The 111852-nt window shown below is 65.2% G+C and carries 109 protein-coding genes, 3 tRNA genes, 1 pseudogene and 2 riboswitches (1 of these 115 running past the window's edge); of the genes and pseudogenes, 47 read left to right on the forward strand and 66 right to left on the reverse strand.

Annotated elements, in window-relative coordinates; all coding sequences use genetic code 11:
- Window positions 1-138: 138 nt before the first annotated feature.
- The 8 genes from CXQ91_RS03360 to CXQ91_RS03395 all read right to left on the reverse strand — a co-directional run bounded on the left by CXQ91_RS03360 (window position 139) and on the right by CXQ91_RS03395 (window position 7235).
- On the reverse strand, window positions 139-1026 hold the full coding sequence (locus CXQ91_RS03360; RefSeq protein WP_104172516.1) for a GNAT family N-acetyltransferase: 888 nt from the start codon (window positions 1024-1026) through the stop codon (window positions 139-141).
- Window positions 989-2155, reverse strand: coding sequence for a flavodoxin-dependent (E)-4-hydroxy-3-methylbut-2-enyl-diphosphate synthase (gene ispG / locus CXQ91_RS03365; RefSeq protein ID WP_104172517.1), 1167 nt, complete (start codon window positions 2153-2155; stop codon window positions 989-991). The genes CXQ91_RS03360 and ispG overlap by 38 nt, the downstream gene beginning before the upstream one ends.
- Window positions 2156-2204: 49 nt before the next feature.
- On the reverse strand, window positions 2205-2498 hold the full coding sequence (locus CXQ91_RS03370) for a YciI family protein (RefSeq protein ID WP_104172518.1): 294 nt from the start codon (window positions 2496-2498) through the stop codon (window positions 2205-2207).
- A 42-nt stretch (window positions 2499-2540) separates the two neighbouring features.
- The gene (locus tag CXQ91_RS03375; protein ID WP_104172519.1) at window positions 2541-3134 is read right to left on the reverse strand and encodes a hypothetical protein; all 594 of its coding nucleotides are present in this window, start codon (window positions 3132-3134) and stop codon (window positions 2541-2543) included.
- Window positions 3131-3805, reverse strand: a complete 675-nt coding sequence (locus CXQ91_RS03380) for a MarR family transcriptional regulator (RefSeq protein WP_104172520.1) — start codon at window positions 3803-3805, stop codon at window positions 3131-3133. Before CXQ91_RS03380 ends, CXQ91_RS03375 begins: the two co-directional genes overlap by 4 nt.
- Window positions 3806-3910: 105 nt before the next feature.
- Window positions 3911-5242, reverse strand: coding sequence for an RIP metalloprotease (locus tag CXQ91_RS03385; RefSeq protein ID WP_104172521.1), 1332 nt, complete (start codon window positions 5240-5242; stop codon window positions 3911-3913).
- Window positions 5243-5260: 18 nt separating this feature from the next.
- Window positions 5261-6445, reverse strand: a complete 1185-nt coding sequence (gene dxr / locus CXQ91_RS03390) for a 1-deoxy-D-xylulose-5-phosphate reductoisomerase (protein WP_104172522.1) — start codon at window positions 6443-6445, stop codon at window positions 5261-5263.
- A 46-nt stretch (window positions 6446-6491) separates the two neighbouring features.
- Window positions 6492-7235 carry a sulfite exporter TauE/SafE family protein gene (locus tag CXQ91_RS03395; protein ID WP_104172523.1) on the reverse strand — a complete coding sequence of 248 codons (744 nt, stop codon included), beginning with the start codon at window positions 7233-7235 and terminating at the stop codon, window positions 6492-6494.
- 60 nt (window positions 7236-7295) lie between these two features.
- Here CXQ91_RS03395 and CXQ91_RS03400 point away from each other — a divergent pair, with 60 nt between their 5' ends.
- Window positions 7296-8774, forward strand: a complete 1479-nt coding sequence (locus tag CXQ91_RS03400) for a lipase maturation factor family protein (RefSeq protein ID WP_104172834.1) — start codon at window positions 7296-7298, stop codon at window positions 8772-8774.
- A 2-nt stretch (window positions 8775-8776) separates the two neighbouring features.
- Here CXQ91_RS03400 and CXQ91_RS03405 read toward each other — a convergent pair whose 3' ends face one another.
- Entirely contained in the window at window positions 8777-9454 is a 678-nt protein-coding gene (locus tag CXQ91_RS03405; protein ID WP_104172524.1) for a response regulator, read from the reverse strand.
- Entirely contained in the window at window positions 9451-11058 is a 1608-nt protein-coding gene (locus tag CXQ91_RS03410) for a sensor histidine kinase (protein ID WP_104172525.1), read from the reverse strand. Before CXQ91_RS03410 ends, CXQ91_RS03405 begins: the two co-directional genes overlap by 4 nt.
- Before the next feature lie 323 nt (window positions 11059-11381).
- Between CXQ91_RS03410 and CXQ91_RS03415 the strand changes: the two genes are divergently transcribed.
- The 4 genes from CXQ91_RS03415 to CXQ91_RS03430 all read left to right on the forward strand — a co-directional run bounded on the left by CXQ91_RS03415 (window position 11382) and on the right by CXQ91_RS03430 (window position 14974).
- A complete protein-coding gene (locus CXQ91_RS03415) occupies window positions 11382-12392 on the forward strand; it encodes a tripartite tricarboxylate transporter substrate binding protein (RefSeq protein ID WP_104172526.1) in 1011 nt (336 codons plus the stop codon).
- Window positions 12389-12901, forward strand: coding sequence for a tripartite tricarboxylate transporter TctB family protein (locus CXQ91_RS03420; protein ID WP_104172527.1), 513 nt, complete (start codon window positions 12389-12391; stop codon window positions 12899-12901). The genes CXQ91_RS03415 and CXQ91_RS03420 overlap by 4 nt, the downstream gene beginning before the upstream one ends.
- The gene (locus tag CXQ91_RS03425) at window positions 12901-14508 is read left to right on the forward strand and encodes a tripartite tricarboxylate transporter permease (RefSeq protein WP_104172528.1); all 1608 of its coding nucleotides are present in this window, start codon (window positions 12901-12903) and stop codon (window positions 14506-14508) included. Before CXQ91_RS03420 ends, CXQ91_RS03425 begins: the two co-directional genes overlap by 1 nt.
- 73 nt (window positions 14509-14581) lie before the next feature.
- Window positions 14582-14974, forward strand: a complete 393-nt coding sequence (locus CXQ91_RS03430; protein WP_104172529.1) for a universal stress protein — start codon at window positions 14582-14584, stop codon at window positions 14972-14974.
- Window positions 14975-15089: 115 nt separating this feature from the next.
- Here the strand turns inward: CXQ91_RS03430 and CXQ91_RS03435 are convergent, their stop codons facing one another.
- The 7 genes from CXQ91_RS03435 to CXQ91_RS03465 all read right to left on the reverse strand — a co-directional run bounded on the left by CXQ91_RS03435 (window position 15090) and on the right by CXQ91_RS03465 (window position 23181).
- Window positions 15090-15923: a CoA ester lyase gene (locus tag CXQ91_RS03435; RefSeq protein ID WP_104172530.1), complete on the reverse strand. Its 834-nt coding sequence runs from the start codon at window positions 15921-15923 to the stop codon at window positions 15090-15092.
- A gap of 2 nt (window positions 15924-15925) precedes the next feature.
- Entirely contained in the window at window positions 15926-16474 is a 549-nt protein-coding gene (locus tag CXQ91_RS03440) for a MaoC family dehydratase (RefSeq protein ID WP_104172531.1), read from the reverse strand.
- Window positions 16471-17238: a CoA transferase subunit B gene (locus CXQ91_RS03445; RefSeq protein ID WP_104172532.1), complete on the reverse strand. Its 768-nt coding sequence runs from the start codon at window positions 17236-17238 to the stop codon at window positions 16471-16473. The genes CXQ91_RS03440 and CXQ91_RS03445 overlap by 4 nt, the downstream gene beginning before the upstream one ends.
- A 2-nt stretch (window positions 17239-17240) precedes the next feature.
- Entirely contained in the window at window positions 17241-18050 is an 810-nt protein-coding gene (locus tag CXQ91_RS03450) for a CoA transferase subunit A (protein WP_104172533.1), read from the reverse strand.
- 48 nt (window positions 18051-18098) lie between these two features.
- Window positions 18099-19274 carry an acyl-CoA dehydrogenase family protein gene (locus CXQ91_RS03455; protein ID WP_104172534.1) on the reverse strand — a complete coding sequence of 392 codons (1176 nt, stop codon included), beginning with the start codon at window positions 19272-19274 and terminating at the stop codon, window positions 18099-18101.
- Between the two features lie 75 nt (window positions 19275-19349).
- Complete coding sequence (locus CXQ91_RS03460; RefSeq protein WP_104172535.1) at window positions 19350-21566, reverse strand: biotin carboxylase N-terminal domain-containing protein; 2217 nt, start codon at window positions 21564-21566, stop codon at window positions 19350-19352.
- A 7-nt stretch (window positions 21567-21573) separates the two neighbouring features.
- Window positions 21574-23181, reverse strand: coding sequence for a carboxyl transferase domain-containing protein (locus CXQ91_RS03465; RefSeq protein ID WP_104172536.1), 1608 nt, complete (start codon window positions 23179-23181; stop codon window positions 21574-21576).
- A 147-nt stretch (window positions 23182-23328) separates the two neighbouring features.
- On the opposite strand from CXQ91_RS03465, the gene CXQ91_RS03470 reads away from it, so the two are divergent.
- Window positions 23329-23997, forward strand: coding sequence for a TetR/AcrR family transcriptional regulator (locus tag CXQ91_RS03470; protein ID WP_374953617.1), 669 nt, complete (start codon window positions 23329-23331; stop codon window positions 23995-23997).
- A 252-nt stretch (window positions 23998-24249) separates the two neighbouring features.
- Here CXQ91_RS03470 and CXQ91_RS03475 read toward each other — a convergent pair whose 3' ends face one another.
- Genes CXQ91_RS03475 through pdhA form a run of 3 tightly spaced genes read right to left on the reverse strand, consistent with a single transcriptional unit; the run spans window position 24250 to window position 27853 of the window.
- Entirely contained in the window at window positions 24250-25668 is a 1419-nt protein-coding gene (locus CXQ91_RS03475) for a dihydrolipoamide acetyltransferase family protein (RefSeq protein WP_104172537.1), read from the reverse strand.
- Window positions 25665-26675: an alpha-ketoacid dehydrogenase subunit beta gene (locus tag CXQ91_RS03480; RefSeq protein WP_104172538.1), complete on the reverse strand. Its 1011-nt coding sequence runs from the start codon at window positions 26673-26675 to the stop codon at window positions 25665-25667. Before CXQ91_RS03480 ends, CXQ91_RS03475 begins: the two co-directional genes overlap by 4 nt.
- Window positions 26675-27853 carry a pyruvate dehydrogenase (acetyl-transferring) E1 component subunit alpha gene (pdhA, locus tag CXQ91_RS03485; protein WP_104172539.1) on the reverse strand — a complete coding sequence of 393 codons (1179 nt, stop codon included), beginning with the start codon at window positions 27851-27853 and terminating at the stop codon, window positions 26675-26677. The genes CXQ91_RS03480 and pdhA overlap by 1 nt, the downstream gene beginning before the upstream one ends.
- A 195-nt stretch (window positions 27854-28048) precedes the next feature.
- On the opposite strand from pdhA, the gene CXQ91_RS03490 reads away from it, so the two are divergent.
- Window positions 28049-28522 carry an Lrp/AsnC family transcriptional regulator gene (locus CXQ91_RS03490; protein WP_104172540.1) on the forward strand — a complete coding sequence of 158 codons (474 nt, stop codon included), beginning with the start codon at window positions 28049-28051 and terminating at the stop codon, window positions 28520-28522.
- 451 nt (window positions 28523-28973) lie between these two features.
- Entirely contained in the window at window positions 28974-29474 is a 501-nt protein-coding gene (locus tag CXQ91_RS03495; RefSeq protein ID WP_258073834.1) for a hypothetical protein, read from the forward strand.
- A 101-nt stretch (window positions 29475-29575) separates the two neighbouring features.
- Here CXQ91_RS03495 and CXQ91_RS03500 read toward each other — a convergent pair whose 3' ends face one another.
- A complete protein-coding gene (locus CXQ91_RS03500) occupies window positions 29576-31192 on the reverse strand; it encodes a cation acetate symporter (protein WP_104172541.1) in 1617 nt (538 codons plus the stop codon).
- Window positions 31189-31569 (reverse strand): DUF485 domain-containing protein, encoded by a 381-nt coding sequence (locus CXQ91_RS03505; RefSeq protein ID WP_104172542.1) that lies wholly within the window; start codon window positions 31567-31569, stop codon window positions 31189-31191. Before CXQ91_RS03505 ends, CXQ91_RS03500 begins: the two co-directional genes overlap by 4 nt.
- A 181-nt stretch (window positions 31570-31750) precedes the next feature.
- On the opposite strand from CXQ91_RS03505, the gene CXQ91_RS03510 reads away from it, so the two are divergent.
- The 4 genes from CXQ91_RS03510 to CXQ91_RS03525 are packed head-to-tail and all read left to right on the forward strand — an operon-like array spanning window position 31751 to window position 35566.
- Window positions 31751-32968 carry a sensor histidine kinase gene (locus CXQ91_RS03510; protein WP_104172543.1) on the forward strand — a complete coding sequence of 406 codons (1218 nt, stop codon included), beginning with the start codon at window positions 31751-31753 and terminating at the stop codon, window positions 32966-32968.
- A gap of 45 nt (window positions 32969-33013) precedes the next feature.
- Window positions 33014-33733, forward strand: a complete 720-nt coding sequence (locus CXQ91_RS03515; RefSeq protein WP_104172544.1) for a LytTR family DNA-binding domain-containing protein — start codon at window positions 33014-33016, stop codon at window positions 33731-33733.
- Window positions 33730-34080, forward strand: coding sequence for a hypothetical protein (locus tag CXQ91_RS03520; protein ID WP_104172545.1), 351 nt, complete (start codon window positions 33730-33732; stop codon window positions 34078-34080). Before CXQ91_RS03515 ends, CXQ91_RS03520 begins: the two co-directional genes overlap by 4 nt.
- 7 nt (window positions 34081-34087) lie before the next feature.
- Window positions 34088-35566 (forward strand): cation acetate symporter, encoded by a 1479-nt coding sequence (locus tag CXQ91_RS03525; RefSeq protein ID WP_104172546.1) that lies wholly within the window; start codon window positions 34088-34090, stop codon window positions 35564-35566.
- A 36-nt stretch (window positions 35567-35602) separates the two neighbouring features.
- Here CXQ91_RS03525 and CXQ91_RS03530 read toward each other — a convergent pair whose 3' ends face one another.
- From CXQ91_RS03530 to rpsB, 6 genes are all read right to left on the reverse strand, one after another.
- Window positions 35603-36187 (reverse strand): DivIVA domain-containing protein, encoded by a 585-nt coding sequence (locus CXQ91_RS03530; RefSeq protein ID WP_104172547.1) that lies wholly within the window; start codon window positions 36185-36187, stop codon window positions 35603-35605.
- A 78-nt stretch (window positions 36188-36265) separates the two neighbouring features.
- A complete protein-coding gene (locus CXQ91_RS03535) occupies window positions 36266-37186 on the reverse strand; it encodes a phosphatidate cytidylyltransferase (protein WP_104172548.1) in 921 nt (306 codons plus the stop codon).
- Complete coding sequence (gene frr, locus CXQ91_RS03540) at window positions 37186-37743, reverse strand: ribosome recycling factor (RefSeq protein WP_104172549.1); 558 nt, start codon at window positions 37741-37743, stop codon at window positions 37186-37188. Before frr ends, CXQ91_RS03535 begins: the two co-directional genes overlap by 1 nt.
- A gap of 111 nt (window positions 37744-37854) precedes the next feature.
- Complete coding sequence (pyrH, locus tag CXQ91_RS03545; protein ID WP_104172550.1) at window positions 37855-38592, reverse strand: UMP kinase; 738 nt, start codon at window positions 38590-38592, stop codon at window positions 37855-37857.
- 147 nt (window positions 38593-38739) lie between these two features.
- The gene (tsf, locus tag CXQ91_RS03550) at window positions 38740-39576 is read right to left on the reverse strand and encodes a translation elongation factor Ts (protein ID WP_104172551.1); all 837 of its coding nucleotides are present in this window, start codon (window positions 39574-39576) and stop codon (window positions 38740-38742) included.
- Between the two features lie 135 nt (window positions 39577-39711).
- Window positions 39712-40623, reverse strand: a complete 912-nt coding sequence (gene rpsB, locus CXQ91_RS03555; protein WP_104172552.1) for a 30S ribosomal protein S2 — start codon at window positions 40621-40623, stop codon at window positions 39712-39714.
- A gap of 474 nt (window positions 40624-41097) precedes the next feature.
- Between rpsB and CXQ91_RS03560 the strand changes: the two genes are divergently transcribed.
- Window positions 41098-41625, forward strand: a complete 528-nt coding sequence (locus CXQ91_RS03560) for a M23 family metallopeptidase (protein ID WP_104172553.1) — start codon at window positions 41098-41100, stop codon at window positions 41623-41625.
- Between the two features lie 10 nt (window positions 41626-41635).
- Here CXQ91_RS03560 and CXQ91_RS03565 read toward each other — a convergent pair whose 3' ends face one another.
- Both CXQ91_RS03565 and CXQ91_RS03570 read right to left on the reverse strand, forming a co-directional pair.
- Complete coding sequence (locus CXQ91_RS03565; RefSeq protein WP_104172554.1) at window positions 41636-42826, reverse strand: acyl-CoA dehydrogenase family protein; 1191 nt, start codon at window positions 42824-42826, stop codon at window positions 41636-41638.
- 374 nt (window positions 42827-43200) lie between these two features.
- On the reverse strand, window positions 43201-44355 hold the full coding sequence (locus tag CXQ91_RS03570) for a site-specific integrase (protein ID WP_104172555.1): 1155 nt from the start codon (window positions 44353-44355) through the stop codon (window positions 43201-43203).
- Between the two features lie 275 nt (window positions 44356-44630).
- Here CXQ91_RS03570 and CXQ91_RS03575 point away from each other — a divergent pair, with 275 nt between their 5' ends.
- From CXQ91_RS03575 to CXQ91_RS03620, 9 genes are all read left to right on the forward strand, one after another.
- Entirely contained in the window at window positions 44631-44822 is a 192-nt protein-coding gene (locus CXQ91_RS03575) for an AlpA family transcriptional regulator (protein ID WP_104172556.1), read from the forward strand.
- Window positions 44822-45325: a hypothetical protein gene (locus CXQ91_RS03580; RefSeq protein WP_104172557.1), complete on the forward strand. Its 504-nt coding sequence runs from the start codon at window positions 44822-44824 to the stop codon at window positions 45323-45325. Before CXQ91_RS03575 ends, CXQ91_RS03580 begins: the two co-directional genes overlap by 1 nt.
- 875 nt (window positions 45326-46200) lie before the next feature.
- On the forward strand, window positions 46201-46734 hold the full coding sequence (locus CXQ91_RS03585; protein WP_104172558.1) for a hypothetical protein: 534 nt from the start codon (window positions 46201-46203) through the stop codon (window positions 46732-46734).
- A 161-nt stretch (window positions 46735-46895) separates the two neighbouring features.
- Window positions 46896-47657 carry a hypothetical protein gene (locus tag CXQ91_RS03590; RefSeq protein ID WP_146072296.1) on the forward strand — a complete coding sequence of 254 codons (762 nt, stop codon included), beginning with the start codon at window positions 46896-46898 and terminating at the stop codon, window positions 47655-47657.
- A complete protein-coding gene (locus CXQ91_RS03595; protein ID WP_104172560.1) occupies window positions 47608-48150 on the forward strand; it encodes a type II toxin-antitoxin system VapC family toxin in 543 nt (180 codons plus the stop codon). The genes CXQ91_RS03590 and CXQ91_RS03595 overlap by 50 nt, the downstream gene beginning before the upstream one ends.
- Window positions 48151-49921: 1771 nt before the next feature.
- A complete protein-coding gene (locus CXQ91_RS03605; RefSeq protein ID WP_104172562.1) occupies window positions 49922-50116 on the forward strand; it encodes a hypothetical protein in 195 nt (64 codons plus the stop codon).
- Window positions 50113-50484 (forward strand): hypothetical protein, encoded by a 372-nt coding sequence (locus CXQ91_RS03610; RefSeq protein WP_104172563.1) that lies wholly within the window; start codon window positions 50113-50115, stop codon window positions 50482-50484. Before CXQ91_RS03605 ends, CXQ91_RS03610 begins: the two co-directional genes overlap by 4 nt.
- Window positions 50485-50520: 36 nt before the next feature.
- Entirely contained in the window at window positions 50521-50991 is a 471-nt protein-coding gene (locus CXQ91_RS03615) for a helix-turn-helix domain-containing protein (RefSeq protein ID WP_104172564.1), read from the forward strand.
- A gap of 373 nt (window positions 50992-51364) precedes the next feature.
- Window positions 51365-52105 carry a hypothetical protein gene (locus CXQ91_RS03620; protein ID WP_104172565.1) on the forward strand — a complete coding sequence of 247 codons (741 nt, stop codon included), beginning with the start codon at window positions 51365-51367 and terminating at the stop codon, window positions 52103-52105.
- Between the two features lie 47 nt (window positions 52106-52152).
- On the opposite strand, the gene CXQ91_RS24690 is transcribed toward CXQ91_RS03620, so the two are convergent.
- Complete coding sequence (locus CXQ91_RS24690) at window positions 52153-52317, reverse strand: hypothetical protein (RefSeq protein WP_181038759.1); 165 nt, start codon at window positions 52315-52317, stop codon at window positions 52153-52155.
- A 69-nt stretch (window positions 52318-52386) separates the two neighbouring features.
- Between CXQ91_RS24690 and CXQ91_RS03625 the strand changes: the two genes are divergently transcribed.
- Both CXQ91_RS03625 and CXQ91_RS03630 read left to right on the forward strand, forming a co-directional pair.
- Window positions 52387-56364, forward strand: a complete 3978-nt coding sequence (locus CXQ91_RS03625; RefSeq protein ID WP_146072297.1) for a hypothetical protein — start codon at window positions 52387-52389, stop codon at window positions 56362-56364.
- 263 nt (window positions 56365-56627) lie between these two features.
- A complete protein-coding gene (locus CXQ91_RS03630; protein ID WP_104172567.1) occupies window positions 56628-57809 on the forward strand; it encodes a Fic family protein in 1182 nt (393 codons plus the stop codon).
- 270 nt (window positions 57810-58079) lie between these two features.
- Here CXQ91_RS03630 and CXQ91_RS24695 read toward each other — a convergent pair whose 3' ends face one another.
- The 4 genes from CXQ91_RS24695 to CXQ91_RS03645 form a co-directional block, all read right to left on the reverse strand.
- The gene (locus CXQ91_RS24695; RefSeq protein ID WP_181038760.1) at window positions 58080-58247 is read right to left on the reverse strand and encodes a hypothetical protein; all 168 of its coding nucleotides are present in this window, start codon (window positions 58245-58247) and stop codon (window positions 58080-58082) included.
- Window positions 58248-58315: 68 nt separating this feature from the next.
- The gene (locus CXQ91_RS25195) at window positions 58316-58444 is read right to left on the reverse strand and encodes a hypothetical protein (RefSeq protein ID WP_258073809.1); all 129 of its coding nucleotides are present in this window, start codon (window positions 58442-58444) and stop codon (window positions 58316-58318) included.
- Window positions 58445-58813: 369 nt separating this feature from the next.
- Window positions 58814-58912 (reverse strand): winged-helix domain-containing protein, encoded by a 99-nt coding sequence (locus CXQ91_RS25675; protein ID WP_146072301.1) that lies wholly within the window; start codon window positions 58910-58912, stop codon window positions 58814-58816.
- Window positions 58913-59540: 628 nt separating this feature from the next.
- A complete protein-coding gene (locus CXQ91_RS03645) occupies window positions 59541-59915 on the reverse strand; it encodes a hypothetical protein (RefSeq protein WP_104172570.1) in 375 nt (124 codons plus the stop codon).
- 425 nt (window positions 59916-60340) lie between these two features.
- On the opposite strand from CXQ91_RS03645, the gene CXQ91_RS03650 reads away from it, so the two are divergent.
- The 7 genes from CXQ91_RS03650 to CXQ91_RS24700 all read left to right on the forward strand — a co-directional run bounded on the left by CXQ91_RS03650 (window position 60341) and on the right by CXQ91_RS24700 (window position 65784).
- The gene (locus CXQ91_RS03650; RefSeq protein WP_104172571.1) at window positions 60341-61207 is read left to right on the forward strand and encodes a hypothetical protein; all 867 of its coding nucleotides are present in this window, start codon (window positions 60341-60343) and stop codon (window positions 61205-61207) included.
- 67 nt (window positions 61208-61274) lie between these two features.
- Window positions 61275-62695 (forward strand): IS3 family transposase gene (locus tag CXQ91_RS03655; protein WP_104172837.1). Its coding sequence is split into 2 segments (ribosomal slippage): window positions 61275-61632 and window positions 61632-62695, totalling 1422 coding nucleotides; the frame shifts between segments, so codons are not numbered across the junction.
- Between the two features lie 835 nt (window positions 62696-63530).
- A complete protein-coding gene (locus CXQ91_RS03660) occupies window positions 63531-63764 on the forward strand; it encodes a hypothetical protein (RefSeq protein ID WP_104172572.1) in 234 nt (77 codons plus the stop codon).
- Window positions 63765-64066: 302 nt separating this feature from the next.
- Entirely contained in the window at window positions 64067-64195 is a 129-nt protein-coding gene (locus CXQ91_RS25205; protein WP_258073810.1) for a hypothetical protein, read from the forward strand.
- 14 nt (window positions 64196-64209) lie between these two features.
- A complete protein-coding gene (locus CXQ91_RS03665; protein ID WP_219816489.1) occupies window positions 64210-64374 on the forward strand; it encodes an AlpA family transcriptional regulator in 165 nt (54 codons plus the stop codon).
- Between the two features lie 696 nt (window positions 64375-65070).
- The gene (locus tag CXQ91_RS03670; protein ID WP_104172574.1) at window positions 65071-65424 is read left to right on the forward strand and encodes a helix-turn-helix transcriptional regulator; all 354 of its coding nucleotides are present in this window, start codon (window positions 65071-65073) and stop codon (window positions 65422-65424) included.
- 219 nt (window positions 65425-65643) lie between these two features.
- Window positions 65644-65784: a hypothetical protein gene (locus CXQ91_RS24700; RefSeq protein ID WP_181038761.1), complete on the forward strand. Its 141-nt coding sequence runs from the start codon at window positions 65644-65646 to the stop codon at window positions 65782-65784.
- A 402-nt stretch (window positions 65785-66186) separates the two neighbouring features.
- Here the strand turns inward: CXQ91_RS24700 and CXQ91_RS03675 are convergent.
- The 5 genes from CXQ91_RS03675 to CXQ91_RS03695 all read right to left on the reverse strand — a co-directional run bounded on the left by CXQ91_RS03675 (window position 66187) and on the right by CXQ91_RS03695 (window position 70184).
- Window positions 66187-66260 (reverse strand) — tRNA-Ile (locus CXQ91_RS03675).
- Window positions 66261-66411: 151 nt separating this feature from the next.
- Complete coding sequence (locus CXQ91_RS03680) at window positions 66412-67602, reverse strand: glycosyltransferase (protein WP_374953623.1); 1191 nt, start codon at window positions 67600-67602, stop codon at window positions 66412-66414.
- Between the two features lie 114 nt (window positions 67603-67716).
- Window positions 67717-68622: a DMT family transporter gene (locus CXQ91_RS03685; protein WP_104172576.1), complete on the reverse strand. Its 906-nt coding sequence runs from the start codon at window positions 68620-68622 to the stop codon at window positions 67717-67719.
- Window positions 68622-69245 (reverse strand): CDP-alcohol phosphatidyltransferase family protein, encoded by a 624-nt coding sequence (locus tag CXQ91_RS03690; RefSeq protein WP_104172577.1) that lies wholly within the window; start codon window positions 69243-69245, stop codon window positions 68622-68624. Before CXQ91_RS03690 ends, CXQ91_RS03685 begins: the two co-directional genes overlap by 1 nt.
- 81 nt (window positions 69246-69326) lie before the next feature.
- On the reverse strand, window positions 69327-70184 hold the full coding sequence (locus CXQ91_RS03695; protein ID WP_104172578.1) for a phage holin family protein: 858 nt from the start codon (window positions 70182-70184) through the stop codon (window positions 69327-69329).
- A gap of 184 nt (window positions 70185-70368) precedes the next feature.
- On the opposite strand from CXQ91_RS03695, the gene CXQ91_RS03700 reads away from it, so the two are divergent.
- The 3 genes from CXQ91_RS03700 (at window position 70369) to CXQ91_RS03710 (ending at window position 72285) form a co-directional block, all read left to right on the forward strand.
- On the forward strand, window positions 70369-71592 hold the full coding sequence (locus CXQ91_RS03700; RefSeq protein ID WP_104172579.1) for a multidrug effflux MFS transporter: 1224 nt from the start codon (window positions 70369-70371) through the stop codon (window positions 71590-71592).
- A 64-nt stretch (window positions 71593-71656) separates the two neighbouring features.
- Window positions 71657-71836 carry a hypothetical protein gene (locus CXQ91_RS03705; protein ID WP_104172580.1) on the forward strand — a complete coding sequence of 60 codons (180 nt, stop codon included), beginning with the start codon at window positions 71657-71659 and terminating at the stop codon, window positions 71834-71836.
- Between the two features lie 41 nt (window positions 71837-71877).
- Window positions 71878-72285, forward strand: coding sequence for a hypothetical protein (locus CXQ91_RS03710; RefSeq protein WP_104172581.1), 408 nt, complete (start codon window positions 71878-71880; stop codon window positions 72283-72285).
- Between the two features lie 56 nt (window positions 72286-72341).
- Here CXQ91_RS03710 and CXQ91_RS03715 read toward each other — a convergent pair.
- The 7 genes from CXQ91_RS03715 to CXQ91_RS03745 form a co-directional block, all read right to left on the reverse strand.
- Window positions 72342-72414 (reverse strand) — tRNA-Asn (locus tag CXQ91_RS03715).
- Between the two features lie 126 nt (window positions 72415-72540).
- Window positions 72541-72613, reverse strand: a tRNA-Asn gene (locus CXQ91_RS03720).
- Between the two features lie 90 nt (window positions 72614-72703).
- Window positions 72704-74611 (reverse strand): DNA primase, encoded by a 1908-nt coding sequence (gene dnaG / locus CXQ91_RS03725; RefSeq protein ID WP_104172582.1) that lies wholly within the window; start codon window positions 74609-74611, stop codon window positions 72704-72706.
- Between the two features lie 73 nt (window positions 74612-74684).
- Window positions 74685-75974 (reverse strand): deoxyguanosinetriphosphate triphosphohydrolase, encoded by a 1290-nt coding sequence (locus CXQ91_RS03730; RefSeq protein WP_104172583.1) that lies wholly within the window; start codon window positions 75972-75974, stop codon window positions 74685-74687.
- Complete coding sequence (gene dusB, locus CXQ91_RS03735; RefSeq protein WP_104172584.1) at window positions 75967-77145, reverse strand: tRNA dihydrouridine synthase DusB; 1179 nt, start codon at window positions 77143-77145, stop codon at window positions 75967-75969. Before dusB ends, CXQ91_RS03730 begins: the two co-directional genes overlap by 8 nt.
- A gap of 86 nt (window positions 77146-77231) precedes the next feature.
- Window positions 77232-78770: a YibE/F family protein gene (locus tag CXQ91_RS03740; protein ID WP_104172585.1), complete on the reverse strand. Its 1539-nt coding sequence runs from the start codon at window positions 78768-78770 to the stop codon at window positions 77232-77234.
- A gap of 26 nt (window positions 78771-78796) precedes the next feature.
- Window positions 78797-80170, reverse strand: coding sequence for an FAD-binding oxidoreductase (locus CXQ91_RS03745; RefSeq protein WP_104172586.1), 1374 nt, complete (start codon window positions 80168-80170; stop codon window positions 78797-78799).
- Window positions 80171-80452: 282 nt separating this feature from the next.
- Between CXQ91_RS03745 and CXQ91_RS03750 the strand changes: the two genes are divergently transcribed.
- From CXQ91_RS03750 to CXQ91_RS03765, 5 genes and pseudogenes are all read left to right on the forward strand, one after another.
- Window positions 80453-81184 (forward strand): alpha/beta hydrolase, encoded by a 732-nt coding sequence (locus tag CXQ91_RS03750; RefSeq protein WP_104172587.1) that lies wholly within the window; start codon window positions 80453-80455, stop codon window positions 81182-81184.
- A 2-nt stretch (window positions 81185-81186) separates the two neighbouring features.
- Window positions 81187-81999, forward strand: a complete 813-nt coding sequence (locus CXQ91_RS03755; protein WP_104172588.1) for a DUF1295 domain-containing protein — start codon at window positions 81187-81189, stop codon at window positions 81997-81999.
- Between the two features lies 1 nt (window position 82000).
- Window positions 82001-82858, forward strand: coding sequence for a 1-acyl-sn-glycerol-3-phosphate acyltransferase (locus CXQ91_RS03760; protein WP_104172589.1), 858 nt, complete (start codon window positions 82001-82003; stop codon window positions 82856-82858).
- Between the two features lie 8 nt (window positions 82859-82866).
- Complete coding sequence (locus CXQ91_RS25210; protein ID WP_258073811.1) at window positions 82867-83109, forward strand: TIGR00366 family protein; 243 nt, start codon at window positions 82867-82869, stop codon at window positions 83107-83109.
- A gap of 2 nt (window positions 83110-83111) precedes the next feature.
- Window positions 83112-83659 (forward strand): annotated as a pseudogene (locus CXQ91_RS03765) (TIGR00366 family protein).
- A 70-nt stretch (window positions 83660-83729) separates the two neighbouring features.
- On the opposite strand, the gene CXQ91_RS03770 reads toward CXQ91_RS03765, so the two are convergent.
- From CXQ91_RS03770 to CXQ91_RS03780, 3 genes are all read right to left on the reverse strand, one after another.
- On the reverse strand, window positions 83730-84737 hold the full coding sequence (locus tag CXQ91_RS03770; protein WP_104172590.1) for a GNAT family N-acetyltransferase: 1008 nt from the start codon (window positions 84735-84737) through the stop codon (window positions 83730-83732).
- A 2-nt stretch (window positions 84738-84739) separates the two neighbouring features.
- Window positions 84740-86125, reverse strand: a complete 1386-nt coding sequence (locus tag CXQ91_RS03775; RefSeq protein ID WP_104172591.1) for a glycine--tRNA ligase — start codon at window positions 86123-86125, stop codon at window positions 84740-84742.
- Window positions 86126-86249: 124 nt separating this feature from the next.
- Entirely contained in the window at window positions 86250-87269 is a 1020-nt protein-coding gene (locus tag CXQ91_RS03780) for a DMT family transporter (protein WP_104172592.1), read from the reverse strand.
- A gap of 33 nt (window positions 87270-87302) precedes the next feature.
- Here CXQ91_RS03780 and CXQ91_RS03785 point away from each other — a divergent pair, with 33 nt between their 5' ends.
- Window positions 87303-87539, forward strand: a complete 237-nt coding sequence (locus CXQ91_RS03785) for an RNA-binding S4 domain-containing protein (RefSeq protein WP_104172593.1) — start codon at window positions 87303-87305, stop codon at window positions 87537-87539.
- Window positions 87540-87579: 40 nt separating this feature from the next.
- Here the strand turns inward: CXQ91_RS03785 and CXQ91_RS03790 are convergent, their stop codons facing one another.
- Window positions 87580-88230: an alpha/beta hydrolase gene (locus tag CXQ91_RS03790; protein ID WP_104172594.1), complete on the reverse strand. Its 651-nt coding sequence runs from the start codon at window positions 88228-88230 to the stop codon at window positions 87580-87582.
- A gap of 148 nt (window positions 88231-88378) precedes the next feature.
- Here CXQ91_RS03790 and CXQ91_RS03795 point away from each other — a divergent pair, with 148 nt between their 5' ends.
- The 3 genes from CXQ91_RS03795 (at window position 88379) to CXQ91_RS03805 (ending at window position 90927) form a co-directional block, all read left to right on the forward strand.
- Window positions 88379-89170, forward strand: a complete 792-nt coding sequence (locus tag CXQ91_RS03795) for an SGNH/GDSL hydrolase family protein (RefSeq protein WP_258073835.1) — start codon at window positions 88379-88381, stop codon at window positions 89168-89170.
- A gap of 7 nt (window positions 89171-89177) precedes the next feature.
- Window positions 89178-90296, forward strand: coding sequence for a winged helix DNA-binding domain-containing protein (locus CXQ91_RS03800; RefSeq protein WP_104172596.1), 1119 nt, complete (start codon window positions 89178-89180; stop codon window positions 90294-90296).
- Between the two features lie 112 nt (window positions 90297-90408).
- Window positions 90409-90927 carry a hypothetical protein gene (locus CXQ91_RS03805; protein ID WP_308471385.1) on the forward strand — a complete coding sequence of 173 codons (519 nt, stop codon included), beginning with the start codon at window positions 90409-90411 and terminating at the stop codon, window positions 90925-90927.
- A 19-nt stretch (window positions 90928-90946) separates the two neighbouring features.
- Here the strand turns inward: CXQ91_RS03805 and CXQ91_RS03810 are convergent, their stop codons facing one another.
- Genes CXQ91_RS03810 through mmsB form a run of 4 tightly spaced genes read right to left on the reverse strand, consistent with a single transcriptional unit; the run spans window position 90947 to window position 95288 of the window.
- Window positions 90947-91285, reverse strand: a complete 339-nt coding sequence (locus CXQ91_RS03810; protein ID WP_104172598.1) for a YciI family protein — start codon at window positions 91283-91285, stop codon at window positions 90947-90949.
- A 45-nt stretch (window positions 91286-91330) separates the two neighbouring features.
- Window positions 91331-92818, reverse strand: coding sequence for an HNH endonuclease signature motif containing protein (locus CXQ91_RS03815; protein WP_104172599.1), 1488 nt, complete (start codon window positions 92816-92818; stop codon window positions 91331-91333).
- A gap of 50 nt (window positions 92819-92868) precedes the next feature.
- The gene (locus CXQ91_RS03820; RefSeq protein ID WP_104172600.1) at window positions 92869-94353 is read right to left on the reverse strand and encodes a CoA-acylating methylmalonate-semialdehyde dehydrogenase; all 1485 of its coding nucleotides are present in this window, start codon (window positions 94351-94353) and stop codon (window positions 92869-92871) included.
- 32 nt (window positions 94354-94385) lie between these two features.
- Window positions 94386-95288: a 3-hydroxyisobutyrate dehydrogenase gene (mmsB, locus tag CXQ91_RS03825; protein ID WP_104172601.1), complete on the reverse strand. Its 903-nt coding sequence runs from the start codon at window positions 95286-95288 to the stop codon at window positions 94386-94388.
- 141 nt (window positions 95289-95429) lie between these two features.
- Between mmsB and CXQ91_RS03830 the strand changes: the two genes are divergently transcribed.
- Window positions 95430-96335 carry a LysR family transcriptional regulator gene (locus CXQ91_RS03830; RefSeq protein WP_104172602.1) on the forward strand — a complete coding sequence of 302 codons (906 nt, stop codon included), beginning with the start codon at window positions 95430-95432 and terminating at the stop codon, window positions 96333-96335.
- 40 nt (window positions 96336-96375) lie between these two features.
- On the opposite strand, the gene CXQ91_RS03835 is transcribed toward CXQ91_RS03830, so the two are convergent.
- From CXQ91_RS03835 to CXQ91_RS03850, 4 genes are all read right to left on the reverse strand, one after another.
- Window positions 96376-97494, reverse strand: a complete 1119-nt coding sequence (locus tag CXQ91_RS03835; RefSeq protein ID WP_104172603.1) for a zinc-dependent alcohol dehydrogenase family protein — start codon at window positions 97492-97494, stop codon at window positions 96376-96378.
- 19 nt (window positions 97495-97513) lie between these two features.
- Window positions 97514-98896 carry an MFS transporter gene (locus CXQ91_RS03840; protein WP_104172838.1) on the reverse strand — a complete coding sequence of 461 codons (1383 nt, stop codon included), beginning with the start codon at window positions 98894-98896 and terminating at the stop codon, window positions 97514-97516.
- Between the two features lie 170 nt (window positions 98897-99066).
- Window positions 99067-100218: a homoserine O-acetyltransferase gene (locus CXQ91_RS03845; RefSeq protein ID WP_181038762.1), complete on the reverse strand. Its 1152-nt coding sequence runs from the start codon at window positions 100216-100218 to the stop codon at window positions 99067-99069.
- Window positions 100219-100230: 12 nt separating this feature from the next.
- A riboswitch (SAM riboswitch) is annotated at window positions 100231-100346 on the reverse strand.
- 137 nt (window positions 100347-100483) lie between these two features.
- Window positions 100484-101800 (reverse strand): bifunctional o-acetylhomoserine/o-acetylserine sulfhydrylase, encoded by a 1317-nt coding sequence (locus CXQ91_RS03850; RefSeq protein ID WP_104172604.1) that lies wholly within the window; start codon window positions 101798-101800, stop codon window positions 100484-100486.
- 62 nt (window positions 101801-101862) lie between these two features.
- Window positions 101863-101978: riboswitch (SAM riboswitch) on the reverse strand.
- Window positions 101979-102138: 160 nt separating this feature from the next.
- Between CXQ91_RS03850 and CXQ91_RS03855 the strand changes: the two genes are divergently transcribed.
- A complete protein-coding gene (locus CXQ91_RS03855) occupies window positions 102139-102777 on the forward strand; it encodes a VOC family protein (protein ID WP_104172605.1) in 639 nt (212 codons plus the stop codon).
- A 122-nt stretch (window positions 102778-102899) separates the two neighbouring features.
- Here the strand turns inward: CXQ91_RS03855 and CXQ91_RS03860 are convergent, their stop codons facing one another.
- Window positions 102900-103667, reverse strand: coding sequence for a CPBP family intramembrane glutamic endopeptidase (locus CXQ91_RS03860; protein ID WP_104172606.1), 768 nt, complete (start codon window positions 103665-103667; stop codon window positions 102900-102902).
- Window positions 103668-103761: 94 nt separating this feature from the next.
- Here CXQ91_RS03860 and CXQ91_RS03865 point away from each other — a divergent pair, with 94 nt between their 5' ends.
- Window positions 103762-104442, forward strand: a complete 681-nt coding sequence (locus CXQ91_RS03865) for a histidine phosphatase family protein (protein WP_258073812.1) — start codon at window positions 103762-103764, stop codon at window positions 104440-104442.
- A gap of 27 nt (window positions 104443-104469) precedes the next feature.
- Here CXQ91_RS03865 and hutI read toward each other — a convergent pair whose 3' ends face one another.
- From hutI to tdh, 4 genes are read right to left on the reverse strand one after another with little or no spacing between them, the layout of a single operon-like run.
- Entirely contained in the window at window positions 104470-105672 is a 1203-nt protein-coding gene (gene hutI, locus CXQ91_RS03870) for an imidazolonepropionase (RefSeq protein WP_104172608.1), read from the reverse strand.
- 11 nt (window positions 105673-105683) lie between these two features.
- Window positions 105684-106811, reverse strand: coding sequence for an FAD-binding oxidoreductase (locus CXQ91_RS03875; protein ID WP_104172609.1), 1128 nt, complete (start codon window positions 106809-106811; stop codon window positions 105684-105686).
- Window positions 106812-106851: 40 nt separating this feature from the next.
- On the reverse strand, window positions 106852-108060 hold the full coding sequence (locus tag CXQ91_RS03880) for a glycine C-acetyltransferase (RefSeq protein WP_104172610.1): 1209 nt from the start codon (window positions 108058-108060) through the stop codon (window positions 106852-106854).
- A gap of 48 nt (window positions 108061-108108) precedes the next feature.
- Entirely contained in the window at window positions 108109-109155 is a 1047-nt protein-coding gene (tdh, locus tag CXQ91_RS03885; protein WP_104172611.1) for an L-threonine 3-dehydrogenase, read from the reverse strand.
- Between the two features lie 120 nt (window positions 109156-109275).
- On the opposite strand from tdh, the gene CXQ91_RS03890 reads away from it, so the two are divergent.
- Window positions 109276-110184 (forward strand): LysR family transcriptional regulator, encoded by a 909-nt coding sequence (locus tag CXQ91_RS03890; protein WP_104172612.1) that lies wholly within the window; start codon window positions 109276-109278, stop codon window positions 110182-110184.
- Window positions 110185-110264: 80 nt separating this feature from the next.
- Here the strand turns inward: CXQ91_RS03890 and gatB are convergent, their stop codons facing one another.
- Both gatB and gatA read right to left on the reverse strand, forming a co-directional pair.
- Window positions 110265-111773, reverse strand: a complete 1509-nt coding sequence (gene gatB, locus CXQ91_RS03895) for an Asp-tRNA(Asn)/Glu-tRNA(Gln) amidotransferase subunit GatB (RefSeq protein ID WP_104172613.1) — start codon at window positions 111771-111773, stop codon at window positions 110265-110267.
- Window positions 111773-111852, reverse strand: partial view of an Asp-tRNA(Asn)/Glu-tRNA(Gln) amidotransferase subunit GatA gene (gene gatA, locus CXQ91_RS03900; protein ID WP_104172614.1) — the 3' portion only. 1537 nt of this gene lie beyond the right edge of the window; 80 of the gene's 1617 nt are visible here — the last part of the coding sequence; its start codon lies beyond the right edge, outside the window; the stop codon is at window positions 111773-111775. Before gatA ends, gatB begins: the two co-directional genes overlap by 1 nt.

Raw genomic sequence — 111852 nt, forward strand, 5'->3', positions numbered from 1 at the left:
CCCCTGCGTCCGCCGGCTTAGCGGGTCCGCCACAGGCTGTCAGAGCCAGCACCAGGAGGGCAGATCCCCCGAAATAGCGCACAACAGACGTATTCATTTATCCCCCAATAAGTTCGAATGCCGGCCGGTACCGGCCAGCTAGAACAGAACTGTAGCGAACGTGCCCACCTGGCGGAAGCCCACACGCTCGTATGTGGCCCTTGCGCGCGCGTTGTAGTCATTGACATACAGGCTGGTGACGGGCGCGAGCTGCTGCGCCAGTTCCACGACGGCGGCCATGTAGCCGGCACTGAGCCCGAGTCCGCGGAAGGAAGGGTTCATCCAGACACCCTGGACCTGCGTCACGTCGGCGGTGACGGCGCCCAGCTCGGCCTTGAACAGGACCTGGCCGTCCGCGTTGAGGTGGACCAGGGAATGGCCCTGCCTGATGAGTCCTTCGACGCGCCTGCTGTAGAACTCGCGGCCGCCGAGGAACGGCGAATAGCCGACTTCCTCCTCGAACATGGCCGCGCAGGCAGGCAGGATCCGGTCAAAGTCGGCGAGCTGGCCGAAACCCAGGTCCGTATTTGCCAGTACTGCGGGCTGCCCGGTGATGGTCATCAGCGGCTGGTCCGCCCGGACCTCGTGGGCAGCTTGCCCCAGCTGCTCCAGCTGTTCATAAATGGCCAGGACCGTATCCGCCGGGCCGAAGATGGAGGCGAAGCGGCGGCCGGAGCGGTGCGCGTGCTCGGCCACGAGTCCGGCAAGTTCCGGGTCCAGCTGCACGGGAACAAGGTTGGCCCCCGCCCAGCATGCGCCCACGAGGTCGTCGCCGTCGAACACGCCAAAAATACTCGCCCCGCCCAAAGTGGGCGCGGCGCTTCCCGTCGCGGCCAGGTGCGACAGGATGAAGACGTTGGCCACAACGTCGGTCCGGGCCAGTTCCCGCAGCATGGCGGTGTCCGGCCCGGACAGGACCCGGATTGATACGCCGGGTCCTGCATTCTCCTTACGAGACGCTAACCACGGGGCTACCCTTGACAGCATCTTCGCCATCGGCCTCCCCCATCTCTTCAGCGATACGCATGGCCTCTTCGATCAGTGTCTCAACAATTTCGCTCTCGGGGACAGTCTTGATGACCTGGCCCTTCACAAAGATTTGTCCCTTGCCGTTGCCGGAGGCCACGCCCAGGTCGGCTTCACGTGCCTCACCGGGGCCGTTGACGACGCAGCCCATGACGGCAACACGCAGCGGGATCTCCATGCCTTCAAGCCCTGCCGTGACCTGCTCGGCCAGGGTGTAGACGTCCACCTGGGCACGGCCGCACGACGGGCAGGAGACAATTTCAAGCTTGCGGGGACGCAGGTTCAGCGACTGCAGGATCTGGTTGCCAACCTTGATCTCCTCGACGGGAGGAGCCGAGAGGGAAACGCGGATGGTGTCGCCGATCCCCCTGGACAGGAGCGCACCGAAGGCCGTGGCGGACTTGATGGTGCCCTGGAAGGCCGGTCCGGCCTCGGTGACGCCAAGGTGCAGGGGCCAGTCGCCCTGTTCGGCAAGCATTTCGTAGGCCGCGACCATGATCACGGGGTCGTTGTGCTTGACGGAGATTTTGAAGTCGTGGAAGCCGTGCTCCTCGAACAGCGATGCTTCCCAGACCGCTGACTCAACCAGGGCTTCCGGGGTGGCTTTGCCGTACTTCTTCAGGATGCCGGGCTCCAGGGATCCTGCATTGACGCCGATCCGGATGGAGGTGCCGTGGTCCTTGGCGGCGCGGGCGATCTCCTTGACCTGGTCATCGAACTTACGGATGTTGCCAGGGTTGACGCGCACCGCAGCACAGCCCGCCTCGATCGCGGCGAAAACATACTTGGGCTGGAAGTGGATGTCAGCGATGACCGGGATCTGCGATTTCCGCGCGATGATCGGGAGGGCCTCGGCGTCGTCCGCGGACGGGCAGGCAACCCGCACGATGTCACAGCCTGACGCCGTCAGCTCTGCAATTTGCTGCAGGGTGGCGTTGATGTCCGTGGTGGGGGTGGTGGTCATCGACTGCACGCTGATGGGCGAATCTGAGCCGACCCCCACCGAGCCCACCTTGATCTGACGGGTTTTCCTGCGCGGAGCGAGGACGGGGGGCGGTGCTGACGGCATTCCCAGGCTGACCGAGGTCACGTGGACTCCTATTTAGATCGAAGTATCGATGGTGTGTGGTTCCGGCTGGCTAGGCGGCGTGCTCGGCCAGCAGGCCGGTCACGGGGGCCCATTCGGTGGTGCGCGTGCCGGCGATCACGCTGGCCGCGGCGAAGGGGTCCTGCTTGAGGATCCCGTTCAGTGCGTTTTCGTCGTCAGCCTTGAAGATGAGCAAGGCACCGGCTCCGTCGCCGTAGGGTCCGCTGGCGAGGAGTGCGCCTTCACTGGCCAGCCGGGCGGTCCATTCCCGGTGCGCCGGACGGGCGGCGTTCCGCGCTTCGGTGGACTCGGGGGCGTATACGTACTCAACAGCAAAAACAGTCATACGGATACCCTATCCCCCTGTCCGCCTGAGTTTGTATCCGGTTCAGTTGAGGAAGAGGACCCTGACAAGGGCGGCAACCCCGGCGGCCCACAGCATGGAGGCCAGCGTGCCGATGATGAACCTCTCCGCGGCAACGGGTGTCTCCTTCAGTTCGGCGAAGCGCCCCAGGCCCTTGATTGCCACCACGTAGGCGATGGCCACGGGCTGGCCGGTGAGGATGGCCAGGCACACTGCCAGCCTTTCCAGGACGCCGATGATGGCACCGCCGCGCAGGATCCGCGTGCTGTGCGCCGGCGAACCGGCTGCCGCCGTGGCTGCCTTTCCCGTTTCGTCCCGGGTTTCGTCCGCGGCAATGGTGATCTCTCCGTCGACGGTCCCCCGGTCCGCCGTTACTTTGTCCGTCGCGTCCTTGTCTGATGTGACGTTGTCCACTGCTTTTTTGTCCACGGTGACGTCGGCGGAGGGATCGTCAGCCGACTCTTCGGCGGCCCGGTCGGCGGCAGCCTTGTCTTCGGCGGCCCTGGCCGCGTCCGCTTTGTCGTCGATGGTCCGCGCCAGCCGGAACACCAGGGCCGTGACCGGCCAGCCGGCGAAGCCTGCCGTCAGGAGGGCGAGCGTAATCCAAAGAGCGTTCACGTTTGTCCTTCCAGGACTGCGTCATGGGCCAGGGCCAGAAGCATCCCGGCGGCCGGCCTCGCCGCCCATTCTTCCTGCCAGCCGGACCTCAGCACGGCGCGGCTCACCGACTGCTCCGTGATTCCCAGTTTTGCGGCCGCAAGCTTCTGGGTGCCATGCCTGGCGGCCGAGTCCTGTTGCAGCGCCCGAAGGGTGTCCACGACTTTCCACTGGGCGTCCGTACGGTCCTGCACCAGGCGCCCGATGAGACGGAGGACCGCCTCGGCGTTCGCGCAGGCCTGGATGCCGCGCTCGGCCGCCGGCAGCGATGCGCCACCGCGGCGGAGACCGCCGGAAACCACGGACAACGGCACATGGGATGCAGCAGACTTGGCTTTCTCGACGGCCAGCCTGGCAGCAACGAACGCCGGCCCGGATCCTTCCCTCGGGCTCGCAGGCAGGGGGAGGTCAACGGCGCCCACTCCGATTCCCACGTACCACTGGCCGCTGCGCAGGGAGTGAAGTGCAATTTCGACTACTTCCGCCGGCTGTTCCACCACGCCCTGGACTTCGTCGCCGACGGAGCGTTCGAAGCGGCCGGCGGTTGAGATGCGGTGCAGCTCAGCCAGCAGGCCGGGCACCCGGTCCCTATCTCCCGTACTGCCCCGCTGGTCGATCGTGAGTACGTACATACCGCAAACATAATCGACTGATTATCTGATATCAATCATTTTCGGCTGATTCATACAAATCAGTCAAAAAAGGCTGATTATTGAATCCAAACCGCTGGAAGCTGATTATCCAAAGAGATTTACCGGCTTGACGATGTCCGCGTAGATCAGCAGCGCACTCATGCCCATCAGCAGCGCGGCCACCACGTAGGTCACCGGCAGGAGCTTGGCGATGTCAAACGCACCGGGGTCGGGCCGGCCGAAGAGCTTGGCCGCCCGCCGTCGGAAGCCTTCATAGAGCGCCCCGGCCACATGGCCCCCGTCCAGCGGCAGCAGCGGGACCAGGTTGAACACGGCGAGCGCGAAGTTCAGGCCGGCCAGCAGCCCCACCAGCGCAGCGAGCCTGGACTGCAGCGGGACCTCTTCCATGGCGGCCACTTCACCCGCCACGCGGCCCACACCCACCACGCTGATGGGTCCGTTGGGATCGCGGGGCTCTTCGCTGAAGGCCGCCTTGGCCACGCCCACCACCCGCGCGGGGAGGTTCAGGACGACGCCGGCCACCTGCTGGATGTTTTCCCCCGCCATGGGAAGAACGGATGACGCCGGCTGGGAGACAAGGGTGGTCTGGGCGCCGATCCCCAGGAAGCCGACTTCCTGGTACTGCAGGGTGCCGTTGGAATCAGTGGCCTGCCGGCCGTCTGCGCCGATGACCGGCCGGGCCGAGAGAACGGGGGTCACCGTAGTGGTGACGGGCGAGCCGTCCCGTTCCACCGTGATGCTGACTTCCCGGCCGGCGGAGGCCCGGATCCAGCCGGTGAGTTCGTCCCACTTAGTCACGGCCTTGCCGTCGAAGGACGTGATGGTGTCATTGGGCTTGAGCTGTGCCGCAGCCGCGGGAGTGGGCTTGCAGTCGGCGGAATCCGGATCCACGGTCTCCCCTGCCTTGACCTGGCATTTGGAGACGTCCGCAATGGTGGTGGTGGGTGTGCTGATCCCGAATCCCATCAACAGCACGGCCGTCAGCGCCACGCCGATCAGCAGGTTCATGGCGGGACCGCCGAGCATCACGATCACCTTCTTCCAGACCGGAAGCCGGTAGAAGACCCGCTTCTCGTCGCCGGGCCCCACTTCCTCGTGGGCCATGGAACGTGCCTCGGTGGCGAGGGTCTGGAACATCCCGGTGCTGGACGGACGCACGGTGCCGTCGTCCTTGTTCGGCGGGTACATGCCGATCATGGACACGTAGCCGCCCAGCGGGATGGCCTTGACCCCGTACTCGGTCTCCCCCTTGCGCTTGGACCACAGCGTGGGGCCGAAGCCGATCATGTACTTGGTGACCCGCACTTTGAACAGCTTGGCCGGAACCAGGTGGCCCACTTCATGCAGCGCGATGGAAATTGCGATGCCGATCGCCACAAAGACGACACCGAGGATGAAGAGAATGACGGGACTCATGCTTAGATCTGCTGCTTCCTAGAGACTGCTCACTGCTAAACGTTCGTGGGTGCGCGCTCGTGCCCACGTTTCAGCATCCAGCACGGACTCAACTGTCAGCCCGGAAGATCCTGGGTGTTCGCTGAGCACCGCTTCGATAGTATCCACAATGTCCGTGAACCGGATCCGGCCGGAGTGGAAGGCCGTCACGGCCTCTTCGTTGGCAGCATTGAAAACGGCGGGATAGGTGCTTCCCTGCTTGGCAGCGTCCTTGGCGAGCGCGACGGCGGGGAACGCCTCGGCGTCGAGCGGTTCGAAGGTCCAACTGGTTGCCTGGGTCCAATCGCACGGCGTGGCCGCGTTCGGGACACGGTCCGGCCATCCCAGCCCGAGGGCGATGGGCAGGCGCATGTCCGGCGGCGAGGCCTGGGCAATGATGGAGCCGTCCACGAACTGGACCATGGAATGGACCACGGACTGAGGGTGGACAACGACGTCGATGCGGTCCAGCGGGATGTCGAACAGCAGGTGCGCCTCGATCACTTCAAGGCCTTTGTTCACCAGGCTGGCGGAGTTGGTGGTGACCATCAGGCCCATGTCCCAGGTGGGGTGCGCCAGGGCATCCTGCGGCGAGACGTTGTGCAGTTCCTCGCGTGTCCTGCCGCGGAAGGGCCCGCCGGAGGCCGTCAGGATGAGCCGGTCCACCTCGGCAGCCGTGCCGGAACGCAGGCATTGTGCGATGGCCGAGTGCTCGGAATCCACCGGGACGATCTGGCCTTCCCGCGCGGCAGCCTTTACCAGGGCACCGCCGACGATCAGGGATTCCTTGTTGGCCAGTGCCAGGGTGGCGCCTGACTTCAAGGCCGCCAGCGTCGGTGCCAGCCCGATGGAGCCGGTGATGCCGTTGAGCACCACGTCCGCGTCGATCTCCGCAATCCTGGTGGAGGCATCCGGGCCGGTGATGATCTCGGGGCGGTAACCGGTGACGCCGGCCGCACGGGCGGCGTCGTCGATCAGTTCCTGCAGGACGGACGCATCGCCGCTGGCGGTGCCCACGGCCTTCGCCTTCGTGTGCACGGCCTGCCGGGCAAGGAGGTCAAGGTTGCCGCCGCCGGCACTCAGCGCCACCACCTCGAAAAGGTGCGGGGCGCCGTCGACGACGTCTATCGCCTGGGTGCCGATGGAACCGGTGGATCCGAGAAGAACGATTCTGCGTGGCTGCATCCGTTAAGTATCCCGCACGTGACTGGCCTGCCGGCGCCTGCGCGGCCTACCCGAAGGCCAGCTCCACCACGCCCTTGGTAATCGTGGATACGGCTCCCGTGTAGGCGATCACCACCACAATCCGGCGGACGGCCGCCGGCCGCACCCGCCCCGACAGCAGGTCTCCTGCGACGATTCCGAGCACCATGGCGACCAGGACCCCCAGCCACTGCCAGCCTTCGAGGGCGGGAACATGCCCGCCGGAAAAGAAGTACTTGGTCAGCAGCGAGGACAGGCCCGTGGTGACGAAGTAAGGCTGCAGGGTAGCGCCGAAGCTCTTCTGGTCCCAGCGCGTGGCGATGGCATAGGCAGTGATCGCCGGTCCGCCCACGCCTGCCGCGGCGTTCATCAGGCCGCTGGAAAACCCCAGGGACATCATGGGCACCGGCCCGCTGGCGCGCCAGGAACTCCGGGTCAGCCGCTGGGAAGCGAGCAGGGCGATGATGAGCAGCACACCGATGCAGATTTCCAGCGGCGCCTCGGGGACATTGCCGGCGAGCCAGGCACCCGGGGCCACGCCCACCACCGCGGAGGCGGCCAGGCCGGCGTAGCGCCGCCAGTTGACGTGCCGCCACACCCGGGACAGGACCAGCAGCGACGACGCCGCGCCGCAGAGGTTGATGATCATCACCCCGTCAAAGGGGCCAAGCAGCACCACCAGGACCGGCGATACGAGGAGGCCGAAGCCGAGGCCTGCAATACGCTGGGCCATCGCCCCGGCGACAACAGCGATGAGCACCAGCGCAAACATGGTTCGATCCTAGTGCTGCGGTGCATTGACGCCGCGGACGGCAGGCGTAACGTGAACAACGTGGAGTGGACCGCATGGTTCGACGCGCCGGAGTATGAGCTCGCCCGGCAGGTGCTGCAGCGCGGCATTGCCACGATCTTCTTCGTGGCGTTCCTCTCCTGCCTCAACCAGTTCCCCGCGCTGCTCGGCGAGCGCGGCCTGCTCCCGGTCCCCGACTACGTGGACAGCTTCAGGCGGCGCCGGCGGCCCAGCCTGTTCCTCTGGCTCTACTCGGACCGCCTGCTGCGGTGGGTCTGCTGGAGCGGCATGGCCATCGCGGCCACGATCGTAGCGGGGCTCCCCCAGATCGGGCCGCCATGGCTGCCAATGATCGCGTTCCTGTCCCTGTGGCTGCTGTACATGTCGATCGTGAACGTGGGCCAGACATTCTACGGGTTCGGCTGGGAAATGCTGTTGCTTGAAGCCGGGTTCATTGTGGCGTTCCTGGGTTCGGACCAGACTCCCCCGCCACGGACCATCCTGATCCTGCTGGCGTGGCTGCTGTTCAGGCTTGAGTTCGGTGCCGGAATGATCAAGATCCGCGGAGGCAGCGAATGGCGCGACCTGACCGCCCTGTACTACCACCACGAGACCCAGCCGATGCCCGGACCGTTAAGCCGCCAGGCGCACCTGCTCCCCAAGCCCCTGCACCGGATGGAGGTCCTGGGCAACCATTTCGCTCAGCTGGTGGTCCCGTTCTTCCTCTTCGCCCCGCAGCCGCTGGCCAGCATCGCCGCGGGCATCGTCATCTTTACCCAGCTGTGGCTCGTGGCGAGCGGGAACTTTGCCTGGCTCAACTGGATGGCCATCCTGCTGGCCTTCGCGGCCATCAGTGATCCGGTGGCCCACGCTGTGCTGCCCGTTATCCCGTTGGACTGGCACGCATCCGGTTCCGGCGCGGGCACCGGCGGTGCGCAGACCCCGGTGTGGTGGCTCGCCGTCGTCCTCGCCGTGACGCTGCTCCTGCTGGTCCTCAGCTACTGGCCTGTCCGGAACCTCCTCCAGCACCGGCAGCTCATGAACGCCAGCTTCAACCGCTGGCAGCTGGGCAACACGTACGGGGCCTTCGGCACCGTGACCAAAATGCGGATCGAGATCGTGGTGGAAGGGACCCTCGACGCCGAACCCGACGACGATTCCGACTGGCGGGAGTACGGTTTCCGGGGAAAGCCCGGCGACGTCCGCCGGCTGCCGCGCCAATGGGCCCCGTATCACCTCCGGCTGGACTGGCTTATGTGGTTCCTGCCCCTTCGCACCGTCCACGAGGAGTGGTTCTACGCCTTCCTGGCCAAGCTGCTGGAAGCTGACGAGCCGGTGCTCCGGCTCCTGCGCCAGGACCCGTTCGACGGCGCCCGCCCCCGGTGGGTGCGTGTGCACAGCTACCTCTACCGCTTCGCGAGCCGTGCGGAATACCGCGAAACAGGCCAGCGCTGGATCCGGACCCTGCTGTATGAAGCCATCCCGCCGCTGTCCCTCCCACCGGGGCACCGACGGCGCTGATGTTACACAGGCTTCAGGGCGTAGCGGCGCTCGGGACGGCCTGCACCGTACTTGAGCCGCACCTCCACCCTGGACTCGTCGTGGAGGTATTCGAGGTACCTGCGGGCACTGACCCGGGACGTGCCCAGCAGATCGGCCACTTCGGCGGCCGACAGGTCCGCCTCGGCGGAGTTGAGCACGTCCACCACGCGCTTGAGGGTTTCGGGGCTGCAGCCTTTGGGAAGGTGGGGCTCGGTGCGTTCGGCGCTTTCCAGCCCGAAGACCCGGTTGACGTCCGATTGCTCAGCAACGTCCTTGGCGAGGTCCAGGCCCTGGTAGGCGCTGCGGTAGTGCTCAAGGCGTTCCTGCAAGTCTGTCTGCGAGAACGGCTTGATCAGGTAGTGGACAATCCCGCCCCGCAGCGCACGGCGGACTGTCTCCACCTCTCGGGCGGCACTGATCACCAGCACGTCCAGTTCAGGCGCCGCCTCGCGGAGCCTGGTCATGAGGTCCAGCCCGTTGATATCGGGCAGGTGGATGTCCAGCAGGACCAGGTCAGGCTGCAGGCGGGCGGTTTCCACCATGGCCTGGGCTCCGGTGTGCGCAACCCCCACGACGGCGAATCCCGGCGTGCGCTGGATAAAGCCGGCATGGACTTTGGCCACCATGAAGTCGTCGTCGACGATCAGGACATTGATCATGGCTTGGCCACCTTTCCTTTGCCTGGCATCCGTTTCAGCGGCGCCCTTTTCAATCGTGCGGTGAAGACCGCACCGCCGTCGTTTGCCACGGCAAGCTCTCCGCCGCTGCGCCGGCACACGACACGCGAAAGCGCCAGGCCAAAGCCCCTGCCGCCCGCGGGTCCCGGCTTTTTGGTGGTGAAGCCCTGCCGGAAGATTTCTTCGGTAGCCGCAGCATCGATGCCCGGGCCGGTGTCCCGGACAGTAACCACCACTTCCTCGGGACTGTCCTCGACGAGGACCCGGACAGTCGCCTCCGCGGCCCCCGTGACGGCGTCGAGGGCGTTGTCCACGAGGTTACCCACCACAGTTGTCAGGTCCCGGGCGAGCTCGTCGTCAACCCGCTCCAGCGCAGACTGCGGGTCAAGCTGGAGGGTGACTCCCCGCTCTGTGGCGAGGCTGGACTTGGCGATCAGCAGGGCAGCCAGCGCCGGGTCCTGGATGCGGCTGGTCACCTCATCATTGAGCCTGGTCCGGTCCAGGGTGGCGCCATTAACGAACTGCACCACGGAATCGTACTCGCCGATCTGGATCAGGCCGGAAATGACGTGCAGCTGGTTGGCGAACTCATGGGCCTGCGCGCGCAGGGTATCGGTGGCGGTCCGGGTGGCGCCCAGTTCGCGCTCCAAGGACGAGAGTTCGGTCCGGTCTCGCAGGGTGGTGACGGAGCCGATGTCGCGGCCGCGGGAACGGATGGGCACGCGGTTCAGCACCACCAGGCGCTCGCCCACCAGCACCAGCTGGTCCGGACCTGGCTGCTCCCGGGTCAGGACGTCCTTCAGCGCAGGGTCCACCGGCAGGACCGCCAGGACCTTGCCTACGCAGTCCGCGGGCAGGCCCAGCAGTTCGCGGGCACTGTCATTGGCCACGGTGATGCGTTCGTGCGGGTCGAGAGCCACCACCCCCTCCTTCAGCCCATGCAGCATGGCCTCGCGGTTCTCCACCAGCCCGGTGATTTCGCTGGGTTCCATGCCCAGGGTCTGCCGCTTGACGCGGCGGGACAGCAGCAGCGAGCCTGCCACGCCCAACACGCTGGCCACTCCCAGATATGTGAGCAGGTTGGGTACGGCGTCACCCAGCCGCTCCCAGGTGGACGGGTAGTCCCGGCTGATGGAGGCGATGCCGATCATTTTTCCGGCGTCGTCGAGGACCGGGACGTGGGCGGACAGTACCGGGGCGGCATTGCCGTCCACCACGCCGGTCCACGCCCGCCCCTCCATCACGTGGCTCTCGCCCAGCTCCAGCGGACGGCCCAGCATTCCGGGGTCCGAAGAGGCCACTACCGTGCGGTCCAATCTGGCAAGGGCCACTTGCGCGGATCCGGAGACGGTGCGGACCGACTCCGCGACCGCCGGCAGGGCAGAGCCGCCGCGCGATTCGGCCGAAGGCAGCAGTGCACGGACGGTGGGGTTGTTGCCCAGCGCTTCCGCGGCCGACAGGGCGCGGCGGCCTTCGATCCGTTCAAAGGCCGCAGCGGACTGTGCCAGGGAGATGGCGACGACGGCCACAAGGACGGCCAGGACAATCAACAACTGCAGGACCAGGTATTGCCCGGCGAGGGACATTCCTCTTCGTCGAGTCACGTGCCGTCTTTCCTATTTTCTGAGTGCCGGTTCAGCCGGCTTCGTGAAACCAGAGGCCGGAGTGCGTGCGCGGGGCTCCCGATCCGCCGCGATGCGCTGAACTATACCCCACCCCGGAATGCCGGTACCCGGTCGGTTTCCAGGGCAGGCTCCGCGACGGTTGAGAACCGGAAACGTGAACGAAATGAACTTAACTTTCTCTGCGTACACAAGAGTGATGCCCGTCACTTTCGGGCCTAGCATCAAATCACCAGTCAGTTTTGCTGACCTGTTTTACCGAGAACTTTACTGAGAAGAGGAACACCATGCGCCAGATCCGCGCATTGCGAATTGCCGCCGTCGCCGCCGGTATCGCCCTGATGGCCACCGGCTGCGGTGCCACGGGAAAGAGCTCCACCGGCGGTGCCACCTCCGGCGCCCCTGCCGGCCCGCTGACCGGCCTCCAGATCATGGTCCCCAACACCCCCGGCGGCGGCTACGACACAACTGCCCGCGTCGCGGCCAAGGTTCTCGACGACGAGAAGGTCGCCACCAACACCGAAGTGTTCAACCTCGCCGGCGCAGGCGGAACTGTGGGCCTGGCCCGCATCGTCAACGAAAAGGGCAACGGCGACCTCGCCATGCTCATGGGGCTGGGCGTGGTGGGCGCGAGCTACACCAACAAGTCCGAATCCAAGCTGACAGACACCACGCCGCTGGCCAAGCTCATTGAAGAGCCCGGCGCCATCATGGTCAACAAGGATTCGCCCTACAAGACCATCGATGACCTGGTGACCGCCTGGAAGGCCAACCCCGGCTCCATCAGCGTGGGCGGAGGCTCCTCCCCGGGCGGCCCCGACCACCTGCTGCCCATGCAGCTCGCCGGAGCCGTGGGAATCGACGCCACCAAGGTGAACTTCGTCTCCTACGACGGCGGCGGAGACCTCCTGCCGGCCATCCTGGGCAACAAGGTGGGCTTCGCGGCCTCCGGCGCCGGCGAATACCTGCAGCAGATTCAATCCGGCGAGGTCCGCGTGCTGGCAACCAGCGGCGAGGAACGGCTGGACGGCGTGGATGCACCCACCCTGAAGGAGTCCGGCATCGACCTGGTGTTCACCAACTGGCGCGGCATGGTGGCCCCTCCGGGAATCAGCGACGCCGACAAGGCCAAGCTCATTTCGGCCCTCGAAAAGATGCACGGCACCGAGGCCTGGAAGGAAGCCCTCAAAACGCACAGCTGGTCCGATGCGTTCCTCACGGGCGATGAGTTCAAGACGTTCCTGACCGAGCAGGACAAGCGGGTGGCGGACGTCCTCACGAAGCTTGGCCTGACGTGAGCTCTTCACCAACTTTGGCCTCGCGGCTCAAAGGCCGCTCCGAGCTGGGGGTAGCCCTCCTGCTCGGAGCGGCGGGCGTCCTGGTCCTCGTGGACGCCATTGCCTTGGTAACCCCGTACTCCCAGTCGGATCCGGTGGGACCAAAGACCCTGCCGTACCTCGTGGCCGGTTTGCTGATCGTCTGCGCGATCATGTTGGCAGTCAACGTGCTGCGCGGCGGGCAGGGCGAAGCCGAAGGCGGGGAGGACGTGGACCTCACGCATCCCGCCGACTGGAAGACCGTCCTGCCCCTGGTGGGAGCCTTCGTCGCCAACATCCTGCTCATCGACTGGGCAGGATGGGTGATCTCCGGAACCGTCCTGTTCTGGGGCAGCGCGTGGGCCTTGGGAAGCCGACACTACATCCGTGACGGCATCATTGCCTTGGCCCTCTCCGTGCTGACCTTCTACGGCTTTTACCTGGGCCTCGGTATTCCGCTGCCCGCCGGCCTCCTGGAAGGGGTTCTCTGATGGATGTCTTCTCCTCCCTGATGGACGGCTTCGCCACCGCCCTGACCCCCATGAATTTCCTCTACGCCGTCATCGGAGTGCTTCTTGGCACCGCCGTCGGTGTACTCCCGGGCCTGGGTCCGGCCATGACCGTTGCCCTGCTGCTCCCGGTCACCTACGCCTTGGAGCCCACCAGCGCCTTCATTATGTTCGCCGGCATCTACTACGGCGGCATGTACGGCGGCTCCACCACCTCCATCCTGCTTAATACGCCGGGCGAATCCTCCTCGGTGGTCACAGCCATTGAAGGCAACAAGATGGCGAAAGCCGGAAGGGCCGCGCAGGCCCTGGCGACAGCGGCCATCGGCTCCTTCGTGGCCGGCACCATCGGCACCGCCCTGCTCGCAGTCTGCGCGCCGATCGTGGTGAAGTTTGCCGTCAGCCTTGGCTCGCCGAGCTACTTTGCCATTATGGTGCTTGCACTCCTGGCGGTGACCGCCGTCCTTGGATCATCCAGGCTGAGAGGCTTTGCCGCCCTGGGCCTGGGGCTTGCAATTGGCCTGGTGGGCATCGACTCCGTGACGGGCCAGCGCCGGCTCACGTTCGGCCAGCCCCTGCTGGCTGACGGCCTGGACATCGTGGTGGTTGCAGTGGCCATCTTCGCCGTGGGCGAGGCACTGTGGGTTGCCGCGCACCTGCGCCGCAACCCGCTGCAGGTCATACCGGTAGGCCGTCCGTGGATGGGCAAGAAGGACTGGAAACGGTCCTGGAAGCCCTGGCTCCGCGGAACGGCGTTCGGTTTCCCCTTCGGCGCGCTTCCGGCCGGCGGGGCCGAGATCCCCACATTCCTCTCCTATGTGACCGAGAAGCGCCTCAGCAAGCACCCCGAGGAGTTCGGCCACGGCGCCATCGAGGGTGTGGCCGGGCCCGAAGCAGCGAACAACGCTGCCGCCGCCGGCACCATGACACCCCTGCTTGCCCTGGGCCTGCCCACCAACGCCACTGCCGCCGTGATGCTGGCAGCGTTCACTTCCTACGGCATCCAGCCGGGGCCGCAGCTGTTCGCAAGCCAGGGGCCGCTGGTGTGGGCCCTGATCGCGAGCCTGTTCATCGGCAACTTCCTGCTCCTGCTCATCAACCTGCCGCTGGCACCGCTGTGGGCCAAGCTCCTGCAGCTGCCCAGGCCCTACCTCTACGCAGGGATCCTGTTCTTCGCCACGTTGGGCGCCTACTCGGTGAACCTTCAGGCATTCGACCTGGTCATCCTGCTGGCGCTCGGCGCCCTGGGGTTCATGATGCGCCGCTTCGGGCTCCCCGTGCTGCCGCTCATCCTTGGCGTGATCCTGGGGCCGCGGATCGAAGGCCAGCTGCGGAAGACGCTGCAGCTCAGCGCGGGCGACCCCGCTGGCCTCTGGAGCGAGCCGATCGCCGTCGGAATCTACATCCTCATCGCGCTCATCCTGCTGTGGCCCCTCCTGTTCAAGCTGTACCGGCGCAACCGCCCGGCTGCCACACCTGCGGGCATCCCGGTGACGTCCGGCTCGTCAGCGCCACGGGACGCCACCGGCAGCCACAGCCACAGCTCCCGCAGCGGCGGCGAGCCCAGCGACGGTGACGGCGACGGCTAGTTCCCCAGGCACAGCCCACCACCGGAACACACCAATCTGGAAGCACAGATAACACAGACGAAAAGGAGACACCATGACCATCGTTGTGGGCTACGTTCCAACACCAGAGGGCGAAGCCGCCTTTGACCAGGCCATCAAGGAGGCACGGAAGGCGCAGTCCAAACTGGTGGTCATCAATTCCTCCCGGGGCGACGCCCTGGTGGACAAGCGCTATGCCGGGGAAACCGAAATCGAGGGGATCGACCAGCGTCTCGGCAAGGAGGGCATCGAGCACATCATCCTCCAGCCGGTTCGCGGCCACGACGCCGCCATTGAGGTCCTGGAGGCGGCGGAGGCACACCAGGCCGACCTGATTGTGATCGGGCTGCGGCGGCGCACCCCCGTCGGCAAGCTGATCATGGGCAGCACCTCCCAGCGGATACTCCTGGAAGCGGACTGCCCGGTGCTGGCGGTGAAGGCGGGCTAAGCGATACAGCTGAACAAGCAGAGGCCGGGAGTCTTACGACTCCCGGCCTCTGCTTTGGTTCAGCACTGGTATTACCTAACTGCCTGTTCCCGTCGGCGCTCCCTAGCGGGCTGCCTTAGTGGACTGCCCGCCGCAGGGTGGATTCCGCGTGCTTCAGGATGGGCCCGTCGATCATTTTTCCGTTGAACTGGAACACGCCGCTCCCGGCCGCAGCGGCAGCCTCCAGGAGCTCTTTGGCCGCGGCGACGTCCGATTCCGCGGGAGCATAGGCGCCCCGGACGACGGCAACCTGGTTGGGGTGGATACAGGCCTTGGAACCGAATCCCGAGGCAACGGCGTCGCGTGACTCGGCGGCCAGCCCTTCGAGGTCGGGAATGTTGACGTACACCGAATCGATGGCCTCTTTGCCGAAGGCCCCGGCCGCCAGCAGCACGGTGGACCTGGCGTGCAGCGCCACTGCCCGGTAGCCGCCGTCGTCGTTCCTGCTGGAGGTCCCGCCGAGGGAAGCGAGCAGGTCCTCGGCACCCCACATCAGGCCCACCACGTTGGGTTCGGCGGCGATGGCGGCGGCGTTGAGTATTCCGGCGGCCGTCTCGCACAGCGCAATGACGCTGTAGCCCTCGAGCGCCTTGAGCTGGCCGGGGTTTTCGGCCTTGGCCAGCATCACGTGGCGGTACGGGGTGTGCTTGAGGCAGTGCAGGTCCTTCTCGAACTCGTCCGTTCCGGCCGGGTTGATCCTGATGATGGTGCGGCTCGGATCCAGCTCCGGAACGTCGCCGGTGGCACCAAGCTGGGCGAGGATGGCGCCGCGGGCACGCTGCTTGTCAGCCGGCGCGACGGCGTCCTCCAGGTCCACGATCACGGCGTCGGAACGCTCAGCGGCCTTCTGGTAACGCTCGGGACGGTCGGCGGGACAGAACAGCAGGGCGGGACCCATCAGGAAAGTCATGCTTAGATTGTCCTCTTTTCGGCGCTTTCTTTCTGCCCGGTTTCTTCCCCGGCAGCTGCGTGCGCCTCCCGCGTCCACATCAGGCAACTGCGTGTGGCCAGTGCCACCACCACGCCGTCCTGGTTCCGGCCTGTGTGCTGCATGGTCACGATTCCCTGCCCGGGCCTCGAGGACGACAGCCGTTTGCCCGTGATGACGGTCTCCGTGTACAGGGTGTCACCGTGGTACAGCGGGTGCGGAAAGGACACATCGGTCAGTCCCAGCTGCGCGATGATGGTCCCCTGCGTCAGCTGCGGCACGGACTGCCCCACCACCGTGGCCAGCGTGAACATCGAGTTCATCAGCCGCTGGCCGAAAGGCTGCCCGGCGCTCCAGGCCGCGTCGAGGTGCAGCGCCTGGGTGTTCATGGTCATGGTGGTGAAGAGGACATTGTCGGTTTCGGTGACCGTCCGGCCCGGCCGGTGGGCGTAGACAACTCCTTCTTCCAATTCGTCGAAGTAGAGGCCGCGCTGTTCAATCACGCGGGGCGTACCTTCCGGGTCCGCCGTCATACGGTCAGTTCCTGGTCTTCCTCGAAGAGCTCGGCGCCGGTGGCCGCGGCGACGTCTTCGGCCGTGACGTTGGGAGCCAGCTCCCTCAGTACCAGCCGGGACGAGCTGCCCTCGGTGACCACGTCGATGACGGCGAGGTCGGTGATGATCCGGTCCACGCACCCTTTGCCGGTCAGCGGCAGCGTGCACTTTTCCACGATTTTCGGATTTCCGTTGCGGTCCACGTGCTCCATCATCACGATCACCTTTTTGGCCCCGAACACCAGGTCCATGGCACCGCCCATACCCTTGACCATCTTGCCGGGGATCATCCAGTTGGCCAGGTCGCCGTTCTGCGCCACTTCCATGGCCCCCAGCACGGCCACGTCCACGTGCCCGCCCCGAATCATGCCGAACGAGGCTGCGGAGTCGAAGAACGCGGCGCCGTTGTTGACTGTGACGGTTTCCTTGCCGGCGTTGATCAGGTCCGGATCCACCTGGTCCTCGCCGGGGTACGGCCCGACGCCGAGGATGCCGTTTTCCGAGTGCAGGACCACTTCGACGCCGGCCGGAATGTAGTTCGGGATCAGCGTCGGCATCCCGATACCGAGGTTGACGTACTGCCCGTTGTGAAGTTCCAGGGCCACGCGTGCGGCCAGTTCATTGCGGGTCCAGCCTTTGGTCTCCGGACCGGTGTCCTCGGGATGCCCGACGGCGGACCGCCGGTATTCGTGGCGGACGGCCTCGGGGCGGGGCGGGGCTCCCGGTGTGGTGTTCGATTCCACGGCTATGCTCCTGCCTGCTCAGTTGCTTGCTGGCCAGTCCCCCGGGAGGGGTTGCCGGCGGCGGCCACTGCGACCGTCCGCTTCTCAATGCGCTTCTCCCCCTGGGGCGCGACGACCACCCGTTGGACAAAGATGCCGGGAACGTGGACGTGCTCCGGATCCAGCTCGCCGGGCTCCACCAGCTCCTCGACCTCCGCGATGGTGATCCGTCCGGCCATGGCGCACAGCGGGTTGAAGTTCATGGCCGTGGCGTGAAAGACGAGGTTTCCGTGCCGGTCGCCCTTCCACGCGTGAACGAGGCCGAAATCCGGGGTCAGCGATTCCTCCAGCACATAGTCGGCGCCGTTGAAGGTGCGGACTTCCTTGGGCGCGGAGGCGATGGCGATGCCGCCGTCGGCGTCGTACTTCTGCGGCAGGCCGCCGTCGGACACCTGGGTACCCACGCCGGCCGGCGTGTAGAACGCCGGGATGCCTGCGCCGCCGGCGCGCAGTTTCTCCGCGAGCGTCCCCTGCGGGGTCAGCACCACCTCGAGTTCGCCGGAAAGGTACTGCCGGGCGAATTCCTTGTTCTCCCCGACATAGGAGCTGATGGTGCGGCGGATCCGGCCGTCCTTCAGCAGGATCCCCAGCCCCCAGTCGTCGACGCCGCAGTTGTTGCTGACGGTTTCCAGGTCCCGGGTTCCGTGCCGGTGCAGTGCATCGATCAGGGCCACGGGAATGCCGCACAGTCCGAAACCTCCGACGGCGAGTGACGCGCCGTCGGGGATGTCGGCCACCGCGGCCTCGGCGCTGGCAACAACCTTGTCAATCATCGTCGATCCTTCCTGGTTACGCGCGCTGATTTGCTCCCGGGCGGGGTGCTAAAGGCCGAGTTCGCGGGCAATCAGCATCAGCTGCACCTCGGTGGTGCCCTCCCCCACTTCAAGGATCTTGGAGTCGCGGTAGTGGCGTGCCACAGTGAATTCGTTGATGAAGCCATAGCCGCCGAACACCTGGGTGGCGTCCCGCGCGTTGTCCATGGCTGCCTCACCTGCGACCATCTTAGCGATGGCCGCCTGGGTCTTGAACGGCTTCCCGGCAAGCATGCGCGCGGCGGCGTCGTAGTACGCCAGGCGTGCCGTGTGGGCGCGGGCCTGCATGCGGGCAATCTTGAAGGCGATGGCCTGGTATTTGCCGATGTTGTGGCCGAAGGCGCTGCGTTCCTTGGCGTATTTCACGGACAGGTCCACGCAGCCCTGCGCCGCCCCCGTGGCCAAGGCTGCGATGGCGATGCGGCCCTCGTCCAGGATGGAGAGGAAGTTCGCGTAGCCGCGGCCCTGCTCGCCGAGGAGGTTCGCCTCAGGGACGTGGACGTCCTTGAGCGTGAGCGGGTGCGTGTCCGAGGCGTTCCAGCCCACCTTGTTATACGCCTTCTCCGCCTTGAACCCGGGCGTGTCGGTGGGCACCAGGATGGTGGAGATTTCCTTCTTGATGCTGCCGTCCTTGCGCTCATGCTTGGCGGTTACGGCCGTCACGGTAACCAGGCGGGTGATGTCGGTGCCGGAGTTGGTGATGAACTCCTTGTTGCCGTTGATGATCCAGGTCTTTTCGCCTCCGACGACCTCGAGCCGGGCAGTGGTCTTGGTCCCGCCCGCATCTGAACCTGCTTCCGGTTCCGTCAGGCCGAAGCCGGCGAGCGCCTTGCCGGAAGCCAGGGACGGCAGCCATTCCTCCTTCTGGGCGTCGGTGCCGAACCGGTACACGGGCATGGCGCCAAGGGAGACGCCGGCTTCCAGGGTGATGGCCACGGACTGGTCCACCCGGCCCAGCTGCTCCAGCGCCAGGGCCAGCGCGAAGTAGTCCCCGCCCATGCCGCCGAATTCTTCCGGGAAGGGGAGGCCGAAGAGGCCCATGTCGGCCATCTTGGAGACGACCTCGTACGGGAAGCTGTGTTCCTCGTCGTGTTTTGCGGAAACCGGGGCCACCACTTCGTCGGCGAATTCGCGGACGGTGTTGCTGAGGTCCTGGTATTCCTCGCTGAGCTCAAAATCAGCCATGTTGGGACTTCCTTGTCTTGACTTTGTCACGGGTCTGTTGGGTGGGGTGAATGGTTTTGTTGCGGGGCGGGCGGGCTAGTCTCCCGTGCCCATGGCGATGACGGATTCCTCCACCGCGTCCTCCGCTGCGTCCTCCGCCACGGGCGGGCCGGATACGTGGACAGTGGCCAGCACCTGGTCTGCCTTGACCAGGTCGCCTGCCTTCGCGCTGATGTGCACCGTCCCGTCCTGGGGAGCCACCAACTGGTGTTCCATTTTCATGGCCTCCACGGAAAGGAGCACCTGTCCTTCATCCACGTGGTCGCCGTCGCTGACGGAGACGGACACCACTGTCCCCGGCATGGGTGAGCGGACTTGGGGGTCGGCCGCGCCTTCCTCACGCTGGATCGCTGCAACGACGCGGGCCAGCCGTGTCTCGCGGGTGAGGACCTCGAGCCGGCACGACCAGCCGTCGTTGCCGAGGAAGAGTTCCGTGGGGAGGCCCGGCTCCGGGTTGCTCCAGTTCGGCGTGGCGGGGCCGCTGTAGACCGGGGCAAACGAGTAGGTCCTCGTCTGCCCGTCCAGTGTGACCTCGGCACGGCGGCGGCTTGAGAAGTCCACGGAGGCGGTCCGCCACGGGCCGCCGTTCACCGACACGGCAGGCTCACCAGCTCCCCCCTCGCCTGCAGCCGTCTGTCGCAGCGCCACCGTGGCGACACCGCCGTCGGACGTTCCCAGGCTGATCCTGCGCGGCGCGTGCCCACCGGGCCGCCACCCGTCTTTCCGTTGCCACACCCCCGCGGGAGGTTCGTGCCTCTCCTGCTCCGCTTCGCGCGCTGCGACGAACAGGGCGGCGGCAACAACCTCGAAGTCGCCTACGCGGCGGAAGGCGAAGTCCGGCATCTTTCGCTCGATCAGCCCGGTGTCCAGGCGGCCGGCGCGGACGTCGGCGTCGTTGATGAGCAGGCGCAGGTATTCGACGTTGGTGTCCACGCCCAGCGCGGTGTACCCGGCGAGCGCCGCGTCCAGTGTGTCGAGGGCAGCCGTGCGATCCTTTCCCCAGGCGATGACCTTGGAGATCATCGGGTCGTAGCTGGAGGAGATCTCCAGGCCTTCGAGCAGCGCCGAGTCCACGCGGACTTTGCCCTCTGCGTAAGCGGGGAGTTCGTCCAGCAGTCGCACGGTTCCGGTGGACGGCAGGAAGTTCCGCTCCGGAATTTCGGCGTAGACGCGTGCTTCCACGGCATGGCCGGTAAGCACGACGTCGTCCTGGCGGACGGTGAGTTCCTCACCGGCGGCGATCCGCACCTGCCATTCGACCAGGTCGATCCCGGTGACCATCTCGGTAACCGGATGCTCCACCTGCAAGCGGGTGTTCATCTCCATAAAGAAGAACTCGTCCGGGGCGTTGTCCGAGACCAGGAACTCCACGGTTCCGGCGCCGCTGTAGTGGACGCTCCTGGCTGCCTGGCAGGCCGCTTCGCCGATCCTTGCCCGGGTGGCGCCGCCGTCGTTCAGCGAATCCAGCAGCGGCGACGGTGCTTCCTCAATCACTTTCTGGTGGCGGCGCTGCAGCGAGCACTCGCGCTCCCCCAGGTGGATGACGTTGCCGTGGTTGTCAGCCAGGACCTGCACCTCGATGTGCCGCGGGGCGAGCACGAGCCGCTCCAGGAAGAGGGTGTCGTCGCCGAACGCGCTCGCCGCGACCCGGCGGGCGGTGGCCAGCGTGGCTTCCAGCTCCTCGGCGCGTTCCACAACGTGCATGCCCTTTCCGCCGCCGCCCGCGGACGGTTTGATCAGCAGCGGGAACCCGACGCCGGCTGCGGCCTCGATGAGCTGCGCGTCCGTCATCCCGGGCTCGGCAACGCCCGGGACAACCGGGACGCCGTAGCCCGTCACATGGTTCTTGGAGCGGATCTTGTCGCCCATCACGTTCAGGGATTCCACGCCGGGGCCGATGAAGGTGATGCCGGCCGCTTCGAGGGCGCGGGCGAAGTCGACGTTTTCGCTCAGGAAGCCGTAGCCGGGGTGCACTGCTTCGGCGCCGGTTTCGCGGCAGGCCTGGATGATGGCCTCGATCTTGAGGTAGCTCTCGGAAGCGGCCGCCGGGCCGATCCGTACGGCGACGTCGGCTTCGCGCACGTGGCGGGCGCCGGCGTCGGCGTCGCTGTACACCGCCACCGAACGGATGCCCAGGGCACGCAGGGTGCGGATCACTCGGCACGCGATTTCGCCGCGGTTGGCAACGAGGACGGTGTTGAACAGCGGCTTCTGCCGGGGTGTGGAAAGAATGGTCGGCGAAGAATCGGTCATGGCTGGCTCACATCCGGAAAAGGCCGAAGGAGGTCTCCGGCAGCGGGGTGCGGGAGACGACGTCGAGCGCCAGTCCCAGGACGGTGCGGGTGTCCGCGGGGTCGATCACGCCGTCGTCCCAGAGGCGGGCGGTGGAATAGTAGGGGCTGCCCTGGTCCTCGTACTGCTGTTTGATGGGGGCCTTGAACGCTTCCTCGTCCTCGGCGGACCATTCCTCGCCGCGGGCCTCGTACTGGTCCCGTTTGACGGTGGCGAGCACGCTGGAGGCCTGGTTGCCGCCCATCACCGAGATCCGGGAGGCCGGCCACATCCACAGGAAACGCGGCGAGTAGGCACGGCCACACATCGAGTAATTGCCGGCGCCGAAGGATCCGCCGATCACCACGGTCAGCTTGGGCACGCGCGCGGTGGCGACGGCGGTGACCATCTTCGCTCCGTTCTTCGCGATGCCGCCCTGCTCGTAGTCCTTGCCGACCATAAATCCGGAGAGGTTCTGCAGGAAGACCAGCGGGATGCCGCGCTGGTCGCAGAGCTCGATGAAGTGGGCTCCCTTGAGCGAGGATTCGCTGAAGAGCACCCCGTTGTTGGCCACGATGCCCACGGGGTGGCCGTGCAGCTTCGCGAAGCCGGTGACGAGGGTGGTGCCGTAGTTCTTCTTGAACTCGTGGAAGCGGCTGCCGTCCACCAGCCGCGCGATGACCTCGCGGACGTCGTACTGGGCGTTGACGTCCGTGGGGACGGCGCCGTAGAGCTCGGCGGGGTCCGCGAGCGGTTCGACCACGGTGTCGATATCCCAGGCCGCGGCGGCCGGCTTCGGCAGGGTGGAGACGATGTCCCGGACGATCTGGAGGGCATGCTCATCGTTCTCGGCCAGGTGGTCGGTGACGCCGGAGATTTTCGAGTGGACGTCACCGCCGCCGAGCTCCTCCGCCGTGACGATTTCGCCGATCGCGGCCTTCACCAGCGGCGGACCGCCCAGGAAGATGGTGCCCTGGTTGCGGACGATGACGGTTTCGTCGCTCATGGCGGGCACGTAGGCGCCGCCGGCGGTGCAGGACCCCATCACGGAGGCGATCTGCGGGATCTTCGCGGCAGACATCTTCGCCTGGTTGAAGAAGATCCGGCCGAAGTGCTCCTTGTCCGGAAAGACCTCATCCTGCTTCGGCAGGAAGGCACCGCCCGAGTCCACCAGATAGATGCACGGCAGCCGGTTCTCCAGCGCGATCTCCTGCGCACGGAGGTGCTTCTTGACCGTCATCGGATAGTAGGTGCCGCCCTTAACGGTGGCGTCATTGGAGATCACCAGCACCTGGCGACCGTGGACCAGGCCGATCCCGGCAATCACTCCGGCGCCCGGGGAATCGTCGTTGTACATCCCGGTGGCCGCGAGCGGCGCGATTTCGAGGAACGGGCTGCCGTCGTCGAGCAGCCGGTCGATGCGCTCGCGTGGCAGCAGTTTTCCACGGGCCACATGCCGTTCCCGGGACTTCTCCGGACCGCCGAGCGCTGCCTGGGCGAGCCTGTCCTTCAGCTCGTTTGCAAGTGCCAGCTGGGCTTGCCGGTTGGTGGCGTAGGCTGCGCTGCCGGTGTCCACCAGGCTGGCGATTGTCTCCATTGACTGCTTCCGTTCCCGGACGCCCTGGCAAGGCCGTCCTGAGCGATTCGGTTAGTACCGCATAACTGAGATTTAGGTTAGTCTCTATTAACTGTGATGTCCAACACGCGCTTGCATTGCTAGGATTTGCAGTTCCAAGGAGGAAATGTGCCGATCATCGAGCGCGACCAGGCGAGCGGGCGCGGCCCGGCGGACCAGCGAGTTCAGACAACCCAACGCAGCCAGGCCAAAGAGAGCCGGCGCCAGGCGCTGCTGTCCTCAGCCGCCACCCTTTTTGCCCTTAACGGCTTCAACCGCGTTTCGCTTGAGGACCTGGGCGCCGCAGCAGGCGTCAGCGGCCCCGCCGTCTACCGTCATTTCGCCGGCAAGCAGGCGGTCCTGGGGGCGCTGCTGCTCAGCGTGAGCCAGGAACTGCTGGAAGGCGGGCGCCGGGTGGCGGCAGATGCCGGCGACCCCGCTGCGGCGCTGGCTCGCCTGGTTCAGTTCCACGTTGACTTCGCCCTGAGCAACCCGGACGTCATCCGGGTCCAGGACCGCGACTTCAGCAATCTCTCCGACAACGACCAGGCCGAGGTCCGCACCCTGCAGCGCAACTACGTGGAGCTGTGGGTTGAAGTGCTGCAGGAGTTGCACGGGGGCACGGACACTGCGGAACTCCGGATGCGCGCCCATGCGGCTTTCGGACTCATCAACTCCACGCCGCACTCGGTCCGCAGCCATGGCCGGCGCGTCGCCGTGAAGTCCGCCCGGCCGCTGCTGGAGAGCATGGCCCTCGCGGCCCTCCTGGTGACGGCCAGCCCGGTACCCGGCGAGTAGACGCACAGCTGCCGGCTGCTCGTTCCCCTCGGCACCCCGGCTCGCGGCCCAACCGGGGCACTTAGACACGGACACGCCGAAAACCTGTGGGGCCGCCGTCGTAAATCGACATCAAAGTGCCCTACGACAGCCGACCCTCGCGCCCGCCGGCTGCGGCACAGGAAAACCGCGGCCCGAGAAGGGCGCGACCCAAGAAAGCTGGCGGCTGCCCGTTCCCCTCGGAACGGACAGCCGGCAGCTGTGGTGTATCAGCTAGACCATTGCCAGGACCATGCCGGGATCAGCCAGGATGGCCCCGATGTCCGCAAGGAAGCGGGACCCCTGCTCGCCGTCGACCAGCCGGTGGTCGAAGGACAGGCTGAGCGTCATGACCTGGCGGAGGGCGACCTCGTCCTTGTACTCCCATGGCATTTTCCGCACGGCTCCCATAGCCAGGATGGCCGCTTCGCCGGGGTTGAGGATCGGCGTGCCGGCGTCGATGCCGAACACTCCGATGTTGGTAATGGAAATGGTGCCGCCGGAGAGCTCGGCGGGACTGGTCTTGCCGGCGCGGGCAGTTTCCGTCAGGCCCGTAAGCGCCGTGGACAGCTCGGTCAGGGACATCCGGTCGGCGTCCTTGATGTTCGGCACTGTCAGTCCCCGGGGAGTCGCCGCAGCAATCCCCAGGTTCACATAGTTGAACTGCACGATCTCCTGGCTGGCTTCCTCCCACCGCGAATTCAGCGACGGCTGGCGGCGCAAGGCAATCAGCAGTGCCTTGGCCACGAGGGTCAACGGAGTCAGCTTGAAACCCTCAAACGCCCGGCTGGCCTTGAGCCGGGCCAGCAGCTCCATCGTGGGGGTGACATCGACGGTCAGGAATTCCGTGGCGTGCGGTGCCGTGAAGGCACTGGACACCATAGCCGCAGCGGTCAGTTTCCGGACACCCTTGATGGGCGTCCGCGTTTCACGCTCACCCTGGATGATGCCGCCGACGCCGGCTGCCGGAGCCGCCCCGGCCGGAGCACCAACCGCAGTACGGTCTCCCCCGCCGGCAAAGTTCTGCACGTCCTCGCGCGTGATCAGCCCGCCGGCGCCCGTGCCGGTCACGGCCGTGAGCTCAACGCCCAGGTCCTTGGCCAGCTTCCGCACTGGCGGTGTGGAGCGCGGACGCTCGTCCGCGTTTGTTGGGGCAGTTTCGGCCGGGGCCGTGGGTTCGACGCGTTCAGCCGCCGCGGTGGCGACTGGCCCGGCAACCGGCGCCGCGGCCGGAGCTGGGGCCTGAGCAGCGGCCGGAGCAGCGGCCGGAGCAGCGACAGTGCGGGCACGCCGCGTTGGCCGGCCGGAGGCTTCGACGATGGCGCCGTACCCCACGAGGTTGGGCTCGCGTTTGGCGGTCTCCGCCTGAGCCGGACCGCCGGCGGAGGGCCCGCCGTCGTCGCCCTCCACCTCGAAGGAAACGATCGGCTTGCCCACCTCCACCACTGTTCCCGGCTGTTCGTGCAGGGCGGTGATCACACCGGCGAATGGCGACGGCAGTTCAACGACGGCCTTCGCCGTCTCCACTTCCGCAATGACCTGGTTCAGGGCAACGGTGTCGCCCACGGCAACTTTCCAGCTGAGGATTTCCGATTCCGTCAGCCCTTCGCCGAGGTCCGGGAGCCTGAATTCCTTGATCATGGCGGCGCTCATCCTTCCAGCCCGCTGAGGGAGTTGGGGCGGCCCAGGGCACGGTCCACGCCGTCAAGGATCCTGTCGAGGCTTGGCAGATGATGCGATTCGAGCTTGGAGTACGGGTACGGGACGTCGAAACCGGTGACCCGGACGGGGGCGGCTTCCAGGTGATAGAAGCAGCGTTCCGTGATGCTGGCGGCCACCTCGGCGCCGAGCCCGCCGGATTGCCCGGCTTCATGCGTGATCACCAGGCGGCCCGTCTTGCGCACCGAGGCTTCCAGCGTTGCGAAGTCCAGCGGGGCCAGCGAGCGCAGGTCGATGACCTCGATCGAGACGCCGTCGTCCGCGGCGGCCAGGGCGGCGTCCTTGGCTGTCTTGACCAGCGGACCGTAGGCGACGAGCGTGACGTCCTTGCCCTCAGCCACCACACGCGCCTTTTCCATTGACAGCGCGGTGGCCGGATCGATCGACTCATCAACCTCCCCCTTGTCGTGGTAGCGGCGCTTCGGCTCGAAGTACAGCACCGGGTCGTCCGAGGCGATGGCTTGCTGGATCATGGTGTGGGCGTCCTGCGGGTTGGAGACGCTGACCACGCGCAGTCCGGACGTGTGGGTGAAGTACGCCTCGGGAGACTCCGAGTGGTGCTCCGGGGATCCGATGCCGCCGCCGAACGGGACGCGCACGGTGATGGGCATCTTCACGGCCCCCTGGGTCCGGTAATGGATTTTGGCCACCTGGGACACGATCTGGTCGAACGCCGGGTAGATGAACCCGTCGAACTGGATTTCCACCACCGGCCGGTAACCACGGTAGGCAAGGCCGACGGCGGTGCCCATGATGGCGGACTCGGCGAGCGGTGTGTCCACAACGCGGTGTTTGCCGAAGTCCTTCTGCAGGCCGTCGGTCACGCGGAAGACGCCGCCGAGGGTGCCGATGTCCTCGCCCATCAGGATGACTTTGGGGTCGTTTTCGAGGGATTTGCGGAGGCCGGAGTTAATCGCCCGGGCAAAGGTCATTTGCGTCATCAGCGAGCACCTTCTTCTGAGTGGGTCCCTGCGGGATCGCCGAAGGAAGCCAGGTAGCGGGAGTAGTGGTCCTCCTGGCGGTCCAGCCAGGAATTGGGGGTGCTGTAGACATGCTTGAAGATGTCCAGGGGCTCCGGGTCGGGCATGTTGATGCAGCCGGCCCGCATCTGGCGCGCCACGGCGTCGGCTTTGGCAGCCACCCGCGCTTCGAGCTGCACCGTGAGCAGGCCCTTGCGTTCCAACAGGCCCTTGACGCGGGCAATCGGATCCTTGGCCGCCCAGTCTTCCAGTTCGTTGGCATCCCGGTATCGGGTGGGGTCGTCGGCCGTAGTGTGCGGGCCCATCCTGTAGGTGACTGCTTCGATGAACGTGGGGCCGCCGCCGTGGCGGGCCCGTTCGAGTGCCTCGCGCGTCGCTGCCATCACGGCAAGGACGTCATTGCCGTCCACCCGGATGCTGGGAATCCCGAATCCTGCCGCGCGGTCGGCGATTTTGATGTGGGACTGCAGGCGAACCGGCTCGGAAATGGCCCAGTGGTTGTTGGAGCAGAAGAAGATCACCGGGGACTGGAAGCTGGCTGCGAAGACCATGGCCTCGTTGACGTCTCCCTCGCTGGTGGCGCCGTCGCCGAAATACGTGATGGCCACGGAGTCGGCGCCGTCGTTCTGGATGCCCATGGCATAGCCGGTCGCGTGAAGCGTTTGGGCGCCGATGATGATCTGCGGCGTGGCCATGTTGACGGTGAAGGGATCCCAGCCCGCCGAGGCGTTACCCCTCCAGACCTTGACGATGTCGGCAAGATCCACGCCGCGGCAGTACGCGACGCCGTTCTCGCGGTAGCTGGAGAATACGAAGTCATCGTCGCGGAGTGACCTCGCCGAGCCTATCTGGGCTGCCTCCTGGCCCAGGAGCGGCGGCCACAGGCCGAGTTCCCCCTGGCGCTGGAGGGCGGTCGCTTCGGTGTCGATCCGCCGGATGACCACCAGGTCCTCGTAAAGGAAACCCAGCTGCTCGTCGCTGACATCCTGGACCCAGGCGTCGTACTGAGGATGACTGACGCGCTCACCCCCGGGAGTGATCAGTTGGACCAGGCTCTCGCCTGTCCCGCCGTGATGTCCTGCACTGTTGTCCGGGCCGCCGGCGGCGATGCCGCCCTGACCCAACTCGTCTGTAAACACAGTTGCACGCAACCTTCATACGTCGTGTCACCAGCGCTCAAAGGACTCGTGATCCCCGTGCACGCCAGCCGCCCGGGCGCCGTTGCCCCGGATATTTGTGACGATACTCACAATGCTCAATGGGTACAACCACTGCCAAAAAAACTGAGCAGAATGCACTGTTTGAGGACCCGCGGCCGTGCTAGCCTTCGCATTATGCAACCTTTGGATGGCACTGACACCCGGCTCCTTTCCGCCCTCGCAAGGGACCCGAAGCGGACGGTGGTGGCCCTGGCGCAGAAACTGGGGCTGTCCCGCAACACGGTGCAGGCCAGGATGGCCCAGCTGGAGAAGAAGCACGTCTTCCTGTCCTTCGAGCGGCGGATCAGTCCGGCGGCCCTGGGATACCCGCTCATGGCGTTTATCTCTGTCCACGTGCAGCAGCAGAAGCTTGGCCAGCTGGCAGTGGACCTGGCCGGCATTCCGGAAATCCTGGAGGGCTACGGACTGACCGGTTCGGCGGACCTCCTGCTACGGGTGGTGGCGCTGGACGCGGAGGACCTTTTTCGCATCAACGGCAAGATCCTGGCCTGTGAAGGGGTGGACCGGACGGACACGGCGCTTGCCATGGGAGAGCTCATCCCGTTTCGCATCCAGCCGCTGCTTGAGCGCGGCTCCGCCGAAGGGTAGGCGTTCGCCCGGACCGGATGGCTCCCGGGCCCGTTGGCACCCCGGGCCGGATACCGGGGCGGTCGGATAGCCAGGCACAGTGGGCCGGGGTTATAGGCTGGGGTCCAGTTGAACGAATCGCGGCCGTGAACGGCCCGTGCAATCAGGCAGTGGCCAAGCGGCCTGCCGGAAAGGCTTGATCTTGAGCAATCCTCAGGAACCGTACCAGCCGGCCCAACCGGACGCCGGCGAGCGGCGCCGGCGGCAGCCGCCTCCAGTACCGCAGTATGGACCCCGGCCAGGAGTCCCAGGACAACCGCCTGTCCCGCCCCATGCACCCTCGGGTCAGCAGCCGCCGGCACCGCCGTACGGTGCGCCCGGAGCTCCGGGGCAGCCGCCTGTCCCCCCATATGGGGAACCGCAGTACGGGCAGCCGCAGTACGGGCAGCCGCAGTACGGCCAGCCACAGTACGTGAACCCGCAGCACGGAGCTGCGCAGTATGCTGCCCCCGGGCCGTACGGCACACCGGACCAGCAGCCGCCGGCCCGGAACCGCAAAAAATGGATATTGCTGGGCATTGCGGGTGGCGTGCTGCTCCTTGTCATCGCGGGAGGGGTGTTCGTGTTCAACCTCGTGGGCGGCGCAACGAACAAGGCCAGGAACCTCGCCGACGATTTCACGCAGCTGGTCATCGCCGGAGACACCGACAAAGCCTACGACGACTTCCTCGACCCGGCCCTTCAGGAACAACTCTCCAAGGAGCAGTTCGCGGCCGGAGTCAAGACCCTCGAACTGAATGACACGTGCAAGCCGACGTACAACGACCTCAAGGTGAGCAGCGAAAACGGCAACAACACGGCCGACGTCGCGGGGGTCATCGGCTGCGACGGCAAGGAAGTGGATCTGGCCTACAGCTTCGACAGCGATCGGGATATGAAGATGATCAACATCAAACTCAGGCCCCGGGCCTGAGCCCACAGCACTACACAAAACAGGAGCCCCCGTATTCACGGGGGCTCCTGTTTTGTTCAGCTGTATCTTTCTCCGTCAGCTGTGACCTGGCAGAGCGGGTGTCAGTGGTCCACCGCCTTCTCGGCACCAACGCCGGTGAGGGAACGGACTTCCATCTCGGCCTGCTTGGTGGTGTCTTCCAGCTTCTTGTCCAGCACGGTGCCGAGCCAGCCGAGGAAGAACGCGAGCGGAATGGACACGATTCCCGGGTTGCTCAGCGGGAAGATCGCGAAGTTCGCCGTCTGGATCATGGAGGTCTTCGTTCCGGACACCACCGGGGAGAGGGCAATCAGGATGATCGCCGACGCCAGGCCGCCGTACATGCTCCACACCGCGCCCTGGGTGGTGAACCTGCGCCAGAACAGCGAGTAGATGATCGTGGGCAGGTTCGCCGAAGCCGCGACGGCGAAGGCGAGCGCCACCAGGAAGGCGACGTTCTGGCCGTTGGCGAAGATGCCGCCGACTATCGCAAGGAGTCCGATGACCACGACGGTGCGCCGTGCCACCTTGACCTCCGTGTCGGCGTCGGCCTTCCCCTTGGCAAGCACGTTGGCGTAGATGTCATGGGCGAAGGATGCCGCCGCGGTAATGGTGAGGCCGGCCACCACGGCGAGGATGGTGGCGAACGCCACCGCCGAGATGAAGCCCAGCAGCAGCGGTCCACCGAGGTGGAAGGCGAGCAGCGGTGCGGCCGAGTTGACCCCGCCCGGAGCGGACTTGATCGTGTCAGCACCCACCAGGGCAGCAGCGCCGTAGCCGAGGACCAACGTGAAGATGTAGAAGATGCCGATCAGCCAGATGGACCAGACGACCGACTTGCGGGCTTCCTTGGCCGTGGGGACCGTGTAGAAGCGCATCAGCACGTGTGGGAGTGCCGCGGTGCCCAGCACCAGGGCGAGGCCCAGGGACATAAAGTCCAGCTTGGACGTTTCCGACTTGCCGTACTGGAGGCCGGGGTTCAGGACCGCCGGGTTCTTGGACGTCTCCACCGCGCCGCCCAGCAGATCGGAAAGGTTGAAGCCATAGATGGCCAGGACCCAGAACGTCATGACTGCCGCACCGGCAATCAGGAGCATGGCCTTGATGATCTGCACCCAGGTGGTACCCTTCATGCCGCCGATCAGGACGTACATGATCATCAGGGCGCCGACGACGATGATCACCAGCGCCTGTCCGCCCCAGTCGCTGATGCCCAGCAGCAGCGAGATCAGGCTGCCTGCGCCGGCCATCTGGGCCAGGAGGTAGAAAAAGCAGACGGCCAGGGTGGAAATGGCGGCCGCGATCCGGACCGGACGCTGCTTGAGGCGGAAGGAGAGCACATCCGCCATCGTGAACTTGCCGGTGTTGCGGAGCAGTTCGGCCACGAGCAGCAGGGCGACGAGCCAGGCGACCAGGAAGCCGATGGAGTACATAAAGCCGTCATAGCCGTTGATGGCAATGGCGCCGGTGATGCCGAGGAAGGAGGCCGCGGAGAGGTAGTCCCCCGCGATGGCCGTACCGTTCTGCGGGCCGGTGAAGGAACGTCCGGCCGCGTAGTAGTCGGCCGCCGTCTTGTTGTTGCGGCTGGCACGGATCACGATAAACATGGTGACCGCCACGAACAGGCCGAAGATGCCCATGTTCAGGAGCGTGGTGTCTTTGAGGGCGGCGACGTTGACCGCAGGAACCATTCCGATCATTTTGTTGTCCCGCTTACCCGGTTGCCGGCTTTGTCGAACTCGTGGCCTTCAATTTCGTGGCGGATCTCGGCCGCGATGGGATCGAGCCGCCGGTTGGAATAGCTCACGTACCAGCCTGTGATGGCGAAGGTGGATACAAACTGCAAAAGGCCCAGGATGAGCCCGATGTTGATGTTGCCCCAGACCTTGGTGGACATGAAGCCGACCGCGTAGTCGGCCAACAGAACGTAGGCGAAGTACCAGAGCAGGAATGCAATGGCCATCGGAAAGACAAAACTGCGGTGACGCTTGCGTAGTTCCTGGAACCGCTCCGTCGACTGCACTTCCTTGAAATCCACGGCCGCCGCGGCGTCCGTTTCGTGGGCATCGTGACCCATCGTTCCTCCTCATTGAGACTTTCCGTCCACACCGGCTGCCCTGCTCTTCCACAACAGTCCCGGCCAATGTGACTGCACTCACTCTGACGCGTGATGGCGGTTACATTCCAGAGAAGCCGCCAGACGGTCGCTCAGCGGTCCCGATGCTGCGCCAAACGGCACCCGAAGATACGCTGGGCCCATGCCGGACTCTCCGTTGTTCACCGCCGCCGCCATCGCCGTGATCGCGATGGCGATCGCCGTCGTCGTCGGCGTGGGCCTCAAAGTCCTGCGGTCCTTCCGGGAGCTGGGCACCGACGCGGAGCGTGCCACCTACAAGACCCTCCATGCGGCTTCACGGGCCGGACAACACCTGCGCACCGGGCTGAACCCCGCTGGCGCGGCCAAAGCCAGCAGGCAGCTGCGCACCATCCTGGGCTGCGATGCCCTGGCCATCACCGACACCTCGGGCGTGCTCGCCTGGGATGGCGCCGGCGAGGAACTCCGGCCCGCGCTGATGGGTCTCGCGGCTAACGTGCTCGACGGCGGCCACACGGCCGTGATCCCGGCGGGCGAGCTGTACCTGCTCGCCGGCGACGCGGCCTCGGAACCGATCCCGCAAGACGTGGAACGCGCCGTCGTTATTGCCCCCATCAAGGCCGGCGCCCGGGTTGTGGGAGTGGTGGCGGCTTTCGCCCCGTCAGCGGGAGCCGGGCTGGTCCGTGCCACCGGCGAAGTGGCCGACTGGGTAGCGGCCCAGGTTGAACTCGCCGAACTCGACGCTTCCCGGACCCTCCTGATGGAGGCCGAGGTCCGGGCCCTCCGCGCCCAGATCAGCCCGCACTTCATCTACAACTCGCTCAACGCCATCGCGTCGTTCATCAACACGGATCCCGTGCGGGCCAGGGAACTGGTGGTGGAGTTCGCCGACTTCACCCGCTATTCGTTCCGCCGCCACGGGGACTTCACCACCCTCGCCGAAGAGCTCCGCTGCATCGACCGCTACCTGCTGCTGGAACGGGCAAGGTTCGGCGACCGCGTGCAGGTCAGCCTGCAGATCGCCCCCGAGGTGCTGAGCACGGTCATCCCGTTCCTCAGTCTGCAGCCGCTCGTCGAGAATGCCGTCCGCCACGGCCTGGAGGCCAAGGAAGGTCCGGGCCACATCACCATTGCGGCGAATGATTCCGGCACCTTCGCGGAGGTCACCATAGAGGACGACGGCGTGGGGATGGATCCGGAACAGCTGCGGTCCATGCTGGCCGGACACAGCGACGGCGACCATGTGGGGCTGCGCAACGTGGACGCCCGGCTCCGCCAGGTCTATGGCGAGGACCACGGCCTCGTCATCGAAACGGCTCCCGGCGAGGGCACGCTGATCACCATGCGTGTCCCCAAATCACAACCCGGCCACGACGCCTGAGCGTCCGGGCCGTCGCGGGGCGGGCCGCCGGGCTAATCTAGAACCATGATCAACGTCCTCGTCGCCGACGACGAACTCCCCGCCGTCGAGGAGCTGGCGTTCCTGCTCGGCCGGGACGACCGGATCGGGGCCATCCACCGGGCGTCGTCCGGTGCCGAGGCCCTCCGCGTGCTCGATGCCGAAGCCGTGGACGCGGTGTTCCTCGACATCCACATGCCTGCCCTGTCCGGCCTGGACATCGCCCGGGCCATCTCGCGCAGCAGCAATCCCCCGGTAGTCGTCTTCGTCACCGCGGACGAAGAGTGCGCACTGGAAGCGTTTGAACTCGCCGCCGTCGACTACCTGCTGAAACCCGTGCGCGCTGAACGGCTGGCCCGGTCGGTGGGCCGCATCAGCGAACTCATGAAGGACGGCGCCGCACCACCGGAAATGATTACGGTGGATCTCGGCGGCACCACCCGGATGATCCGGCGCGACGACGTCACGTATGTCCAGGCCCAGGGCGACTACGCGCGGCTGCACACAACCGACTCCAGCTACCTCATCCGCGTCCCCCTGGCCGATCTGGAACAGCAGTGGGCCGAGGCCGGCTTCCTCCGCACACACCGGTCCTACCTCATCGCCCTCAACCACGTCAGCCATATGAAGCTCGCCGCTGCCCGTCCGACCGTCACCGTGGCGGGGGCCGAACTGCCCATCAGCCGTCGCCACCTGCCATCTGTCCGGGAGAAGCTCGAAACAACGCGGATCCGGCCGCAGGCATGACGCGCGTCAGGGTGACAGCCCCGCAGTCCGCTGCAAGGCCGGTGCTGGAATCCCGCGAGGCCGCCGAGGAATCCGATGTGGGCCAGGTGTTCGTCCGGTCCCTGATCCGCACGCAGCTCCGGCTGGCAGTGGTGGTTGCCGGTGGGTTCCTGCTGATCCTGCTGGCCTTCCCCCTCATGCTGGGACTGGTTCCCGGGCTGGCGGAATCGAAAATCGCGGGCATCCCGTTCGGCTGGCTGCTCCTCGGTGCCGGAATCTACCCGGTGATCGGCCTCAGTGCGTGGCTGTATATCCGGACGGCCACCCGCAACGAGGCCCGGTACCGGGACCTCGCGGAGGACAGGTGAGGCGGCCTTGAACCCGGTGGTGGGCATCGCCGCGTTCGCTGCCGTGTCCGTGGCCACGGCGGTTATCGGGTTCTACGGGTTGCGGATTTCACGCACGACCGGAGACTTCTATGTGGCATCCCGGACGGTCCGGCCATGGTGGAACGCTTCCGCGATCGGCGGCGAGTACCTCTCGGCCGCCAGTTTCCTGGGCGTGGCCGGACTGATCCTGCTCTCCGGCACGGATGGGCTCTGGTTTCCCATCGGCTACACCGCGGGGTACCTGATGCTGCTGCTCTTCGTAGCGGCTCCGCTGCGGCGCTCCGGCGCCTACACCATCCCGGATTTCACGGAGGTGCGGCTGGATTCCCGGGCGGTCCGCCGGGTCACCAGCCTGGCGGTTGTGGTGGTGGGCTGGCTTTACATTGTGCCGCAGCTCCATGGTGCGGCCCTGACGATCCGCATCACCACGGGGCTTCCGTCCTGGGTGGGATCCGTGGCGGTGGTCATCGTGGTGTGCCTGACGGTTGTGGCCGGCGGGATGCGCTCCATCACCTTCGTGCAGGCGTTTCAGTATTGGCTTAAGCTGACTGCACTGGCGGTGCCTATCGTGTTCATCGCCCTGGTGCTGGCGGGCAACGGCACCCCGGCAATGGCCGAAGCCAACACCAACCCCACCGGGCTGGCACCGACCGGTCCGTACCAGAACATCTCGCTGCTGGTTGCCCTGCTCTTCGGAACACTGGGCCTGCCGCATGTGCTGGTGCGGTTCTACACCAACCCCGACGGACAGTCGGCGCGCCGCACCACCCTGATCGTGCTGGGCTTGCTGTCCGTTTTCTATCTCTTTCCCACCGCTTACGGAGTGGCCGGCCGGATGTTCGCTCCGGACCTCGCCCAGAGCGGCCGGTCGGATGCCCTGGTCCTGCTGCTGCCGGGCCGGCTGATCGGAGGGCCGGCCGGGGACATGCTCTCCGCGCTTGTGGTGGCAGGGGCGTTCGCCGCGTTTTTGTCCACTACGTCAGGGCTGGTGGTATCGCTCGCCGGCGTGATCAGCCAGGACGTGCTGGGCGGGAGTGTCCGCGGCTTCCGGCTGGCTGCGCTGATTTCAGCCACCGTGCCGCTGGGCTTCGCCTTCATGACGGACTCGCTGGCTTTGGCCGGAAGCGTGGGCCTCGTTTTCGCCTTCACCGCGTCCACGATCTGTCCGGCCCTGCTGCTGGGGATCTGGTGGCGCGGCCTTACCGACGCCGGAGCCATCGCCGGAATGGTGACAGGGGGTGTCCTGTGCGGCGGCGCCCTGGTTGCCGGCGCACTGTCCGGTCCGGCTGCGTCCGGCGCCGCAATGCCGCAATGGCTGGCCCAGCCCGCCGCCTGGACGGTGCCGGCCGCCTTCGCCGTGATGATCCTGGTGTCCCGTGCCACCAAGGACCGCGTGCCGCGGACGCTCACGAAGGTGATGACCAGGCTGCACACACCGGAACGTCCGCTGGCCACCGAACGCTAGGAGAGCCGGCAGGCCTGTCAGCCGAGGCAGGGCCCGTCAGTCGATGGCGGCCATCAGCTCGACCACGCGGTCAAGGAAGGCGTCCACCTGGGTTTCTTCGTAGCCGTCCTTGCCCTTGGCCGGACGGAAGACCGCGCGGCGGACATTGTCCACGCTGAGCGGCTGGTCCTCTTCGAGGTACCCAATGAGGTCACGGCACAGGTTGTCCACGTCCACGGTGTTGTAGCTTCGGCCGCGGCCGCCGGACGGCCGGCGGAACCGGTCGCCGTCGGGACGGTGGAGCCGGCCCCGCAGCAGGCCGGACAGCTTGCCGATTTCGCGGAGCCAGGCGTCCTCGCCGCGCGCCTCAATCAGCTCATCACGCTCGCGCCGGGCAAAGGCGTCTTCCAGGCGGTCCAGGGCGGCGTCGACCCCGGCCGCGGCGTAACCGCCCTTGACGGGATCGAAGCAGACAGCCCGGACGTCGGCACTCTTGATGATCTGGGCGGTTGCGGCAGGATTCTCAAACGAAACCCGTGCGCGCTGGAGGAACTGGTCCACCTGCTTGGCGTTGTAGCCGTATTCGTTCCGCTGCACACGGTCGAATGACGCAGGTATCTGCCGTTGAATGTCCACTGTCACTATGCTTCCTTCAGTGCTGTTCAGCTGTTTTTGCTCCGCACCAGTCTAAGGCGCCGAACTGTTGCCAGGCGGGACGCCTCAGGCTCCGGAAACAGCTGTGAACAGGATAAACGCCGCCGGAGAGGCGAAGACGATTGAATCCAGGCGGTCCATGACGCCGCCGTGTCCGGGCAGGATGCTGCTCATGTCCTTGATGCCGAGTTCCCGCTTGACCATGGATTCGGCGAGATCGCCGATGGTTGCCGCCGCCACCATGCCCACGGCCAGCACCACACCGACCCACCAGGGTTTGTCCAGCAGGAAGAGGCACGCCAGGACACCCACGGCAATGGCTCCGCCGATCGATCCGGCGAAGCCTTCCCATGATTTCTTCGGGCTGATCTTGGGCGCCATGGGATGCTTCCCGAAGGAGGCCCCGACGAGGTAGCCGAACGTGTCATTGGAAACAACCAGCAGGAGCATCGTGGCGATCTGCCAGGCACCGGGCGGAATCACTCCGCCGGGCCACAGGCCCACCGGCGTGACGCTTCCCACCGCATGCAGCGGCAGGATCGCGAAGCTGATGAAGAACGGCACCCAGGCCAGGGTGAACACGCCCGCGAAGATGCTGCGCGCTGATCCGGCTGCGCTCTCGATGGTCCGCCACAACAGCACCGCCACGCTGCTGGCCAACAGGGCGAACAGCAGGCTCTCCACTCCGCCGAAATACGCGGCCAGCGGCATCCCCACGGTGCCCACCATCACGGGGACGATGGGCAGCCGGGTGCCGCTTACCTCGAGCGCCCGGAAGATCTCCCAGACGCCGAACACCGCGAAGGTGGTGGTGACCAGGACGAATCCCAGCGGCAGGAACAGGAGACCCCCCAATACGGCGAAAAGCATTGCCAGACCCACCGCGGTGGCGGCCGGAAGGTTCCGTCCGGCCTTGGGCGTTGGGTTGGAGCGCTGCTTCCCCCGGACCCGGACCCTGTGTCCGGGTGCCTGCTGTGCCTGATCCATCAGACCTCGAGCAGCTCGGCTTCCTTGCGCTTGAGCAGGTCGTCGATGCCGTCAACGTGCGATTTGGTCATGGCGTCGAGTTCCTTCTCGCCGCGCGCGCCCTCGTCCTCACCGGCCTCGCCGTCCTTGACCAGTTTGTCCAGCGTTTCCTTGGCCTTGCGGCGAATGTTCCGGATGGACACCTTGGCGTCCTCGCCCTTGGACTTGACGATCTTGACGTATTCCTTGCGGCGTTCCTTGGTCAGCTCCGGGATGGTGATCCGGATGACGTTGCCGTCGTTGGACGGGTTGGCGCCCACCTCGGAGTCGCTCAGGGCGCGCTCAATATCCCGCAGTGCCGTCTTGTCGAATGGGGTGATGAGGATGGTGCGCGCGTCCGGGATCGCGAAGGAAGCCAGCTGCTGCAGCGGGGTGGGCGAGCCGTAGTAGTCCACCAGCACCTTGTTGTAGAGGCCCGGGTTTGCCCGTCCGGTGCGGATCGAGGCGAAGTCTTCCTTGGCAACCTCGACTGCCTTGTCCATCTTGTCCCCGGCTTCGAGCAAGGTCTCTTCGATCACGGTCTCTCCTCAGAAATTGGTGCATTCCGGCTAGCCGGAACAATGCACGGTACGTTCCGTCTTTGCGGCCTGCCCACCGGGCCGGCCTTCCTCAAATCATCCTAGCCGTTGCTAGGGGGTGACTACGGTGCCCAGCTGCTCGCCGCGGATGGCCCGGGTAACGTTGCCTTCGCCTTCCATGCCGAACACCACCATGGTGAGGTTGTTGTCCTTGCACATGGTCATGGCCGTCTGGTCCATAACGCGGATGTCGCGCCGCAGGGCATCGTCATAGCTGAGGTGGTCCAGCTTTTCGGCGCTGGGGTCTTTCTTGGGGTCGGCGGTGTAGACGCCGTCCACTCCGCTCTTTGCCATCAGCACGACGTCGGCATGGACTTCCAGCGCACGCTGGGCAGCAACGGTGTCGGTGGAGAAATACGGCAGTCCGGCGCCAGCGCCGAAGATCACGACGCGGTTCTTTTCCATGTGGCGGATGGCGCGGCGGGGAATGTACGCCTCGGCCACCTGGCCCATGGTGATGGCGCTCTGCACGCGGGTCTCGACGCCGGCCTGTTCCAGGAAGTCCTGGAGCGCGAGGCAGTTCATCACGGTACCCAGCATGCCCATGTAGTCGGCACGGGAGCGGTCCATGCCGCTCTGCGACAGTTCGGCGCCGCGGAAGAAGTTGCCGCCGCCTACGACGATCGCGACCTCGACGTCGGGAACGGCTGCGGCGATCTGCTTGGCGACCCCGCGGACGGTATCAGGGTCCACGCCCAGCTTTCCGCCACCGAAGACCTCGCCGGACAGTTTCAGGAGGACGCGACGCCGGCTCTTCTCTGACTGGACAGAATTGTTGACGGTTTCCATGGTGCCTTCCCGTAAATGAGCTCTGAGCTAGGTTATCGTGCCGGATGGCCAAAGGTGTCATTTCCCCGGCCCGTACGTGCAGCCCTGAGGCTGCGGTTGCATGCAAAAGGGGCGGCCACCGAAGTGACCACCCCTTTGCGTGTCTAACTAGGAACCGACGCGGAAACGCGCGAAGGCCGTAGCCTTGACGCCGGCCTCGTCGAGGATCTGCGCCACAGACTTCTTGGCGTCCTTGGCGAATGCCTGGTCAACCAGCACCTCGCCCTTGAAGAAGCCCGTAACACGGCCTTCCACAATCTTGGTCATGGCTGCTTCGGGCTTGCCCTCAGCCTTGGCCGTTTCCTCGGCGATGCGGCGCTCGGACTCAACGAGCTCAGCCGGAACGTCTTCGCGGGTCAGGTAGTTCGGAGCCATCGCGGCAACGTGGACAGCAACGTCGTGTGCTGCTGTTGCGGCTGCGTCGCCTTCGCCCTCAACGGCGAACAGGACGCCGACCTGGGCCGGGAGGTCCTTGGAGGTCTTGTGCAGGTAGGCGTCGACAGTGCCGCCCTCGATGCGGGCAATACGGCGGACAACAACCTTTTCGCCGAGGACTGCGCCCTCTTCGACAACAACCTCGGACAGCGGCTTGCCGTCAACCTCGGTGGCCAGCAGGGTTTCGATGTCGGCAGCGCCTGACTCGACCGCGATGGCCAGGACCTTGTCGGCGAGCTGGATGAACTTGTCAGCCTTTGCCACGAAGTCGGTCTCGCAGTTGACTTCGATCATCACGCCAACGCCGCCGTCAACCTTGGCAGCAACCAGGCCTTCTGCGGTGGAGCGGCCTTCACGCTTGGTAGCGCCCTTCAGGCCCTTGATGCGGATGATCTCGATGGCCTTTTCGGCGTCACCGTTGGCTTCGTCAAGAGCCTTCTTGACATCCATCATGCCGGCGCCAGTGCGCTCACGCAGAGCCTTGATATCAGCGGCAGTGTAGTTCGCCATGTGAACCCCTCTGTCTAGAAATTTTGTGTGGTGTACGGACTGACAGGACGGCAGCCCACCAAGTGAGCGGCCATCCTGTCAGAAACCCCCGGCACTGCGGACAGTGCCGGGGATGGTCCAGATTTACTTGTCTGCCTACTTGGCAGCGTCGGCTTCGCCGGCGGCGGCTTCGGTTTCCTCGGCAGCTGCCGGGGCTTCCTCTGCAGCTGCGGGCGCTTCTTCAGCAGCGGGCGCTTCTTCAGCAGCCGGAGCTTCTGTGGCGGCGGGAGCTTCTTCAGACTTGCTGCCTTCGAGGAGCTCGCGCTCCCACTCGGCCAGCGGCTCTTCCGGAGCTTCCGTGGTGCCGGTTGCGCGCTGGTTACGGGCGATGAGGCCCTCAGCAACAGCGTCAGCAACAACGCGGGTCAGCAGGTTGACGGAGCGGATGGCGTCGTCGTTGCCCGGGATCGGGAAGTCGACTTCGTCCGGATCGCAGTTGGTGTCCAGGATGGCAACAACCGGGATGTTCAGCTTCTTGGCCTCGTCAACGGCGAGGTGTTCCTTCTTGGTGTCCACGATCCAGAGCACGGAAGGTGCCTTGGTCAGGTTGCGGATACCGCCGAGGTTGGTCTCGAGCTTGGTGAGTTCACGGCGAAGGAGCAGCAGTTCCTTCTTGGTGTACGCCGAGCCGGCGACGTCGTCGAAGTCGATCTCTTCGAGTTCCTTCATGCGCTGGATACGCTTGGAGACCGTCTGGAAGTTGGTCAGCATACCGCCGAGCCAACGCTGGTTGACGTACGGCTGGCCAACGCGGGTGGCCTGCTCGGCGATGGATTCCTGCGCCTGCTTCTTGGTACCGACGAAGAGAACGGTGCCGCCGTGTGCAACGGTGGCCTTTACGAACTCGTAGGCACGGTCGATGTAGGACAGCGACTGCTGCAGGTCAATGATGTAGATGCCGTTGCGCTCCGTGAAGATGAATCGCTTCATCTTCGGGTTCCAACGACGGGTCTGGTGTCCAAAGTGGACGCCGCTGTCAAGCAGCTGGCGCATAGTTACGACGGGCATGCCGACGCTCCTTCCGGCAGGTCATTCATGAGAGAACCCAAGGCTCTCTTACCCTGCCAATAGTTGACGGTTGATTAGCTTCACCCAGGCGGGCGTTGCTCCTGGCATCCACTGCGCTTCCCATCCGGGCCATAGGGCACGGACCGCAGGAGGCACAGTCCTTCGCAGCGGAAGTTTTGGCTTCGTATGAGGAGGGCTGGATACGCGTAGTCAGCCACTGCTCCCCCACACCTCTGAATGAGACGTGCTGACTAGAACGGCCTGGAGGACCAAGCGACCCGAAAGTACTTGAACCGCCGGCCGGGCATCGTTGAGGGCACAGCAAACTGCTCCGTCAAGTGTACTACAGCGGCCCCGCCGGATCGGACCATTTCCGGGCCCGCCGCACCGCCATTTTCCGGACTCTTTTCCGGCTTGTCCACATAACGCTACGCGCCCCTGTCAGCGAATGCGCGGGGCAGGCAGGCTGAGGGAATGAAAGCCCGGATCCTGATGGCAACACTTGTATTGGCCGCGTCCGCGACGGCCCCGGTTTCCGAGGCCGCCTCCAGTGCGGCGGCCGGACCCTCCGCCGCCCCGACAGCGGGCTGGAGCTGGCCCCTGACACCCAGGCCGGCAGTGCTCCGCGCGTTCGACCCGCCGGACAAGCCGTGGATGAGCGGGCACCGCGGCGTGGATCTCCAGGCGGCGGCCGACGGCGGCCCGGTCACCGCACCGGAGTCGGGAACCGTCAGCTTCGTGGGCATGGTGGTGGACCGTCCGGTGATCACCATCGATCACGGCAATGGGCTCCGCAGCAGTTTCGAGCCGGTGGAAAGCGGCCTGGCGGCCGGCGCCACAGTGTCGAAGGGGGACGTCCTCGGGACGGTACTGCCGGGCCACTGCGCAGCGACGCCGTGCGTGCACTGGGGCGTGCGGCGGGGCGAGGAATACATCAATCCGCTGTCCCTGGTGACAGACCTGCGGCCCTCGATCCTGCTTCCCCTGCTGGTGCCGGGATGAGGATGAGGGGCTAGACGATTGCCGAAATGCCGGTGATCGCGCGGCCGGTCACCAGGGTGTTGATTTCGTGCGTGCCTTCGTAGGAGTAGATGGCTTCGGCATCCGAGAAGATCTTGGCCATCTCGAAGTCGGTGACGATGCCGTTGCCGCCGAGGAGGCTGCGGCCGATAGCCACGCTTTCGCGCATTCTGGCCGTCGTAAAGGCCTTGGCGAGGGCGGACTGCTCGTCCCTGGCTTCGCCCGCGTCTTCGAGTTGCGACAGCCGGACCATCATGCCCATCGAGCTGACGGCGTTGCCGAGGATCTGCACGAGCTGGTTCTGGACCAGCTGGAAGGACGCGATGGGCCGGCCGAACTGGCTGCGTTCCACTGCATAGCGCCGGGCGACATCGAAGGCTGCGAGCTGCTGGCCGACGGCCTGCCAGGCCACGGCGAGCCGGGTTACCTTCAGGACCTTATTGGTGTCCCGGAAGCTGTTGGCGTTGGCGAGCTTGAAGAAGTCCGGCACCACGACGTTCTCGAGCGTGATGTCGGCGTTCTGGACGGTGCGCAGGGAGATCTTGTTTTCGATCTTCGTGGCGCTGTAGCCCTCGGTCGCCGTGTCCACGAGGAAGCCCTTGACCTGGTTGTCGGCGAGGTCGCGGGCGTAGATGACCACCCAGTCGGAGAACGTGGCGTTGCCGATCCAGCGCTTGGCGCCATTGAGGATCCAGCTGTCACCCTCGCGGCGGGCAGTGGTGCGGGTGCCGCCGGCGACATCGGAGCCGCCGAGCGGCTCAGTGAGGCCGAAGGCGCCGATCTTCCGAAGCGAGTAGATATCCGGCAGCCATGCCTCCTGCTGCTCCTGCGAGGCGAGGGCCTCGATGGACCCGGTGAACAGACCGTCATGGACGCCCATGAACGTGGCGATGGACGTGTCCGCGCGGGTGACCTCGGCGTGCAGGATGCCGGCGAAAAGGTTGGAGTAGCCCTGGCGCCTAACGGGGCTGACGAGGTCGATCTCCGCCAGCTTCGGAATCAGGTCCATCGGGAACTCGCCGCGGTTCCAGCAGTCGACCGCGATCGGCTTGACCTCGCGCGCCAGGAACTCCCGGACTTCGGCCAGCCGGTCCCCCTCTTTGCCGCTGAGCAACTGCTCGAAGGCGAAGAAGTCGCCGTCAGCATACGGCAGGTTGTTGATGTCGATTGCAGCTTTGGACATATTGTTCCTTCACGTGTGATCAGCAGCGACCAAAGGTCCCGGACTACGAGCCAGCATAAGTTACTCACGAGTAACATACCGCAGCGGAAGAGGTCGGGCAAGCGGGCACGGGCTCTTTGCGGCAAAAGAAAAAGGAGCCGCGGCCGATGTCTGAACATCGGCCGCGGCTCCTTGGCACAGGCTCCTTGGCACAGACCGTCTTGGGCCTGGCGCTCCTGGTACAGGATTCCTGCCCCGCCGGGGAGGGCGGAGACGGGAAGTTTCGTAGGGCTACTCGGACTTGAACCGAGGACCTTAGGATTATGAGTCCTTCGATAGTTTGGCGTCAATAAAGGGAAGTTGGCATTGTGACTATCCTGCCACTATCCACCGGCTTATAGAGTTAGCTTGGCATCCAACCTTGCCGCGCTCTCGTGAAGGTCCTCATCGAACAACCCTGCGTAGGTATCCAGCGTGAGAACCGCCGTGGCGTGTCCCGCTATCCGCTGCACAACTTTCACATTTGAGCCTACGCGGATGTGCAGACTGACGGCAGTATGTCGCAGGTCATGCGGCGTCAGTGTGGGAAATCCTGGCAGGTCGGTGCGGGCCGCTTTTACTAGCGGAGTGAACACGTCGCGGCGGAAGTTCTCAGCGCGAAGCGTCAGCCCGCGAGGCGACGTAAACACGCGCTCGTCAGGCCTGCGGCCTTCCACCGCAAGCGCTAGCCGCTTTGCCAGCTTCCTGGGCAGCGGCACAACCCGCGCCTTGCCGCTCTTAGGCGACTTCTCAACGCGGCCTCCCAGATCCTTGGGAACGTCTGAGATGGAGGCCTCAACACTCATATAGGGATTGACGCCAAGGATAAGGTTTCCGACGCGGAGCGCTGCCAGCTCACCGAACCGCAAGCCGCAAAGGCCAGCCGTGAGGATCATGTCCTCATATGGCCCCGCCTTGCTGGCGAAGGCGGCAAGTTGCTCCATTGTCAGGTAGACGTGGTCCGTCCTCTTCTCCACCCTTGGCATGTAGTCGATGGAACCATCGCGGAGCTTGGCCGGATTGGCGGGCAGGAGGTTGAGCCGAACCGCGTAGCCCAGCAGCTGGGAAAACAGCTTGGCAACCTGGCGCTTCGTGCTGGCCCCTGCGGGGCTGCCGTCGGACTCGAGTGCATTGATCCAGTCAGAGACGTTCGCATATCGGATGCTGGCTAGCGGAGTGTGGCCCCAGCGTGGTTCCACATATTTGGCGTACTGCGCCCGGTGCTTGGCGTGCGTGGCCGGCGCCCACGGCTTACCACGAGCGCTGACGCTGAGCTTGAACGTGACGAACTGCTTGTTCAGTTGCGAGACGGTCATAGCCTTAGCCCTCGACATGTCGAGATGCGTGCCGCTGGACACTGCCAACGTCTGCTCTCGATAGTGCGCTTCGGCTTCCTTCTTTGTGCGGAAGCGCGGCTGTCGCCGAGCCCCGGAAGCATCGCGATAGTCAGCAACCCACGGCTTGACCGTGGGCTTCTCCGGAAACCGCTCTCGCGCATCGTAAACAGCCATGCCAACTATCCTAGGTCAGGCTATCCAGAAAGACCCCTGATCTAGCCCGTCCAGGGGCATGCTATAAACGATTCGAGATTACGCCTGCCCGCACGGCATAATTGTGCAAGTGGTACAGGAGTTCCCAAAGGTTCCTTCTGATACCCCACACCCCCTCCCTTGATCATTTGGAGTCCGCATGCTCAGCACGTTCCCGCCGCGCAGTAGACGCAACGCATTCCGCCGTTGTGCAACTTTGCTTGGCCCTGGGGCCAAGCCTGTGCGCTGGGAGTCCGATGAACGAGGAATTGCTCGAACCTGAATACCTGAACCGCAAGCAGGTTGCTGTCCTGCTTGGCGTCTCCGAGAAGTGGCTAGCCCAAACCGGCAAGGAATCAGGTCCGCCCCGCTTCCGCTTCGGCGGCATGATCCGCTATCACGTCGCGGACGTGAGGAACTGGGCCAAGCAGCAGAAGGTGACCGCGTAATGACGGCCGCCGGCTGCCTGGCGCAGGTGGAGCCCTGTGAGGCCCCCGCAGGGGCCCTGCGGAGGGTACGTGATGCAGCGGCGCGGCGGGCGCTGCCCTATTTCCACAAAGACTCGTACCTGTCAGCAGTTGCGGCGGCCCCGCTGCTTGCTTCCGAGAAGCGCACCATGGCCGCGTTGCTGGAAACGGTAAACCCTGACGGCTTCACTGCCGTAGACCGCGAGACCGTGGCCGTCGACACAGGGCAGACCGTCAAGACCGTCTCCCGGCACTGGCAGCAAGCCAGGGCCGCAGCACTACTGGCAAGCAAGGCGAGGTTCAACAACTCCAGCGTGCACCTGGCCACCGTGCCGGGATCGGGCGCCGCCTTCCCCGCGGGCTGGGCAGTTGCCCCACCGCTGCAAGGGCACTTCTGGACGGACGCCGAGCTTGCATGGTGGGACTCTGACGCTTCCCTCTGTGGCAAGAATGCGCCGTGGGGAAACGCTCATCCACCCTTCTAGCTAAATGTCCTTCTATATATAGGACTAGCTGCTGAACACGGCTCCGCCGGTTCAGCTCCAGAGGAAGAAGACACGAGTGGCTACGCAGCCACTGGGCAATGAGGTCGCCATTTCACCCCACCAACAAGCGGGGCGCAGGCCCCCCAAGGGCCGCAGCGCCGAGGGTTGGCCGGTGACTGTCGATGATGTTGCCACTGCTGCTGCATGCGCGTCGGCGCCAGCCGTAAGCGCGTTTGCCTCAGCCTGACGTGCCCATAGGCCGTGCGCCGTTATTCCCCCTGAGGTCTGGATGTCGACATTCCGTTCTCGGTCCAGATCGCAACAGGCTTAGGGTCAGGGCACTCATCGGCCGGCTTAAAAGCAAGCTGCAAGTGCTTTTTCAGCCGAGTCGGAGAAGCAATCCAATCCAGCGAAATGACGCAACTCCCCCAGTCTTGAGGCGGCACTATCGCCCAAAAGTCGACTGATTCCCCAGGCGGCAAAACGGCGACCCAGCCATGAGCCTGCGAATGGCCCAGTGGGCTGGAGGTTGGCGTAGTCATCCCACAACTTCCTGAGGTCACTTTCATCGTGAGCCTGAAGGCACTGGCGTCACCTGCGTTGGCGAGCTTCCCACGCACGGAGATATGGCCTCTGGGAAAATGCGGTTGGTTTGAGTGCTCGTCCACGATATGGGCGTACACGTCATATACCCAGTCGGCCTCCGCCCTGGACCGGTTACGCGCCCAACTGCCTATTGCCCACGCCAGCCCGGTGCTCAGTGCAGTTGCGGCCGCAACGGACGCGGCCACTGCCTGCCAGAACACCTCTGCATCATTCATGAATCGAAGCCTACCTGCGGCCTGCGTGTCGGCCCATCGTGAGAGGCTCTGCTTATGGTTCTAGATTTTGGGGATTCCGGTAACGGCCCGGAGGTCCTTTGGGCTGGGATGTTCACGCTAGTGGCTGTTATTGGGTCGGTGCTGCTTGCCCTGTGGTCCCAGCGCAGGGATTTCAACCGACGAGAAGCGGAGATGAAGTCCGCCTTCGAAGCACAAGAACAGGCGCAGTGGTCCGGCTGGCGTCGGCACATGGCCGAACGCTGCATGGCACTGATCTCTAAAGTAGCGGACCTCGCGACGGACAGAGTGGATGGCGGCGACTACTTCCGCATCCTGCATGAAACCGAGGAGCTGGACTCGCTACTTCACCTTGATTGCCACGAGGGCGGCGCCGCCCTGGGAGACTGGATTCGCGCTCAGGTTTCCGCGATGCTCGAGCTGGACGAGCGCAGCGTCGACAAAATCAGCGACCTTTACAATCTCGCCGCAACTGCCCGCAGGCAAATCACGGACTGGGCTGTAGACCCATCGTCCATGGTTGATGACGCCGCCTTGATGTCTATGGCAACGGCCCCTCACGTCCACTGACGCCGTCCTCGGACGGCGCTCCAGTGGCAGCTTCCGCCCAAGAGTCTTCGGGAGGCGCAACAACGGATACCGGCTCAAAGCCAACTGGCGGCGCAGGGGTGGGCGGCACCGAGACAGGGGATGGAAGTGTGTAGCATGTGGGTACAAGGGAGGGGGGCGGCATGGAGCACAACGAGGTGAGACTCAAGATATTGGGTGCGCCCAACTCTATCGACGTCCGTGCCCTCCACAGGTCGCTGGGCGGCTTGATAGACCTGCTTCATGGCGCAACAGAGTCGCATTGGCTGATTTCTGATCTGAAGGTGTCCAGCGCTCTCGTTGAGGTTCGTCCTGATGAAGACTTGGATTGGCATGCTGCCTTTGCTGAAATTACCGACGGCCTGCGCCACCTCGAAACCACTTCTTCCACGCCCGCAGATTGGGGCGATTCCATGCTTGAGGCCGTTGTGCAGGCGGGCGGTCTAAGCAAGTTCGCAGGGGTTGAGGGCGTCGAATTGACCGTTGGGGCCGGTGAGGCAATTCGCTTAGACGGAGAAATTGTTGCTAACGCGTCACGTGCTCTAAAGGCTCCAAACAAGTCCCTAGGATCGGTCGCTGGGAAGATTGACCGGTACCTTAGCCGCAGCGGGAAGAAAAACTTTGGCCTCGTTGATGAGAGCACGGGCAAGTCCGTCAAGGTCGCCTTCTCAGCCCAGATGGAAGCCCGCGTGGTTGAGGCCATTGGCAAGCAAGTATTGGCGTGGGGGGAACTCCGAAGGGACCATTCTGGACGAAAAGTGTCGCTCTCTTTGGAAGATTTCGAAATAGTGCAGACAACTCGGCAGCCTGTTTCGGTTGACGAACTTGCTGGGCTGCTTGGAACGGAATGGACGAATGGTCTCAGTTCCGTCGAATGGGTTAGGAAACAGCGTGACGAGGACTGAACCGCGGCGAGCCATCGATACATGCGTCTTGCTGAACATCCTCACTAATGGAGGTAAAGACGACGCTTCCTGGCTGCCACGCAGCAGGCAGGTGCTTGAGGCTGCCATTCAGGGAAAGTACAAGCTGGCCTTGTCCGCCTACCTCATTCCTGAAGTGGCAGGGAACGGCAAAATCCGTGGATCTCATCTACCTCCAATCGACAGGAAGCAACGGGTCGCCCGTACGCGGGAATGGATCCGTAATGCTGGATTCATGATCGTGGAAATTGACGGACGAATTGCCGCCCAAGCGGCCGACCTTGCTATAACGAAGCAGCTCCGGGGTGGAGACGCCTTGATTTTAGCGAGCGCCATACAGGCGAAGGTTGAGGTCCTTTATACGTGGGATTCTGACCTACTCAAACTGAACGGCGTGTACGACTTCGAGATAGCTGAACCGCCCTCACCTAGTGATGAGGGGCAGTTGGACCTATTTACTGCCGCCGCTTCCTAAGACCTTGGGAGTGCCTGCGGTAGCTGTGGATACTGCCCATGCCACTGCGTGGGCTGAGGCTGGGGCAATTGAATCATCAGCGCATCGATCTTGCAGAGCGCCCTGTACAGGGCGACCGCCATCAGCACAGAGCCAGCAATCGCCGCAGCGGCCGAGAGGAGTGTTAGCAGGACGCTGAAACCGTCCGGCCCGGATGAATAGATTGAGGTCGAGGAGGAGCTCATGCTGACGACTCCGACGCAGCCCATCACTGCTCCCCCGATAGCTAGCCAGGGTCCTGTAACAAAAAGCCCCGCTGAGCGGTTAAAGCGCATCTTCCCCCTGCATTGCGATGTCAGATCAGACTACACACGGATTTAGCCAGCGGGGACCCTTTGGGGAGAATTTGTGCCAAATTGCGGCGGAGGCCAGTAAAAGTCGCCATCGGATGCGGTTTCCTGCTTAATCAGACCGTAGGTACGAGAGGAAGGCCGGAAAAGGCTGCTGTACGCCTTTCTAAGAGCCCAGAACCCAAGGGAGGCCCCAGCCATTAAGGCCGGAGCTTCCCAGCGCCCCAAAGGCTTAATTAGGGCCGTTCCGTGGCAATTAGAGCGCACTCCCCCATCGCTAATTGCCTAGAGGCCATTTTCTCTGCTACTCCTGCTTTTTGCCGGGGCAAATGGCGTCGTGGAGCTCTTGCAAGTGCCGCAGAATGTCCAAATCGCTACCGTCGTCAATTTGGCCACAGATAGTGCAACGCAATTGGTGGACGAGTACGCCCGACATTCTCAATCCTCGTAGTCAGGGCTCATCCTTGCGCGGAGTTCTGCTCCTTCGCGGCAGAGTCCCTCGTTGCGGTCACGAACCCTATGAGAGCTTCCACTCAAGGATCGAATTTGATCCGGTGTACCTGACCTTGATCATTGGGGTTGCGGCCTGCCCTTGGATGATGATCCACCCCCGGACACAGTCGCCCCATGCGAGCTGTTCTTCAGTCGGGTACATCGGCTGCGCTTCCCCGTTTGTCCAGTAAGAGGAAGCTAACGTATATCTCCGGTTTTCGGCATCCAGGAGCGCCCAGGGCTGATTGGTGACAACCGGAGCTTCGGCCGCGGCCGAAGGCGGTGCTGCCGGCGTACAAACCTGCACGTCGATTGCCTCCTGGTTGGGGTCTCGAGGCTCGGCACCCTTCCGGTGCTCGAAAACAGTGACAGTCGAGCCACTCTTTGAGGTCTGCGGCTCGCCCATGGCGGCCGGCGATGTGGGCGGCGCGGGAGATGGCGGAGAGGCCGTTACTGTCACCGTAACCGTGGGTGAGGCGCCACCCTCGCCGGGGGCGCTGCACCCCGCTAGAGCTAGGGCCGTGACCGCGAAAACGACAAAGTTCTTCTTCATAGTGCCCCCAAATGACGTCGGCGCTATTGGCGCCCGAGTAAGTAGTTGCTCGAATTTAGCAGGCCTGCCTTAGATACGGACCAACCGCGCCGCCAAGAGAATGGGCCGACCTGTGGGGCCGGACTACGGATTACTCCGGCGACGGACTCCCACCCGGTCCGTGATTGTCGATATTTCGTAACGGTTCGGTAACGCATTTCATGGCCGCGTTAGGAATCCGCGTTTATAACGGCCACTTTATTCCGAGGGACAAAATATTTCAGCTGTCCGCTGGCAAATCCCAGAAGATTCCAACCCACTCATTATTAGAGACAAAGTTTTCAACGGCTCGCCTTGATGGCGGGCCTTTCCTTTTTCCTCTATTTGTCAACGCTCTTCAACACCGAAAGGAAGCCCGATGCCCCTACTTCGAGGGGAGCAACATCCCCACCACCGACTAACGGCCGATGACGTGCTGAGTATCCGCGCCAGCTACATTCCCGGCGTCAATACGCTGGCCGATCTGGCCCGCTGCCATCACGTCTCCAAGCAGACAATCAGCGTCATTCTTCAGGGCAAGACCTGGAGCCACCTGGAAGGCACCCACTTATGACCGAGACAATCGAAAACGCTTTCGCCGTTCGCTGGCTTGCCGCTGTGCGCTTCACTCCGGGGCTCACGGGCCGCGATAAGGCCGTTGCCAAATGGATGGCCAGCAACCTGAACGGTGGAACCATCGTGCATCGCACCTGGCAGCAGATGAGGAACGAGATGAAGCTCCCCAACTATGCCGCAGGCATTCACCTCACAGCGCTGACAAAGATGGGATTTGTCGGCGAGCGTATTCGCACAGGTCCCGACGCCGGCTTCCCGCTGGAGCTGCCGCTGCCCAAGTCAAAGACTCAGCGGACGAACGAGCGCATTGCCGCCGACCGCCGCGCTGCTGACCTCAGGGCAGATGCCAAGTGGCTGGCCAAGTGATCCCCCATTTAGTGAGCGAACTCGCGGTAACCCACCATGAGCGCCTATGAGCCCTTCGCCTTCGGCAGGGCTCTTGCTGCAAGTCGGCTGACTACGAAAGCCAAGATCACCGGCCATAGCTTGGCTGTCTACGCAGACGGCAAGACGGGCTATTGCTACCCCACGCAAGAGCAATTGGCTGTGGCCAGTTCGCAGAGCGTGCTAACGGTTACGCGTGCGCTCGCAGAGTTGGCGGAGGCAGGCTTTGTCACGGTGGCCAAGAACGAGCGCAAGCGATGGAACCGCAACAACCAGTACTGGCTCCGCGTCCCGAAGGAAGCGCGAGCGCTTGCCGGGGCAATAGATGAACGGCCGCCATCCGAGCCTGAACCGCAGCAGCTCCAGACTGCCGACCCGCTTCCGCCGCCGACCGTCCCCGACCCCGTCAAGGCTCCGCCTCCCACCGAGAAGCCGCCGCCGTCCGCACCAGGCGCCTTTCCGTCGGTGCCAGCATGGCGACGCGACTAAGAATTACCCAAACGTGTGAAGGGTATTTCTTAGTCGAGGGTTCACATACCCATCAGAGGTTAGGGCAATACCTATCAGAGGTTGGCCCTAACAAATCAATACCTACTAGTTAGACAGGCCGTGGGCGAAGCCCGTAAGGCCTGATCTATAGCTAGTGATTGACCGCCGATAGCGAAGCCTTTGAGCTGGCGCTCACGGCTTCCTTCCTGGGTGTTTCCACCGCCTGCTTACTTCCCGTGCACTGGCTCCGCTGGCTACGGCCTTCGGCCTCCACCAGTCGCCAGTGGCCAGCATGCCGTTTCTCATCCCCCCGCAATACCCACCGCTGACGCATGTCCGCTGTCACGGTAACCACCGACAGAAAGACCTCACTATGACCACCGCTGCACTTACCGCCGCCAAGGCCGCTGCTACTGCTACTGCTGCTGACCTTGAAGCCATTGGCCACCGCCTGGAAGTGGCTACCGCTGCCCATGCGGAAACCTCCGCCGAACTGTCAGCCATCCTCGCAGCCGATGCGGCCGGCGAAGCCGAAGCCGTGGCGCACGACGTTGCCGTACTCCGCTCTGAGTTGGACCTCCGCGCTTCACGCGTCGCTGCACTGAAGGCCAACCACGCCAAGGCAACTGACGCCAACACTCAGGCAGGCTTCCGCCTGCGTGCCGAGAGGCTGAAGGCCAGCAAGTCGATCCTTCCCACGAAGGCTGTGGATGCCCTTGTAGAGGCCGCAAGCGGTGAGGTTGAGGACATCCTCCGCACGCTGGCCGCGAAGCTCTCAGAGGGCAACGAGGCCAACGCCGCCGCCATCAACGAAGCCTTGGAGCTCAGCCGCACTGGCTACACGGGCGAGGGCTTGCAGGTCTCCGGCGCGACTCAGAATCCGACCGTCTCAGTCAACGGTTCGCAGCTCGTGGACTTCATCAACGTCACGTCACGGCTGGAAGCCGTGGGCAAGGTTGCCGCCTTCACCGTCAAGGAGGAACTGCTGGCACCTGCCCGCGCCGCACGCGCTGCCAAGGAAGCTGCAGACGCCGTACGGGATGCCAAGTACAAGGCGGACCTCCGCGCCATGCATGACCGCAACACCACCCGCGTGGACTTGTCCGCGCTCTAACCACTAATGCACTGGAATGGGAGTGACAGCCAATGGCTGATCTCAAACTAATCGGCGCCGTCGCCGTCAAGGTACGGCCGGACGCCAAGGGCTTCCGAGGCGCAACCAAGAGGCAGGTTCTCAAAGAGCTTGCCGGCCAGGAGTACGACGTAGTCGTAAACCTGGACCTCGATGCACAAGGCATCAGGGAGAAAGCCAAGCGGATCGTCCAACAGGTCAGGCGCGAAGCTGACGAGTCCATCGGCCTGAAGGTTGGCGTCGACAAAGACATGCTCCGCAAGATGAGCGCTGACATCGACCGCACGCTGAAGGACCTCGACGGCCGCAGCATCAAGGTCACGATGGACGAAGAGACCCTGCGCAAGGCCAACCAGCAGGTGCAGGACAGTTTGAAGGCTGCCGGCGCTGCCGGGCTAAGGGTGGACATCACCACCAACGAGGGCCTCGAGCAGGCCCAGCGCGACATCGACAAGTTCCTCCGCGAAAACGACAACAAGCCAGTGAAGTTCAAGGCCAACATGACCGGCCTCGACATCGCAGCGGCCCAGCTGAAGTACGCAACCCGCGACCGCCGAGTCAACTTCTTCATCGACGTCAACAAGAAGAGCTTGCTCGTCGCCGAGGGACTCATCAAGTCACTCTCGGGCCTTGGAGTGTTGACCTCCGTCGGTAACCGGCTTGAGTCACTTATCACCAACTTCGATAAGTTCAGCCTCAAGTCTGCCGGCTGGGCAACTGCCATTGCCGCGCTCGTCAACACGCTGGCATTCGTTGGCACGTCGGCATTCACCGTTGGTGAAGGCGTGGTGCAGTCCATTGGCTTGCTCGCTGCGCTACCCACCGCCTTGGCGGCTGTCGCCGCAGGTGTGCTAATCAACGTGGCGGCATTCAAGAACTTCAAGTCGGCGATTGATGGCGACGTTGAAGCACTGGCGGCCCTGCCGCCACAAGCCCGTGCCGCAGCCAAGGCGCTGCAGGGTACGTGGAAGTCCATTCAGCGGCCGGTACAGGCGGCCTTCTGGGAGGGCATGGGCGACTCAATCCAGCGGTTCGCCGCTAACGCTATTCCCGTCCTGCGGGACGGGCTTACGCGCGCGGCTGACGACGTCGGACGCTTCAACGCTGGCATTCTTGACAGCTTTGATGAGATTGCCCGCAACGGGTCCATGGCCAAGATGTTCGGCAATCTTGAGGGTTTCTTCAAGCAGGCCAGCGCAGCAAGCAGGCCATTTGCCGACGCACTCAACGTGCTTGGGCTGCGTGGCTCCGAGTACCTGCCCCGCTTCGGCGGCTTCCTGACGGACATCAGCCAGGGATTCAAGGACTGGGTAGTCGAGAGCGACAAGGCCGGCAAGATCAACGTCTGGATTGAGGAGGGCGTCCAGAGTCTCAAGGACATGGGCGGCGTCGGCGTAGCGGTCGTTGATATGTTCAAGGGAATTACCCGGGCGGTCAATGATGCAGGCGGCGGCGGACTTCCTGAGTTCCGCAAGAACATGCGGGGCATTGCGGACATTATGTTGGCCGAGCCCTTCCGCTCGCGCATGGCCACGATATTTGCGGGAGCCCGTAAGGGCGCGTCTGAACTAAACGTCGGTGTCAAAGACCTTGGCGAGACGATAGGCACGTCTGCTGGTTACGTGAACCAGCTGCTGACGGGTCTGGGCAAGCTAGGTGGCGGTCTTCTCTCCGGCCTAGCCAAGACCCTTGGTCAGCTGCAGTTCCAGACCGGCACGCTTGAGGGTATCCGCGACATGCAAGGCGCGTTGGATGATCTTGGGCCATCGTTTGCGGGTCTCGGGCGCATCATCGGCAATATGAGCCGCGTAGCCGGCGAAATCTTCAAGGGTGTTGCTCCGGTAATCAATACCGTTGTGGGCTTCCTTGACAAGAGCGTCGGCAAGCTGAGTGGCAACCTCGAGAAGGTGGCTGGGCCACTGACTGGACTGGTGAACGCGCTCGTTACGGCGGCCTCCGGCCCCCTCACGATGATTGTTGACGTGCTCAGCGCCACGCTGGGCTTGTTCGGTGACCTACCCCGCCCGCTGCAGATAGCAACAGGTGCCTTCCTGGGCCTCCTCGCGCTGCGTGGCCCACTGGGTGCCTTCCTGACGATGGCTCAGAGCTCAATGGCCAGGTTCGCGGGCGCGTTCACGGGCTCTGCCAAGATCGCCGCAGACGGCGGCAAGCGCATCGGTGACATGGTCTACTACGCAGACGGCACGGTGCGGCGCTTCGACGCAGCCCCCATGAACAGGCAGCTGGGCAGCATTCAGGCCAAGGCGGCATCTGTCGCCAAGTCGGTAGGCGGAAGCCTGCTGGCACTCGCTGGCGGCCCCTGGGGCCTGGCTATCGCTGGTGCCGTTGCTGCCATCGCCCTTATGGGCGACGCTGCAGCCAAGCAGAAGAGCAAGCTTGACGACCTGAGGACGGCACTCGATGGCCAGACGGGCATCAATGCTGCCACTGAGCGCGTAATCGCCAGCCAGCTGCGGGCAAAGGATTCCTTCCTTTGGCTTGAGCGGGCATCGATTGCTGACAATGCATCAGCCATCGGCATCAGCCTGCGGGACATTCAGAAGGCCGCCGAAGGCGTGCCTGAGTCTGTTGATAAGGTCAACGACTCTCTCAAGAGGGCGGCGGAGTCCCGCGACCCATTTGAGAAGGTGGCAGACACGCTCAAGGGTCTCGGTGGTTCCCAGATGCTTGGGCCGCTCAGCAGCTTCGCGGACGCCGTCGGCAACCTGTTCGGCTCCACCGGAGCCAAGGCGGGTATCGGACTGCAGAAGCTGAGGGATGACCTCGAGGCCGTCAAGGTAGAGACCGCCGCGACTGCCAAGCAGCTTGGTGTTCCTGTCGGCGTCACGGCTGGCATCATGTCGGCAATCGAGACGCTGGCAAGCAAGGCGTCCACCGCTGACGACAAGCTGCGTGCGGTCAACGACATCATCCGTCAGATGAACGGCAAGACGAACCTTGACGACGCCGTGCAGACGGCCAACGACTCCGCCCGCGACTTCGTCAAGAACCTCGAGGCGATCGTCGAAATTGGCAAGGGCGAAGGGCTTGCCCTTCCGTCCCTGTTCAAGGCCGATGGCTCCATTGACACCGTATCCAAGGCAGGCTCTGACCTTCGGACCGAGCTGACAAAGGTAGCGGACGCCGGACGCGACTCGGCCCTCAAGCTAGCGCTGGCGCAGAAGGACCCGCAGGTCGCGATCGAAACATTGCGCACCAAGATGGGCGAGACTCGCGCGCTGATTGCCAAGCAGCTCGAGGTGGGCCAGGTTCCGCCTGAGCAGATCGAAGCTATCCTCGCGCAGCTGGACCTCGACCCCGCAAAGATCGAGTTCCTGCTCAACCCCGAGTCGAAGGACAAAGCATTGGCCGACCTCGCAATAGCCAATGGCCAGGCACAGGCGGCCATGAAGCCCGCCGTCGTGGGTCTCGATGTAGACGCCAGGACTAACTTCGGACCTCGGCTACAGGCGGCCACCAACGATCTGGGCATCTTTACCAACCTCAAGCCCAAGCCGACGCTTGACGCTAACGACGGCCCGTTCTCCAAGATCGTCAGCCAGGCGGAAGCCAGGGGCGTCGACTTCGGTGGCAAGACGCACAAGCCGAACCTTGACGCCAACAGCACGCCATTCGACAACGTCATCGGCACCGTCAAGGCAGCTGGCAACTTGCTGGCTCAGACGACCTTCAAAACGACTATCGACGCGGCTGGCAACGCGCTAGACGTGGTCGGCGATATCTGGGCCACGCTCACGAAGTTCAGCGGGCAGTCGTTTGCATTCAATATCGCCGCCTCCATCGCAACCGCCATCTCCGGCAGCGAGCAGGCGAACGGCTCCATCTACAACCGTGGCGGCCGGTTCGATCCCCGCTTCGCGCCGAAGTTCTTCGCGAACGGTGGCATTGAGCGGCACGTCGCTCAGATTGCCAAGCCGAGCAGCACGCTGCGCGTCTGGGCGGAGCCGGAGACGGGCGGCGAGGCATACATCCCGCTGGCCGCTTCCAAGCGGGCTCGGTCGGTGGCAATCCTCGATGAGGTTGCCGGCCGGTTCGGATACGAGTTGTACGCCAAGGGCGGCATCCACGGCGGCGGAGCTGGTGCTTCACCCAGTGGCGACACGCACTATCACAGCCATATCGACGCATCGCCCGGCGTCGCGTACCTCTACGCCAAGGAGATTGCCCTGGAGGCAACCACCAAGCAGCGAGACGCGCAGGCGCTGTACGACTACGCCTAACCCAAACAAGAACAACGCACGCGGCCCTTTCGGGGGCCGCGTGCTGCACCACCAACCAACCACTTAGTACACAAAGGGGAAGTACCACCATGAAACAACCCGCCAACAAGCGACCCAGTACAGCTCAGGGCTGCATGCAGCCGACGCAAGCTCAAACTTTCCGGTCGGACCAAAGAGCTCGGTTCTAGTCGGAGGTCGTTTCACTAGAATGACTCCTGTAGTCTTCAAGTCAGCGACAATCGCTAGAGATTGAAAGAAGAGCCATGGACGTCGACAAATTTCGGGAAAGCCCGATTGGAAGTCTCGTACGCATTCGAGGCATGGACGGACTGAAGCGCGAGTACGACCACTTTTCGTACGTTCCCCACCCGCTGGGAGCCGAGCCGGAGCTCAGCAACACCGCCTGGCACGCCGTGAGCCGGGCAAATCGTGCCTTGGGCGCACTTGACAAAGCCAGTCGTCAAGTGCCGAATCCAGCTCTGATCCGCATGCCTATGATCAGGCGAGAAGCTCAGAGTACTTCGGCATTGGAAGGGACATACGCGCCTCTTGACCGAGTGCTTGCCGTCGATGATGCCTCTGACAAACCGCGAAGTGCAGAGCTAGACGAGATCATGAACTATGTCGAGGTTGCTGATCGAGCCTTCGACTGGGTGCAAGCCGGCCGCCGGATAACCCCGGGCCTCCTCACCGATCTGCATCGAACCCTCGTAAGGGGGACCGCGGCTGACAACTCTGATGCCGGCGCTGTCCGTTCGGTGCAAGTCGTAATCGGAAGTCGCGGAGCGGATATCACGGATGCCCGATTCATCCCTCAGCCTCCTGGCATTGAGTTGGATACCTCTATCCGAGACTTGCTGGACTGGATCAATGAGGCGCCTGCAGGTGGGCGAGACCCCGTCATAGCCGCTGCCCTGGCGCATTATCAGTTTGAGACCATTCACCCTTTCAACGATGGCAACGGGCGGCTGGGAAGACTCTTGATTGTCTTAGGCCTTATGCGAGACGGTGTTGTTTCCGAGCCACTGCTTAGCGTTTCACCGTGGTTCGAAGCGAGGAGAGATGTCTATCAGGACCAGCTTGCTAGGCTCAGCGAGACGGGCGATTGGTCCGCGTGGGTGGAGTTCTTTGCGGAAGGTATTGCCGCGTCCGCCCAGGAAACCGCCACGCTCGTGGATGACCTTCTGGACGTGAGTCAGAAACACATGGACACGCTCCGGGAAGCATCGGCTACAGGTGTAATCCTTGACATCGCTGGGTCTCTCTTGGCTAGTCCGATCGTGACCAAAGCCCGCCTTGCCAAGAAGTTTGGGAAGAACTACCAGACCGTCAGTAACGCCGTGCTCAAACTGCAGCAGCTCGGGATCTTGGAGGACTACCCATTTGAAACCTCCCAAAACACCTATATCGCGTCCGACATCTTCAGCATCCTCAATCGAAAATGATTTTCGTATCTACTGGAAGCGCTTCCAACTAGAACACAGTCCAAAGCATTCAAGTGGACTTGAATCCACGGGACAGTGTTCTAGTACTCGAAGGTTTTACTAGAACTCTAGGTAAGAGACTCTATGAGATTTGAATGCTCGGCTCGCAGGGACTCGAAACGTTCAGGCATGGCAGCTGGATACTCCTTCTCGCCTATGCCCATGCCCATGCGGAAGGGTACGACGTATTCGCATCCATCAATCGGACAGTGAATCGAAGATTTGCGCCACTCAGGAGATTGCCAGCCAATCGCCGTTCGCCTGCTGAACCCACAGCTTGTAAACGAGTCCGGCCGCATGGTGCCTGCCCAGAAATTCAGCTTGGGAATTGTCGAGAGCTTCGAACTCAGCGAGCACGTCGTGGTCATCCTTGTGGTCAGTCACTTTGTAGGTAGCCATGCGTCCGATCATAGGGCCCCGAAAGACGGGGCAGTTCCCTACCTGAGTTACCGCCAAGGCTTTCCGCCTCAGGCGTCCGGCTCGTCCGCCGGGGCCTCGTGGTCGCGCTCCTCCGCGACCTGAACGTGGTGGACGCGCTTCGCGGAGTCCTCGAGGTCGGCCGGTACTGGCGGGTCCTTTTCCTCATCAGATGTCATGGGCCCAAGTCTAGATGCCGACATTATCGGTCGGGTTTCTCCATCTCAGATTGCTCGGCGGGCGGAGCGAGTCCGACGCTGGCGTCTTCGGAGGCCGGGGCTCTTCGTCACTGTTGGACGGCAGGACGGCGGCCCGAACCGGCCCCAGCAGAGACTTTCTCGAGGTGTCTCCGCGTCCCCCCTTTGCGGAGCGGCCAAAGACCCTCATGCTTTAGTTGCCCCGACTCGCTTGGGGGTTTCCTTTTCGGGGAGAGTTAGCCCCCGGGGGTGGGGGTGAGGATCACCGTGAGCACGGCAGTCAGGACACCGATAGGGACGCTGAGGAGGAGGCTGAGCCCAGCGGCCTGCCATTTGAGCTTCCTGTCGTGTTCACGTTGCTGCGCCGTTGCCTTGGTGATGGTTTTGACGACGGGGTAGTCCTTGGCGCTCCATTTGCCTCGGATGGTAACGCAGCGCTCTGCAATCGATTTGGCTTGATCGAGCGTCACGGGAAGGTTGTTGAACTGCGACGGCTCGGAGATGGTAATGGTCATATAGGAGCGTTCGAGTCCGTAGCTCGAGTGGCCCTTGTTATTGATGATGACGGTCGCCTTGCTGTGCTCGACCCCGCCGGCCGGGGCCCCGCCCAAGTATGCGAGGACCATAACCTCGTTCAGCTGGACGTCTGACATGGCGGCAATTTCGTCGAGGGTTTTGGGGGCGTTGTTCACCGTGTAGCTGACTTGGCCCAGCGGCCCGGCTAGCTCCGCGCCGATGGCGGCGAGGTCCGCCAGCGTCTTTACCTGCACCGGCTTGCGGAACCTGGCAGATGTCCCGTTGTCCTCCCAGGGCCGGGCCCGATCCGCGAGCAGTTGCAGAATCTCGTACAGCCTCATTTGAATCCCCTCTTCTTCGCAGCCACGAATCGGGCTGACCGCCTCGCAAAGATTACAGGCCGCTGACTCCTGCCTTCTATTGAGGCTTGGGGGCATTTCACAAATAGTCCTCAGCGGCCCCCTGACAAAGCAACAGCGCAGCCCCCGCAGGCGCCGCGCTAAACCAGGGAAGGCCACAACATAGGGCAGGCCGGCCTGACCCGCACCCCCGGCGTTGTCAGCTAGACGTAGAGCGACCAGATATTAGCGACAGTCCCGATGCTCAAGCCAAGTCCGACAAGTGCCACCTGCAGGCCCAGCCCACTGGCTGCGTGGCTGTAGATAAGGCCCTTGACGAGTTCGGGCATGTGCATCATGTCGCCGTAGGTAAACATCGTCTTGCCTACGGCGACATACTCAGCGCGGCGCTCCTCCCTGATGGCCGTTTGGCCTAGCGTCACTGCCTCCCTGGCGTACTTGGCGTCAATCTCACGGATGCGCGCCAAGAGCGCCACATTTTCCTTCATGTCCTTGTGCACTATGAGCCATGCCCAGAGAATCGCACCGAAAGAAAGTATGAACGCAGCGACGTTCATTAGGGTCAGGATCGTCAGCATAGGCAGAGTATGTCACCTCCGACCCAGCACTCCGGCGCCATTCGCTGCGCCGCTTCCACCCGTTCTACGAAATGTCCTTCTATATAAGGGCTAACTGCTGAACACGGCTCCGCCGGTTCAGCTCCAGAGGAAGAGAACTAGGAAGACGCGGAACTGACCGCCAACCAGTTCGCCCTCTCACCAGCCAATATGCGGCAGCTCCGGCCCTTTCAGGGTCCGGCTTGCCGACGGTTGCTACGTGAATCTCCGACCCAGTTGCATGGCTACCCGCTAGGGCCTCGGCGCCAGCCGTAAGCCCTGCTGCTCAGTCTGACGTGCCCGAACTTCCAGCTAGCACTCGTGTTCGCTCCCCTGCATTACCACTGCAGCTACGGCCCTCATGAGGGCCTCTTCTCACCACCGCCACTAGCCAAAGGGATTGCCCCATGTACGTACCCACCGACTGGACCGCCACCACCTGCACCACGGACGGATGCGAGCGTGACCGCCACGGAGTTTTTCACACACTTTGCCGGACGCACTATGAGAAGTCGCGGCGGGAGAGGAACGCCAAGCTTGCGCCGCTGGGCTTTACCAGGGGATGCAGCGTGGCCGAGTGCGAGAGGCCGCACTACGCCACCGGCCTATGCCGGCTCCACTACAACCGTCAGATCACGACGGGCTCAACGGAGTTGAAGCCCAAGGCACCGAAACCAGAGACACCACGCGGTGAGTGCGACGTCGAAGGATGCACGGCACCGAAGAAGTCGCCGGGCGTGGCCTACTGCTCCCGGCACTACTCCAATTTCCGCAGGCATGGCGTGCCTGTCCTCCCGAATGAGCGCGGGCCGCGTGATGAGCCGAAGCTGGACAAGTTCGCGCGGCATCTGACGGCCGACGACGAGCTTGGCTGCTGGCTGTGGTCAGGCATCATCAACGAGGACGGCTATGGCAAGTTCAACCTTGGGCAGGGGCGCGGTGAGGTCAAGGCACACCGCTGGCTCTATGAGCAGCTAACCGGCAGGGCGCTCACTCCCGCGATTCAGCTTGACCATGGATGCACAGATTGGGACAACGACCCCAAGAGGAGGCGCTGCGTCCGCCCGAGCCACCTGCTGGAAGTCGACCAGGAGCAGCACACGATGAATACGGCGGCGCGCAAGGCAGCACCCGATGGCCTCTGGTACAAGCCGAACGAGACGCCGCGTTCTATGGCTGAGGTTGGCTACGCCATCACACACAACCTGCCAATGCCCTACGTGTCAGGGTTGGGTGAGGCCAGCAGTTCAGAGCAAGTCCGCCGTGTGATGTAGGGCGAGAACCAGGAACTGATTCACGATGTCCAGCCAATCTTTGATCGCCGTGCGCGACGATAGTCTGATGAAGAGCAGCAGTCCCGGACCCCGTTCCGGGGGTCCGACGCCGAGGCGATCGATCACCCCGGCCCAGAAACTTGACCACTTGGCCGCCTATGAAGACGCTATTTTGCGGAACGAGGGGGGCGCGTATTTGCGGGAGCAGGGGATCTATTCTTCGCAGATCACCGAGTGGCGCAAACTCCGTGACGCCGGCGTCCTTGAGGGAAAGAAGCCTGGCGAGCGGATTGGCCGGTTGAGTCCGGAGCAGGCCGAGATCGCCCGGCTGCGGCGCGAGATCGAGGACTCGAAACGGCGTCTGGCCACGACGGAGGTGGCGTTGGAGATCATGTCAAAAACGCACGAGCTCTTGGCAGAACTGTCGAAGAGCTCGCGGGACGAACCACCGCACACGAAGCCCTGATGTCCGCCTACCGTAGCCTCACGGCCGCCGCGGTTCCGACCCGGACCGCCGCCCGACTGGCCGGGGTCGCGCGGGCTACCGCGACCCGGAAGCCGCGCCTGCTGCCGATCCCTGCAGCCGCGCCGGTGCCGGCGAACAGGCTCGGTGCTGCCGAGCGGGCCAGGATCCTGGCGGTGGTGAACTCGGTCCGGTTCGTTGATCTGCCGCCGGTCCAGATCTACGCGGCCCTGCTCGACGAGGGCACGTATCTGGCGTCGATCTCCACTATCTACCGGGTGTTGGCGGAGAACAAGCAGGTCAAGGAACGCCGCCGGCTGGCCCGGCATCCGGCCCGGGCGATCCCGGAACTGGTCGCCACCGGTCCCGGGCAGGTCTACTCGTGGGACATCACAAAGCTTCCCGGGCCCATCAAGGGGAAGTATTTTGACTGCTACGTGATGATCGATATTTACTCCCGCTACATCGTCGGCGCCCATGTCCACGCGTCGGAATCCGGGGAATTGGCGGTGGAGATGATGAAGGAGATCTTCGGAATCCACGGGACCCCGGAGGTCGTTCATGCCGACCGCGGCACGTCGATGACGAGCAAGACCGTCACGGCATTGCTTTCTGATCTGGAGGTCACCAAGTCGCACTCGCGGCCTCGGGTGTCCAACGATAACCCGTTCAGCGAGGCGTGGTTCAAGACGTTGAAATTCGCCCCCGCATTCCCGCAACGCTTTGGAACCGTCGGCCAGGCCAGAGAGTTCATGGCCACCTTCGTCGAGGGATACAACCACACCCACCGCCACTCCGGGATCGGGCTGAACACCGCGGCCGACGTTCACTATGGGTTGGCTGCGGCCAAAACCGTTCAGCGGTCAGCGACCCTGGCCGCCGCCCGGACCCGGAACCCCGAACGCTTCACCACCACAGCCGACCCCAAGATCCTCGCCCTGCCCGGCACGACCTGGATCAACAAACCTCTCGAGAAAACCAAGACAGACACGGAGCCAACGACCCAGAAGAAACTAGCCGCCTAAACTCACGCTGGCCTCATTCACCTTGACAAGTTCCGATGGTCTGGAACCAGTAGGCAGGACAGCTAAGCGGGGAGCCCTTCGGGGCTCCCTTTCTGAGTGTAGCTACCTAGGGATATGTCGGGTTCGTGGACCCGACAACCCGTGAGCTACCTCAGCCGCTATTACCCCCGGGGAGAGCCTCCCGCAGCTTCGGGGGGCACCCCCACCCCCTGCCGCATTGGGGCCGCCAGAAGCCCCGCAGCACGCCAGTGAGGCCACGCCGGCAGTGGCAGCTACTGGGTGCCATGAAGTAGTCCCCTCATGTCTAGCCAGCCTGTCAGGGGGCACAAGAGGGGCCCGGCTGCCTATGCACATGGCGCCTGGTCATCTAGCTATCGAGTTGTTCGATGGCCCACGCCGTGACGTCTGCAACCTAAGTGCATGCAACTCCCCTTAGTGCTCGCCGTGCGTCGGATCGTCAGACGGCTAACGAGCCGTCGCATGGCGCCAGTCATGTGCAGCATGGCGGCAACCTTGCCGGCTCCTCCATATGGGCCGTAGCTGGCTCGCCATTGCCCAGTACCCCCAAGCCCTCCTCTGTTTTATGGGCCGGATGCTGCTGTATTGGCAATGATCAAATGTCGGTGTTGACTATGCACGCTTGCACGTGCATACTTGAGGAACGGAAGGCCAAGCAGCCTTCCTCACCACAACTAAATAGCCAACTGAATAGGAACTAACGAAAATGCGGTACCCAACGAATCGCCGGCTTGACCGGTTGTTATTAGGCGGCAGGTGGGGCAATGAGAATTGCCCCACCACGCCGGCCTAGAAGTCCAGAAAGGGACACAAAGCCATGTTTGATCTTGTAGATTTCGGCGGCACGTACATTTCCTTGAGCAGCATTCATGCAGTAATCGACGAGATGGAAGACAACAAGCCCACTGGCGCGGTCTTCATTGAATATGGCCCGCACGGTGCACGCGCTGGCTTTGAGGGCAGCGCTAAAGACGTAATGCGGGTTATCGCGGAATGGCAGCGGGATAACGCGCCGCGTGCCGCCGGCCAGCCCCTCCTGGCATCGGCCTAACCAATGATGACGGCAGAATCGCCGGCCTACGTGCAAGCGCCGTGGAGCCGGAACGACGAACTGAACTGGGCCGCTGATCGAGACGCGCTCCGACGCCTGAAGAAGCGTGGCGAGGAGCCCTCCGAGTGGCTGGCAACTGAGTACCTCGAGCTAAGCGCTCGCCGTAAATCTGCAACGAAGGAGCCAGTTCGATGACTGAGGAGCAGCTACGCGCCCACGCTGAGGCTTGGCTAGCCAAGCAGCCGCCGCTGACCGAGGAGCAATGCCGGATCATCTATCAGACACTGAGGAAGTAGCGCGACATGCCGAATATCACGAGGGAAGAACTGCAGGCCATGGCTCAGCGCGTAGTGGACGAGCTCCCCGAGCTCTCGCCGGAGCAGTGCCGCAAGGTTGCCGCAGTCCTCCGCGAAAGCGGGGCTCTTAGCTAATGGCCGATAGCGCCATGCTAAGCCGCCAGGAAGTCGCGGACAGGCTAGGAGTCAGCAAGCAGTGGCTCATTCGCAACGCCAGCGAGGGGCCGGACTACTACAAGCTGCCGGGCGGAACCATCCGCTACAGCGAGGCTGACCTGGCCAACTGGTTGAAGCAGCGTCGGGTCACCGGCTAGCACTGAGCCACGTCACGAGGACAGTAACAAACTCGCTCTCATCGGCCGCTAGTTGCGGCCTCGAACCGGCGATTGCGCCCCAAATGCGGCCTATTTGCTCACTGCAATATGTGATTCCTTTGTCTCGATTTGAGTGCGAACGAGCCTGCCATAAGCGAACGACGGTTTTATGCCATATTCTGGCGCCAAGTCGCTATATGGAATTGGGGAATCATGCACTTCAAGCCGTCATCCGGGATATTTGTTGCTGGACTTGCCACAACGGTGGTAAGCGCCGTCATTGTCGTTATTGCGGCGGCTTCCGATGATCCGGGCCCCGGAGTTCTGCTTGGCCTCGCCGGCGGGGTAGCTGGGCTGATAATGCTCTGCATAGGAGCGGCTCGTGCCCTTGCGATAATCGATGCCCTGCCCGCTGCCTTCCGCAATGTTTCCGCGCTGCGTGCCCCGCTTCAGCCAGCACCCACACCGCCGCAGCCTAACCAGCCATTCCCTCAGCCCTACCACCAGTACGGGTACAACCAGCCGCCGGCCCAATAGGCAGGCGGCGTGCAGCGGGTCTGAGTCGCCTAAGGGGCTCCCGTGCCCGATAGGGACCGAGTGTTGGCGCCTTGTACGCGGTGCCCTCACTGGTCCTGGCAGCTATCCGCCGGCTTACAGCCGCTCCCCCATTCACGCGCAAGCGTTTAGGATAGTGCCATGGCAAACCAGCGGATCATCGACCTACTCACTGCGACGGGTATGAAGCGCAATGACATTGCCGCCGTACTGGGCGTTGATCCATCGACACTGCGACGCTGGTCCTACGGTGAGACTCATCCGCCGGCCGAGAAGCTTGCGGAGCTTGAGCGAATGGCCGGCGGCGACACTCCTGCACTGCCCGTTAGGCAGATGCCGCAGGCGCAAGAGCTCGCCAGGTTCTCGAGTAGTGCGCTGATAGACGAGCTGGCTAGGCGTGCGCGCGGCGGGATACTGCAAGACCCGCAGCCGGCCGCGTCAGCCGATAAGCGCCCGCTGCGTTCGGTGGCTTTCAGGGACGTGAGCGACGAGTAGCTCTGCATTCCATGAGCGAGCCTGCATTTTCATGGCCTCGTGCGTCTCTGCCGCACCTACCCTCGCCCCTCCCCTGTTGCGCTTAACCAACTTGCACCCGCTGTGCGCCGCGCTAAGAGCCTTGCAGCGTCCAAAGCCCCCAGCCCACAAGGCTGGGGCTTTTCGGCGTCTCCAGGCCTGCGGCGTGCCCTGTCTGCCCTGCGCTCTATCGTGTCGGGCATGGTGAAAATCGACGTAGCGGCCGTGGGCAAGATGCTTGACGAGTTGCTGGCACCTGCCGAGCGGTCCCCATACGAAGACTGCGAGCCCGACTATGAGTTCCTCATGCCGGCGTGGGCCTGCACGTGCTCCTGCCACTAGGTAGGCGGCTAGAGGCCCTGAGGCCTTCTCTGACGGCCTAGCAGGCGGCACGGGCTCTACCTGGCGCTATAAGGGCCTTTTGTCGCCTTAGGGGCTAATCTGCGGCCCTCTGAGCGGGCGAACGTGCCGCCTGCCCCCTGCCCGCCGTTCGCAACGTCTCCACATTGCTCCTTGGCCGGCGGGCGGACCACCGGCCGGATAGCCCCAATTCCGCGTCAGCACGCGGAGAATCCAGCGATATGACCAGCCCCGGACTATCCATAAACTATCCACAACGCGGGGAACGGGCGGGAAAAATGGGGAATGCATGGATGGCGTGTCTTGTCTAGCACCCCCCTATCGGCAGGCCATGAAAAGGCCCGGTTCCCTTTGTTTGCAAGGGTTCCGGGCCTTTCGTTCAGGTAGGGCTACTCGGACTTGAACCGAGGACCTTAGGATTATGAGTCCCGCGCTCTAACCAGCTGAGCTATAGCCCCGTGCGCCCCGCGGACTGCCGGCTCCGCAGGGAGCCTCCGCAGTTCCGGGGCAAAAACACTCTAGCAATAGTAATCGCCTGTTGCGCGCACCAGCACCCCGGGCGCCGGCGGCACGCTTGGATTAGGCGCCGGCGATTGCACCGCTTGGGGGTTACACCACTTTGTCGTCGTAGCTGGCGCCATAGTAGAGGTCCTCGAACGTCTGCAGCGTCCCCTGGATGCTGTGCGGCTCCACCATGCGGCGGCTGGCCTTGCCCATCGCGGCAAGCTCCTCGGCCGGAAGCTGAAGCACACGGGTGATCTTGGCGGCAAGGTCGTCGCTGTCGTTGGGGGTGAAGAGGTAGCCGTTCTCTCCGTCGCGCACCAGGTGCGGCAGCGCCATCGCATCCGCCAGCAGCACCGGGGTGGAGGCGGACATGGCCTCCAGCGTGACCAGGGACTGGAGCTCGGCCGTTCCTGGCATGCAGAACAGGTCCGCCTTGATGTAGGCCTCACGCAGTTCGGCATCGCTGGCCAGGCCCAGGAACTTCACACGGGACTCCAGCCCCAGCCGCGCCACCTGGGACTCGAGGGCGGCCCGTACTTCGCCACCGCCCACGATCTCCAGGTGCACATTAAGTTCGGCCGGGGTTTTCGCGACCGCATCGATGAGGATGTTGACGTGCTTTTCCTCGGCGAGGCGGCCCGCGAAAAGCACGGTGGGATGCGGGTGCCGGTTAATCACTTCGCCGTCCCGGAGCTCATAGGCAGCGGAGTCAATGCCGTTGGAGAGCGGCAGGACCTTGCGCAGGAACGCATGCTGGTGCATCGCCTTGGCGGCAAGCGGCGTGGGGGTGGTGACGACGTCGGCTTTGCCCATCACCTTTCCCATGTCCTTCCAGGAGATGCGTCCCACAATGTCCTTGAACCACTGCGGGAACGGCAGGAACGGGTTCAGGTTCTCCGGCATGAAGTGGTTGGTGGCCACAATCCTGACGCCGCGCCGCTCGGCTTCGTAGAGCACGTGCTCGCCGATCATGTAGTGGCTCTGGATGTGCACTACGTCCGGCTTGACGCGGTCAAACAGAAGGCTGATCTCCTTCTTGATTTCCCAGGGGAGGGTGATCCGGAAGTACTCGTGCGTGGGCACGGAGTGGGAACGGATCCGGTGCACGGTGCCTTCCGCGCGGAACTCAGTGAAGCTCTTGCCCTTGTCCGGCCGGCACGCGAGCACATGGACGTCGTGTCCGCGCGCGGTCATGCCTTTGGCCAGCCGGTATCCGAATTGTGCGGCCCCGTTGACGTGTGGCGGATAGGTGTCCGCAGCAATCAGGATGGTCAGTGATTGCTGGCTGTCGGGCATGGTCACGTGGAGAGCTCCTGGTGGTCACGGTGCGGTCAGCACTGGCTGTAGCGGCCAGTTGTCCCTCGGCGCGGTGGCGCCGGGACTTCTGGTGAAATCTGGATATCACTCGCCCTATGACACCCGTCCAGCGGCCTTGCGCGCGTCCTTCTTGCGCTTGGTCACTTCGGGATGGTGCCGCGAGAGTGCGATTACCCCCACGATAGCAAGGGAAGCGGCCGCCCCCATGGCAATCGCCAATACGGCGTGGACATCCGGCTGGAGTTCGCCAAGGATGGCGATACCGATGGCGATGCCCACAATGGGGTCGATGACCGTCAATCCGGCGATGACAAGGTCCGGCGGTCCGCCGGAGTATGCCGACTGGACGAACCACGAGCCCAGGCCGCCGGCAGCCGCGATGGCCACCACGGAATACCACTGCACGTTGAGCAGGGCCAGCCCGTTCGGATCGAGCAGGTGTTTGCCGATGATGCGGGTCAGCACCGCAACGAAGCCGAACAGCACGCCGGCACCGAGGATGTAGATGAAGGCACTCATGCGGTGCTTGAACACCACCGCCAGGGTGCCAAAGAGGCCCACGGCCAGGGTGAGCAGCAGCACGATGGTGAGTTCGTCGTCGAAACTCACGTGGTGGTTTTCCACCGTCGCGTTCACCGCCAGCAGGACAAACATCGCCGAGCCGGTGACGCAGGCTGAGATGGCCACCACGGTGGCGCGGTTGATGCTCAGGCCCTGGTCCTTGGCGTTGACGACCGTGGTGATGACCAAGGCGATCGCCCCGATGGGCTGCACCACCGTCAGCGGTGCCGACACGAGGGCCACGGCATTCATCGCCATGCCGGCACAAAGCAGCAGCAGCCCGAATACCCAGCGCGGATTCCGAAGCAGCCGAAGGAAGCCATGCGAGCTCAGCGCAAGGCCGCCGGTGTCCGCTTTGACCGCACTCCCCTGGCGCTGTGCGCCGATGGCCAGGCAAAAGGCGCCCAGCACCGCCAGGGAGACGGCAAGCCACACCATCAGCCGGGTCCGCCGTCGCGGGCGGCCCTGAGCCTGCCTTTGCGGATGATGGCCAGGAAGTAGTTGTAGCCGGCCACCCAGTGGCCCAGCAGCCCGAGGCCAAGGAAAATCCACGCGGCGGTGAAATAGACCTCGGTCAGCGGAATAGGCAGTTTGGCGAGTACCAGCAGCGGGGTGCCCACGAGGAGGAGAGCGGTGCGGATTTTGCCGATGCGGCTGACGGGGAGGTCGGGGTGGCTGTGGAAGTAGTAGAGCGAAGCGGCCAACAGGATGGCATCCGGAACCACCAGGGCTGTCAGGTACCACCACTCCACGACGCCGGCAATCACCAGGGTGACCGCGACGGCAATGAGCGCCAGCCGGTCCGCTATCGGATCCATGATCCGGCCCAGCCGGGACGTTTGGTTGAAGCGGCGGGCAATGTATCCGTCCACCCAGTCCGTGCTGCCCATGATGACCAGCACCAGCGCGGCCAGGGCATACTCCTTCTGCGCCAAAACCAGCCAGATGAACACGGGAACACCCATGAACCGGAGGATCGTCAGGACGTTGGGGATGGTGAAGACGGCGTCACTGTCCACATGCCGCTGGCCCGGACGCTCGCCGGCGTTGATGAACTTCATCCCTAATCTCCTTCCGTTCCCGCCATTGCTACGGGTAGTGCCCTGTCCGGGTAGTGCCCTGTCCTGGTAGTGGCCGGGGTCCTACCCCTTCAGGAGCCTGCGGAGCAGGACAACGAAGACCGCGGCCGAGGCGGCCAGGGCCGCCAGCGGCTTCCAGCGCACTCCGGCCTGTCCCTCGTTGGCCCGGTTCAGGAAGCCGGACGCAGAGCGGCCGAGGGATTCGAACTGCTGGCCGGCGCGTTCCTTGCCGGTCTTCAGCTGGGCCTGGGTGGCGCCCAGAAGGATCCGGGCCTGGGTCTTGACGTCGAGTTCCTCGCCGAGCTCATCGCGGACGCCGGTCAGGTGGCGACGGCGCTTGTCCAGGCGGCTCCGCAGCTCGGCTTCCGTGGGGGCGGGTCCCAGGTCCGGCTTTGCCGCTTCCTTTGCTTCCTTCTCGGCTTTGTCCTTTGCCTTCTGCGCTTCCTTGGCCGCCTTGGCGGCCTTGGCCTGCTCGGAGGACGGATCCAGAATGGCCGGGTTGAAGTCCGAGCCTTCCTTCACGATGCCGAGATCGTGCTTGAGTCCGCGGATCGTGTCTTCGGGAACAAGGGGCATGGCCTTCTTGAATTTCCGCAGGCCGACCAGCGCGCCAATGAGGGCGATAACAAGGAAGACGGCGCACACCAGGAGGGCAGCCAGCCAGGCAGGCATGATGGTGGCGAGCCCCATAATCGCGGCAACGATGAGTCCGACGACGAGGAAGGCTACGAACACCAGTGCAACGGCGAAGAACGCGGCCGCCACCCCGACCTGGATTCCCTTGCGCTTGATCTCGATCTTCGCGAGGGCAATTTCGTCGTTGAGCTGCCTTGGCGCCAGCTTGGCAACCAGCCTCAGCGTTTTGGGCAGCGCCCCAATACTCAGTCCGCCCTTGGTCCGCCCGCTGTGTCGTCCGCTCATCGATCCCGCCTAACTGGTTCCATCTTTGATTCGGATTCCGCTGGATTCCGGGGGCCTGCGCGGCTTCACACACTCCCCGCTGACAAAACTATCATTCAGGTTCGGGCCCTCCTTCGGGTAATAACATGTGGCGCGCCCTGCAACGCTGTAAAAGTATGATCTGAGGGCCATAGGATGGTTCTCTGTGAGCATCCCCGCCAATCCGGGCGACTCCCTGAGCCGCAACCGGAAACTCCTGTACATCCTCCTCCTCGGCGCCCTGACTGCCCTTGGCCCCTTTACGATCGACCTCTACCTCCCGGCCTTCCCCGCCCTCGAGGCCAGCCTCGGGGTGTCCGAAGCGGAAGTCCAGCTCACACTGACGGGCACCACCGTGGGCTTCGCCCTGGGCCAGCTGGTGGTGGGTCCGCTGAGCGACAAGTTCGGCAGGCGGCTTCCGTTGATCCTTGCCACCGCGCTGCACATCACCGCCTCAGTGGGCGCAGCGCTCTCCACGGACCTGGCGACGCTCGGACTCTTCCGGGTGCTGATGGGCATCGGCGCGGCCGGCGGCGGCGTGGTGGCCATGGCCATGGTGCGGGACCTCTTCAGCGGGTACGCCATGGTGCGGATGTTCTCCCGGATGGCACTGGTTAACGGCCTGGCCCCGATCCTGGCACCGGTTATTGGCTCCCAGCTGCTGCTCATCATGCCCTGGCCGGGCATCTTCTACTTCCTGGCCGGCTACGGCACGCTGGTGATCATTGCCGCCATCCTCCTGGTGCGCGAAACCCTCCCCCGCGAACTCCGGGGCAAATCGGGCCTCACTGCGGGGCAGCGCTACAAGCTCCTCTTTTCGGACCGGATCTTCGTGGGCCTGCTGCTGCTTGGCGGCATGAACTTCGCCGGGCTCTTCGCGTACCTCTCCGCCTCCCCCTTCCTCTTCCAGGACGTTTACGGGTTCACGCCCCAGCAGTACGGCCTGCTCTTCGGCATCAACTCGCTGGGCATCGTGGCAGGCGTGCAGACCAGCTCCCGGGTGATCAGGCGGATTCCGCCGCAGTGGATCCTGGCCTGCTCCACCGCGTGGATGTTCCTGATGGCCGTGCTGATCGTCATTTTCGACCAGCTTGGCTTCGGGCTCTGGGGCGTGATGGTGCCGCTCTGGTTCTACATCCTCGGCACCGGCTTCACGTTCCCGTGTGTCCAGGTCCTTGCGCTGTCCAAGCACGGGGCACAGGCGGGAACGGCCGCGTCCCTGCTGGGCGCCGCCACCTTCATGATGGCCGGCATCGTGTCCCCCGTGGTGGGCTGGTTTGGCGACATCTCGGCAACCGTCATGGGCGGCGTCCAGGCCACGAGCATCCTGCTGGCAGCTGCCGCCCTGTGGCTGGTGGTCCGGCCGCGCACCGTCCCGTCGATCCACTAGGGCCCGTCGATCCACCAGGGTCCGTCGAGCCCTGGCTCCCGAGGCGTCCGGGTACGCTGAACCCATGGCCAGGAAACCGCACCGCAACCGCAGGGGGCTGTTCCTCGGCGCGGTGCTTGGCGCCGTCGCCGGGTATTTCGCCGGACGCGCCATGGGGAATCCGGCCATGGGCATCATTCTGGGCGCGATTGCCGGCGCGGCCCTGCTGTACCGGGTCAATCCCGGCCCCTGGAACCGGCCCTAACGGCCCTGTTCCCGGACTTGAGCGCGCGATAAAGTTGTTCTGTGCCCGACTGGCAGCACCATCAGCCCTTACCGGCCACGTGGCAGCGATGCGACGGCGGCATCCTGCCCCTGTGGTGGGAACGCCTGTGCACTCAGACCAGCGCCCAGTCGGCAGCCCTGTACGCGGCCGGCCTGTTCACCGAGGACCGGCGCCGCCCGATCGCCCAGTGGTTCAACCCCGCGTTCAACGCCGCGCTCCTGGTGGCCCCGGAAACGTCCCCTGAATGGCCTGTCCAGCGGTTCGGCATCTTCTACGCCCCACCGAACGGCGGCTTCACCAGGGTGCACTCCGCTCCGCATGAGTGGCACCCCCGGGAGCCGCGGAAGTCCCCCACCGAGGAGGAAGCGTTCCAGGCCGCCATCGCCGAGGCGGAGCGCTTCCTGCAGGTGGAGATGGACTTCGTCTAGCGCCCAAACAAAAAAGGCCCCGTGGCCGGCTGTTCGCCGGCTACGGGGCCTGTCCGCTCCTCCTGCTGGACTTGAACCAGCAACCCTTCGATTAACAGTCGAATGCTCTGCCAATTGAGCTAAGGAGGAATGAAGCAGGTATGACATTAGCAAAGGTTTTACCCCAAAGGGAAATCGGCTGCCGCAGCGGCCCGAAATACCCCGCCCGGGTATAAAAAAGTCCCCGTCCCGGTGACCCGGAACGGGGACTGCGCGCTCCTCCTGCTGGACTTGAACCAGCAACCCTTCGATTAACAGTCGAATGCTCTGCCAATTGAGCTAAGGAGGAATGAAGCGGGTACTAGCCTAGCAAACACCCGCCCGGTAAGCGAAATTGAGCGGATCGGCACTCCGCCGGGCCCGGTTCGCGGGGCTGCAGTCAGGCGTCGGAACGCAGCGAACGGCGCTCCATTTCGAGCACCATCAGCTCCCGGTTCAGCCGCTGGAACTCCTCCGGCTGGGCCGAGGCATCGAGCCGCTGCAGCTGTCCCATCTTGTCCGCTTTGACCCTGGTGATCTGGAGTTCAAACAGCCGGGCCAGGATGTCACGGCAATACTTGAGCACGCCTTCCGCGTTGCTCGCCGGCAGCGGCACCACGGCAAGCTCCGAGACCAGCGGGCGGAGCGGCTCCGGTACCTCGTGCATCACCTGTTCAACCCACCGCACGGGATCAACTGTCAGGCCCGGCCCGGAGGCGCGCATGGCGTCGTGGACGGCCTGGTAGGCAGGGGTCCTGAACCCGGCCGCACTGAACCGGTCCCAGGTCTCTCCGGCGAGCATGGCGGGCTCCTGAAGCGCCACCTCCAGCGCCTGCCGCTCCATGGACGCCACCGGGTCCCGCGGATCCGGCCTGTTGAAGGACGGCACAACGCCCGACGCCGGCAACTCGGCAATGCCGGGAGTCGCTCCTGTGCGCTGCTGCGCCCCGCCCTGGCCTGCGGGCGATTCGCCCTGGGCGGCACGCTTGGCGGCGACGCCTACGGCGCGGCTGACCTCCTCGACGGGCATGCCGAGCCAGCCCGCAAGCTCGCGTGCGTAGGCGGGCCGGATTCCGGCGTCGCGGATCTGGGCCACCACCGGCGCCGACTCACGCAGCGCGGCGATGCGGCCCTCCACCGTGTCCAGGTTGTGGCGCTTGAGGGAGGCCCTGATGGCGAACTCAAACAGCGGCCGCCTGGTACCTATCAGGTCCCGGACTGCGGCGTCCCCCTTGGCCTGGCGCAGCTCGCAGGGGTCGGCGCCGGTGGGCTCCACCGCGACGTAGGTCTGCGCCGTGAAGCGCTGGTCTTCCTCGAAGGCCCGCAGGGCGGCCTTCTGGCCCGCGGCGTCGCCGTCGAAGGTGAAGATGACCTCTCCGCCTGTGCCGTCGTCGGACAGCAGCCGCCGGGCGATCTTGATGTGGTCGGCGCCGAACGCGGTGCCGCAGGTGGCCACCGCCGTCGGAACTCCTGCCAGATGGCAGGCCATCACGTCGGTGTAGCCCTCCACCACCACCAGCTGGCGGTCCTTGGCGATGTTCCGTTTGGCGAGGTCGATGCCGTAGAGCACCTGGGACTTCTTGTAGAGCGTGGTTTCCGGGGTATTGAGGTACTTGGGGCCCTGATCGTCCTCGTAGAGTTTGCGGGCGCCAAAGCCGATGGTGTCGCCGGCGATGTCACGGATAGGCCAGATCAGGCGCCCGCGGAACCGGTCGTAGATCCCGCGGTTGCCTTCTGAGAACATCCCCGTGAGCTTGAGCTCTGCGTCCGTGTAGCCGCGGCCGCGGAGGTGCTTGAGCAGTGCATCCCAGCCCTGCGGGGCGTAGCCGACGCCGAACTGCTCGGCGGCGGCGCGGTCAAAGCCGCGGCCATGGAGGAAGTTGCGGCCTTCCGCGGCGCCGGGAGTCAGCAGCTGGGCACGAAAGAACTCGTCAGCCACTTTGTGGGCGTCCAGGAGTCGCTGGCGCTTGCCCACCTCTTCCCGGTTGGGACCGGTGCCGCCGTCCTCGTAGCGCAGTTCGAAGCCGATCCTGGCGGCCAGCTTTTCCACAGCTTCATGGAATGAGGAGTGGTCCAGCTTCTGGACGAAGGAGATGGCGTCGCCGTCCTCGCCGCAGCCGAAGCAGTGGTACCTGCCCACCTGGGGGCGGACCGTGAACGACGGCGAGCGCTCGTCGTGGAAGGGGCACAGGCCCTTGAACGAGCCCAGGCCGGCGCCTTTGAGCGTCACGTAGCCATCGATGACTTCCTTGATGTCCGTGCGCTGGCGTACTTCGTCAATATCTTCGCGTTTGATCAGCCCAGCCACAGAGCCATCCTAGTCCCCGGGTGCGACACCAACGGCTGGCCCGGCGGCGGCGCGACGGCGGGTGCGTCCAATGTCACCAAAGCGACGGCAGGCTGCCGACCAACCGCTCGTACATGGCCAGCGCGGAACCGTCGGTGAGCGACGCGACCTGGTCGATGACCACGCGAAGGCGGGCGCCGTCGTCGGCCGCGTCACGCCAGTCAGCGGCGAACATCGGCTCCAGGTGGCGGTCCCCGGTGGCGTTCAGCGCCGTCACCAGGGCGTGCAGGACCTCCCGCTGGCGCTCATAGATCGGCTGGCGGTGCTCGGTGGTCATCACAAAAGTGGTGGCCAGGCCCTTCATGACTGCGATTTCCATCACGGTCTCGTCCGGCACCATCAGCTCGGCGTTGTACCGGGTCAGGTTTTCGGGGCCGTAGACGGTGCGGGTGGTTTCCAGTGCGCTCTGGCAGAACCTGCCGATCAGCTGGCTGGTCATGTCTTTCAGCGCCGCCATGGCCTTGCGGCTGCCGTCCGCTTCGCGCACCCAGACGTCGGTGGCCTCGAGCCGCGCCAGGGCGGCGTCGATGGCGGCGGGGTCGTTGTGGGGCAGGTACCACTGCTTGGCATACCCCACCACGCGGGCGCGGTGGTCCGGGTTGTCCATCCAGCGCAGCTGGAAGTGGCCGGCCACGATGGCGTCCTCGACGTCGTGGACCGAGTAGGAGATGTCGTCGGCGAGGTCCATCACCTGGGCTTCCAGGCAGGACCGGCGCTCGGGGGCACCCTGGCGGAGCCAGTCGAAGATGGGCAGGTCGTCCTCGTAGGCGCCGAACTTGCTGGTGCGCTGGCCGTGGATCACCGGGGCGTTCAGCGCGGACCACGGGTATTTGGCGGCCGCGTCGAGGCTGGCGCGGGTGAGGTTCAGCCCGGCCGGCGTTCCGTCCGCGGCCAGGACCTTTGGCTCGAGGCGGGACAGCAGCCGGAGCGTCTGGGCGTTGCCCTCGAAACCGCCGATGCCGTGCGCCATTTCGTTCAGCGCGGATTCGCCGTTGTGCCCGAACGGCGGGTGGCCGAGATCGTGGCTGAGGCAGGCGGTGTCCACTACGTCGGGGTCGCAGCCGAGCGTCCGCCCCAGTTCGCGGCCCACCTGGGCCACTTCCAGGCTGTGCGTGAGCCGGGTGCGGACGAAGTCGTCGGTGTCCGGCGCCACCACCTGGGTTTTGGCGCCGAGCCTGCGCAGCGCGGACGAGTGCAGGACCCGTGCCCGGTCCCGTTCGAAGTCGGAGCGGTACGTGGTCTTGGGCGGTTCCTCTACCCAGCGGGCGGAGTCGTGGGCGTCGTAGCCCGGCAGAACGGGTGCTGCAGTCCGTGTTTCAGCCACCTGACACGTCCAGTTCCGCGGCGGCGATGTCGCGGGTCTGGTCAGCGTCCATCTGCCGGCTGAGCAGCCAGTCCTTGGGCAGTGCGGGCTTCTTGGGGGAACCGGCACGGCCGCGGGGGCCCTCGGCGTCCACACCGGGGTATGGGGAATCCTGGTCCAGCTCGGCCAGCGTTTCGCGCAGCACCTGCAAGCTGCTGACAAGGGCCAGCCTGGTGCGCAGTTCCCCGCCCACCACGTAGCCCTTGAAGTACCAGGCCATGTGTTTGCGGATTTCACGCAGGGCCTTGCCTTCGTCGCCGAAGGTTTCCACCATGAGTTCGGCGTGCCGGTACACGCCCTCCGCCACCTGCTGCAGGTTCGGCTTGTGTCGGGTGTCGCTGCCTTCGAAGGCGGCCTGGAGATCACCGAACAGCCACGGGCGGCCCTGGCAGCCGCGGCCCACCACCACGCCGTCCACTCCGGTCTCGCGGACCATCCGGACGGCGTCCTCCGCGGACCAGATGTCGCCGTTGCCCAGCACCGGCACATCCGGCAGGGCCTCACGCAGCCGCGCGATGGCGGACCAGTCAGCCTGGCCGGAATAGAACTGCGAGGCCGTACGGCCGTGAAGCGCGACGGCGGCGACTCCGGAATCGCGGGCGATCCGGCCGGCGTCGAGGTACGTCAGGTGGTCCTCGTCGATGCCCTTGCGCATCTTGATGGTCAGCGGGATGCCGCCCTTGGAGGCTTCCCGGACTGCCGTCTGCACGATGGAGGTGAAGAGGTCGATCTTCCACGGCAGCGCCGAGCCGCCGCCCCGGCGGGTCACCTTGGGCACCGGGCAGCCGAAGTTGAGGTCGATGTGGTCCGCCCGGTCCTCGTCGACGAGCATCCGCACTGCCTGGCCCACGGTCACCGGATCCACGCCGTACAGCTGGACCGACCGGACCTTTTCGTCGTCGTCATGGGAGATGATGCGCAACGACTCGGGGGTTCGCTCCACGAGGGCGCGGGAGGTGACCATCTCCGCCACATACAGGCCGCCGCCGTATTCACGGCAGAGCCTGCGGAAGGCGGAGTTGGTGATTCCGGCCATGGGCGCCAGGATCACGGGGGTATCCACCGTGATGGGGCCGAGCTTCAGGGGCGGGAGTTCCAGCTTGGGGGCGGGAGGCGTTGCTACAACAGTCACCCGTTCATTGTCTCAAAGCCGGGCAAATCGGCGAGCCGTGCGCTTCGGTGCGCCGGAACACCGGTCCGACGGCGGCGGGTCCCCCGCTACTCCCGTTCTGCGGCCCGCCGTGCGCGCCGGCCGCCGGGCACGGCTTCGGTCCCTGCTTCGCTCCTGTCGTCTCGGGAAGCGCGGGAACCGGCCGCGCGCGTCCGCCCACCGCGCGAAACCGCCGCTGCCGCTGCGAGCGCGCCGGTGTCCCCGACGTCGTCGGGCGTCACGGGCGGACGCGCGGAAGGGGTACTGCCCGAATCGGTGCTGGAAGCATTGCCGCCGGTTTGCAGGCCGGTTGCCTGTTTGATCCCCGTGGCCTTGACCACCAGCACCGCGATCAGCGTGGTGACAGGGATGGCCAGTACCAGCCCCACGGAACCGACGAGCGTCCTGATGACTTCCTCGGACAGTTCCGCGCTGGTCAGTGCCTCGCCGAGGGGGCGATCGTACAGCATCACGATGATGAGGATGGGCAGTGCGGCGCCGGCGTAGGCGAAGGCGATGGTGTAGACAGTGGACGCGATGTGGTCGCGGCCGATCCGCATGGCGGAGGAGAAGAGCTGGCGGGAGCTTGTCTCCGGTGCGAGCTCGTAGAGTTCCCACACCGCGGAGGACTGGGTGATGGTGACGTCGTTCAGCACGCCGAGTCCGGAGATGATCAGGCCGCACAGGATGATGCCGGAAATGGAGATGTTGTCCGAAATATTGGCCAGCGTAGCGGCGTCATGGCTGCCCACCCCGGCCAGGTTTGCCGCGTCGGTGGCCCATGCCGCCAGGAGCGCCGTGATGCCCAGGCCGAACATCGTGCCCAGCAGCGCCGTGGACGTGCGCGCCGAGAATCCATGGGCGAAGTAGAGGACCCCGATCATGATCACCGTGGACCCCACCAGCGCCAGCAGTAACGGCGGTTTTCCCTCCACCAGCCCGGGCAGCATGAAGGACACCAGAACGGCATAGGCGCCGAGGAGGCCGATCAGTGCCCGCAGCCCGCGCCAGCGAGCGACGGCGATCACCACCACGGCGTAGAGGATGGCCAGCAGGATGATGGGCATGGTGCGGACGAAGTCCACGAAGATATACCCCGGGGCGCCCTGGCCGGCGGACGCGCCCTGGGCGTTGGAGAGGTTCAGGTACCGGATGTTGTCCCCGACCTTGACGCCGTGCGATTTCACCACGTCCGGGTTGATCACCACTTTGACGGGGTTGCCGCCCTTGTCCGGCTCGGTGAAGGCGAAGGTGCAGTTGCTCCCCTGCTGGGCGGCGCCTTCCTGGCCAGTTCCTTCCTGACCTGTGCCGGGCTGTGCGCCCTGCTGTGGCGTGGCGCCCTGGCTCCCCTGGTTGCAGCTTTCCACCACCACGCGCTGGATCTTGCCGGTATCGAAGGTCACACCCGGTGCCGCCGCATACGGGCTGGCCAGCTTCAGGTCCGCCTTGTTCCCGGACGGCCACAGCATGGCCATGGCCGCCAGGGTCAGGAGCGTCAGCGGAATCAGCACCGCCGCGAGAAGCCAGTTGGCCCGTTTGCGGGCGGCGAGAGCCCGGGGTGTCGGATCCGAATCATCTGTGTGACCGTGGGAGTGTCCGGCACCCATCAGCAGTAAATCCTCATGCCTGCACTTTACTGGGGCTTGATGTTCTGGTTCACATGGAACAGGTTCCCCGGATCGTACTTGCCCTTGATCGAGGCGAGCCGTGCATAGTTCGGTCCGTAGTTCTCCGCGACCCGGGGCAAGTCATCGCTGTCCTGGAAGTTGATGTAGCCCGCGGTCTCCGAGTATGGCTGCAGCGCCGCCGCGTAATCCCGCACCCAGGCGATGTTCGCCTCGGAATCCCCGGGATCCTCCCAATGGCATGCGATGACCGGGGAGAATTTGGCGTTGCGGTTGGGGAACGCCGTGTCCGTGACGCCCACACGGTGCACTGCGCCGTCGATCGGGTAGATGTGCACGGCGGTCGAGATGCTCGGCACCAGCTTCCCGTACTCGAGGTGCGCGTTGATGGCACCGTCGCTGAGCTCGGACAGGAAGGCCGCCTTCCAATAGGCCAGGAGCCCCTTGGGATACATCCCGTCGAAGGCCGAATTCAAGGCCGGATAGGGCATCGGCCCCACCATGGACCCTGCCACCGGCGCGGCGTCGAGGAACGGCTGCCAGCGGGCCGGCCCTTCGGCCGGGTCGCCGGTCCACATGCCGACCACAATGCAGACCGGTTTCCCATGCCATTCCTCCGGAAGAAACGGAACCGGCGGCCCCTGGTGGAAGGCGAGGAAAGCGCCCAGCTCCTCGGGAGCTGCCGCCAGGTGCTCGCGGTAGAACTTCGCGACGGTTTCTGCGTGCTCCAGCGGGTAGATGATGATGCCGGCGTGGACCATGTCCACGGGATGCAGGCGGTATTCCAGCGAGGTCACGACGCCGAAGTTCCCGCCACCGCCGCGCAGCGCCCAAAACAGATCCTCGTTCTCGTTTTCGCTGGCCGTGAGGAACTTCCCGTCCGCGGTGACGACGTCGGCCGAGAGGAGGTTGTCGCAGCTGAGTCCGTATTTCCGGTCCAGGTAGCCAATGCCTCCCCCGAGGGTCAGCCCGGAAACACCGGTCGAACCGACGATGCCGCCGGTGGTCGCCAGCCCGAAGGCGTGCGTGGCGTGGTTGAAGTCGGCCCACGTCGCGCCGGCCTCACTCCTGGCTGTTTTGCTGGCCGGATCGACCCGGACACCCCGGGTGTTGGCAAAGTCGATAACCAGCGCATTGTCCGCCGTGCCAAACCCCGGCCCGCTGTGTCCGCCTCCACGGATCGCGAGGTCCATGGCGTTGTCCCTGGCGTAGTTCACCGCGGCGATGACGTCCGCCACCTGGGCAACCCGCACCACCGCAGCCGGCCGCTTGTCAATCATTCCGTTGTGGACGGCACGGGCGGAGTCGTAGTCCGCGTCATCTGGGGTGATCACTTGCCCGCGCACTTGTTCCCGCAGGGCGTCGAGCGTTTTTGCGTTCATTTGCAGTACCACCGATCCTCTTCGACTTCGGATCCGGACCGTTGGGTTCGCCTCCCATCGGGTTTAACGACCGGAGCTTACGGGACAGGGATACACCCGTCCGCCGGCACCGTCAAGGAGTTTCGGGGCCGGCCACGACGCGGCAATCGGTGGGGGCCGCGGCTCCGAATCTCCTATATAACCGCGGGAATGTCCGGCGCCTTGGCAGTCCCGGCTCCGCCCGGAACTAAACGCCGGCATCCCGGGGTTTATAACTGTAGGACGAGGAGTCTGGAGGCCCGCATGGGTAATCGCAGGAATGACGAAGTCAGCACCAAGCCTGTGCTCACCGTGAGGGAGGCTGCGGGCACCACCCGCGGCGTGGCCCTGGTGCTCCACGGCGGGCGCTCGCACAGCTACGAGCCAGTGGAAGCGCGGCATCTGAGCCCCGCCCGCATGGTGCCCTTCGCAAGGCACCTGCACCGCGCCGGCCGCAAGCACGGACTCGCGGTCTGGACGCTTCGGAACAGCGTCCGCGGCTGGAACGGCCCGGACATGTCACCGCTGCAGGATGCCCGGTGGGCGCTCGCCCGGATCCATGAACAGCATCCTGGCGTGCCCGTGTACCTGCTGGGGCATTCGATGGGCGGACTCACCGCCATTTGTGTGGCCGACGATCCGCTCGTTGACGCCGTGGTGTCGCTGGCCCCGTGGCTGAGCGCCGGGACACCCGCCGAGACCGTTGCCGGCCGCAAAGTGCTCATCGTGCACGGCACTGCGGACCGCTGGACGAGCCCGGCCGAATCGCTGAAATTTGCACAGCGCGCCGTTGCCCTGGCCGACGAGCTGCGCTACGTGTCCCTGGCCGGGGCAGGCCACTTCATGTTCCGCAGGGTCCGCCTGTGGCACACGCTGGCCACCGGCTTTGTCCTCAAGGCCTTCGGTGAAGCCGCGGGCGCGGAAATCGCAGGCGGTCCGGCACGCTTTGATGCCCTGCTGCCAGCAACAGCGCCGGGCATCCCGGTGGTGCTGTGACCATGGCCGCATTTTCGATAAACGACTTCCTGGCGAGCCTGCCGTGGACAGCCCTTGCCGTGGCCGGCGTCCTGGCGGTCACTTTCGCCGTGGCCGTCGCCCAGCGGCGGCACTCGGTGATGGACGTGGCGTGGGGACCCGGCTTTGTGGCCGTCGCCGCAGCGTCGTGGTTGCTTTCCGCCGGAACGGGCGACGACGGCAGGCGCCTCCTGCTCCTGCTGCTGACGGGCGTGTGGGGCCTCCGCCTCGGTGCGCACATCGGTTGGCGCGCCCGCGGCGGCCATGAGGACCCCCGCTACGAGGCAATGCTCAGGACGGCACCCGGCTCACGGAATGCCTACGCGCTGCGCCGTGTCTACCTGCCCCAGGGCATGGTGATGTTCTTCGTTTCGCTCACCGTGCAGGTCGGGATGTTCGCTACCGGTGCCTTGGGCTGGGTGGCGGTCCTCGGAGTGTTGCTGTGGGTCATCGGCTTCGTGTTCGAAACCGTGAGTGACTGGCAGCTGGCACAGTTCAAGAAGGACGCCGCCAATAAGGGAACCGTGCTGAACACGGGGCTGTGGCGTTACACCCGGCACCCCAACTACTTTGGCGACGCCGCCGCCTGGACCGGCCTGTTCCTGATTTCCGCAGACTCCTGGCCCGGAATCCTCACGGTCCTGTCCCCCGCCCTGATGGTGTGGGCCCTCGCAGGTAAGACCGGGAAGCCGCTGACGGAGAAGGCGATGTCCGCCCGGCCGGGCTACAAGGAATACGTCGAGTCGACGTCGGGCTTTATCCCCTGGCCGCCGCGCCGGCCGGCGGGCAGGCACTGAGATGGCGTGGCGGCCGCAGCCGAATGACCGCTTCTACCGCTTCATTGTCCGCACCGGACTGGTGCTGCGGTGGCTCTTCCGGATCCGCGTCATCATCACGGGCAGGGAGCACCTCCCGCCAGCCGGACGCCTCAACGGCCCGTCCCGCCAAGCGGTGCCGGGTGCGGGAGCCGTCGTCGCCATCACCCACTTCGGGTACCTCGATTTCGCCTTCGCCGAGCTGCTCCTGTGGCGGCACAGCCGGGCCCAGATGCGCTACCTGATCACCCAGGGCGCGGCCGATCACTGGTTTGCGGGTCCTGCCATCAGCGCTGCCGGGCAGGTTGTGGTGGGTTACGGGTCCGGTTCGGGCGCCTACGACGCCGCCGTCGCGAAACTCCGCGAGGGCGAATACATCGCGATCCTTCCGGAGGCGGGCGTCAGCCGCAGTTTCACGGTCCGGGAGTGCAAAACGGGGGCCGTGCGCATGGCGGCCGAGGCCGGTGTGCCGATCATTCCCGTCTCGGTGTGGGGAGCGCACCGGCTGCTGACCCGCCAGCACGCGTTCTCCCCGCGCCGCGCCTGGCGCGCGCCGGTGCGGATCCATGTGGGCGAGCCCCTCCGGCCGGACTCCGGCCGGCTGGGCGCCGATACTGACGTGCTGGCAGCCACGGCGCGGCTCCGGGCCGTGCTGCAGGACGGCATCGACACGGCCATTGCGGACTTCCCGCTCACACCCCGGCCCGGAGCTTGGTGGATGCCCGCACATCTGGGCGGCGGTGCGCCCACGGATGTGGAACGGCGACGGCTGGACGAGGAGGAGGGGCCGCGGCGCGCAGGCGGACGGCGTGCGGGCCGACGGCGTGCTTCGGCCGGCTAACGCACGCTGTGGCTAGGCTCCATGGGTACGCACACACATTCGCACGCACTCAATGGAGAGGGATCGACGGCAACGGATTCTGGGACCTCACCGCGTTCACCCTGCAAATGGCCATGGTGGTGCTCACCGGCTACGTGGTGGCGACGTCCCCGCCGGTGGCAAGGCTCATCAACCGGCTGGCGCTTGTCCCGTCGACGGCCCGGACCGCCGTCAGCTTCGTGGCGATGCTTTCCATGTCCGTGTCTTCCTGAACATGGGCCTCGGCGCCGTGTGGGCACTGGGGCTGTCATCCTCGGCCGCCCAGCTGCAAGGCAACGGCTGCATCGCTGCCGCCTGCCCTGCTCAAAATCACCGGAGTCCTGGACTTCGGAACTTCCTGCAGGCCGTGACCAAGGCCGTGCCCGCGACTGCCGGCATCCTTGTGCAGTTTCCGCTCTATGCGTCCATGGCCGCCATCCTCACGAACGCCACCGGCCGCGGCGGGATGTCCCTCTCGGCGCACCTGGCAGAATTCTTCTCGGACATCGGCGGTGGCGGTGCGTTCGCCGCCGTAATTGCCCTCTATACCGCCGGCTGGGGCTGTTCGTTCCCTCCGGCGGCGGCAAATGGCTGGTGGAGGCGCCCTACGTGATGCAGGCTGCGGCGGACGTGAACATGAACCTGGGCTGGACCGTCCAGATCTACAACATCGCCGAGGCCCTGCCCAACCTGATCAACCCGTTCTTTATGCTGCCGCTGCTCGTGTGGCTGCTGGGGATGACGTTCGAGTTCGTTCCGCCGGTCATCCCCACAGGGAAATAGCCTTAAGCCACGCTGACCCGCAGCAGGTGCCGTTGAAACGGCATCCGCTGCAGGTCAGCAGGGTTATGGGCTAGGCGGGGTCGGAAACGACCAGGGTTTCGGTACCGCGCAGGCGGGCCTTGCCGCTCTCCAGCAAAGGTTCGACGACGGCGCGCAGCGCAGCCATCGAGTCGTCCAGTTCCAGCACTACGGGGTGCTGGAACGCGATGAGTGCCAACAGGTCGCGGATGGCGGAGCGGGCTTCATCCTCGGACAGCTTCGGCTCATGGCCGACGAATACGTCCGTGGGCTGGCCCGACGCGGACCCGTCGCCGCCCGCCGCATTCTCCCCGCCGGGGGCAAGCTCCGCGTAGCTGATCGCGAACGCCTCGAGCCGGCCCTTCCTGCTGGCCGGGACGCCCGGGCCAAACGCGCTGGCCTTCGGGGCCCGCAGCACAATGGCGCCGTGCGCCCCGCTGAGCTCGTCGAGGAACAGCCGCTGCACGGTGCCGATGCCCAGCTCGCCCGGGCTGTCCCAGCCGTGAACGGCCGTGTAATACCGGCCCACCACGTCGCTGAGCTCAACGGAGCCCGTGGCAAGATCCTCGATCCGTTCGGAGGCCGCGGCCTCGGAACCGTCGCCGAAGACCGGCAGCTTGAGCGCCCCCGGCTCCACGACAACAAGGCGTGACCGCTGGATGGGAGCCAGGCCGGCAGCTTCGGCGAAAGCGGCTCCGGGCGTGCCCGGCTCCACCTTGGTCCGCAAACTGGAAACGCCCGACGGCGCCTGGCCGGCCTCGTGCCGGAGCATCGTCAGCAGGGTGGAGCCGACGCCGGCGCGGCGGTGATCCCGCGCCACCTCGATATACGCCCAGAGCCGCTCCGGGTGCAGGGAGGCCTCGTGGACCACGGCCGCACCGATCGGAATGGCCACACCGTCCACGACGTCCTCGGCCACGATGCAGCGGCGCCACGGCGCGTTGCCCGACGGGGCCAGGGTGCCGCGGAACTGCCGGGCCTGTTCGGTCTCCGGGCCTCCCCAAAGCTCCAGCAGCGCCAGGTCGTCGCCCTCGCGCCATTCACGGTATTCGATGGGCATGCTCAGGCGCCGATCAGCCGTGCGGCCAGGTAGCCCTCCACCTTGTCCAGGGAGACACGTTCCTGGCTCATGGTGTCGCGTTCGCGGATGGTGACGGCCTGGTCCTCGAGGGTGTCGAAGTCCACGGTGATGCAGAACGGCGTGCCGATCTCATCCTGGCGGCGGTAGCGGCGGCCGATCGCGCCGGCGTCGTCAAAGTCGATGTTCCAGTTCTTGCGCAGCTGCGTGCCCAGGGCCTTGGCCTTCGGGGACAGGTCCTCGTTGCGGCTCAGCGGCAGCACGGCGGCCTTGACAGGGGCCAGGCGCGGGTCCAGCTTCAGCACGGTGCGGACGTCCACGCCGCCCTTGGCGTTGGGCGCCTCGTCCTCGGTGTACGCGTCGATGAGGAACGCCATGAAGGAACGGGTCAGGCCGGCGGCGGGTTCGATCACGTACGGGGTGTAGCGCTCGTTGGTGGCCTGGTTGAAGTAGCTCAGGTCATGGCCGGAAGCCTTGGAGTGCGTTGAGAGGTCGAAGTCCGTGCGGTTGGCGATGCCTTCCAGCTCGCCCCACTCAGAGCCCTGGAAGCCGAAGCGGTATTCGATGTCCGTGGTGCCCTTGGAGTAGTGGCTCAGCTTCTCCAGCGGGTGCTCGAAGAAGCGCAGGTTTTCGGCCTTGAGGCCCAGGCCCGTGTACCAGTCCATGCGTTCCTTCATCCAGTACTGGTGCCACTGCTCGTCCGTGCCCGGCTCGACGAAGAATTCCATTTCCATCTGCTCGAACTCACGCGTGCGGAAAATGAAGTTTCCCGGCGTGATCTCGTTGCGGAAGGACTTGCCGATCTGGCCGATGCCGAACGGCGGTTTCTTCCGGGAAGTGGTGAGCACGTTGTTGAAGTTCACGAAAATGCCCTGCGCGGTTTCCGGGCGCAGGTAGTGCATGCCTTCCTCGTTGGCCACCGGGCCGAGGAAGGTCTTGAGCAGGCCGGAGAATTCCTGGGGCTCGGTCCATTCGCCGCGGGTGCCGCAGTTGGCGCACGCGATGTCCTTCAGGCCGTTCTCGGCCGGACGGCCCTTCTTTTCCTCGTACTCTTCTTCGAGGTGGTCGGCGCGGTAGCGCTTGTGGCAGGAGAGGCACTCCACCAGGGGATCGGAGAATACCTCCACGTGGCCGGAGGCTTCCCAGACCTGGCGGGGAAGGATCACCGAGGAGTCCAGGCCCACCACGTCCTCGCGGCCGCGGACCACGGACTGCCACCACTGGCGTTTGATGTTTTCCTTCAGCTCGGCGCCGAGGGGCCCGTAGTCCCAGGCAGAACGGGAGCCACCATAGATTTCACCGGCCTGGAAAACGAAGCCCCTCCTCTTGGAGAGCGAGATGACCTGGTCGAGAACGGATTTTGCTGCCATGGGGAACTCCAATTTCTACAGGGCCGCTGGGTGCGGTCCGCGCGGTTTCTAGGCCCCAGTACCCGGCTGGTTGCCGGGCGGGGCGGTACGAAGGAAAGATGTGCAGGAAGCTGCGTCTCCTAGCCTACCGGCCCGGCTGCCGCTTGAGGGCGCCGCGCGGCCACGGCAGGGTGGCCAGGACAATCGCGCCGAGGGTAAGGACCGTGCCGAGGACGGTGGGCAGGGCAACCACCGTGCCGGGGGCGGGAAGCACCAGGTCGAGGCCCAGTGAACCCAACAGCTGGCCGGCGATCATGCCCAACCCGGTGACCAGCACGCCGAGGCTCCGGACCAGCAGTGCGCCCAGGCCGATGAACGCGCACCCCATGGGTCCGCCCAGGTAGTACCACCATTCAGCGGGCAGGCCGTTGCCGGCTCCGGCGACAGCGAGTTTGATCAGCCAGGCGAGCCACAGCACGGTGGCGCCGGAGATGAAGTTCACCAGGGTCGCCGCGATGGGCGTGCCGTAGTGCACTGTGGCCATCCCGTTCATGGCCTGCTGGAAACTCATCAGGAAGCCCGCGATGACGGGCAGGAGCACCGGCAGCAGCAGCTGGGCAGGGTCCGCGCCGCCTCCCCCTGCGCTGCCTCCCCCGGGGCCGCCGGCCCCAGCGCCGCCGAACCGCGGAGACACGGCCCAGGCGACGGCGGCTATGGTCAGCACAGTGCCCAGGACCCGGATTCCGGTGACGGACTTCTTGCCGGCTGGGCCGATGCCGAGCCGGTCCACCAGCAACCCGCTCAGCGTCTGGCCCGTGACCGTGGCCACGGTAAACAGCGCCACGCCGAGCAGGCCCACGGTGAAGGACTGGGCAAAAACGAAGAACGCGCCGATGCCGCCGGCAATCACATAGACCGGCGGAAACCGGCGTTCCCGGAGTGCCGGCAGGATCTGGGCCAGCCCGCGGCGTCCCCTCGGCAGGACCAGCGAAACCACGATCATTACGACCAGTCCCGTGGTGAAACTCACCACGGCCGCGGCTATGCCATCGTTCAAGCGGGCGCCCAGAGCACCGTTGATCCGGCCCTGAGCGGGAATGGCGAGTCCGGCGGCTACGGCCAGCGGTAGTCCTGCAATGAGTGGGAGACGGGGTGCTTGGGTCACTGGATTCACCTTACGTCAGGCATCATTGCTTGTATGAGCAACCCGGAAATCGAAGAGATCCCCATCCGCGACGACATGATCCGCCTGGGTCAGCTCCTGAAGCTGGCCAGCCTGGTCGAGGACGGCGTAGAGGCCACGGAGCTGATCAAAAACGGGCTGGTCAAGGTCAACGGCGAAATCGACGATCGCCGCGGACGGCAGCTCCACCACGGCGACACGGTCACCGTGAATGGCAGGACCGTACGGATTTCGACCCCCGCCGGTTCCTAACTGTCCCCGGCCGGCCGCGCCCCGCGGCCGGCTCCTGAAGCTACTTTTTCAGCACCTCGTGGGTGAGGAACTCCGAGACGTGGCCAATCTCCTGTTGATTGATCCCGTGCCACATCCCCGTGTAGAGGACCTTCGTCAGTTTCACGTGGCCCCGCACCCAGCCCATGGTGTATTCGATCTTGTCCTGGGTGATGACGGGGTCCTGCTGGTCACGGCCCCAGAACAGCGGGACGCTGCCGTTAAGTTCGTCGTCGCGGAAGCTCGGATCCCCGCCGGCATTCACCACAAACCCCGAAAGTCCGACGACGGCGGCGAAGTCCGCCGGGCGTTGCCTCAGCAGCGTCGTGGCCATCGCCATGCCCATGGAGAACCCGAGCAGCGTGACGGAGGGATGGTCGCCCTTGACGCCGTCGAGCCAGTCCAGCACGAAGCTGGCGGCACTCTTGACCGCGTCCAGGGAATAGTCCGCGGAATCCGTCAGGGGGAACCAGGTGAAGCCCGGACCCATCGCGATGGGGGCACGCACGGATGCCACCGCAAAATCGCCGGGCAGCAGATCAGCCAGGCTGAGCAGATCCTGTTCGTTGGCACCGTAACCGTGCAGCAGGACCAGCAAAGGCTTTCCCGAGCGCGCTTCGCCAGGAGTGGACCACAGGACAACAGGGGCAGTGGATACGTCGGCTTCAGTCATGGATCCATTCTTGCAGTTACCCTCGGGTAACAACCTACGGTGGCGTAGCTTGAGGCTAACGAGGCAGGATGGAAACGTGAGCGAAACTGAAGCCATTCCCAATCCGCAGGACACTGTTGATGCCCACCCCTGGGGCCGCTATGTAGCCATGGGCGATTCCTTCACGGAAGGCATTGGGGACCCGGAGCCCGGAAGCCCCGGCGGGCACCGCGGCTGGGCTGACCGGGTGGCCGAGGAACTGAGCCGTGGCCACGCTGATTTCGCTTACGCGAACCTGGCCGTACGCGGGCGGCTCCTGGAACAGATCGTGGATCAGCAGCTGGCACCGTGCCTGGCCCTCAAACCGGACCTGGTGACTCTCTCCGCAGGGGGCAACGACCTCATCCGGCCCGGCGGCGACCCCGATGCGCTGGCGGAAAAGCTCGATTCGGTGGTGCATATCCTCAGCCTTGGCGGCGCCACCGTTGTGCTGTTCAACGGCCCGGACACCGGATCCTCCGTCCTCGGCAGGCTCCGCAGCAAGATCGCCATCTACAACGAGAACCTGCGCACCGTGGCGGCACGGCACGACGCCGTCATTGCCGACATGTGGTCGCTGCGCCAGCTCAGCGATCCGCAGATGTGGGACCAGGACCGCCTGCACTTCTCGCCGTTGGGCCACCACACCATCGCGGCCATGGTGCTGGATTCCCTCAACATCCAGCACACCCTGGAGCCGCTCTCCCCCAAACCCCTGCCCCAGCGCAACTGGCGCGAGGCACGGTCCGGCGACCTGGTGTGGGCACGCGAATACTTCGTTCCGTGGGTTGTCCGCCGGCTGCGCCACCAGTCCTCCGGGGACGGCGTCACCGCCAAACGGCCCACCCCGGGTCCGGTTTTCGGTCCCGGCATGCCGCTGGGTTCAGGCGAGGTACCCGGGCTAGAGCCCGGGCGGAGGTAGGGCCCGGGTGGACGCCGACGACGTCGTCAGGCTGAGGCTACGACGGCAGCAGCTGCGCGCGCCTCGGGCAGCTACGCCGGAAGCCGCACTGAAGAACCTCCTGGCCGTGCAGTCCCAGGAATTCCCCTACGCCCGCTGGTCCCTGGCCCAACGCACGGCAGCAGCATCCGCTGCCGACATTGAACAGGCTGTGGCCGACGGGCGGATCCTCAGGACACATATCTTGCGGCCCACCTGGCACTTTGTGCACCGCGACGACCTCCGCTGGCTGATGGCGCTGTCCGCACCTCGGCTGCATCAGGGAAACCAAGGCATGTACCGGCAGACGGGCATCGACGCCGCGGCGGCGTCCCGGAGCGCCCGGGTCCTGGCCGCTGCCGTGAACGGCGGCGCCCACAAGACTCGGGAGGAGCTGGCAGCGGAACTGCAGCGCAGCGGTTTTACGGGCAAGGGCCTGGAGCTGGCGTACCTGATTATGCACGCGGAGATCAGCGGCGTGCTGACCAGTGGAACGCCCGTCCGCAGCAAGGGCGGCGCGCTGCGCCAGACCTATGCCCTCTTCGATGAGCGCGTTCCGGCAGCACCAACTGTCCCCGCCGACCGCCCGGCGGCCCTGGCCGAGCTTGTCCGGCGCTATTTCCAAAGCCGCGGACCCGCCACCGCCAAGGATTGTGCCGACTGGTCCGGGCTCACCGTCACGGACGTCAGGCTCGGGCTGGCACTGGCGCTGGAAATTGACCCCGATGCATTCGAGACCGCCGCGCTGGACGGTGTGGAGGTTCATTTCCTGCCGGACTCGCAGCACGAACCTGCGGCGGATGGACGGCCCCGGATCGACCTCATCCAGTGCTACGACGAGTACGTCATGGGCTATTCCCGCACGCGTCACTTCCTGGGCGGCACCGCCCCCGCATTGCCCGAGCGGGACACTCCTATGCATGTGGTGCTGCGGGATGGCCGCATGATCGGTTCCTGGCGCCATGTCCTGGCCGGCGGTAGCTGTGAGCTGGACATCCGCACCGGACCGGACCCCGCCGGTGCCGCCAATCCAGACACCGACCATGCGGTCGACATGGCAGTCGAGGCCTACGGAAAGTTCCTGGAAATGCCGGTGGTCCGGAAATAGGTGGCCCGGACGTTACGGGGCTGGGGTGCCGCCGGCGACGGACAGGGCCGGGCTTGGTAGCCGGGGGTTAAACTGAAGGGACACTTCTGAGAGGCCGTCCACCGTGAGCAACATGTTCTTCTGGATCATCATCCTGTCGTTCCTGATTCCCTTTGCCATGCGCATGTACCGGAAGTCCGTCCGGGGCAGGAACCAAAACCAAGGATTCAATGGACAGTACCCGGGCCAATTTCCCGGACAGCAGCCGGACCGCCCGAACAACCAGCCGCGCGACGGTTACACCCAGCAGGACTACTTCGGCGGCGGGTTCCGCCAACTCGGCGGACAGCAGCAGCCCCCGCTGGACCCGCCGTACCAAAATGGCGGCTACCAGAACCCCGGTTACCCGCCCGCCGGATATCCGGCCCCGGGCGGCCCTGGACAGGTGCCGTACGAAGACAGCCCCGGCTATCCGGCCAACCAGTCACGCCCGGAACCGCAGCAGCCGTCCGCTCCGGCCACTCCGCCGCCGCCGTCGGCTCCCCAGGGTTTCCGCGCGCGGAAGCTGGCCGAGCTGGACCAGCAGTACAGCAACGGCGAGATCGCCATGGAGGAATACATGACCCGGCGCGACGAGATCATGAAGGGCTAGTTGTACTCGGCCAGGACCGCTAGCTCGCCGGGTCATACCCGAACTCGCGGAGCTCCTGCGAGCAACGGCAGGCCACCGCGATCTTCCTCGCCCACTCGACCGCGTCCTCGCGCGTCGGCAGCTCCAGCACGGTGAACCCACCGGTGAGTTCGGAGCCCGGATAGATCTCGGTGCTCACCGACCCGTCGGCGGAGACCAGCACCGGAGCGGCTTCCTCCTCGATCCCACCGCCGAATACGTAGACGCCGGCGGCCTTCGCTTCCTCGATCACAGCGTGGGATTCGGCGGAGACGATCGGGAACTCCTCGTCGGTGAGCACCATGGCTTCGCTCGGGAAGGAGATGAGGTATTTGGTCATGTCTCGATGATGCCCCGCGGGCGGGCCGGACAGCAACGGTTGTGGTCAGGCCGCCAACGAGTTATTGAGGCGGGTACGTTTCAGGACTTTGGCACGGTGGAGTAATTCGCGTCTCCGGCGGCGGCTCATGGACAGCATCGATCCGGGCAGCCCCGAGCCCGCCGGTTCCATCCCACGTGCCGGCGTCCCCGGCAGTGGCGGCGCGGTGGATTGGTAGGTATGTCCGGTCGGAGTGTGGATTTGCAGGGTGTGTCGGGGTCCGGGGCGTGGTTCGGAACGCCAGCCGGGTGATTCCTTGGTGTGGTTGCAGGATTCGCAGAGTCCGCTGCCGTTGCTGTGGCTGGTGGGTCCGCCGAGGTGCCACGCGACGATGTGGTCGTGGTGGCGGATCGGCGCATCGCAGTAGGGTGTGCGGCAGGTGTCATCCCGGGCCTGGATGAAGCGGCGCAGCCCGGGCGGGAAGAGCCGCGCCCGGGAATCCATCGCCATCAGGTCACCGGTCCCCGGGGCGGTGTAGAGCCGGCGCAGCCATGCCGCATACCCGCCTGCGCTAGACCCAGCCGCGTTATACGCCGCCGAGTCAGACCCATCTGGGGAGTCCGTGCCCCCGCTTGAACCTTCCTCAAACAGTGCGACCGCCGCTCTTGCCCACGACGCCGGGACGACGCCATATCCCGGGAGGCGGGCTGGTTCGCTGTCGCCTTGGAAGAGGGTGCGGTCGGTCATGATGAGCTGGATTTCGATGCCGGCGATCCCGCCGGCGGTGCCCGTGATCCTTTCAACCAGGTCATCGGCCATGATCTGTCCGCGGGAACGGCCATCTCCGCCCGAGCGCAGGGTGTCAGCCTGCCGGCTGAGCGCTGCGTGGACGGCCACGCCGGCGGTGACCGGGAGCAGGGCCGTCAGGTAGGTCATGGTGTCCGGTGCCGGGCGCAGGCTCACGTGCCGGTCGGCCACGGCGTTCCGGGCACGATTAACGACGGAGCGCGGATCCAGCCGGTAGGCGGCGGCCCGGGCTGCGGCAATGATCGTCCGGTCGCCGGCGCCCGCCAGCGCTCCGGAGTCCGCGGCGAGCTGTTCATCGACCGCGCACCGGCCCGCCGCGGACATGCAGGCTGTTTCCTTTACCAGCAGCGTGGCGCGCCATTCATTCAGCTGCCCGGTCTGCAGGGCAGCCAGGGTGTGGGGCATTTCGGTTACGAGGGCCTTGGCCAGTCCGAGCAGCCGGCCGCCGCGGGCCGGGGATTCACGCCGGGCCAAAGCGATCTGCGCGGCAACTCCCTTGCCCAATTCGTCAGGTGCAAGTCCGGCTTCAGCCTGGGTGCGTCGCTGCAGCCCATCGAACACCACCGTGGCCCGGGCCTGCAGCCCGGCCGCTGCTGACTTGAGCTCCTCCAGGTCCGCCACCTGGTCAGCCAGCGCAGCACTCTCGGTGCAGGGGCGGATCGAGGCCAGGAACCCGATGAGGTCCCTGACCGTGATTCCGCGTCCCGCTGCTGCCTGAGCCCGCCCCGGCTCGCCGTTGCCTTCCATGACTGAAGTCTGCCAGGAGGCTCTGACAAAATAGCGGCCCTGCCTGACGCCTAGTCGACCTGCGGGAAACCGAGGTCAATCACGGAGGTGGAGGGATCCGGCCAGCGCGTGGTCACCACCTTGCCGCGGGTGTAGAAGCGGATGCTGTCCGGGCCGTACATATGGGTGTCGCCGAACAGCGAGTTCTTCCAGCCGCCGAAGGAGAACGTCCCCACCGGCACCGGAATGGGCACGTTCACGCCCACCATGCCCGCCTCGACGTCGAACTCGAACTGGCGGGCCGCCCCGCCGTCGCGCGTGAAGATGGCCACGCCGTTGCCGAACTCATTGTCGTTCACCAGCCTGACGGCGTCGCTGTAGCTGTCCGCGCGGACCACCGAGAGCACGGGACCGAAGATTTCGTCGTCGTACACCTTCATGCCAGGCTTCACGTTGTCCACCAGGCTGACCCCAATGAAGAAGCCGTCCGAGTCGAACACCTGCTCGCGACCGTCCACCACAACCGTGGCGCCTTCATCGGCTGCCCCCGCCACGTAGGAAGCCACCCTGTCCCGGTGTTCCTTGGTGATGAGTGGACCCATCTGCGAGGCCGGGTCCGTACCGGGACCGATCTTGAGGTCCGCCATGCGGGTTGAAATGGCCTTCACCAGATCGTCGGCAATGTTGCCCACCGCCACGAGCACGGAGACGGCCATGCACCGTTCCCCCGCGGAGCCGTACGCGGCGGAGACGGCGGCGTCTGCCGCCATGTTCAGGTCCGCGTCCGGCAGGACCACCATGTGGTTCTTGGCGCCGCCCAGCGCCTGGACGCGCTTGCCATGGTCGGCCGCCCGCTTGTAGATGGACTGCGCGATGGGGGTGGATCCGACGAAACTGACAGCCTTCACGCCCGGGTGCTCCAGCAGGACGTCCACGGCCTCCTTGTCGCCGTGGACCACGTTCAGGACTCCCGGCGGCAGGCCCGCCTCGGCGAAGACTTCCGCGATGAAAACGGCCGACGACGGGTCCTTCTCGCTGGGCTTGAGGAGCACAGTGTTGCCGCAGGCCAGCGCACTGCCGATCATCCAGAGCGGGACCATGGCGGGGAAATTGAACGGGGTGATGCAGGCGACCACGCCCACGGGCTGGCGAACCGAGTGGACGTCCACGCCGCTGGAAACCTGCTCCGAGCGTTCGCCCTTGAGCATGTGCGAGAGCCCGGTGGCGAACTCGATGTTTTCCAGGCCGCGGGAGATCTCACCCTCGGCGTCGGAGAGCACCTTGCCGTGTTCGCTGGTCAGGATGGCTGCCAGCTCGGACTTGCGCTGTGTCAGGATTTCGCGGACTCGGAAGAAGATGTTGGTGCGCTTGGCCAGGCTGGTGGCCCGCCAGCCCGGCAGGGCGGCCTGTGCAGCGGCGATGGCTTCCTCCACGCGGGCGGCGGAGGCCAGGGCCACTTCCTTTTCCTGGGCGCCGGTGGCGGGGTTGAAGACAGGGCCGAAGCGGTCGGCGTCGCTGATCAGGGCGCCGTTGATGAAGTGCGGAATGCGTTGCATGGGAAGAATCCTTTTCGTAGTGCCGGCTGCAGTTAGTTGGAGGTCTCGAGGGAGCCGTCGACGAGTTTGATGATCATCGAGCAGTCCTTGCCGGCTTGGCCGGAATCGATGAGGCGCTGGAAGAGGGTCTGCACGTGCTCGCCGATTTCCAGCGGGGTGCCGGTGTCGCGGGCGGCGCTGATGGCCAGGCCGATGTCCTTGTTGGCGAGCTCCGTGGTGAAAGTGGGGGCGAAGTCGTTGTTGGAGGCGGCGGTGGGAACCACACCGCCTACCGGATACCAGGTCCGCAGCGCCCAGCTGTCACCCGAGGACACCGAGGCGATGTCCCAGAAAACCTGTTTGTCCAGGCCCAGGCGCTCGGCGAGCACGGCTCCCTCGGCAGTGGAGGCAAGGTTGATGAAGAGCATCAGGTTGTTGCAGATTTTCGCTGCCTGCCCCGTGGTGGCGCCGCCGGTGGGTATGACGTTGGCGGCCATGGGCCGGATGTATTCGGTGGCGTCGGCAACAGTGCCCGCCTCGCCGCCGACCATGAAGGTGAGCGTTCCGGCCTTCGCGCCGCTCATGCCGCCCGAGACCGGGGCGTCGACGAACCGGAAGCCGCCGGCGGCGGCGGCGTCGTGCAGCGCCTGGGCGGAGGCAATATCAATGGTGGAGGAATCCACCAGCAGGGTGCGGGTATCGGCATGGGCCAGGACGCCGTCCTCGCCCAGGTACACGGCACGGGCGTGCTCGCCCTTCGGCAGCATGGTGAATACGACGTCGGCCCCGTCCACCACAGCGGCAAGGCTCGCCACGGGCTTCACGCCGTCCGCTTCGGCAGCTGCCACCGCCTCGGGATTGAGGTCGAATCCGCGGACGTCATGCCCGGCCTTGATCAGGTTTGCCGACATGGACCCACCCATGTTCCCGAGACCGATCCAAGCGACTACTGCCATGGCGAAAGCTCCTTTGCTTCGTGTGCCGGCCGAACCGGCCGATGTTCCGTGTCCACCATCACACCCTGCTACAGTGCAATCAAGGGGAAAAATTACAGACGGCATGTGCATTGATGCACAATGATCCGAAAAGGCTGAACCATGGATTTGAACCGGCTGCCGAGTCCGGATGACCTGCTGATCCTGCTGACCGTTGCCCGGCTGGGCCGGTTCAACGCCGTCGCGGAGACGCTGGGCACCACGCACACCACGATTTCCCGCCGGATCCTGGCGCTGGACAAGCAGCTGGGCGGACGGACCCTGGAGCGCAGCCCGCACGGCTGGGAACTGACCGAACTGGGCAGCCAGGCCGTTGCGGCCGCCGAGGCGATCGAGTCGACGCTGGGGTCGCTGGCCGGAGCCCTCAGCAACGGCGACCCTTCGCTCTCCGGCCTGGTCCGGATCAGCACCTCCGACGGGTTCGGGGCGGAATTCGTCGCGCCGGCGCTGGTCCGCCTGCAGCAGGCGAATCCCCTGCTGAACGTCGAGATGCTCAGCGCCACCCGCAAGGTCAGCCAGAACCGGTCCGGCGTGGACCTGGAAGTGGTGGTGGGCCGGATGGAAGTCACCAACGCGCAGCCCATCTTCCTCACCAACTATTTCCTGCGGCTCTACGCCAGCCCGCACTACGTCCGGTCCCGCGGGCTGCCGGCCGCCCTGGACGACGTCCGGGATCACGGCTTTGTGTCCTACGTTGAGTCGGCGCTGCAGGTCGCCGAGCTGGGGCACCGGTCCTCGCAGCTGCCCGCCCCCAAGTCCAGCTTCCAGGCCACCAGCGTGTTCGCCCAGGTGGAGGCTGTCCGCTGCGGCGCGGGCATCGGCCTGCTGCCGAACTTCATGGTGGCGGACAACCCGGACTTCGTGCCGGTGCTGCCCGAGCTGTTCCAGCGCCAGCTCCCCATCTGGGCGGTGGCGCGTCCGGAGTCGCTGCGCTCGGCTTCCGTCCGGGCCGTGGTGGATGCGCTCAAGGCCGAAGTGTCAGGCCGCCAGGAAATCCTGGCAGCCTGACCGCAGGCCTGCCGGCGGAGGCCCGCCTCCTAAAGCGTTCCTACGCCTGGAACAGCCGGCGCACCACTTCGCCGGCTGCCAGGGCATCGAGGCCTTCGTTGATTTCGGCCAGCGGCCTGGTGTCCGTGTGCAGCAGTTCCACGGGGAGCCTCCCGGCCCGCCAGTGGTCAAGATACAGCGGAATGTCCCGTTCCGGGACGGCATCTCCCATGTAGGAACCGAGCAGCCGTTTCCCGGCACCTGCGAACTGCAGGGCCCCCACCGTCAGTTCCGCGGACGGTTTGGGCAGCCCGACGGAGACGACGGCGCCGCCGCGCGTTACGAGGTCCAGGCATGAAGCGATCACCCCGGCGGACCCCACGGCCTCGACGGCGACGTCCACGCCGTCGCCGGTCGCCTCGGCGACCAGCCGCGCGGCGTCGTCGGGAGTTCCCACCGCCGTAGCGCCGCAGCCCAGGGCGAGCTGGTGCTTGCCTTCGTTGGGGTCGATGGCAATGACGGCGGCGGCACCGGACAGGGACGCCGCCATCACGGCGGAGAGCCCGACGGCGCCGAGCCCGAAAACGGCCACCGACTGCCCGGCGGTGACCGCCGCGGTGTTCAGCACGGCTCCCATTCCGGTGAGCACGGCGCAGCCGAACATGGCCGCAACGGTGTCCGGGACGTCGTCGCCGATCACAACGACGGATTCCCGGGCCACCACGGCATAGTCCGCAAAGGCCGACACCCCGAGGTGGTGGTTGATCCGCTCCCCCGCCGGTGTACGCAGCAGCGCCTCGCCGTGCAGGAGGTCGCCTGAGCCGTTGACCTCCGCGGCGCGGTGGCACAGGGCCGGGCGGCCCGCACGGCACGCCCGGCAGTTTCCGCAGCTGGGGACGAAGACCAGCACCACGTGGTCGCCTTCGGAGACGTCGTCGACGCCCTCGCCGAGGGACACCACCCGCCCCACGGCCTCATGGCCGAGCGCCATCGGCAGTGGCCTGACGCGGGAGCCGTCCACCACCGAAAGGTCCGAGTGGCACAGGCTGGAGTAGGTGATGGCGACGCCGAGCTCGCCCGGCCGCGGTTCGGGCCGGTCCAGTTCCTGGATCAGCAGCGGACGGGCTTCGGTATAGCTGGTTCCCGACGGAACCGTGGAGTAAAGGACTGCTGCTCGCATGGAGGCTGCTTCCTTGCTCTTACTTTTTGCCGGCGGCAAGAAGGTCCGCCGTGCCCTGCGCGTCCGCGGCGTCGACGTCGTGGAGGGAAATGCCGCGCGTCTCCTTGAGGAAGTACACGGAAACCGCCGTCACGATGCAGGCGCCCAACAGGTACAGCGCCACGGGGGTGGAGGACTTGAAACTGCTCAGCAGCGCGGTGGCGATGATCGGCGCCAGCGAACCGGCCACGATCGAGGTGACCTGGTAGCCCAGCGATACACCCGAATACCGCATCCGGGTGGGGAACATCTCGGCCATGATGGACGGCTGGCCGGCGTACATCAGCGCGTGGAAGAGGAGTCCGATGGTGATGGCCGCGAGGATGACCAGGTCATTGGCGGTGTCCATCATGGGGAAGGCGAAGAAGCCCCAGGTGCCGCCGAGGATCGCACCGGCCATGTATACCGGGCGGCGGCCGAAGGCGTCCGACATTTTTCCGACCATCGGCACGGCGCAGAAGTGGATGAAGTGTGCAACGAGCAGGAGCAGCAGGATCCTGGACGTGTCTGTCTGGACCACGATCTTCAGGTAGGTGATGGAGAACGTGACCACGAGGTAGTACAGGATGTTTTCCGCGAACCGCAGGCCCATGGCGGTGAAGACACCGCGCGGGTAGCGGCGGAAGACTTCGGCCACGCCGTAGCCCTTCTTTTCCACGGTGACTTCCTTGCGGGCCTCGAGGAAGATGGGCGCATCCTGGACCTTGGTGCGGATGTAGTAGCCCACGATGACGATCACTGCGGACAGCCAGAAGGCCACGCGCCAGCCCCAGCCGAGGAAGTCGGCGGAGGACAGCGTGGAGGAAAGTGTGAACAGCACGCCGGTGGCCAGGAGGTTGCCCATGGGAACGGCGGACTGCGGCCAGCTGGACCAGAATCCGCGCGACTTGCTGGGGCTGTGTTCGGCGACGAGCAGCACGGCGCCGCCCCATTCACCGCCGACGGCGAAGCCCTGCACGAAGCGCAGGAACACCAGCAGGGCCGGAGCCCAGTAACCGATCTGGGCGAAGGTGGGCAGGCAGCCCATGGCGAAGGTAGAGACACCCACCAGGATGATGCTCAGCTGGAGCAGCTGCTTGCGGCCGAACTTGTCGCCGAAGTGGCCGAAGACGATGCCGCCGATGGGGCGGGCCACGAAGCCTACCGCGTACGTCACGAAGGCGGCAATGATCCCGTCCAGTTCCGTGCCGGAATTGGGGAAGAACATCTTGCCGAAGACCAGGGTGGCCGCGGACGCGTAGAGGAAGAACTCATACCATTCGACAACGGTGCCGGCCATCGAGGCCGTTACCACCTTCTTCAGCCCGGAGGCCTTGACGTCAGTCTCATCCGTGCGCCTTGCGGCAGAGTTTTGTGTGCTCATTGTGAACTCCTTCGGCGTCTCCGTCGACACCATGTGGACCATTCCGTAGCGGACGCGTGTGATGTGCACCACCAATGCGCCGGTCCCCTAGAGTATGGGCTCACATTGCCGCAGGCTCAACGCCATTTTCTGCAGGACAGCTCTGCATAAATGCACATTGAGCCGGCGGGCTATGCGAAGAAGTTCTGCCGAAGCTGGGTGTTGAGCTGGCCGATCTCGGTCAGGAATCCGTCGTGGCCGATGGGCGCCTCGATCACGTGCACCGGTACTTCACCCGGGAGCGCAGCCGCCAGTTCGTGGGACTGGGCGGGGAAATACAGCCGGTCAGTGTCCACGGCTGCAATGAAGAACTCCGCCGTGGACTGTGCCAGCGCTTCCTTCAGCGAGCCGCGGCCCCGGACCACGTCGTGGCTCATGAGCGCTTCCGTGATGGCGATGTAGCTGTTGGCATCGAACCGCCGGACCAGCTTGGTGCCCTGGTGGTCCAGGTAGCTCTCCACCTGGTAGCGGCCGCGATCCCCCAGCGAGACTGCCTGGAGCGGCGCTTCGCCGCCCTGGGCACTGCGGCCGAAGCGGGTCTCGAACTCGTTCGCGGAGCGGTACGTGATATGCGCAATCCTGCGGGCAAGGGCCAGGCCGGCTTCCGGCTCGGGGCCGCCGTAGTAGTCGCCGCCGTTGAAGTTGACGTCCTGGCGGATGGCGAGGGTCTGCGCCTGGGCAAAGGCGATCTGCTCGGCGGTGCTGCTGGCGCCGATGGAAATCACGCCGCAGCGCCGGACCCGGTCCGGGTAGCTGACGGCCCATTCCAGGGCGCGGGCTCCGCCCATCGATCCGCCCAGTACCGCGTACCAGCTGCCGATGCCCAGGGCGTCTGCCAGCCGTGCCTCGGCCGCCGTCGTGTCCCGCAGGGTGACCAGGGGGAAGCGTGAGCCCCACGGCTTCCCGTCCGGGGCAGGAGTGGAGGGGCCGGTGGAGCCGTAGCAGCCGCCCACGATGTTGATGGAGATCACGAAGTACTTGTCCGTATCAACCGGCGCGCCCGGGCCGGCAAGCTGCTCCCACCAGCCTTCCTCGTCGCTGGCTCCCCTCGTCACGTGGGTGCTGCCGGTCAGCGCGTGCTGCACCAGCACGGCGTTGGAGCGGTCCGGGTTCAGCGTGCCCCACGTTTCGTAGGCGAGCGTAACGTCGGGCAGGTGCCCTCCCGCTTCGAGGTCAAGGCTGCCGATGCTCAGGAACTTGACGGTGCCATCGGGAACTGTGTTGGTTTTCACTTCGTGAACGTTTGTTTCGGGTACACCGCTGCGGGTGACGGCAATCGTCATCTGAGGACCTCTTCTTCGCGCTTGCCCGCCGCCAACTGGCCGACAGGCCAGGTCTTCACCCGGGGCACCCCGCCGCGATAGGAGGGTTGCCGGCCAGCAAGCCGGGGCTGTCGCTGGCACTCATGACCTGTAGTGAGTCTACGAAATGCGTCCCGGCAATGGCGAAGATTGTGACACCAATATGACTCCCGGCGTCGAGGCGCCGGGAGTCATACGGGGTCAGCACTGCGGCGGCGGGCCCTCCCGGGCAGCCGCCGCCGTTCCCTTAGGCGCCTTTGGCGGCGCGGAAACCGGCGTCGAGGTCAGCGATGATGTCATCGATGTGTTCCAGCCCCACGGAGAGCCGGACCAGACCCGGCGTCACGCCCGCCACGGCCTGCTGTTCGGCGGTCAGTTGGCTGTGCGTGGTCGACGCCGGGTGGATGACCAGGGAGCGCACGTCACCGATGTTCGCCACATGGGAGTGAAGTTCCAAGGCGTCCACGAACCGCTTGCCGGCCTCGGCCCCGCCGGCGATGTTGAACGAGACGATGGCTCCGGTGCCCTTGGGCCCGTACTTGCGGCCGCGCTCGTACCAGGGGCTGGACGGCAGCCCCGCATAGGCGACGGATTCGACGTCGGACCGGGCTTCGAGCCATTCGGCGACGCTCACCGCGTTGGCAACGTGACGCTCAACGCGCAGGCTGAGGGTTTCCAGGCCCTGGGCGATGAGGAAGGCGTTGAACGGGGAAACGGCCGAGCCCAGGTCGCGCAGCAACTGGACCCGGGCCTTGAGGATGTAGGAGAGGTTGGCCCCCAGGGCACCCTCCGCTCCGAGGTCCCGCGCGTACACGAGTCCGTTGTAGGTGGGATCCGGGGTGTTGAAGCCTGGGAACCTGTCCGGGTCCTTGCCGAAGTCGAAGTTGCCCGAGTCCACGATCACGCCGGCAATCGCACTGCCGTGGCCGCCAAGGTACTTCGTTGCCGAGTGGACCACGATGTCCGCGCCCCACTCCAGCGGCCGGATGAGGTACGGCGTGGACAGCGTGTTGTCCACGATCAGCGGCACGCCGGCTTCATGGGCGGTGCGCGAGACCCCCTCGATGTCCAGGACATCCTGGCGGGGGTTGGACACCACCTCGGCGAAGAACAGCTTGGTGTTGGGCCGGACTGCGTCCTTCCACTGCTGCAGGTTGTCCGGATCCTCCACGAACGTCACGGAGATGCCGAACTTCTTCAGGGTATGGGCCAGCAGGTTGTACGTGCCGCCGTAGAGGCTGGGGCTGGCCACCACGTGGTCGCCGGCTTCGGCGACGTTGAGGATGGCGAACGTTTCGGCGGCCTGACCCGAGCTGAGCAGGAGGGCTGCCAGGCCACCTTCGAGGCTGGCCACGCGCTGTTCAACGGCGTCCTGGGTGGGGTTGCCGATCCGCGTGTAGATGGGCGCAAGCTCGGCCAGCGCAAAGCGGTTGGCTGCACTTTCGGCGCTCGGAAACACGAACGACGTCGTCTGGTAGATCGGCAGTGCCCTGGCACCGGTGGCACTGTCCGGCTCCTGGCCGGCGTGGATCTGGCGGGTTTCGAATGACCAGGCGTTGGACATCGGGAAGCTCCTTCTTAAAAAGGGCACCTGTGCCGGAGGCAGGACATGCCGTGGCAGGACCGGTGCCGCGCTTGCCGCCCGGCGGATGCCGGAGGGCCAGGTCTTCACCCGGGGCACCCCACCGCGGAACGAGGGTTGCCGGCCAGCAAGCCGGGGCTCAATGCTGGCGCTCATGACCTGGGCCCAGTCTAGGAACGTGAATATGCGCGTGAACAGCTTTGTGACGAAGGACGTCAGCCGTGCGATTTCGTGCGCTTCAGGCTGGCCCGGGAGGACATCCCATCAAGGTTAGGGGAACCTTAGCTGAGAGCTCAATCACAAAGTGCCAAGATGAGGGCATGCGCATGGATCACGTCTCTTACGCCTGTGAACAGGATGGCTTGGCAGCCACCACCGAACGTATTTCGTCCGCCCTCGGCGTCGAAGCCGTAAAGGGCGGGGTGCACCCCCGTTTCGGCACCCGCAACATGATTATCCCGCTCGCCGGGCACAAATACCTGGAGGTCGTGGAGGTCCTGGACCACCCGGCATCCGACAAGGCTCCCTTCGGGCAGGCTGTCCGGGCCCGCTCGGCAGCAGGCGGCGGTTGGATGGGCTGGTGCGTCGAAGTGGACGACCTGGCACCGTTCGAAGAACGCCTGGGCCGTTCGGCCGTCAACGGCAACCGCAAGTTCCCCGACGGCCGCGAACTCGTCTGGAAGCAGATCGGCATCCTGGGCCTCATCGCAGACCCGCAGGTGCCGTACATGCTCAAGTGGGAAGGCGATCCGGACCTTCACCCGTCCAACGCCTACGCAAGCAACGTCAAGATGTCCAGCCTCACCATTGCCGGCTCTGCGGAGCGGGTCACGGAGTGGCTGGGCGAACCGGTGGAAAGGCCGCTGGAGGATGTTGCAGTTAACTGGATCGCCCCGCACGGGACGCCGGGAATCCTCTCCGTCACTTTCGAAACCGCCTCCGGGGCAGTAACCATCTGATCCTGATCCACCGTGTGGTCCGTTACGGGCCACGGGCAGCGTGCTGCCCCTGAACTTCGGCCGCTATCAGCGGGTGCCAAGGACGTCACCCACCGATAGCGGCCGAATCCTTTTAACGGCCGCTATCCCAGCCCGATGGCCTTGCCGAAGAGGCTGAAGCCGACGAAGGCCACGATGTCGAGCAGCGCGTGGGCGATCACCAGCGGCATAACGCGGCGGGTCTTCGTGTAGATCCAGGCAAACACAACGCCCATCACGGCGTTGCCGATGAAGGGGCCGAAGCCCTGGTAGAGGTGATAGCTGCCCCGGAGCATGGAGCTGGCGAAGATGGCCAGCGGCATACTCCAGCCGAATTTGCCGAGACGGTCCAGCAGGTACCCCACCACGATGACTTCCTCGACGATGCCGTGCCGCACGGCGGACAGGATCAGCACGGGGATGGTCCACCAATAGGCGTCCAGTGCGCTGGGAATGATGGCGGTGGTGATGCCCAGCGCCCGTCCGGCGGCGTAGAGCCCCAGGGACGGAATGCCGATCAGTGCGGCGAGGCCCAGCCCCTGCAGCAGGTCCTTGCCGGGACGGGCGAAGTTGAAACCCAGTCTGCGGAAGGCCGAGGCACCGGACTCCCCTGCCGGCCGGTGCTCGGTGAGGAAGTAGATCACCAGCAGCACCGGCACCAGCGCGAACACAATGTCCAGCAGCTGATACGTGAGGTCGAAGTATTCGCGGGTGCTCTGCGAGCGGTTCAGGGTGGAGGTGCCCTCCGCCAGGGGTGCGCGCGTCAGCTTGTCCAGCAGTTGCACCACCGAATACACGGCGGACTGCCCCAGCGACAGGCCCAGGACAATCCAGACTTCAATCCGCAGACGACGGCGGGAGGGAACCAGCATGTTCCTATCTTGCCTCCACTTTCTGGTTCTTTCCTGTCCGCGGCGTGCCGACCCTCCGCGGCCGCTCCCCTGCCCGGGCCTATGCTTGGAGTTTATGAGTGCGCCCGGAAAAATCATCATGATCCGGCATGGCCAGTCCGCCGCCAATGCCGACACCTCCATCTATAACCGGGTGCCCGATTACCGGATACCGCTGACGGAGCTCGGCCTGGAACAGGCAAAGGCCGCCGGTGAGCAGGTCCGGCGGGAACTGGACGGGCGGCGGGTGTGTGTTTACGTTTCGCCCTATCTCCGGGCCTACCAGACCCTCGAAGCGCTCAACCTGGGAGCCCTCGTGGAGCGGGTCATCGAGGAACCCCGGCTCCGCGAACAGGACTGGGCGAACTTCCAGATCGCCGGAGAGATCGAAGACCAGAAGGAACTCCGGAACGCCTACGGCCACTTCTTCTACCGGTTCCGCGAGGGTGAATCGGGCTCGGACGTCTACGACCGGATCTCCTCGTTTATGGAGACACTCCACCGGCACTGGTCCAAACCGAACTACGCCCCCAACGCGCTGTTCGTGACGCACGGGCTCACCATGCGCCTGTTCTGCATGCGCTGGTTCCACTGGTCCGTGGAGTATTTCGAGTCCCTCAACAACCCGGACAATGCCGAGGTGCGGACCCTGGTGCGTACCGACGTCGGCAAGTATGAGCTCGACAAGCCATTCAGCCAGTGGGTGGACCGCCGCGTGGACGAGACCGTCCTGGACGCCCCGCCCATGGTTTTCTAGCCACCCCGCCGCCAGCGCGCCCCCAAATCAGCGGGCGCGGACGCCCGCCCGCCAGACGGCGTGGGTCAGCGGGATGCCCGGGCGGTAGGCCAGGTGCGTGGCAGAGGGGGCGTTGAGCAGGTGCAGGTCCGCGCGGTGGCCGACGGCGACCGAACCCACCGCCCGTTCGCCGTCGGCGTCGTTCCCCACTTCGCGCCGCAGCGCAAGCGCGCCGCCGAAGGTCGCGGCCCGGACTGCCTCGTGGACGCTGAGCCGCATCTGCAGCACGGCGGTGGTGACGCAGAACGCCATCGAGCTGGTGTACGAAGTGCCGGGGTTGCAGTTGGAGGCCAGTGCTATCGGCACCCCGGCGTCGAGGAGTTCGCGGCCGGGGGCAAGCGGCTGGCGTGTAGATAGATCACAGGCCGGCAGGCACGTGGCCACGGTTCCGCGAACGCCTGTTCCCTGCCACCCGGCCCAGCTGGCGGCCAGCGCTTCGATGTCCGCGGCGGATAAGTAGTTCACGTGGTCCACGCTGGCCGCACCGAATTCCACGGCCAGCTGCACGCCGGGGCCTTCGCCGAGCTGGTTGCCGTGCACGCGCAGGCCCAGGCCCGCGTCTTTGCAGGCCTGCAGGACCCGGCGGGATTGCCCTTCGTTGAAAGCACCCTCCTCGCAGAACACGTCCGCCCAGCTGACATAGGGCCGGACGGCCGCCAGCATGGGTCCGCACACCAGGTCAGTGTATTCGTCGGCATCGGCGCCGGCCGGGACCAGGTGCGCGCCGAGGTAGGTCACTTCGTCAGCCACCGTGGAGGCAATGCGCGCACTCCGTGCCTCGTTCTCCAGGTCCAGGCCGTAGCCGGTCTTGGTTTCCAGGTAGGTGGTTCCCTGCGAGACGGCCTCGGCCACCCGGCCCAGGGCCAGCCGGGTGAGGTCGAAGTCGTTTGTGCTCCGGGTGGCTCCCGTGGTCACGGCAATCCCGCCGGCGCTGTAGCTCTCCCCCGCCATCCGGGCCTCGAACTCCGCGGTCCTGTCGCCGGCGAAGATCAGGTGCGTGTGCGAATCCACCCAGCCCGGGAGCAGCGCCCGGCCGCCGGCGTCCACGGCGTCGTCGGCTGCAGGTGCGGCGGCGGCTGGTCCGATCCAGGAGATGCGTTCGCCTTCGATCACCACGGCGGCGTCGTTGAGGACGCGGTGTTCCGCGTCCTGGGTCATCAGCTCGGCAATGTTGGTGATGAGGGTGCTCATGAGTCCATTCTTCAGTGCCGGATGGACCAGCGGGTCGCGGCCAGGGCCGCCGCTGTCCGGGATGCCGGACTTAGCCCGGTTTCCTCGTCCCAGGCACGCTGCCCCACGGACGGGCCGGCCAGGATCAGTTCCGCGGCCAGTTCCGCAATGCCGGACGAGGTCTGGAAACCGTAACCGCCCTGACCGGCGAGCCAGAAGAATCCGGTGGCTTCGGCGTCGAACCCCACTACCGGGACGCCGTCGGCGGCTTCGGTGCGGAGGCCGGTCCACGCAGACTTCACGACCCTGATGCCCATCGTGGTCACCGCGTTGAGCCGCGCCACCAGCGCCTCGACGTCGCCGGGGTAGGGTTTCGCGTCCTCCGGACCGCTCGGCACGGACTCCGACGGCGAAATCAGTACATCGTCCCCTTCCTTGCGGAAGTAGAAGGACTCGTCGGCAGCCGCCACCATGGGACAGTCGTCGGGGAGGGAACGTTCGACGTCGACAATCGCCGCCGTGCGGCGGTACGGCTGGAGGCCGAGCTTCTCCACGCCGCTGATCACGGCGAGTTCATCAGCCCAGGCCCCGGCCGCGTTGACCACGATGCCTGCCTGGAAGGCCTCCTGGCCGGCGCCCAGCTCCCAGCCGGATCCGAGCCGCTGGGCGGAATGGACCTTGGCCCCGGTGATGATGTCCACCCCGCCGGCTTCGGCCCGCTGCCGGTGGTCCTCCAGCAGCACGGGGGCGTTGCAGGCGAACGAACCGGTGTCCAGGCCGGCGGCAGTGAAGAATCCGGGATCCAGCACCGGGCAAAGCTCCAGGGCCTCGTCATGCGGGATCCGGTGCATGTGCCCGCTGGCTTCCTCCCGGACCGTGTCCTCGTCGCCGATCAGCATGAAGCTGCGCGGTGACAGGACGGGCACCGGCAGCTCCGCGTCCCGTGCCGCGATCAGCCCGAGCGTGCGGAGGGTCAGCTCCTGCACCACCACGGGCCCGTAGCTGGGGATCAGTTGCCGGGCCGACCGGGCTGAGGTGTGGTAGGCCAGGGACTGTTCGGCCTCGACGAGCGCCACACTGCATTTACCGGCCAGGGCGGAGGCGAGGGACAGCCCGGCAATGCCGCCGCCCACAATCACCACATCGTAATTTGCTGACATGCCTCCATCCTTGCACTCGTCAGGACGTCACGTCAGTACCTTAGGACCCCACCGCGTTGCGGCTGTCGACGAACGCGCGGACGCAGGCTTCGACATCGTCCGCGCTGTGCGCCGCGGAGAGCTGGACCCGGATCCGGGCGGCGCCCTTGGGCACCACCGGGTAGCTGAACGCAGTCACGAACACTCCGTGGTGGAGCATCCGGTCGGCCACCTTCGCGGCCATCACCGCGTCGCCGAACATCACCGGCACGATGGCGTGCTCGCCGTCGAGAAGCTCAAAGCCTTCCGCCGCCATCCGGCTCCGGAACTGCCCGGCGTTGGCGAAGAGCTTCGAACGCAGCTCGGCGGAGTTCTCCACCAGGTCCAAGGCCTTCAGAGTGGCGGCCACGATGGCCGGCGCGAGCGAGTTGGAGAACAGGTAGGGGCGTGCCTTCTGGCGGAGCATGGCCACCACTTCGGCACGGCCGGAGACGTAGCCGCCGGAGGCGCCGCCCAGGGCCTTGCCGAACGTGCCGGTATAGATGTCCACCCGGTGGCTGACACCGGCGTGCTCAGGGGTGCCCGCGCCGGTGGAACCCATGAAGCCCACGGCGTGTGAGTCGTCCACCATCACCAGGGCATCGTACTTTTCGGCCAGGTTGCAGATCGCTTCCAGCGGAGCCAGGTAGCCGTCCATGGAGAAGACGCCGTCCGTCACGATGATCTTCCGGCGGGCCGGCTTCTCCTGCGTGGTGGCCTCGATCAGTTTGGCTTCGAGGTCCGCCATGTCGCGGTTGGCGTAGCGGAACCGCTGGGCCTTGCAGAGCCGGATGCCGTCGATGATCGACGCGTGGTTCAGGGCGTCGGAGATGATGGCATCCTCGGGACCGAAGAGGGACTCGAACACCCCCCCGTTGGCATCGAAGCAGCTGGAGAACAGGATGGTGTCCTCGGTGCCCAGGAATTTCGAGACACGCGCCTCCAGTGCCAGGTGCAGGTCCTGGGTGCCGCAGATGAAGCGCACGCTGGCCATGCCGAAGCCGCGATCGTCCATGGCTTCCTTCGCGGCGGCAATGATGTCCGGGTGGTCCGCGAGTCCCAGGTAGTTGTTGGCGCAGAAGTTCAGTACATTGGCGCCCGCCTCGCCGATCTGGCCGGCCGTGATGTGGCTGGCCTGCGGCGAGTCGATGTGGCGTTCGGTCTTGAACAGGCCTGCGGTGCGGATCTCGTCCAGCTCGTTCTGCAGCTGGTCCTTGATGGCTGAATACATGAGGTGCGCTCCTCAGCGGAAGTGGAAGTGTGTAGGAAGTGGCGGGTGCTAGAAGACGGTCCAGTCGAGGACCACTTTGCCGCCCACGCCGGCGCGGGCAACCTCGAAGCCCTTCTCCCAGTCCGTGGCGGGCAGGGTGTCCGTCACCACCGCCGAGATGTTGGCGTGCAGCACCGGGTTCGAGGACAGCATGGCGCTCATGGCGTACCAGGTTTCGAACATTTCGCGGCCGTAGATGCCCTTCATGGTCAGCATATGCGTGACCACCTTGCCCCAGTCGATGTCGATGGACTGGCTCGGCAGGCCAAGCATCGCGATCCGGCCGCCGTGGTTCATGTTGTCGATCATCTCCGGCAGGGCGGTGGGGTGCCCGGACATTTCCATGCCGATGTCGAAGCCCTCGCGCATGCCCAGTTCGCGCTGGGCATCCTTGACGCGCATCTTTGACACGTCGATGGCGAGGTCCACGCCAAGCTGGCGGGCCAGTGCCAGCCGCGGCGCCGAAACATCCGTGATGGCGATCTTCCGGGCGCCGGCGTGGCGGGCCACGGCAATGGCCATGAGTCCGATGGGCCCGGCGCCGGTGATCAGCACGTCCTCGCCCACCAGCGGGAAGCTCAGGGCGGTGTGGACGGCGTTGCCGAACGGATCGAAGATGGCTCCGAGTTCGGGAGTGACCGAAGGGTCCTGATGGACCCAGACGTTGGTCTCGGGGATGACAACGTACTCGGCGAAAGCACCGTCACGCTGCACGCCGACGCTGACGGTGTGGATGCACATCTGCTTGCGCCCCGCACGGCAGTTCCGGCAGATGCCGCAGACGATGTGCCCTTCCCCGGAGACGCGGTCGCCCACTTTGACATCCATGACGTCCTCGCCGGTTTCCACCACTTCGCCATAGAATTCGTGGCCGGCAATCAAAGGTGCCTGGATGATGCCCTCCGCCCACGCGTCCCAGGACTGGATATGGAGGTCGGTGCCGCAGATCCCGGTGGTCATCACGCGGATCTTCACGTCGCCGGGGCCGGTTTCCGGCTCGGGGCGGTCCACCAGCTCAAATCCGGCGTGTGCGCCGGCCTTGTACAGAGCCTTCATTGGCTTCCTTACTCTCGGTGTAGCGGGTGACTCCCTTCATTAGAACCACAAAGAAGCATTAGCACAACCGAATTTTTCTCAATCGACGATTTAGAGATTTCTAAGCAATAGACTCGGTGGATGGAAATCCATCAGCTCGAAATGCTTCGGGAACTCGGCGCCCTCGGCAGCGTCAAGGCGGTCGCCGAAACACTCCTGGTCACACCCTCCGCCGTATCCCAGCAGCTGGCTGCGCTGCAGCGCAGCGTCGAGGTGCCGCTGACCCGCAAGGAGGGCCGGAACCTGGTGCTTACCGAGGCCGGCCAGGCCCTGGCCGACGCCGGTGCCGCCGTCGTCAGCGCCATGGCGGACGCCCGGATGGCGATCGGCGCGTACCACGGCTCCACGGTGGCCCCCGTGACGGTGAGCGGCTTCCACAGCGCCGGGCAGGCACTGTTCGCACCGCTGGCCCGGCTGCTGGACTCACCCGACAAACCCCGGGTGCTGCTCTCGGACGAGGACGTGGCCCAGCAGGACTTCCCGGCGCTCACTGCGCGCTACGATCTGGTGCTGGCACACCGCATGGACCACAGCCCGCGCTGGCCGGAGGAGCGGGTGGCCGTCATCCCGCTGGCGCACGAGCCGCTGGACGTGGCGTTGTCCGCCGGGCACCGGCTGGCGGGCAAGGAAATCCTCACGGCGCACGACGTCGTCGGCGAACCGTGGGTGACCAGCCACACCGGCTACTCCCCCGCGGATGTGCTGTCCGCCGTCGCGGCCGTGTCCAGCAGGGAACTGAACATTGTCCACCGGATCAACGACTACTCCACCGTGGCGGGACTGGTGGCAACCGGCAGCGTCATCGGGCTGCTGCCGCGGCATACCGCACGGCCGGTGCTGAATCCGGAGATTGTCCTGCGGCCGCTGCAGGGCATCAGCACCCGCCGTCGCATCGACATCCTGGCCCGCCCGGAAAACCTCAAGCGGACCTCGGTGATGATGGTCTGCGAGGCCCTGGAGGACATCATGGCCGGCCTGGTATCCCCTTAACCCAGCTGGGTCGCAGTAGATGTCGTTATGAACGTTCTAAACGACAATAACTGCGACCCAGTTGGGTTAAAACGGGAGACTTAGCCTTCGACGCCGAGCCTCTGCAGGATCAGCTCCTTGACGCGGCCAGCGTCGGCCTGCCCGCGGGTGGCCTTCATAACGCCGCCCACGATCGCGCCGATGGCCTGCAGCTTGCCGGCGCGGATCTTGTCCGCGACGTCGGGCTGCGCGGCAAGTGCCGCGTCGATGGCTTCCAGCAGGGGGCCGTCGTCGGAGACCACGGCCAGGCCGCGCTTCTCCACAATCTCCGCCGGGGTGCCTTCGCCGGCGAGGACGCCGTCGAGGACTTCGGCGGCCATCTTGTTGTTGATCTTGCCGGCTTCGACCATCTTGTTCAGTTCCACGATGGTTTCGGGCTTGACGCCCAGCTGGCCGGGGTCGACGTCCGCGTTCTTGGCGCGGCCGACGATCTCGCCCATCCACCACTTGCGGGCCACCGTGGCGGCGGCACCGGCGGCGATGGTTTCCTCGATCTCGTCCATCACACCGGCGTTGACCACGTCGCGGAATTCCAGGTCCGAATAGCCCCAGTCGGCCTGCAGGCGCTTACGGCGGTCGGCAGGCGGCTCGGGCAGCGTGGCACGCAGTTCCTCGACCCATTCGCGGGAAGCGACGATCGGCACGAGGTCCGGTTCCGGGAAGTAGCGGTAGTCGTCGGCGTCGGACTTGGCCCGGCCCGACGTCGTCGATCGGGTGTCCTCGTGCCAGTGGCGCGTTTCCTGGATGACCGGCTCGCCGGAGTCCAGGACGGCGGCGTGCCGCTGGATCTCGTAGCGGACGGCGTGTTCGACGGCGCGCAGCGAGTTGACGTTCTTGGTTTCCGAGCGGATGCCGAAGCGTTCGCGGCCGTGCGGGCGCAGCGATACGTTGGCGTCGCAGCGGACGTTGCCGCGTTCCATCTTCGCGTCCGAGACGCCAAGGTTCTTCACGATCTCGCGCACCGCGGCCACGTAGGCCTTGGCCAGTTCCGGGGCGCGGCTGCCGGCGCCCTGGATCGGCTTGGTGACGATTTCCACCAGCGGGACACCGGACCGGTTGTAGTCCACCAGCGAGTAGTCGGCACCCTGGATGCGGCCTGCGGAACCGCCCATGTGCGTCAGCTTGCCGGCGTCCTCTTCCATGTGGGCGCGCTCGATTTCGACGCGGAACACGGTACCGTCCGACAGTTCGATGTCCAGGTAGCCGTCGTACGCGATGGGTTCGTCGTACTGGGAGGTCTGGAAGTTCTTCGGGGTGTCCGGGTAGAAGTAGTTCTTCCGGGCAAAGCGGCAGGTCTCGGCGATCGTGCAGTTCAGCGCGAGGCCGATCTTGATGGAGGACTCGATCGCCGTCCTGTTCACCACGGGCAGCACGCCCGGCATGCCCAGGTCCACCTCGTTGACGTTCGTGTTCGGCTCGTCGCCGAAGACGTTCGGGGCGGAGGAGAACATCTTGGTCTTGGTGTTGAGTTCCACGTGGACCTCGAACCCCAGGACGGGATCGTACTTCTCCATGGCCTCTTCGAAGCTCAGGGTTGCGTCAACGCTCATTATTTTGCCTCCTGGGCTTCGACAAGGCTCTCGACAGGCCCTGCCACCGAGGTGGCCAGAGCCGGGGCCTGGGCCAGGA

This window comes from Arthrobacter sp. Y81 (assembly GCF_002929335.1).
GTDB lineage: Bacteria > Actinomycetota > Actinomycetes > Actinomycetales > Micrococcaceae > Arthrobacter.

What these genes read in the sequence shown, in the direction of transcription:
- CXQ91_RS03740 (WP_104172585.1), bottom strand. Translation starts at nt 78,770, where the DNA reads ATGGGTGCCGGACACTCCCACGGTCACACAGATGATTCGGATCCGACA.
- CXQ91_RS03745 (WP_104172586.1), bottom strand. Translation starts at nt 80,170, where the DNA reads ATGAACGCAAAAACGCTCGACGCCCTGCGGGAACAAGTGCGCGGGCAA.
- CXQ91_RS03680 (WP_374953623.1), bottom strand. Translation starts at nt 67,602, where the DNA reads ATGCCCGACAGCCAGCAATCACTGACCATCCTGATTGCTGCGGACACC.
- tsf (WP_104172551.1), bottom strand. Translation starts at nt 39,576, where the DNA reads ATGGCGAACTACACTGCCGCTGATATCAAGGCTCTGCGTGAGCGCACT.
- dxr (WP_104172522.1), bottom strand. Translation starts at nt 6,445, where the DNA reads ATGCAGCCACGCAGAATCGTTCTTCTCGGATCCACCGGTTCCATCGGC.
- CXQ91_RS03440 (WP_104172531.1), bottom strand. Translation starts at nt 16,474, where the DNA reads ATGACGGCGGACCCGGAAGGTACGCCCCGCGTGATTGAACAGCGCGGC.
- CXQ91_RS03560 (WP_104172553.1), top strand. Translation starts at nt 41,098, where the DNA reads ATGAAAGCCCGGATCCTGATGGCAACACTTGTATTGGCCGCGTCCGCG.
- CXQ91_RS03670 (WP_104172574.1), top strand. Translation starts at nt 65,071, where the DNA reads ATGGCAAACCAGCGGATCATCGACCTACTCACTGCGACGGGTATGAAG.
- CXQ91_RS03705 (WP_104172580.1), top strand. Translation starts at nt 71,657, where the DNA reads ATGGCCAGGAAACCGCACCGCAACCGCAGGGGGCTGTTCCTCGGCGCG.
- CXQ91_RS03620 (WP_104172565.1), top strand. Translation starts at nt 51,365, where the DNA reads ATGACCACCGCTGCACTTACCGCCGCCAAGGCCGCTGCTACTGCTACT.
- rpsB (WP_104172552.1), bottom strand. Translation starts at nt 40,623, where the DNA reads ATGCCCGTCGTAACTATGCGCCAGCTGCTTGACAGCGGCGTCCACTTT.
- CXQ91_RS03460 (WP_104172535.1), bottom strand. Translation starts at nt 21,566, where the DNA reads ATGACCGATTCTTCGCCGACCATTCTTTCCACACCCCGGCAGAAGCCG.
- CXQ91_RS03855 (WP_104172605.1), top strand. Translation starts at nt 102,139, where the DNA reads ATGCGCATGGATCACGTCTCTTACGCCTGTGAACAGGATGGCTTGGCA.
- CXQ91_RS03690 (WP_104172577.1), bottom strand. Translation starts at nt 69,245, where the DNA reads ATGAAGTTCATCAACGCCGGCGAGCGTCCGGGCCAGCGGCATGTGGAC.
- CXQ91_RS25205 (WP_258073810.1), top strand. Translation starts at nt 64,067, where the DNA reads ATGCCGAATATCACGAGGGAAGAACTGCAGGCCATGGCTCAGCGCGTA.
- CXQ91_RS03820 (WP_104172600.1), bottom strand. Translation starts at nt 94,353, where the DNA reads ATGCAACGCATTCCGCACTTCATCAACGGCGCCCTGATCAGCGACGCC.
- CXQ91_RS03505 (WP_104172542.1), bottom strand. Translation starts at nt 31,569, where the DNA reads ATGGGTCACGATGCCCACGAAACGGACGCCGCGGCGGCCGTGGATTTC.
- hutI (WP_104172608.1), bottom strand. Translation starts at nt 105,672, where the DNA reads ATGAGCACCCTCATCACCAACATTGCCGAGCTGATGACCCAGGACGCG.
- CXQ91_RS03695 (WP_104172578.1), bottom strand. Translation starts at nt 70,184, where the DNA reads ATGAGCGGACGACACAGCGGGCGGACCAAGGGCGGACTGAGTATTGGG.
- CXQ91_RS03565 (WP_104172554.1), bottom strand. Translation starts at nt 42,826, where the DNA reads ATGTCCAAAGCTGCAATCGACATCAACAACCTGCCGTATGCTGACGGC.
- CXQ91_RS03405 (WP_104172524.1), bottom strand. Translation starts at nt 9,454, where the DNA reads ATGATCAATGTCCTGATCGTCGACGACGACTTCATGGTGGCCAAAGTC.
- CXQ91_RS24700 (WP_181038761.1), top strand. Translation starts at nt 65,644, where the DNA reads ATGGTGAAAATCGACGTAGCGGCCGTGGGCAAGATGCTTGACGAGTTG.
- CXQ91_RS03875 (WP_104172609.1), bottom strand. Translation starts at nt 106,811, where the DNA reads ATGTCAGCAAATTACGATGTGGTGATTGTGGGCGGCGGCATTGCCGGG.
- CXQ91_RS03775 (WP_104172591.1), bottom strand. Translation starts at nt 86,125, where the DNA reads ATGGCAGCAAAATCCGTTCTCGACCAGGTCATCTCGCTCTCCAAGAGG.
- CXQ91_RS03625 (WP_146072297.1), top strand. Translation starts at nt 52,387, where the DNA reads ATGAGCGCTGACATCGACCGCACGCTGAAGGACCTCGACGGCCGCAGC.
- CXQ91_RS03510 (WP_104172543.1), top strand. Translation starts at nt 31,751, where the DNA reads ATGCCGGACTCTCCGTTGTTCACCGCCGCCGCCATCGCCGTGATCGCG.
- CXQ91_RS03425 (WP_104172528.1), top strand. Translation starts at nt 12,901, where the DNA reads ATGGATGTCTTCTCCTCCCTGATGGACGGCTTCGCCACCGCCCTGACC.
- CXQ91_RS03760 (WP_104172589.1), top strand. Translation starts at nt 82,001, where the DNA reads ATGGCGTGGCGGCCGCAGCCGAATGACCGCTTCTACCGCTTCATTGTC.
- CXQ91_RS03360 (WP_104172516.1), bottom strand. Translation starts at nt 1,026, where the DNA reads ATGCTGTCAAGGGTAGCCCCGTGGTTAGCGTCTCGTAAGGAGAATGCA.
- CXQ91_RS03880 (WP_104172610.1), bottom strand. Translation starts at nt 108,060, where the DNA reads ATGTATTCAGCCATCAAGGACCAGCTGCAGAACGAGCTGGACGAGATC.
- CXQ91_RS03415 (WP_104172526.1), top strand. Translation starts at nt 11,382, where the DNA reads ATGCGCCAGATCCGCGCATTGCGAATTGCCGCCGTCGCCGCCGGTATC.
- CXQ91_RS24695 (WP_181038760.1), bottom strand. Translation starts at nt 58,247, where the DNA reads ATGGCTACCTACAAAGTGACTGACCACAAGGATGACCACGACGTGCTC.
- CXQ91_RS03845 (WP_181038762.1), bottom strand. Translation starts at nt 100,218, where the DNA reads ATGACGATTGCCGTCACCCGCAGCGGTGTACCCGAAACAAACGTTCAC.
- CXQ91_RS03410 (WP_104172525.1), bottom strand. Translation starts at nt 11,058, where the DNA reads ATGTCCCTCGCCGGGCAATACCTGGTCCTGCAGTTGTTGATTGTCCTG.
- CXQ91_RS03580 (WP_104172557.1), top strand. Translation starts at nt 44,822, where the DNA reads ATGACGGCCGCCGGCTGCCTGGCGCAGGTGGAGCCCTGTGAGGCCCCC.
- CXQ91_RS03380 (WP_104172520.1), bottom strand. Translation starts at nt 3,805, where the DNA reads ATGTACGTACTCACGATCGACCAGCGGGGCAGTACGGGAGATAGGGAC.
- CXQ91_RS03660 (WP_104172572.1), top strand. Translation starts at nt 63,531, where the DNA reads ATGTTTGATCTTGTAGATTTCGGCGGCACGTACATTTCCTTGAGCAGC.
- CXQ91_RS25195 (WP_258073809.1), bottom strand. Translation starts at nt 58,444, where the DNA reads ATGACATCTGATGAGGAAAAGGACCCGCCAGTACCGGCCGACCTCGAG.
- CXQ91_RS03860 (WP_104172606.1), bottom strand. Translation starts at nt 103,667, where the DNA reads ATGCTGGTTCCCTCCCGCCGTCGTCTGCGGATTGAAGTCTGGATTGTC.
- CXQ91_RS03840 (WP_104172838.1), bottom strand. Translation starts at nt 98,896, where the DNA reads ATGAGCACACAAAACTCTGCCGCAAGGCGCACGGATGAGACTGACGTC.
- CXQ91_RS03450 (WP_104172533.1), bottom strand. Translation starts at nt 18,050, where the DNA reads ATGATTGACAAGGTTGTTGCCAGCGCCGAGGCCGCGGTGGCCGACATC.
- CXQ91_RS03685 (WP_104172576.1), bottom strand. Translation starts at nt 68,622, where the DNA reads ATGGTGTGGCTTGCCGTCTCCCTGGCGGTGCTGGGCGCCTTTTGCCTG.
- CXQ91_RS03520 (WP_104172545.1), top strand. Translation starts at nt 33,730, where the DNA reads ATGACGCGCGTCAGGGTGACAGCCCCGCAGTCCGCTGCAAGGCCGGTG.
- CXQ91_RS03770 (WP_104172590.1), bottom strand. Translation starts at nt 84,737, where the DNA reads ATGCCCATCGAATACCGTGAATGGCGCGAGGGCGACGACCTGGCGCTG.
- CXQ91_RS03590 (WP_146072296.1), top strand. Translation starts at nt 46,896, where the DNA reads ATGGAGCACAACGAGGTGAGACTCAAGATATTGGGTGCGCCCAACTCT.
- tdh (WP_104172611.1), bottom strand. Translation starts at nt 109,155, where the DNA reads ATGAAGGCTCTGTACAAGGCCGGCGCACACGCCGGATTTGAGCTGGTG.
- CXQ91_RS03605 (WP_104172562.1), top strand. Translation starts at nt 49,922, where the DNA reads ATGCCCCTACTTCGAGGGGAGCAACATCCCCACCACCGACTAACGGCC.
- CXQ91_RS03385 (WP_104172521.1), bottom strand. Translation starts at nt 5,242, where the DNA reads ATGAGTCCCGTCATTCTCTTCATCCTCGGTGTCGTCTTTGTGGCGATC.
- CXQ91_RS03610 (WP_104172563.1), top strand. Translation starts at nt 50,113, where the DNA reads ATGACCGAGACAATCGAAAACGCTTTCGCCGTTCGCTGGCTTGCCGCT.
- CXQ91_RS03815 (WP_104172599.1), bottom strand. Translation starts at nt 92,818, where the DNA reads ATGGAAGGCAACGGCGAGCCGGGGCGGGCTCAGGCAGCAGCGGGACGC.
- CXQ91_RS03500 (WP_104172541.1), bottom strand. Translation starts at nt 31,192, where the DNA reads ATGATCGGAATGGTTCCTGCGGTCAACGTCGCCGCCCTCAAAGACACC.
- CXQ91_RS03585 (WP_104172558.1), top strand. Translation starts at nt 46,201, where the DNA reads ATGGTTCTAGATTTTGGGGATTCCGGTAACGGCCCGGAGGTCCTTTGG.
- CXQ91_RS03630 (WP_104172567.1), top strand. Translation starts at nt 56,628, where the DNA reads ATGGACGTCGACAAATTTCGGGAAAGCCCGATTGGAAGTCTCGTACGC.
- CXQ91_RS03465 (WP_104172536.1), bottom strand. Translation starts at nt 23,181, where the DNA reads ATGGAGACAATCGCCAGCCTGGTGGACACCGGCAGCGCAGCCTACGCC.
- CXQ91_RS03370 (WP_104172518.1), bottom strand. Translation starts at nt 2,498, where the DNA reads ATGACTGTTTTTGCTGTTGAGTACGTATACGCCCCCGAGTCCACCGAA.
- CXQ91_RS03430 (WP_104172529.1), top strand. Translation starts at nt 14,582, where the DNA reads ATGACCATCGTTGTGGGCTACGTTCCAACACCAGAGGGCGAAGCCGCC.
- CXQ91_RS03750 (WP_104172587.1), top strand. Translation starts at nt 80,453, where the DNA reads ATGGGTAATCGCAGGAATGACGAAGTCAGCACCAAGCCTGTGCTCACC.
- gatB (WP_104172613.1), bottom strand. Translation starts at nt 111,773, where the DNA reads ATGAGCGTTGACGCAACCCTGAGCTTCGAAGAGGCCATGGAGAAGTAC.
- CXQ91_RS03475 (WP_104172537.1), bottom strand. Translation starts at nt 25,668, where the DNA reads ATGAGCGCCGCCATGATCAAGGAATTCAGGCTCCCGGACCTCGGCGAA.
- mmsB (WP_104172601.1), bottom strand. Translation starts at nt 95,288, where the DNA reads ATGGCAGTAGTCGCTTGGATCGGTCTCGGGAACATGGGTGGGTCCATG.
- CXQ91_RS03650 (WP_104172571.1), top strand. Translation starts at nt 60,341, where the DNA reads ATGTACGTACCCACCGACTGGACCGCCACCACCTGCACCACGGACGGA.
- CXQ91_RS03665 (WP_219816489.1), top strand. Translation starts at nt 64,210, where the DNA reads ATGCTAAGCCGCCAGGAAGTCGCGGACAGGCTAGGAGTCAGCAAGCAG.
- CXQ91_RS03785 (WP_104172593.1), top strand. Translation starts at nt 87,303, where the DNA reads ATGAGCAACCCGGAAATCGAAGAGATCCCCATCCGCGACGACATGATC.
- CXQ91_RS03790 (WP_104172594.1), bottom strand. Translation starts at nt 88,230, where the DNA reads ATGACTGAAGCCGACGTATCCACTGCCCCTGTTGTCCTGTGGTCCACT.
- CXQ91_RS03795 (WP_258073835.1), top strand. Translation starts at nt 88,379, where the DNA reads ATGGGCGATTCCTTCACGGAAGGCATTGGGGACCCGGAGCCCGGAAGC.
- CXQ91_RS03455 (WP_104172534.1), bottom strand. Translation starts at nt 19,274, where the DNA reads ATGGCTGATTTTGAGCTCAGCGAGGAATACCAGGACCTCAGCAACACC.
- CXQ91_RS03810 (WP_104172598.1), bottom strand. Translation starts at nt 91,285, where the DNA reads ATGACCAAATACCTCATCTCCTTCCCGAGCGAAGCCATGGTGCTCACC.
- CXQ91_RS03615 (WP_104172564.1), top strand. Translation starts at nt 50,521, where the DNA reads ATGAGCGCCTATGAGCCCTTCGCCTTCGGCAGGGCTCTTGCTGCAAGT.
- CXQ91_RS03830 (WP_104172602.1), top strand. Translation starts at nt 95,430, where the DNA reads ATGGATTTGAACCGGCTGCCGAGTCCGGATGACCTGCTGATCCTGCTG.
- CXQ91_RS03435 (WP_104172530.1), bottom strand. Translation starts at nt 15,923, where the DNA reads ATGACTTTCCTGATGGGTCCCGCCCTGCTGTTCTGTCCCGCCGACCGT.
- CXQ91_RS03865 (WP_258073812.1), top strand. Translation starts at nt 103,762, where the DNA reads ATGAGTGCGCCCGGAAAAATCATCATGATCCGGCATGGCCAGTCCGCC.
- CXQ91_RS03570 (WP_104172555.1), bottom strand. Translation starts at nt 44,355, where the DNA reads ATGGCTGTTTACGATGCGCGAGAGCGGTTTCCGGAGAAGCCCACGGTC.
- CXQ91_RS03490 (WP_104172540.1), top strand. Translation starts at nt 28,049, where the DNA reads ATGCAACCTTTGGATGGCACTGACACCCGGCTCCTTTCCGCCCTCGCA.
- CXQ91_RS03535 (WP_104172548.1), bottom strand. Translation starts at nt 37,186, where the DNA reads ATGGATCAGGCACAGCAGGCACCCGGACACAGGGTCCGGGTCCGGGGG.
- CXQ91_RS03805 (WP_308471385.1), top strand. Translation starts at nt 90,409, where the DNA reads ATGTTCTTCTGGATCATCATCCTGTCGTTCCTGATTCCCTTTGCCATG.
- CXQ91_RS03575 (WP_104172556.1), top strand. Translation starts at nt 44,631, where the DNA reads ATGAACGAGGAATTGCTCGAACCTGAATACCTGAACCGCAAGCAGGTT.
- CXQ91_RS03645 (WP_104172570.1), bottom strand. Translation starts at nt 59,915, where the DNA reads ATGCTGACGATCCTGACCCTAATGAACGTCGCTGCGTTCATACTTTCT.
- pyrH (WP_104172550.1), bottom strand. Translation starts at nt 38,592, where the DNA reads ATGGAAACCGTCAACAATTCTGTCCAGTCAGAGAAGAGCCGGCGTCGC.
- CXQ91_RS03850 (WP_104172604.1), bottom strand. Translation starts at nt 101,800, where the DNA reads ATGTCCAACGCCTGGTCATTCGAAACCCGCCAGATCCACGCCGGCCAG.
- CXQ91_RS03595 (WP_104172560.1), top strand. Translation starts at nt 47,608, where the DNA reads ATGGTCTCAGTTCCGTCGAATGGGTTAGGAAACAGCGTGACGAGGACT.
- CXQ91_RS03890 (WP_104172612.1), top strand. Translation starts at nt 109,276, where the DNA reads ATGGAAATCCATCAGCTCGAAATGCTTCGGGAACTCGGCGCCCTCGGC.
- CXQ91_RS03515 (WP_104172544.1), top strand. Translation starts at nt 33,014, where the DNA reads ATGATCAACGTCCTCGTCGCCGACGACGAACTCCCCGCCGTCGAGGAG.
- CXQ91_RS03835 (WP_104172603.1), bottom strand. Translation starts at nt 97,494, where the DNA reads ATGCGAGCAGCAGTCCTTTACTCCACGGTTCCGTCGGGAACCAGCTAT.
- CXQ91_RS03755 (WP_104172588.1), top strand. Translation starts at nt 81,187, where the DNA reads ATGGCCGCATTTTCGATAAACGACTTCCTGGCGAGCCTGCCGTGGACA.
- CXQ91_RS03395 (WP_104172523.1), bottom strand. Translation starts at nt 7,235, where the DNA reads ATGTTTGCGCTGGTGCTCATCGCTGTTGTCGCCGGGGCGATGGCCCAG.
- CXQ91_RS03480 (WP_104172538.1), bottom strand. Translation starts at nt 26,675, where the DNA reads ATGACGCAAATGACCTTTGCCCGGGCGATTAACTCCGGCCTCCGCAAA.